The organism is uncultured Cetobacterium sp. (assembly GCF_947072685.1).
In the GTDB taxonomy this organism is placed as follows: domain Bacteria; phylum Fusobacteriota; class Fusobacteriia; order Fusobacteriales; family Fusobacteriaceae; genus Cetobacterium_A.
Genome location: NZ_CAMTIK010000008.1, coordinates 1 through 103,794 on the forward strand (window position 1 = coordinate 1; position 103,794 = coordinate 103,794).

Below are 103,794 nucleotides of genomic sequence, written 5' to 3' on the forward strand. Positions count from 1 at the left end.
AGATAATTTAATATTACCCCAACTTGAAGGTTTACACAAATATTTAATTAGACCCCTATTAAAGGATTTTGATCTTCTTTTTTCTTATCGATACTTTGTAAAAGTACTAAAATTTGGAGTTATTCCTCCAATAATTTGATTACTCTTTTCAAATTCACGGCCATTATTGAAAATGCACATTGAATTTCCATGCCAAAAATACCCGCATATATAGCTCTCGTATATCCGTGGTTATTTTTTAATTCAGCGTTCTTTGCTTCTATCATATATCTATTTCTTGCTTTTTCTTTGAAAGCTTCAGTATTTTGAAAATCTTCATATTCTTGATGTGTATGAGACTTAATTGTTACAGAATATGACTTGCTTTCTGCACCCTCCTTGTAACATCCTTCTTTTAAAGAGCATATTTTGCAGTTTTTTATATCAAAGAAGTATGTTTCAACAGCCTGTGTTCCTTCAACTTCTCTTTATCAATAATAACATCATAAAGAGAAGAAAATGGACTTGGTGAAATTTTTTTATTTTGAACTAGCAAGCCGACCTCCGAATTTTTTATTTTAAATATTATATCATAAAAAAACAGGACAAAGACTAAATCTTTATCCTGTTAATTAAACTTGATTTTTTGAGAACTTTTTCAGTGGCCTCGGAATTATTTCCTCCTTTTTGGAATTTATCCTACAATTTTAATAGTATTTATAAAACCAAAGGTTTTTAGAATTAGAAAATTTTAGAAAAAAACTTAAATGTTTTATAATTTAATAAAGTGATTTTTTTATTTTGATAAAATCACTATTTTCAAGAGGAAAAGATAAGTTCATGACAACAATTTCATTATTTAAATTTGTAAAACTTTCAAGATGAATATTCTCAAAAATTAAAATATTTTTGACATTATTATTTTTTAGATAAGCTTTTAAAGCATAAACTGAAACAATTTCTGAAATAAAAATAGCTTCTTTATTTAAGTCTTTTATAGCATTATTAAGAAGAAAAAGTTGTAAAAAATTATAAACAATAATGTTTTTATTAGGTATAACATTAATATTTTTAGTTGGATATACAAACCCTTTTAAAATTAAGAAGAATGTAATTTTGTCTAAAGTATCTATTTGATAATTGTAAAGTTTTTTAAAATAAATTTCGATTAAATTTGTTAAATTGATATAGAAATCTTTATGTTCTTTTTCAAAATTTTTATTAAAAAGATAAAATTTTTTAACTTTGAGAGGGTTTTTAAATTCATCAATAAGTCTAAAACGAGTGACTAAAGCTTTAGTTACATCAATGGGTAAGTTATCAGATAACATAATAAATCCATTTAAATAATCAAGAAATTTCGTAACTTCTTTAACTTTATCTGGATAATGTTTAAATAGATTGTATTCGTTATTTTTATCACAAAAATCTAAAATTAATTTTATTTCATTTTTTAATTGATATAAATTAGAAATATGTTTATTTCGAATTATTCCGATATATATGAGTAATTCAATTTCTAAAATTAGATAAGTATGCTCTATTTTATATCTCTGTTTCATTTTTTTTAAAATAAAATTTTGAATATCTTTAGTTATTATTTGATTAAAACTCTCAAAAAGTGGTGTAAATAAATTCGGAAGATAATTTCGTTCTATAAATAAATTAAAAAGAATAAGATTAAAAAGCTCCTTTTTTTTAAATTCATCTCCAATCAACTCAATTCCTTTAGAATTTAAACTTTGATATTGTAAGTCAAATTTATTTAAAATTATTTTAGCTTCTTCTAAATCTTTTGATAAAACTCTTCTAGAAACATTTAATTCTAAACTTATTTTATTTAAATTAATGATATTTGTTTTAAAAAAATTGAAAAAGATATAGTTAATTCGATCTTTCTTATTGATATCTAAAGAATTTTTTGTTGTACTTATTAAATTTTTTATTTTTTTTAACTCAGTGATATTTTTAGTTTTATAAAAAGAAAATAGTTCTCGTAAATGCCTCCGAATTTTACACTGTGGAATGCATAAAATTTCACTAATTTCTTCTGTAGAATAATTATCATATAATAAGCATTCTAGTATTTTGATATGTTCTTTTGTTATTTTCATAAAATAGTCACCTCAAGTAAATTGAATTTTAATGTAGTGTAGCATTAAATTTATAAAAAATCTATAAAACAATATATTGTTGTTCAAAAATAGTTTAATAAATAAATAAAAAAGCTATAATATTGACAAATAGTGTCTTAAATTTTTATAAATTAGAATTTTTTTAATATTATGATATGAAAAAATATCTAATTTTCAAATTACAAAAAAAATGATAAAGTAGTCACAAACTATCAAATATATATGTGAGGGAAAAAATGTTTTTTAAAAAATATAAAAATAGTATTTTTATAATTTTGTTTATACTTAATTTTTTAAAAGCTTATTCTTTTAGATTAGATAACTTATCTTTTAATGAAAGAATAGATACAAATGAAGGTGGATATCGAGAATTTTATTTAACAAATGATTCTTTAATCCGAAAAAGATATAAGATGAATGTAATAAGTGGAAGTAAGAATGATGGGGCAAAATATGTAGAAGTTTTTCCAAAAGTTATAACAATCAATCCAAAAAGTAAAGGAATAGTAAAAGTTTTTGTTAAAGCTCCAAAAGAAACACCTAAAGGTGAGTACGATTTTAAATTACAATTTCAACCAATAAATATACCGACGTTAGCTCAGAACACTCAAGGAAAAATTGAAGGAACAAGTCATATTATGGTAGCTCCGATACTGCAGATGCAAGCCTACGTGGGAGAGGTTGATTTTACAAAACATTTAAAACTAGAAAATATAAAAGTTTTAAATAATGAAAATGGTGGAATTAGTGTAAAAAGTCTTTTGTCTAATACAAGTTATGCAAGTATAGATTTTGGAGCAGAAGCTTATGGAAAAAATAATTTTTTATACGAAAGTGTGTATGTAGCTGATTTACCAGGAAATACAAAGAATTTAGAAGTAACTTTACATTTTCCAAAAATCAAAAATACGAGAGATTTAAGAAAAATAATTTTTTATAGAACACCATCAAATACAAGAAAAGTAATTAAAGAAATTGAGATATTACAATAGTTAGGGTTAGATATAGTTATAAACTATATTTATTATAAATTATATTTTTAGGAGGATTATATTATTATGAACAAAAAGGTATTAGGGACATTATTTTTATTAACAGCGATTGCATATGGGCAAGATAATAGAGTGATTGTTCCAATTGAGTCAGGGGAGGCTACAGCGAATTTGGCAGTAGAGGTAACTGGACAAGTATTTAGTCCGGCACAAAAATCATTGGTTGTGGAAATTCAATCAGCAGCATCAGCAGATGGAGCAGGTTTTGCATTTAAAATGCCAGCTTTATTTGCAAGTGGAACTGAGGTAAAGACAGCTGAAGGTGTATTCACAGCAAAAGTTTTAACAAATGGAGTGGCAGAAGCTTTTAAAGAGGAGCCAACAGTAGCATTAGTAAAAGGAGGAACGGTTACAGCTGCAAATGGAACAGCGGTAGCAGGAACTCCATCGGGGACGGCAAACGATGTGGAGATAATGTATAATTTAACAGGAGGATTAAATACAGCAAAGACAATTTATAATGGGAAATTAGCTGTTTCAGCTAAAGCTGGAACATTAGTTGGAACGTATGCGGATACATCAGTAGCTTTAAGAGTTGAGGTTTCGGGGCAAACAGGAGCTTAAAATTTAAATAATGAGATAAAGAAGTTGATATTCTTTATCTCATTAAATAAATATAAAGTCTATTTATTTAATGAGATAAAGTTTGGGAGGAAAAGTGATTATTAAAAATATTTTTAGTAAAAATTATATGTTTTTACTAATATTATTGATAATAAAGTCTTTATTAATATATGCACATGATGATATAAGCATAGAGGAATTGATAGACTTAAAAAATCAAAATCTAATAACAAATGAAGAATTTAATATCTTAAAATCAGAAATATTAAAAGAAAATATAGAAGAGGAAAATTTATATGATTTATTAATTGATTCAAAATTAATTTCTAGAACATACAAAATTTATGAAAAAAATGGAAGATATTTTTTTCCAATAAAAGAGTTTTTAAGGCATATAAATTTTAAAAATTATAGGGAAACTAAAAATGAACTTATTCTTTTTCTAGGATCTTCTTTAAGGGAAGTTAAGATAAATTTAAGAGAGGAATATGTATTTCAAGAAAATGATGAGATTTATATAGAGTCAGATAGATTTTCAGATTTTTTTTTAAGAACGTATTCAATTGAGCCTAATGAATACTTAATAAGAATGTATTTATCTTTTGATACTCCTGATGAAGTAATGCAATTATTGGATATATCTAAAAACAAGATTTTAAAAAAGAGTGAAAAAAATGAACTGATATTCAATTCAAAAAGAAAAGCATTTGATTTAGGGTATACACGTATTCAATTAGGAAAAAATTTTGATAAAGAGTTAGGGAAAAATGGATATCAAAATTCTTGGGATGGAAATTTAGGGTATCAAGGTGGACTTCTATATGGTCAAATAACCTCTGAATATAATTTAAAGGATAAAGAATTAAATACAGTTAGATTAGAGTATACAGGTTTATGGAATGGACATAATTTTGATATAGAAAATAGAAGGAATGGAGATGATCGAGAATGGGGATTATCCTTTTATAAAGATAGAGGATTTTATGAAACTGCAGGTGGACAAATTGTAATTAGAGAAAATATTCCTCTAGGAAGTAGAGCAGAATTAATTTATATGGGGACTTCGATAGAAATAAAAGATGAAGAGAATGGTATTGTTGAATTTGAAAATCCTTTAATAAGGTCAGATAGAACGTATACTTTAAAAATTTATGAACCAAATGGAAAAATTTATACAAGAGAAATAAGAACGACACAAGATTATAATTTACAACAAAAGAGACAGTTTGAATATAGATTGGGAATAAATGAGAATAGTTATTACGATAAATTTGAAACAGAATTAAATATTTTTTATGGTATTACTAATAGTCTTACATTAGGTGTGGGTTATTCTAGAAATATAGAGGATATAAAAACTGGAAGAGATGTTACAGGAAATATTAATCAAGAAACAAAATACATAGATAAATTAAAGCTGGATTTAATTTATGGAGGGACTTATAACTCAGTATCTTATATTTTTAGTTTATCAGGGGATCAAGCAATAAATCAATTTGAATCATATGAAGAGATTGGGAATAATAGAAGATATATATCCTCTAACGAAAGATATACCTATAAATATTTAAATCAATTTAATTACTCAAAATGGAGGTTTATTTATGAACATGAAAAATTTGGAATTTTTTATGATGAAATAAAAAAAGATAGAATTGACTTAAAATATGATATATTTAAAAATACAAATATTGGATATGTTTATGAATTTAAAGAATATAGAAAGTCAAAAGATGAAATAGAATATATTACATTTGATAGTGATTATATATGGAATAAGTTTCTATTTACTATAGGAACTTCTTTAGATTTAAATAATAGAGAAGATAATGAATATCGTGTAGGCGCATATTATAGCGGATGGCAAAAATTAACAGGAAGAATAGAAAATACTTGGAGAAAAAATGGTGATGAATATGAAACAAGGATTAGTTTGTATAATAATAATTTTGGAGGATTTCTCGATTTTACAACGGAGTTAGCATACTCAAAAAAAGAAAAAGAAAAAATAAGTTTTAAATTTGCTGTTAAACTTGATAATTGGCTAAGAATAGATACAAATTTAAAAAATGATGGAACTAGAAATCATAGAGTTGGAGTTGATAGAATATTTGATTTAAAAAATCCAACAGTGGATATAGACAACATGAATAGCTCAAGAGTTAAAGTGATTACATTTATTGATAGTAATAATAATGATATTTATGATGCTGGAGATAAAATAGTTCCAGGAGTAGAAGTAAATATTGGAGATAAAAAAGTAGTAACAAATGAAAAAGGAGAAGGTATGTTTTATGGAATAGGAAATGGTATTCTTTATGATATGAAGGTTACAATAAAAAAACCATCCTTTACTTTGGGGAATAATAATATAAAAGTTAGAAGTAATTTTTCTTCTACAATAGATGCGTATATTCCAATAAAACCAATGTTAACATTAAGTGGAAATATTGAAATAGATAAAGAGTTAAAGCTTACTGAAAGTGAAAAGATAGAATTTTATAATGATTTGATAATTGAATTAAAAGACTTTAAAGGAGGAGTGATTGAAACAACAGCTCCTGATAATGAAGGATTATTTGATATAAGTGGATTGTTTCCAGAAGAATACTATATAGAGGTTACTTATGTAGGGACAAAACTTAAATTAAAAAATATCAAAGAAGAGATTCAGCTACATTATTCAGAAGATAGCTCTGTAAATTTTATAATATTAAAAATTAATAATAATAAAATTTCTATAAATTCTTCAGAGTTACAAAATAAGTTCAGCGATTCAAGGAGAAAAGATTTATGAGAAGATTTAAAATATTTATTTTGTTGATTTTATTAATTTATTTTAAAAATATTTTTTCTAATGATAATCTTAATACAGAAATACCCAAAATATTACCGCCTAAAATAGTAAATCAAGAAAATTCAGACGATGATTTTGCTATTCCAGAAATAAAAAAGTCAGGTGAAGATATAGATGGTGAAGATTTAAGGTATTTGGAAAAAACTTATACAGTAATGGTAGAAGCTAAGGTAGATGTTTTTATTCCTTTGGAAGTAGTTTCAGATATTAATATAGAAGAAACAATAATTGGGAATCAAATAAAAGAAATTCCCTTTGAGATTGAATTAAATCGAACTCCTGAAAAAAAAGATTATTATTCTATAAAATATAGTGAAACTGTAATAGATATAGATATGGATGGGAAACCAGACACATATATTTATTCACCAAAATATATTAATGAAAAGATATCAAAAGATAATTATGTAAAAATATATGGTGAAAAGATCACAAAAGAGGGAACTCATCGAAAAAAAATTTATGTAACAGTTGAAGTTGGTGAATAGTAAAAAATTAAGGAAAGAAAAAGAAGTTCAATTTCTTTCCTTTTTCTTTATAAAACTGGAGGAAATGATGAAAAGTAAATTATTAATTTTAGTAGTGTTAATTTATTTTAAAAGCTATGCAGAAATTATATTAAAAATACATGAGCCAATGCGGTTTGAAAATATAAATACCAGAGCAGCAGGTGATGTTATAGTTGGAGAGGGAAGTATAGAAGTTATTTCAGATAATTTAGAAGTTGATAGAGATAAAAAATTTATACTTAAATTTCCCAAAAAAGGATTAATGACTAATAATAAAAGATGGATTGAAATTGATAAATATATGATAGAAGATTCAGATAGGGTATTTAGATTAACTAAAGAAAAGAAACTTATAAAAATATATGCAATAATAGACAGAAAAAAATTAAATAATCAATGGATAAAAGCTGAAGATTTAGAAGGTGAGTATATTGGATATGTTCCTATTATAGTTGAACAATATGGAAAACCAATGAAAAAAATAGATTAAGAAGAGATGGAGAAAGAGAATGAAATGTATGTTAGTAATTTTTTTTGTTTTTTCTAAAATTATGTATGGATATATAAACATATATCCTTCAAAATTTGAAAAAAATATAGAGAATGGAGTTAATGAAACATTTAGATTGTATAATAGGACAGGTAAAGAAATAAGATATAGGATTTATTTAGAGGAAACAGTTGAAAATGATATGACTAAATGGATTGAATTATATCCTAAAAGTATAACCTTAAATCCCCTTGAAGAAAAAGAGGTAAATCTTTTTATAAATCCACCTAAAGATGCAAAGCATGGAAAATATAGATCAAAATTAATTGTAAAAGAAGTGGACATACCTGGGAAAAAAAGATTTGAAAAAGTTAAATTTATGACAATGTTTAAATTAACTATGATTGGTTATATTGGAGAAGATAGATGAAAAAAAGTATAAGAAAAATTAAAATTTTAAGTATAATATTAATTTTATTTTTAGCAATAGCTAATAAAAAAAAAATGATCTCAGTAACTTATGATGATTCTTATTTGGTAAATAAAAATTTATTTGTATATCTTAAAGACAATAAATTTGGAATAATGAATTCTGACAAAAAAGTTTTAGTTCAAAATGAATATGACGAAATTTCGAAATATATTGACAAGATATTTATAGGGGAGAAAAATTTAAAATATGCATTATATAATTTGAAAAATAAAAAAGTATCAAAAAACTATGATTATATAGAGCAAATTGGAGAAAATGAATTTAGGGGTGGAACAGAAGAAATAGGAAAATATGCTTTTTTAAGTGAGAAGATTTCAACAGATGAAAAATATTTAGATGTAATTAATACAAATAAAAATATTTATATTGGATTATTGGAGGATAAAAGAGTAGAAATAATAAATTTAGAATCAAAAAAAATAAAAATATTAGAATTTACTGAATTACAAAAATATTTAGAAAATTTGAACTAGGAGAAGATAAATGAGTATAAAAAATATAATATATACAATGAGTTTCATATTATTGTGGATATTGAATACAAATATAAATTTGGCTTCTCCTCCAGAAGCTCCAAATTATTTAATTACAGAAAATCCATATAAAGAAGTAAAAACAGTAGAGGCTACTAAAAATAGAGATCGTGCTGAAATGAATATAACAGTCAATAAAATTAATACTAATAAATTAACAGGAATAAAAAATTCGAAAGGAAAAGTAATAATTTCTTTCCCTTCCGAAGAATTTGACAAAATAAGAGAAGAAAATTATGAGTATCAAATTTTAAATTCTGATGACATTAATGGAAGTAATACTACTAGAAAAAAAAGAAGTGTACAAACACTTCAAAATCAAAATTTAGATATAGACACAGAAAATAAAATAATATCTATAGATAAAAATGATACTAATAATTTTTATATAGGGAGAAGAAATAGTCAAACTGGAAGTTTTGAGAAAATATGGGATATTAGTGTTCAAATGGAGATAGTTCCAACCTCTTTTGCTGATCAAATTCAATTTTATAGGAAACCATTTGCAGAGGTAATCGAAGTAGGAAATAAAAAGTTATTATGGATTGGGAATTTATTAAGAGTAAATAGAACACAGGGAACTGGATTAGGGAATCCTGAAGATGGAATTGGTTATTACAACTTTTCTCTTGATTCAAGTACAAATAATCCTCAAAATTTAATGTTTATAGGTGCAGCAGGTTCACCAGTTACTGCAGCAAAATTTTTATTTGGAAATGATAGTTTGATAAAAGGGCGTTCATTTGCTGTTAGTAGAGAGAGAGAGTCAGATATAGGATCAGATTTTTATACAACATCAGGACTAAATTCACTTGCCTCATATGGGTTATCTTATCCAACTAAAAAATCAACAGATAATAATTATGGTTGGATTTTAGCTACGAAATTAATGCTCGATGTAACTAATACCTATGATAGAATATTGCAGTATAATGCATATACGATTGTTAATCAATTACCGATAACATTGAGATTTAGACATTGGAATAATACTGCAACAAGTGACAGAGATGAAACTTATACAATAATACCAACAAATGGATTAAGAATTCCAATAAAAATCTCTTTAAAAGAGGATGTAAATGTAAATGGAAATATTGTTGAGATTGGAAGACCTTATTCAATTTATGAAACTATTACCGAAGAAGCTTTAAGTGTAAGTAAAGTCGGGAGGTTACAAAGTATACCAAATACGCCATATACAGATATTCAAGCAATTACATTACCTACGGGTATGGCAATGGCAAAAACTGCCACTGAACTGAGATTTACAAAAACAGTAAGTGGTGTTAAATATGAATTTTATATAGATAAAGAGAAAGAAATTTTTACGTTGATAAACTGGGATGGTAAAGCAATTAATGACGAAATTATAATTGAGACGCCAACGACAATGAAAAAGATTATCCGAATAAAAATATCAGAAAGATTGTCTGAAAATATTGGAGAAATGGTTATAATACTAGATAAAAGATTAAATATAATCCCACAAAGATTACCGGGAGAAACTGGGATTTGGGTGGACGGAACAGGAGTTTTAAGAGAAAAAATCAATGATACAAGATCTCTTGGAGAATTTCCAGAATTAATGAAAGTAGAGGGAGGATATACTTCTAAAACGCCAAATACGCAAATGATAGTTCAAAGTGTAAAAGGGTTGAATAAAAAAAATGTAGCGGGGTCATATGAAGTATGGAGTAGTATAGATGGAGAAAATTCGATAGGACTATTATCTAAAGGAATTCTTTCTGATTATAATTCTTTAACAAAATTGAGAGTTGAATTAGATAAAAATAGACAAACAGAAACTCGCGAAAATGAATTTACTTTGGCAAACGAAGGGAAAACCTATAGTTATGTTGGAAGATTAAAAAAGGAATATATATATGAAGAGATTAAAGCCCAAGCTAGCTTAAATATGAGTGATGTTTCGATAGCACAAGAGTTAAAATGGCACTCAGGAAATACTAACGGAATATCATCAATAAGTAATATAAAATTAAATTTTTTGGGAAATAGTAGAGTTTTTGATACTATAGGAGTAAAGAATGGGCAAAGTATCGTTAATGAATTGGAGGTTACAGGTTCAAAAAGTGGTGTATTAAAAGCAGATAATGGAATACTAACTACGGGAAAAGATATTAAGGTTGAGTATAAGAATCTAGGAATAGAAATTGGTATTAAATCATCTGGAGAATTGTTCATATTAAAAAAAGAAAATAAACCAATAAATGAAATATTTACAATAAAAATTTATTATAAAGCAGCAGGAAAAATTTTTCTAGGACAAATGGAAGTAGATATCTTTAATCAAGGAACAACTTTTGAAATTTTACCAGGAAAAGGAAAATTAGATTTTGGAGATTTTTTTCCAGGTGATATAAAAAAAGCTGAAAGTTTAATAGAGTTTAAAAATCCAACTAATGCAAAAATATTAATAGATTTAAGTTCAACAAATAACAACAATATGTATAGGCAAAACAGTGGAATAACATCTCAAACTACAATACCATTAAAAAATATTCAAGTAAAAGATTTAAAATCAAACTCAGGAAATGTAAATTCTTTTAAAATATTGGGAGAGGCGATAACAACAAAAGATACTGAGAGTGGAGAATATAAAGGGATTTTAGATGTAATAATAACTGTTATACCATGATAAGATAAAAGAGGTGAGAGGAATAAAAAATATTTTCAAATTAATAATTATGCTTTTATTAAATACTTTTTCTTATGGGTTTAAAATAAATGATTTAAATTTTAATGAAAAAATATCAAGAGGAGAAAGTCAAACTAAAGAGTTTATTTTAACAAATAATGATATAAATTCAAAGATTTATAGAATATTAATAGAGGGAGATGAAGATGTGAAAGTAATGCCTAATATTTTAACTATAGATTATTTGTCAAGTAAAAAAATTAAGATAAAAGTAGATGCCAACAAATCAAAAGGAGATTATAGCTATTTTTTAGTAATCAAAGAAATTGAAAAACAGCTAAAAGAACAAGGGGTAGGCATAAATAAAATTGTAAAAATAAAACAATCTTATCAAATTATAGAATAAAATTAATAACAAGATTATGGAATGGCAACCTTTGAGTCTTCTTTAAATTTTGTGTAAACTCTAAAAATTAAGAGTAATATTTTATATTTTTAGGGATGATTTATTTTTAAATCATCCCTTTTTAAATATCAATTTTTAAATATTTTGGTGTAATTTTAATAAAGTGGATGGATTTTCCCACTTTATTAATTTTATAAATTCATACACTTAATTTTAAATTCTTCCTTCAAAATATATTTGGAATTGTGAAATCATTTGTCCCCACTCTCTTTGACGGCTTGTCCATTTTTTGGTAATGTCTTGCGTTGCTAAATAGAGCATCTTTAACAAACTATCATCTGTTGGGAAAACTGATTTATTTTTCGTCACTTTTCTTAATTGTCTATTATATACTTCAATTGTATTCGTTGTATAAATTAAAGTTCTTACTTCTTGAGAATAAATAGCTTTTTTATAATTTGCCCTTCACTTCTTACATGATAATGAATAGCATACTTTTGTAATTTTTTTAGATAATTAATTTTAAGATATACTAAGTCTGCATTTTTTATTTGGTAAAAAAAAGAAAATATGTTAAGATTAAAATATAATTAAATTGGGGTAAATTGGTATTTTTTAACTAAAAGTGTGAGGAGAGTTTAGTTATGAAACGGTTTAATATTGGAACTACTATATATTTTGGAGAAGGGTCTCTAGAAAAATTAAGGGAGTTAGATAATAAAAAGATACTAGTTGTATGTGATGAATTTATAGGGACATCTGATATTTTAAAAAAAGTATTAGAGAAACTAGAAAAATGTGAAGTTTTAGTTTTTGATGAGATTATACCAGATCCTACAATAAAAATTGTTGCAAAAGGTGTGCAGCTTCTAAAGAGAGAAAGGTTTGAGTTGATAATCGCTTTAGGAGGAGGTTCTTCAATAGATGGAGCTAAAGCTATAAGAGAGTATTATAAAAGAATTGATGAAAATGTAAAAATAGATTTTTATGCTATTCCAACAACTAGTGGAACAGGTTCAGAAGTAACAAAGTATTCAGTTATAACAAATGAAAAAGAAAGTTTAAAGTATGCTTTAACAAATGAGGATTTATTGCCAACAATAGCGATATTAGATCCAGAGGTGGTAAAATCAGTTCCAAAAAGTATAACTGCAGATACAGGAATGGATGTACTAACACACGCAATAGAAGCTTACGTATCTAAAGAAGCTTCTGATTTTACAGATGCTTTAGCAGAGAAAGCTTTTGAATTGACTGTAAAAAATTTAGCAAAAGCTTATTTAGATGGAAATGATACGTATGCTAGAGAAAAAATGCATAATGCATCATGTTTAGCAGGACTTGCATTTAATGCAGCAGGACTTGGATTAACTCATAGTTTAGCTCATGTTATTGGGGGAAGATTCCATATTCCACACGGAAAAATAAATGCAATTATACTACCTTATGTAATTAAATTTAATTCAGATATAGATAGAAAATCATATTTAGATTCAGAAAATAAAATTTTAAAAAAATATCAAAAGTTAGGGAAAATAGCTGGTCTTAATGGTGTTAACTCAGTTATCGGAACAAGTAACTTAATAAACTATATTCAAAAATTACAAAAATCTATTGCCATTCCTAAAAATTTAAAAGAGCTAAAAATTGATGGTAGCTTACTTTTACAGGATGTAGAAACAGTTTATGAAATAGTAATGAAGGATATTTGTACAAAAACAAATCCAAAAGAAATTAGTAAAGAGGATATAAGAATATTGCTGAAAGAGATTGTAGGATAGAAGTTTGGGAGTGATAAAATGGAAAAAGCGAAATACTATATTGGAGAAGTTGAAAAAATTTGTGGTATAGCGAAAAAAACTCTAAGGTTTTATGACAAAATAGGACTACTTTCACCCTTTGAAATAAATAATAATGGATACAGATATTATAGTAAAGATAACTTATATACAATACCAGTAATAAAATATTATAAACAGAGTGGATTTACACTAGAGAGTATAAAAAAAGTTATGAATGACTTTAATTGTCAACATATTGAGGAAAGTTTTTCAGAAAAAATAAAAGATTTAGAAGAGATGGAAAGGGAGCTAGTTTTAAAAAAACGTTCCCTTGAGGATTGGAACTCTTTGGTAAAAGAAGCTAGAATAATTTTAGAATACAACTTAACAGATGTGAAAGTAAAATATTTAGAGAAGGATACTTATATTTATCATATTCAAGAGTTCAGTGAAGATTATATAAGTTCTGTAATAAATATAGATTTTACTAATTATATAGAGGAGATAGGAAATGCAATAACAGGTCCTGTTATAATTGAGTTCTCCTCGTTAGAAAGCAAATTAAAAGGTGAAACTCAAAAAGTAAGAATACTCCAAAAAAATCTTATAAAGTGTGATTCGGAACTTTTAACTGATTTTGGAGGAAAACTTGTTGTTTCTTGTTATCATATTGGTTCTCATAAAATTATAAAAGAGACCTATAAAAAGATTTGTGATTGGGCAAAGCTTCATAACTATAAGCTTGAAGATTGTTGCTATGAAAGATATGTGATGGATTATTGGACCACAAAAGATGAAGCGAAATTTGTAACAGAGATAATAATGAGTATAAAATAATAAAGGTTCCACTAAGGTGGAATGTAAAAAACAGGTTGGCAACTTAGATTGTTAACCTGTTTTTTTAATTATAAAAGTTCTAAAAACGAAAAAATAGGGTTATATACAAAAAATAAAAATTAAAATAGTACATATTTTTTTATTGACATTAGATATATGTGGAAGGTTTATACTTATATTATAACAAGGAAAAAATAGTAAATTCCCCAATTTATTATTAAAAAGAGTGACAAGGAGGAGTTATGCCAGAAATAATATTGAATGAGACGGCAGAAGTTGAGATTTTAGAAAAAGAAGTAAAAATTGTAGCTCTAAAGGAACAAAGTAAAAATAATTTTTTAAAAAAGGGTATTAAAATTGGATTATTTTCAGGAATGACTTATGGTATTTATACAGCTTTTTTAACTTTAGGAATGACTAAAGGGATTTGGGCAGATTGGTATGGTCAGAATTTGGAAGGACTTTCAACTTTTGTAATCGTATATTTATTAGCAGCATTAGGAAATGCAATAAATGATACGTGTAGCGCATTTTGGGCTTTAGGTAATGCTGGTTATCAAGGAAAACTTGGTGATTTTGTGAGAACATTAAATACAAAACCTGGAAGAATGCTTATGTTAGCAGCAATGCTAGGAGGACCAATAGCTGGAACATCTTATGTGATAGCCCTTCAAATGGCAGGATCAATAATAGTTCCAATATCAGCGCTTTGTCCTGCAATAGCAGCAATTTTAGGAAAAATATTTTATAAACAAGAGATTAATAAAAGAATGACTTTTGGAATTTTAATATGTGTATCAGCAAGTTTTTTAATAGGAAGTACAAGCTTTGTTGGAGAGGAGATTTCAACAGAAGTTTTACTAGGGATTATAATAGCAATAATAGCGGCTTTTGGTTGGGGCTTTGAAGGATGCATTGCAGGATATGCATCAGCTATGGTGGATCCACAAATTGGAATATGTGTTAGACAGTTAACTTCAGGACTTACAAATATATTTATAGTTTTGCCAATACTTGGATTTTTAAGTGGAGATGTAACAACTTCAATAACACTTACTATGAAAGCTTTTTCTAGTTCGCCAGCGATGTTTTGGTTTATATTAAGTGGACTAGCAACATTTATATCTTTTACAGCGTGGTACACAGGAAACAGTATGTGTGGAGCAGGACTTGGAACAGCATGTAATGGAACATACTCATTCTTTGGGCCATTCTTCTGTTGGTTATTCTTAGGAGTTATTGTTGGAATAGATGGGTGGGCTCTTCCTATGGTAGCTTGGATTGGAGCAATAATAATGGTTATTGGAATCTTAATAATTGCAGTAAATCCTTTAGAATTCTTAAAAAATAGGGAGGAATAATTATGATGCCACTTAACTATGCAATATTAAAGTATTTTACAAAACATGGGAGCTCATCTGTTTATGAGGTGATGGAATCTTTAAAAAAGGATTATAAAAATTTTAAATCTTTCAATAAGAACTCTGTAATAAATGCTTTGATGACAGCTGAAGCAAATGGATTAATAGAAGAAATAAATGCAGATTTAGACGAAAATGGGAATTTAGTTTTATACTATGAAGCTAATAAAGAAAGTAAGGATGTAATCAATAGTTTTATAAAAGATTAATAATTAAGTTTGGAGGATAAAATGAAATATTATGGAAATGAAGCTTTAGGGTTAGTTGAAACACTTGGACTCGTTCCAGCTTTAGAAGCAGCAGATAAGATGTTAAAAGCTGCTAATGTTGAATTAGTATCTTATGAAAATATTGGGTCAACACTTGTCACTGTAATGGTAAAAGGAGATGTAGCAGCAGTTAAAGCAGCGGTTGAAGCTGGGGCAGCGGCAGCGGCGGCAGTGGGAAAATTAACAGCTAAGAATGTCATGCCAAGGCCTATAAGTGAGATTGGAAAAATAGTAACAGTTCATGATATAGATCAATAATCAAAGGGGAGTTGACTTGGATGTTAAGAAGAGAAGCAATAGGATTAATAGAAACATTTGGATTAGTTTTTGCCTTAGAAGCAGCAGATGCTATGTGTAAAGCAGCAGATGTGGAGTTAATAGGATATGAAAATGTGGCATCTGGATACATAACTGTTATAGTTACAGGAGATGTAGGAGCTTGTAAAGCAGCAGTAGATGCAGGAGTGAATGCAGTAACTAATATGGAGGATGGAAATCTATATAGCTCAATAGTTATAGCTAGACCACACGGTGATATACAGAAGATAATTGATAAATATGCTATTCCAAACTTATAAAATAAGAGGTGGAATTAAAAATGACTATAATAGATAATGATCTACTTTCTATGCAAGAAGCTAGAATAATAGCTGAAAATTCTAAAGAGGTCCAAAAGGTTTTAAAAACTTTTTCTCAAGAACAATTAGATAGCGCTATAGAGAGTATAAATAGAAAATTAAAGGGAAATATTAACCAGATAGCTTTTGAACTTTATGAAGAGATTGATTTTGGAGTAAAAGAGGATAAGGTTATTAAATTAAATCTACTTTTGGAAAATGTTATTGAAAAAATTAAAGATATGAGATGTGTGGGGATTATATCTCAAGACAACAAAATATCTAATATTGGAGTTCCTGTTGGAGTTATTGTAGCATTTTGCTCTGAGAGTAATCCAATATCAACACTTATTTATAAGGTTTTAATAGCTATAAAATCTGGGAATTCAATAATTTTTAATCTACAAAAAAATTCAAAAAAAACAATGATAAAAACCTTGGATTTAATAACGGAAGCAGCAGAAGAGGTCGGGTATCCAAAGGGAGCTATTTCATATTTAAGTAGAATATCTCTAAATGGAACAAAGGAACTTTTAAATCATAATGGGGTAGATTTAATTTTAAATACTGGAGTAGAAGAGATTCTGCCAGAGATTTATAAAAGTGGAAAAACTTTAGTTTATGGAAGTAGTGGAAATACTCCTGTATTTATTGAAAAAACTGCTGATATAAAAAAATCTATTTTGGATATAGTTATAAGTAAAACTTTTGACAATGGAGTTATGCCAGGAGCAGAGCAAGCAGTAGTTGTAGATAAAAATATTTTAAACGAAGTAATAAAAGAGTTTGAATTAAATGGGGCTTATTTTTTAAATGAAACTGAAAGTGAGAAAATAAAAAATCTTATATTTGATTCAAACGGTAATTTTAAAAAAATATATATTGGAAAAGATGCACAGTTTTTAGCTCAACGAGGAGGAATAACTGTTCCAAAAGATACAAAGATACTTATTTCAAAGGAGAAATACGTATCTTTAGACAATTCATTTTCTAAAGAAAAATTATGTCCTATACTTTCATTTTACATAGAAGATAATTGGATGAGTGCTTGTGAAAAATGTATAGAAATTTTACTAAATGAGAAGCAAGGGCATACTTTGGTAATTCATTCCAAGGATGAAAATATAATAAGAGAATTTTCTTTAAAAAAACCTGTGGGAAGAGTTTTAGTTAACACATCTGGAAGTTTTGGAAGCATGGGAGGAACAACAGAGTTATTTCCGTCAATGACATTAGGATGTGGAGTTATAGGAAGAGGAATGACCTCAGACAATGTTTCTCCAATGAATCTTATATATATAAGAAAAGTTGGTTATGAAGTGAAAAGTTCTGAAGATTTGCTAGAAAAATATAAAGATAAAAAAGATGAAGAGCAAGAGATATTAAAAAGACTAGAGGAAATATTAAGAGATATTCTATCTTAAGGAGTGTAATAATATGGAAATTCGAGAATTTTTAAATAAATTTATGAAAGCTACTGAAAATATGTCAGTAGAGGAAAGAGAAGCTTTACTTAAAATGTTTCAAGGTGTAAGTCATGAAATAAAAGGTGAAAATTATGAAAAAGAAAATTATAACTACACTAATGAGTGTAAAGGAATTCCTGAAAAAATAACTGAAAGATTAGCAAGACTAAAGGGAAACTACTTAAAACAGATTCCATCAATAACTATTCACAGAGCTAAAATTTTAACAAAAATAGCTAAAGAGAACCCAGGACTTCCAAAAGCAATATTAAGAGGAAAGAGTTTTAAATATTGTTGTGAAACAGCACCTCTTATGATTCAAGATGGAGAACTAATTGTAGGATCACCAAATGGAGCTCCAAGAGCTGGTGCATTTTCTCCGGATATAGCTTGGAGATGGTTAGAAACTGAATTAGAAACAATTTCAAAAAGACCACAAGATCCATTCTATATATCTGAAGTTGATAAGCAAACTTTAAAAGATGAGATATTTCCATTTTGGGCAGGACGATCACTGGATGAATATTGCGAGCAACAATTCCGTGAAGCTGGACTTTGGGAATTATCAGGAGAATCTTTTGTTTCAGATTGCTCATATCATGCTGTAAATGGAGGAGGGGATTCAAATCCAGGTTATGATGTGATTTTAATGAATAAAGGTATGCTAGAGGTAATTAAAGAAGCTAATGAAAAGTTAGAAACTTTAGATTATGCTAATCCAGAGGATATTGAAAAAATATATTTTTATAAATCATTAATAGATACAGCTGAGGGAGTAATGATATATGCTAAGCGTATATCAGAATATGCTGCTCAATTAGCTGCAAAAGAGTTAAATCCTAAAAGAAAAGCTGAGCTTTTAAAAATATCAGAGATAAATGCAAGAGTTCCAGCTCATAAACCTGAAACATTCTGGGAAGCAGTTCAATCAGTATGGACTATTGAATCACTTTTAGTTGTAGAGGAAAATCAAACTGGAATGTCAATTGGACGTGTGGATCAATATATGTATCCAATGTTTAAAGATGATATTGAAAGTGGAAGAATGTCAAAATATGAAGCTTTTGAAATAGCTGGATGTATGTTAATTAAAATGTCAGAGATGATGTGGATAACTAGTGAAGCAGCGTCAAAATTCTTTGCTGGATATCAACCTTTTGTAAATATGTGTCTCGGAGGAGTAACTAGATCAGGAATGGATGGTACAAACGATCTTACTTATCTGCTAATGGATGCAGTAAGACATGTTAAAGTTTATCAACCTACTATCTCTTGTAGAATTCACAAATCATCATCACATGAATATTTAAAGAAAATTGTCCAACTGATAAAAGCTGGTCTTGGATTCCCTGCTTGTCACTTTGATGAAGTACATATAAAGATGATGTTAGCTAAAGGAGTTTCAATTGAAGACGCAAGAGATTATTGCTTGATGGGATGTGTTGAACCTCAAAAATCAGGAAGATTATATCAATGGACATCAACAGCTTATACTCAATGGCCAATTTGCATAGAGTTAGTTTTAAATAATGGAGCAACTCTATGGTATGGAAAAAAAGTTTGTCCAGATTTAGGAGATGTAGATAGATATAAAACTTATGAAGAGTTTGAAGAAGCTGTAAAAGATCAAATAAAATATATAACAAAACTTTCGAGTATAGCTACTGTTATAACTCAAAAGGTTCACAAAGATTTGGCTCCAAAACCACTTATGTCAATAATGTATGAAGGATGTATGGAAAAAGGTAGAGGAGTAGAAGCCGGAGGAGCTATGTATAACTTTGGTCCTGGAGTTGTATGGAGTGGGCTGGCAACTTATGTTGATTCAATGGCAGTTATTAAAAAACTTGTATTTGAAGATAAAAAGTATACTTTAAAAGATATAAAAGATGCATTGAAAGCTGACTTTATAGGGTATGAAACTTTAAGAAAAGATTGTCTAGCAGTTCCAAAATATGGAAATGATAATGACTATGTAGATTATATAGCAACAGATTTGATTAACTTTACAGAAAATGAGCATCGTAAATACAAAACTCTTTATTCTATATTAAGTCACGGAACACTTTCTATTTCAAATAATACTCCTTTAGGACAGATAACAGGAGCTACACCAAATGGGCGTAGAGCTTGGACTCCACTTTCAGATGGAATAAGTCCTACTCAAGGAGCAGATACAAAAGGACCTACTGCAATAATAAAATCTGTTTCTAAAATGGCATGTGATAGCATGAACATTGGAATGGTTCATAACTTTAAGTTAATATCTGGTTTACTTGAAACTCCTGAGGGAGAAAACGGAATTATAACACTGTTACGTAGTGCTTGTGCTTTACAATTAGGTGAAATGCAATTTAATTATTTAGATAATGAAACTTTACTTGCAGCTCAGAAAAATCCTGAAGCTTATAGAGATTTAATAGTTCGTGTTGCTGGATATAGTGCTTACTTTGTTGAGTTATGTAAAGATGTACAAGATGAAATTATAAGTAGAACAGTGTTAACACACTTCTAAAATTTGGAGAAACTTATGGAAAATAACCATTTAGAAAGAAAAGCAAGAATTTTTAATATTCAAAAATACAATATGTATGATGGACCTGGAGTAAGAACTTTAATATTTTTTCAAGGATGTCCTTTAAGGTGCAAATGGTGTGCAAATCCAGAAGGATTAGAAAAAAGATGCAGAGTTATGTTTAAAAGTAACAACTGTATTGATTGTAATAGGTGTAAAGATGTTTGCCCTGTTGAAATCCATAGTGTAAGTATGAATAATACTCATATCATAGATAGAACAAAACAGTGTATAGGTTGTAGAAAATGTGAAAAAGAGTGTAACCAAGAGGCTTTAAAAATAGTTGGTGAAGATAAAAAAATATCAGAACTGTTAAAAGATATAGAGGAGGACCGTACATTTTATGAAATGTCAGGTGGTGGTGTAACTTTAGGTGGTGGAGAGGTTTTAATGCAACCTGAAGCAGCTATAAATCTGTTGATGGCTTGTAAAAATGTTGGACTAAATACAGCAATAGAAACTTGTGGTTACACAACTTTAGAGGTAATAGAAAAAGCTGCTGAATATGTAGATTTATTTCTATTTGATATAAAACAAATAGATTCAGATAAACATTTTCATTGGACTGGGGTTAGAAATGAAAGAATTTTAGAAAATTTAAAATATCTTTTAGAAAATAAGTATAACGTAGAGATTAGAGTTCCATTAATAAAAGGTGTAAATACTGAAAATGATGATATAGAAAATCTAATTAAATTTTTATTATCATATAAAGATTATAAAAATTTAAAAGGTATAGATTTATTACCATATCATAAAATGGGTGTAAATAAATATGAACAACTAGGTATGAACTACGAGATGAAGGGTGAGTTCCAATTAACTAATGATGAATTAGACCAAATGGAAAATTTAATAAAAAAATATGATTTACATGTCAGAGTTATACGTCATTAATTACTAGTTGTTTAAAACTATAGAGGGTGGAAGAGATGCTTAAATTTATAACAGAGGAGTATCTGAGAGAGCTATATAGAAAAGAGTCTTTTGAGTGCTTCCAAATAGAGGAGAACCAAAGGTTAACTCCTGGAGGAAGACAGTATTTATTAGACAAAAAAGTGAGAATAGAAAATTTTGATGAAAATAAAAAAAAGACTCAAGTTGTTTTATATAAAAAAAATATTTATAAACTTAGAAGTTTAGAGATGGAAATCTACTCTTTGGTTAGTGAACTTTTAAATAAAAATATAAAAGTTGCTGCAGAAATTTTAGAAATAGGTAAAGTCTTGAAAAATGTATCAGATACTCTAGAGGGGAAATGTGAGCTCTTAAAGCTTCAAGAGGAGATATCTTGTAGTGAGAGCCAAGAGCCAAATGAAAGTTATCTATATTTTAAAAATGGAAGATATATATATTCTTTAAAAAAATTAATTTTTGAACTACATATTTGTAAAGAGCTATTTGTAAAAAATGAGAATATTACAGAAAATGTTGATTGGATGATTAGTAAAATAGAAAGAATATTGCTTCATATTATGGAGGAGTTATGAGTTTAGAAAAAATTATAGATTTTGATTATTGTGATAGCCTAGTATCTGAGTTTGAAAAAGTTATAAAAAATCCAAAATTAACAAAATCATCTGTTTATTATACAGGAGTAGACTTAGGAACAGCTTGCGTAGTGTTGGCAGTTTTAGATGAAAACTACACCCCAGTAGCAGGAGCTTATAGATATGCAGATGTTGTAAAAGATGGAATGGTAGTTGATTATATCGGTGCTATAAGAATAGTTAGAGAGTTAAAAAAAGAGATTGAAGATAAATTAAATACAGAACTTTTATACGCAGCTGCAGCAATTCCACCAGGAACAGATCGTATAGATGGTGGAGCTATTAAAAATGTAGTTCAAGCAGCAGGGTTTGAATTGACAAATCTTTTAGATGAACCTACAGCAGCAAACCAAGTTTTAAAAATAAAAAATGGTGCAGTAGTTGATATTGGTGGTGGAACTACAGGAACTTCAATATTGAAAAATGAAGAGGTTATATCAGTTGCAGATGAAGCTACAGGTGGAACACATTTTTCTTTAGTAGTTTCGGGAACATATGGAAAATCTTTTAAAGATGCTGATGAGTTTAAAAGAGATGTAAGAAATCATAAAGAGTTACTTCCTGTTCTCAAACCTGTTATCGAAAAGGTAGCTTCAATAATAAATGGTCATATTGCAGGGTACCATGTTGAAAATATAGTTTTAGTTGGAGGAACGGCTTGCTTAACAGGAATAGAAGAGGTTATTCAAAAAAATGTTAAAGTAAATGTATACAAACCTAAAAACCCTATGTTTGTGACACCGTTAGGAATAGCTTTAAGTTGCACACAAGAGATATTAGATTAAAGTTATAGGGAGAAAAAATGATTATAGCAAAAATAATAGATAATGTTTGGGCAACAAGAAAAGCAGATGAACTAAATGGTTTGAAATTTATGCTAGCAGAAGAGATTGATGGGACTTCAACGGGAAAAAGAGTAGTAGCAGTAGACGTTATTGGAGCAGGAATAGGTGATAGAGTTATTATAAGTGCAGGTTCTTCAGCTAGGGAGATGATCGGAAGAAGTGTTCCAGTGGATGCTGTTGTAGTTGGAATAGTTGATGAAGATTGTAAGTTAAAATAGTTTGGAAAGGGGAAAAACTTGAAAAAACTAATATGTGCAAAAGATTTAGAAGAGATATTAGAGAATGGGACAAAAGAGATTGAGATAGATAAAGATACAATATTAACTCCATCAGCAAAAGATATTATAAAAAATAGTGATATTAAAGTTTTAATAAAAGAAAAAAAAATAGGAAATCAAGTTTTAAAAGATATTGATATGAATAAAATCATGGAGTTTTTTAAAATTGTTTCTAAAGATCAGGTTTTACAAAAAACTATTATGAAAATGCTTTTAAAAGAAAAAAAATTCGAAAAAGAGTTTGATTCTTCTGGGTTTACATTAATTAAAGGAGATAGTATAAAATTTGATAAAATTTTTAAAAATTTAAATATATATTCTCAAGATTTAATAAATACAGATGAAGAAATAATAGGAATTTTAAAAATTGAAAAAGATAATTTTATAAAGAAAACTAAATTAAAAGGAAACCTTTTTATAATAGAGGGTGAAGTTGAGATGATTTTAAATGGGAAGAGATATCTAGGGAAAAGTGGAGATTTAATAGATGTCCCTAAAAGAACTGAGATAAAAATAGGGTCAAAAGATATAGCAAAAGTGTTATATTTTTCAAAAGGTTTAAATTGGAGTGAACCCTTTTTATAAAGGAGGGAGGTAAAAAATGCAAGCTTTAGGAATGATAGAAACGAAGGGTTTAATTGGAGCGATAGAAGCCGTAGATGCGATGACAAAAGCTGCTAATGTGATGTTAGTAGGAAAAGAGAAGATTGGTAGTGGACTAATAACTGTAATGATTACTGGTGATATTGGTGCAGTAAAAGCGGCAATAGATGCAGGAGCTGCGGCAGTAGAACACGTAGGTCATCTAGTTGGAGTTCACGTTATAGCCAGACCCCATGATGAGATAGAAAAATTTTTAAAAAAAGAAGTAGTTGATAAGGAAGTTGAAGTTATAGAAGGAATTATTGAAGTAATTTCAGATATAGTTTCAGAAGAAATTGTTGAAGTTATAGAAGAAAAAGCTCAAGAGGGAGTTTTACAGCGGAAAGTAGCTAGGAGGAAGAAATAAAAATGTTTGATAAAGACTTAACATCCATTCAGCATGCAAGAGATTTAGCAAGAAAAGGGAAGTGTGCAGCTAATAGAATCTCAGAATACACTGAGGAACAAATTGATAAAATAATTAAAAATATGATTAGAGTTGCTAATAAAAATGAGTTATATTTAGCAAAAATGGCTGTTGAAGAAACAGGATTTGGAAAAGTTGAAGATAAAGCGTTTAAAAATCATCTAGCTTCAACTGTTTTGTATGATTCTATTAAAAATATGAAAACAGTTGGAGTAATAGAGGAAGATGAAGTTAATAAGATTATGTGTATAGCTGAACCAATGGGGCTTATTTTAGGAATTATTCCTTCTACAAATCCAACATCAACAGCAATATTTAAAGCGATAATAGCTGTTAAATCTAGAAATGCGATAGTATTTACTCCTCATCCATCAGCACAAAAGTGTACAAGAGAAGCAGTAAAGCTAATGTGTGAAGCAGCAGTAGAAGCTGGAGCTCCAGATTGTATACTTAGTTGTTTAGAGATGTGTACTATGGAAGCAACAAATGAATTGATGAAAGCTCCAGAAGTAGCATTAATAATAGCAACAGGTGGACCAGGAATGGTAAAAGCAGCTTATAGTTCTGGAAAACCAGCTCTAGGAGTTGGAGCAGGAAACTCACCAGCTTATATAGAAAAAACAGCTAATGTAGAGAAAGCTGTAGAAAATATAATAGCAAGTAAGACTTTTGATAATGGAACTATATGTGCTTCTGAACAGTCAATAATTTGTGAAGAGTGCAACGAGACTCAAGTTGTTAAAGAGTTTGAAAAACAAGGCGGATACTTCATGAGCGAAGAGGAAACTAAAAAAGTTTGTGAACTTCTATTTAAACAAGGACATACAATGAATGCTAAATTTGTGGGGAGATCAGCTGATGTAATATCTGAGGCAGCTGGATTTAAAATTCCTTATGGAACAAAGGTTTTAATAGGAAGACAAAATGGAGTTGGAGCAGAAAATCCACTATCTTATGAGAAACTAACTACAGTTTTAGGATTTTATGTTACTAAAGATTGGAATGAAGCTTGTGAGCTAAGTATCGCTCTATTACAAAATGGAATTGGACACACAATGAGTATCCATACTGAAGATTTAGATATAGTAAGAAAATTTGCGAAGAAGCCAGCTTCTAGAATTCTTGTAAACACAGGAGGATCTCAAGGTGGGACCGGAGCAAGCACTGGACTTATGCCATCATTTACTTTAGGGTGTGGAACATGGGGAGGAAGCTCAGTTTCTGAAAATGTCAGTCCAATGCATCTTTTAAATATAAAAAGAGTAGCTTTTGGACTTATAGATTGTAATAAGTTAAAAAGAGAAGAAGAAAAAGAGTGTAAAGGTATAACTGTGTATGGTTCTGAAGGAAGAGCGGAGAAAACTTTTGAAAAAACTTCGATAGAAAAGGAGTTAGTGGAAAATCCAGAGTTATTAAAGCTTATGGAAGAGATATTAGCTTCAATAAAGGGGTAAAAATGGATAAGTTAGATGTATTATTAGAAAAAATTTTAGAAGCAGTAGAGGGGAAAAAGCTAACTGTTCCACTTGGAATTTCAAATAGACATATACACTTAAAACAAGAGGATACTGAGATTTTATTTGGAAAAGGTTATGAATTGAACAAACTTAAAGATTTATCTCAAAAAGGTCAGTTTGCAGCAAAAGAAGTTGTAACAGTTTGTGGACCTAAAAGTGTTATAGAGAAGGTTAGAATTTTAGGACCAGCAAGAAAAGAAACTCAAGTGGAGGTTTCTATAAGTGATTGCTTAAAATTAGGTATAAAAGGTAAAGTTAAAATGTCTGGAGACATTTGTGAAACTCCAGGAATAACATTAGTTGGACCAAAAGGAACAGTAGTTTTATCAAAAGGTATTATAGTTTCTCAAAGACATATTCATATGGATGAAAAGGATGCTAAAAGATTTGGTGTTTCAAATGGAGAGATTGTAAGCATAAAAATTGATGGAATTAGAGGCGGGCAATACGATAATACTTGTATTAGAGTAGATAAAAACTTTACATTGGAATGTCATTTAGACACTGAAGAAGCCAATGCACTTGGAGTTGATTCGAGTTCAAAAGTTAGAATAATAAAAAAATAAATATAAAAAAAATAGGAGGAATTAAATATGAAATACGATGCATTAGGAATGATAGAAACTAAAGGGTTAATAGGATCAATTGAAGCGGCAGATGCAATGGTAAAAGCAGCAAATGTATACTTAGTTGGAAAAGAGTATGTAGGTGGAGGGTTAGTAACAGTTATGGTAAGAGGAGATGTTGGAGCAGTAAAAGCGGCTACAGATGCTGGAGCCGCCGCCGCACAACGTGTTGGAGAACTAGTTTCTGTACATGTAATTCCAAGACCACACTCTGAAGTGGAGGTTATTTTACCAGCTTCACCAGCAAGAGAGATGAAATAAATTTATTGAAAAAGCTGTAGGGAAATCTACAGGGATCTAATTAAATATTTGTGGAAACCTTCAAGTTGGGGGCAATATTAAATTATCTAACTTGGAGGTTTTTTTATGAACTTAGATATTGTGGTATATATTTATTAGAAATATTTAGCATGTAGAAGCCCTGCCTATTGCTGTATTTAATTTTAGCGTGATATATTTGGTAAAAAAGAGATGATAATAAATTTTGTTTTTGATATAAAATAAGTAGTAATAAAGTGTTTGGAAAATTATTTTGAACTTTTTAAGACTTTTTAGTTAGCCTTATTTTAAAAAGTAATAGAACAGAGACCCCATCAAAATTAAAATAGAGAAATTTATAATTGAAAACTCTTTAATGAAATTTTTTTTTTCATGTGGATATTCTAAAGTATATAGTTTATATGAAATTAAACTGGCAAGAGAAGCTATTAGAGTTCCAATTCCACCAATATTCACTCCTAATAAAAGAGGTTTCCATTTGTCAGTAAATTCTGAAATTAAAATAGCAGCAGGAACATTACTAATAAATTGACTTAGACCAATACTCATTAAATAGATAGAGGATTCTTGAGAAAGAAGAGAAAACATTAAAATTCTAACTGGAGGCATATTAGATAAATTGCCTACAAAAATAAAAAAACTAACAAAGGTTGCAAGCAAAATCCAATCGAGCTTTGCTAGAATGTCTTCTCTTTTATAAATTAAGTATGTGAGAGTCAAAAATGTTACATATTCAATTGAAAATTTCAAAAATATATTTAAAAGAATTAATCCAAAAATAAGTGAAGCCATAAAAACATTGGAGTTTTTATTTAAAGTAGGGGGTTCGAGTTCAAATAGTAGCTCGTTTTTAGGAGTAAAGATATTGATGATAAATAAAATTAAAAGTCCGACTAGAGATATTCCGAAAGTAATTTCTAGAAATGTAAGAGGATTAGGTGCATATTTAGAATAGATATAGATATTGTGAGGACTTCCCATGGGGGTTAATGCACTCCCTAAATTTGCTGCTACAGTTTCTAGAATAACTATTTTTAAAACTGAAAAATTAGACTTTTTACCTATTATAATAGTTAAAGGAATAAATGTTATAAGTGCGACGTCGTTAGTCAAAAACATACTGAAAAAGAAAACTAGAAGAATCAAGGCTCCTGAAATTACTCGTTGATTTGTATATCTTTTTAAGAAGTTAATAGCAATATAGTCAAGGACTCGCTCCTTTTTATATAGTTCAACAACAACCATAAGATTGAAAAGAACCATTAAAACGTGGGTATCAATATATGAAAATTTAGGAAGAACAATAAAACTAGTAAATATTGCAAAACTAGTAGCTGTTAAAAATAAAGCTTCAGCTTTTAAACGTTTTATTACTTTATTCAAAAGAATTCACCTGCTTTCTATTTAAAGTGGTAAAGGATTAGCTTTAGATTATAAAAAAAGATTAGCAATTTTAAAAAAGCTAATCTTTTATAATTACTAACCTCTATGAGAATATAGATGTGTACAATTAGGGAATTCTTTTAGCTGAAGTTCTAATAAGTGCTTTATAACTCCATTAAAATCTAAATCTGAAAATTCAAAATCGTCAATTCCATCTTCGATAACATTGAATGTATTATCATCTGTTTTTATTAATGTTATCTTGTTATCTTTTGTTAAAGGGTTTTCATTTTCTGTAAAAATAATTTTTTCACCAGTATTCATTTCATTGATACAACTAAGAACATACTCTTCAAACTTATCTAAAATAATTTTTTTCGACATATGATTTCACTTCTCCTTAAATTTAATTATTTTGTATATCTATTAACTCTAAAATATAATTCGAAATTAAAGCGGATTTCCTTTAAATTTTTTTTTAAAAGTATGAGAATAAGGGATAAATGGAGTTTAAAAATAATTTTTTTGACATCTCTATCAATTCATGATATTATTTTTTCAATTTAAATGATTTTGACGATAGTTTTTTTAAAAAAAATCGTTATTTTATTTGCCGTTTTTAAGGGGGGATATTTTGTGAGAGTAGTAAAAAAATATGGTGGTAGCTCAGTTTCAACAATTGATAAAATAAAAAATATAGCTATACATCTATCTAAAAATAAAAAAGTAGGGGATGAAATAGTAGTTGTAGTTTCAGCCATGGGGAAAACAACGGACAATTTAATGAAATTAGCTAACGAAATATCGTTAACACCGGATATAAGGGAATTAGATAGTTTGCTTTCAACAGGAGAACAACAATCGATATCACTTCTAAGTATGGCACTTAAAAGTTTGGACTGTAAGTCAATATCTTTAACTGGAGCTCAAGCAGGGATAAAGACAACAGGACTACATACAAAAAATAAAATTGAAAGTATAAAAACAGAAAAAATAGAAAGTTATTTGAAAGCTGGGAAAATTGTTATTGTGGCAGGTTTTCAAGGGGTAAATGAAAACGGAGATATAACAACTTTGGGAAGAGGCGGATCGGATACAAGTGCAGTGGCATTGGCAGCTGCTTTGAGATGTGAGTGTGAAATTTATACAGATGTTCCTGGGATTTATTCTATAGATCCAAGAGTTTATAAAAAAGCAAAAAAAATAGAGAGAATATCATATGAGGAGATGATGGAGATGGCGAATTTAGGGGCTGGAGTTATGGAGACAAGAGCTGTAGAAATTGGAAAAAAATATGGTGTTAAAATATCTGTAGGGGAGACTTTAGGGCCGGAAACAGGAACTTATATATGTGATAGTAGTGAAATTATAGAAAAAAAAGTTGTGACAGGGATATCAATTAGCAAAAATGTTATAATGGTGAATCTAGAGAATTTTTTAGTAATTCCTAAAAATATATCGATTATTTTTAGTGCAATTGCTAAAAATGGTGTAAATGTAGATATGATATCTCAAAATGAAGGAGATAACTTAATAGGAAGTATTGGATTTACTTGTCCTATTGCGGATGAGTTGTTTCTAGATATTGCCTTAAAAGAAGTAGAGAACTATATTCCAGATATCCAAGTTATAAAAAGATCGGAGGTTGTGAAGATATCTTTGGTAGGAATAGGGATGATAAGTAATTTTGGAGTTGCGGCAAAAGTATTTGAAGTTTTGTCAGATATAGATGCGAAATTTTATCAATGTACAACTTCAGAAATATCAATATCCTTAATTATTAAAATAGATGATACAATAAGAGTAGTTGAAAAGTTAGCTGAAGTTTTCTCGATTTAAAAATTGGTAGGAGGAATAGTTATGAAAAAATATAATTTAGCAATTGTTGGAGCAACGGGTATGGTAGGGAGAATGTTCTTGAAAGTTTTAGAGGAAAGAGAATTACCTATAGAAAATTTATACCTATTTTCATCTGTTCGTTCAGCAGGAAAAAAAATATCATTTAAAAATAAAGAGATAGTAGTGGAAGAGTTAAAAGAAGACTCTTTTGATAGAGAGATTGATATAGCTTTATTTTCGGCAGGAGGAGATATAAGTAAAAGATATGCTCCTATAGCTTCATGTAAAGGGGTTATAGTTATAGATAATAGCAGCGCATGGAGAATGGACGATCATGTACCATTAATTGTGCCGGAAGTAAATCCAGAAGAAATAGCAAAAAATACTGGAATAATAGCAAATCCGAATTGTTCAACAATTCAATCAGTAGTTCCGTTAAAAGTAATAGATAATCTATATGGAATTAAAAGGGTTGTCTATTCAACTTATCAAGCTGTATCTGGAAGTGGGGTACAGGGTGTTCGTGATTTAGAAGAAGGTATTAAAGGAAATAAACCTACAAATTACCCTCACCCTATAGCAAACAATTGTTTGCCTCATATTGATTCTTTTTCAGATAATAATTACACTAAAGAAGAGGAAAAAATGATAAATGAGACGAGAAAAATATTAGGTAAACCAAATCTTGCTGTGACAGCAACTTGTGTTAGGGTTCCTGTTATAAATGCACATTCAATATCTATAAATGTAGAGCTTGAAAAATCACCGGATTTAGATGAATTAAGAGATGTTCTTTCTAAAACCAAAGGGATAATTCTGGAGGATAATATTAAAGAAAATATATATCCTATGGCTATAAATGCGGACGGGAAGGATGAGATATTTGTAGGAAGACTAAGGAAAGATTTCAGTATAGAAAATGGATTGAATCTTTGGGTAGTGGCAGATAATATAAGAAAAGGTGCCGCAACAAATAGCGTTCAAATAGCTGAATTATTGATGAAATAAGGAGAGTATATGTTAGAAATAAATCCATATCTAGACGAAATAGAAATTTCGGTTATTAGAAAAATATCAGAAGCTTGTACTAAATATAAAAATATATCTGGGGATAAATGTCTTATAAATTTAACTATAGGAGAACCAGATTTACCACAACCTAAAATAATAAAAGAAGATGTTGCTAATTATATAGTAGAAGCTAAACTTGGCTATTCACAATTAGGTGGAATTATAGAGTTGAGGGAAGAGATAGCAAAGTACTATAAAGATAAATATGATATAGATATAAAAGCTGATGAAATAATAGTAACAGTAGGCAGTACAGAAGGGCTATCAACAGCCATAAAGACGGTTGTTTTGCCTGGAGATGAAGTGATTGCCCCACTACCTATATATCCAGGGTATGAACCATTAATTATAATGGCTGGAGCTAAATTAGTCAAAGTTGAAACAAAAGATGACGGTTACGAATTGACGGTCGAGAAACTGAAAGAATTTGTGAATAAAAAAACAAAAGCAATAATATTAAATTATCCATCAAATCCATCAGGAGTTATAATTTCTAAAAAAAATAGAGATGATATTTTAAATTTTGCTAAAGAAAATAATTTATATATAATTAGCGATGAAGTTTACAGTGAGATTATATTTGAAGGGGAACATAATAGTTTTTTACAAAATGGATATAGAGAAAATGTAATCTTAGTAAATGGATTTTCAAAATCACACTCTTTAACAGGGTGGAGAATAGGTTACTTGATATCTAGTAAAAAATTGCGAGATTATTTATTAAAAGTTCATCAGTATACAGTGACATCAGCATCGATAATATCACAAAAAGGGGCCTTGGTAGCCCTGAACAAATGTAGTTGCATAGATGAGCAAATTGGAATCTATCGAGAAAGAGCTATGAAGGTGTACAGCAGACTGAAAGAAGCAGGGGTTAGTGCGATAAAACCTAAAGGTGCAATATATATATTTGTTTCAATAGGAGAGGGAAACTCTTTAGAGTTTGCAGAAAAATTATTAGAAAGTGAAAGAGTTGCGGTTGTGCCAGGAGTAGCTTTTGGAATGGATAATTTCATTCGTTTATCTTTAGTGAGTGATTTAGATGAACTTTTAGAAGCAACAGATAGAATAATTGAATTTATAAATAGTCCTAGGGTGTGATTTTTTCACACCCTTTATTTATAAATTAAAGTTACTTATTGAGCTCGTCATAAATATTTTTAATAGAATTAAAAATAAATGTTGGCTTGATTGGACTTTTGACAACATCATCTAAGGTGCTTTCACCAGTTAATACAAGAGCAGTATTAATACCAGCATTGAAACCACATGTTATATCTGTATAAATTCTATCGCCAACAATTATAATCTCATCTTTTTCTAGATTTTTATCTTTGACTAAAAGTTCAATCATCTCTTTTCGTGGTTTACCAATCACAAAGGGTCTTTTTCCTGTTGTGAGGAAAAGCATTTCACAAATTGATCCACAATCAGGAATGTATCTCTTATTTTTTAAAGGGCATGAAAAATCAGGATTTGTAGCAATATAATGTTCAACACCTTTAAAAAGAAGCATAGAAGCATCTGTTAATTTTTTATAGTCAAGTTCGGTATCAAATCCTATAATTAAAGTATTAACATCTTCATCAGAATTATTTTTTAAAGTAAATCCATTTTCTAACAGTTCCTGTTTTAAAGCATTGGTTCCAACAACATAAATTTTCAAAAGATCTTTTCTACCGAGTGTATTTAAATAATCAATTGTGGCCTGGACAGAGGTATAGAAATGATTCTTATTAACAGTTAATCCCAAGTTATTAACTTTATTAACGTAGTTATTCAAATTTTTAGAGGAGTTGTTTGTCAAAAAAATAAAATCTTTATTTTGAGAATTTAAAAGATCTATAAATTCTTTGGTCCCTTCTATTAACTTATCCTCGTGATATATAGTTCCATCCATATCCAATAAAAATAATTTGTTTTTTGTAAGCATAAAAATCCCCCTAATATAAAAGTGTGTATAAGATATGTATATACTTTATTAAAGTGTGGTATGTCAAGTTTTTTTAATTTTAAAAAAAGAAAAATATTGTTGACTTTTGTATAAAATAAGGTATAATTGTAATAAAAATAGAACAATTGTTTGGAAAAAATAGAATAAAAAAATAGCAGAGATAAGAGAGAAGCTATTCGATTAAGAAAACCAGTCTTTTTTGAATAGCTTTTTTTAATAAAAAAAATTAAAAAATAAAATAGGGAGGTAAGGATTAATGAAAAGGGGATTATTGAAAGTATTGATGACAGGATTAACAATTTTTTTAGTTTCTTGTGGTGGGAATAAAGATGAATCTAAACAAGAGGTTAAGCCACAAGCGAAAGTAGCTGAAAAAAGAGTGATGAAATTGAGCACTAAATTTGTTGAGGATGAACAAACAGCAAAGACACTTCATATTGTTGCAAATAAAATAAATGAGAGATTAAAAGGAAATTTAGAAGTTCAAGTTTTTACAGGAGGACAACTCCCAATAGGAAAGGATAGTATGGAGCAAGTAGTTTCAGGAGCGAACTGGATTTCAGTGGACGGTTTAAATTTTTTAGGTGATTATGTTCCAGACTACAATGCTGTTGTAGGGCCAATGTTATATAGCAATTTTGATGAATATTTAGCTATGACAAAAAGTGATTTAGTTAAAAATTTAAATTTAGAGGCTGAAAAAAAGGGGATAAAAGTTTTATCATTAGATTATCTTTTTGGATTTAGAAGTATGTTGACTGAAAAGGAAGTGAAAGTTCCAGAAGATTTAAAAGGGCTAAAAATAAGAGTGCCAAATAGTCAGCTGTATATGCTTACATTGGAAGCGATGGGAGCAAATCCTACACCGTTGCCGTTCACAGAAGTTTACAGTGGAATTCAACAAAAAGTTGTTGATGGATTAGAGGGGTCTTTAATGACAATATATGGAACAAAAATATACGAAGTTAGAAAACAAGTGTCTTTAACTAATCATTTACTAGGAGTTTCAGGAATAGTAATGTCAAAAAAAGTATGGGATGATTTAAATGATGAGCAAAGAATGGTTATTGAGGAGGAGTTCTATAATGGAAGTCTTTACAATACTGAAGAAACAATAAAGTTAGAAGGAGAATACCAAAAGCAATTAGAAGAATTAGGAGTTAAATTTAATGAAGTTGATTCTGAAGCGTTTAATAAAGCTATTGCAAATGTATATAACCAATTTCCGAAATGGACACCAGGAATATATGATAAAATTATGGAAGAATTAAATAAAATTAGAGAGAATAATTAGTTAAATATTTATATTATTGGGGGAGTAAATGAACAAAGAGTTATTGAAAAAAATAAGAGAAGTTGAGTTTGAAGCATTGGTAGGAAGTGTGACAATCAGCGTAACTGTCATACTGGTTATAGTAAATGTTTTTTTGAGATATTTTTTAGGAATCCAATATTCTTGGGTTGAAGAAGTTTCGGTAGGGTGTTTTATATGGACAGTTTATTTAGGTGCAACAGCAGGATATAGAAAAAAAGGTCTGATAGGTGTAGATGTACTGACTAAAATTCTTCCTTTGAAAGGAAGGCGTGTTTTAAGAGTTATAACAAATACTCTTTTGCTTATTTTAACTTCAGCAATGTTTTATTTGAGTTACCGATATACATTGGGATCAGATAAAATAACTTCAGCTTTGGAAGTTTCGTATGTTTATATAAATAGCTCTCTTCCAATCTCATTTGGTCTAATGACAATATATTCACTTTATTTTTTTATTCATGACATTATATTTTTTAACAGTATAGAAGAAGAAATTATTGAAGAGATCGAAGAGGAAGAGTATAAACAACAAATAGAGGAAGTGATAATGTAATGGAGTCATTTATACCAGTAATTATTTTATTTGTATTATTTTTTTTAAATATTCCAATTGCATTTGCATTGATAGGATCATCACTGTATTATTTTATTTTTCAAAATAATATAATGTCAGTAAATTTAGTGATTCAACAGTTTGTTACAGCTGTTGAGTCCTTCCCTTATCTAGCTGTTCCATTTTTCATAATGGTTGGATCCGTTATGAACTTTTCTGGAATAAGTTCAAGTCTGATGAAAATGGCAGAGGTGTTAACAGGTCATATGGTCGGAGGTTTAGCACAAGTAAATGTTATATTGAGTGCCATGATGGGGGGGATTTCTGGTTCAGCAAATGCCGACGCAGCTATGCAATCAAAAATTTTAGTTCCAGAAATGGTAAAAAGAAATTTTTCTAAGCCGTTTTCAGCGGCGGTAACTGCGGCCTCATCGTCGGTGAGTCCGGTTATACCGCCAGGAACTAATTTAATAATCTATTCATTGATTGCAAACGTATCAGTGGCAAAGATGTTTTTAGCAGGATATACTCCTGGAATAATGATGACAGTGGCATTGATGATTGTAGTGCATATGGTATCTAAAAAAAGAGGATATACTTCTACAAGAGATAAGAGAGCTACAATAAAAGAGATTTTTATTCAGATGAAGGAGTCTATATGGGCACTACTAATACCATTTGGAATTATTTTAGGAATGAGAATGGGATTGTTTACTCCAACAGAAGCAGGAGGAGTGGCAGTATTATTTTGTTTTGTAATTGGAATTTTTGTGTATAAAAAACTAAAATTAAAGCATATAAAAATAATTTTAAAAGATACAGTTTATGGAACTGGATCTGTAATGCTATTAATTATAGGTGCAAAAGTTTTTGGATATTATTTAACATTGGAAAGAATTCCTCAAATGATTACAAATTTACTGGTAGGATTTACAGATAATAGATATATGATGTTATTTATTATAAATTTATTACTTTTATTTGTAGGGATGTTTTTAGAGGGCGGAGCAGCACTGGTTATATTGGCACCGTTATTAGTCCCGGCAGTAACAAAAATAGGTATAGACCCTATTCAATTTGGTATTATACTAATAGTTAATATTATGATAGGAGGAATAACTCCCCCATTTGGATCAATGATGTTTACAACTTGTTCAATAGTCGGAGTCAAGTTGGATGAATTTGTGAAAGAGGTTATGCCATTTATACTAGCACTGTTAATAGTTTTAGCAATTTTGACTTATTCTGAAACGATTGCATTGTATATTCCAAATCTATTAATGTAAAAAAGGAGAGTAAAGAATGAAATGTAGAAAAATTATGCTTAGTTTATTTTTTGTTGCTTCAGTAATTTCCTACTCAAAAATTGATACAGATAAAAAAATAATTATTGCTCATAGAGGAGCTAGTGGATATTTGCCAGAACATACTTTGGAATCTAAAGCACTGGCATTTGGGCAAGGAGCAGATTATTTAGAGCAAGATTTAGCAATGACAAAAGATAACAAGTTGATAGTTATTCATGATCATTTTCTAGATCAGCTGACAGATGTTGCTGAAAAATATCCAGAAAGAGCCAGAAAAGATGGTAGATATTATGTTATAGATTTTAGTTTAGATGAAATAAAAAATTTAAATATGACTGAGAATTTTAAAATTAAAGATGGGAAACAGGAGTTGGTTTATGAGGGTAGGTTTCCATTATGGAAATCAAACTTTAAAATTCACACTTTTGAAGAAGAAATAGAATTTATTCAAGGATTAGAAAAAACTACAGGGAAAAGAATAGGGATATATCCTGAAACAAAAGCACCATGGTTACATCATCAAGAAGGAAAAGATATAGCGGCAGAAACACTAAAAGTGTTGAAAAAATATGGTTATACTTCTAAAGATTCACCAGTTTATTTTCAAAGTTTTGACTTTAATGATCTTAAGCGTGTAAAGGAAAAACTATTACCAGAGATGGGGATGGATATAAAATTAGTTCAATTGGTAGCTTACACAGATTGGAACGAAACTATGGAAAAAAATTCCAAAGGAGAGTGGGTAAACTCTAGTTATGATTGGATGTTTACACCGGAAGGAGTAAAAGATATAGCCAAATATGCAGATGGAATTGGTCCAGGATGGTACATGGTAATAGATGATAAAAACTCCAAAAAAGGAGATATCAAACTTACAAATTTACCTAAATATATTCAGGAAAACAAGTTAGAGTCACATCCATATACTGTTAGAAAAGATGCTTTGCCAGAATTTTTTAGCAATATCAATGAAATGTATGATTCTTTATTAAATCAAGCGAATTCAACAGGAGTATTTACAGATTTTCCAGATTTAGGAGTTGAATTCATATCTCAGAAAAAAACTAAATAAAGAAGTAGAAAAGAGGTATTAAATGGCTGGAATGGAATTGCAAGAAATCTTTTTTAGATTGATTGTTTCCTCTGTATTAGGTGGCTGTATTGGATTAGAAAGAGAGTTGAAAAACAAATCTGCGGGATTTGTAACAATGATTTTAGTTTGCTTAGGAGCTACAACAATTGCATTAATACAGGAGGAGCTTCTAATAAGACAAATCAATATGATAACAAATTATCCAGAGTTAGCAAATAGCTTCAAGCTAGATATAACAAGACTTTCAGCACAAGTGGTAACAGGAGTTGGATTTATAGGTGGTGGAGCAATAATTTATACTAAAGACAAAGTTTTTGGTATAACAACTGCAGCAGTTTTATGGATAACAGCTGCGATAGGTCTGGCAATAGGATATGGATTCGTATTTTTATCTGTGTCAGCGTTTTTAATTGTAGTAATAACGCTTATTGTAATGAAATTTTTTGAGAAAAAGATTTTGCTAATAATAAAAGAAAAGATATCTTTGAAAAGAAATGAAAGATAAGAAAAGGTAGTGATTTAAAAATCACTACCTTTTTAATTATTTAAAACTGAGCTTTATTAATTTCGTCAGTAAATTTTTTAGCGATAAGTTGTGGTCTAGTTATTGCTCCACCAACTACAACAGAATATGCACCCATTTCCATTGCAATTCTTGATTTTTCAGGAGTATCAAAATTTCCTTCAGCAATAATTGGTTTTTTTGATTTTTTAATTAACTCTTTTAAAACCTCAAAATTGTTTAATCCTTTAGATTGTTCAGTATAACCAACTAAAGTTGTACCAATATAATCAAATCCAAGTTCTTCAGCTCTTAGTCCTTCCTCAACAGTTGAGATATCAGCCATAAATTTTTGATTTGGATATTTAATTTTTAAAGATTTCAAAAGTTCTAAATCAGCATTAATAGTAGCATCTAAAGCAATTACATCAATATTAGTAGCAATAAGTGCTTCCAGCTCTTTTATTGTAGGAGTTATATATGAAATCATATTATCATAATCTTTTTTGATAATTCCTATAATAGGTAAGTTAACCATTTTTTTTATTTCTAAAATATCTTCAACAGTATTTGCTCTAATTCCAACAGCTCCAGCCATTTCAGCAGCTACTGCCATTCTTCCCATAATAAATGAGCTATGTAATGGCTCGTTTTCTAATGCTTGACAAGAAACAATAAGTCCTTTTCTCATAAAAGTGCCTCCCTAGTTATTTTCAATGATTTCATTTATTTTTTGTTTAATTGGATCAGCCATTGCTCCAAAAATAGCTTGAATTCCTCCTTGAACTTCAAGAACTCCTGTAGCACCAAGGTTTTTAATTTTAATTTTATCCACTTTTGAAACGTCTTTGACAGAAACTCTAAGTCTTGTAATACAAGCATCGACATCATCAATATTTTCTTTTCCACCAAGAGCTGCTAAAACATCTTTAGCGGTATCATACAAAGTATCCTTTGTGACTACCCTAATCTCTTCATCCTCCCCTTCTCTTCCAGGAGTATGGATATTAAAACGTGTTATTAAAAACTTAAAGGAAAAATAATATAGTGCAAACCAGATAACGCCGACAACTAAAACATACATCCAGTTAGTAAATTCATTACCTTGTAAAACACCGAAAAGAGTAAAGTCAATTAGACCTCCTGAAAAAGTATTTCCAATTGAAATATTTAATAAATCAGCAACAAGAAAAGATAAACCGTCAAAGAAAGCATGTACACCGTATAGCCAAGGCGCAACAAACAAAAACATAAATTCAATAGGTTCAGTAATTCCGGTGATGAAAGAGGTAATTGCAGCACCTAAAAATAATCCACCAACAGCTTTTCTCTTATTTAGTGGTGTGCAGTGATACATAGCTAAACAAGCAGCAGGAAGACCAAACATCATAGTGGCAAAACGTCCTGCAAAGAATCTAGTTCCCTCTGTAAAAAGTCCAGAATGGTTAGGATCAGCTAGTTGAGCAAAGAAAATATTTTGGGCTCCAACAATAGTTTTTCCAGTAACAGTAGCGGTTCCACCAAGTTCAGTATACCAAAATAAAGGATATATCATATGATGAAGACCAACAGCACCACTAAGTCTTAATAAAAAACCATATAAAAATGTTCCGAAGATACCAAGACTAGCTATAGATTTTCCAGCTCCAGTAAGCCATCCTTGGAAAGTAGGCCAAGTTAAAAAGAAAATAATTCCAATCCCGATAGCTGAAAAAGATGAAATAATCGGAACAAATCTTGAACCACCAAAGAACCCTAAAATAGCGGGAAGTTCAATATTACTATACTTATTGTGAAGATAAGCAACAAGAGAACCTATGACGATAGCCCCAACAACACCGGTGTCAATAGAAATAACCGAGGGATTAAAAGCTGTAATAAGACCTTTAATTGAAGCATTCATAACAAGGAATGCAACAGCACCAGCTAAACCAGCAGTACCCTTATCTTTTTTAGCAAGTCCTAGAGAAAGTCCAATACACATAATCAGTGCAAGATTGGAAAAAACAACTTCACCAGAAGCAGACATAACCTGTAAAATTCCTTGTAAAATAGGAATATTTAAAAAAGGATAAGCTTTAACAGTGTTAGCATTGGAAAGAGCTCCACCAATTCCTAAAAGTAGTCCTGCCGCAGGTAAAATTGCGATAGGTAACATAAAAGATTTTCCAATCTTTTGTAAATGTTTAAACATTGTAACCTCCCAAATCATCTAAGAAAATTATTTTCTTTAACCTTGATTTCAAGAAAATAATTTTCTTATATTTTATAGTATGAATATATCACATATAAAACTAAATTACAACAAAAAAACAGCAATTAAGCTGTTATTTTAAAATTGCATCTATTGTAAGTTGCATTTTTCTATTTAATGTGACGTCTTCTAAAAGTATTGTAGAAATTAAATCGAATAGATACATAGTCGAAAATTGGGTATTTATAAAATTTGTTTTATTTATAAAATCAGAACTACAAATAGAAATTATCTCATTTGCATATCTACTGATACTACTTTTAGGAAAGCTAGTTACCGCAATAGTTCTAGCTCTATTTTGATAACATATTCTAAGTGCATTTACAACCTCTTTTGTTTCACCAGAGATAGAGATTCCAATGACTAAGTCCTCTGAGGAAACAATGGCACTATTTATAATCATCATATGTGAATCATTTATAGAAGAGATATTAAAACCCATCCGAAGAAGTCTTTGCATAAACTCTTGTGCGGTAAGCCCAGAACTACCAACACCATATATATATATTTTTTTAGCTTCTTTAATATCTTTTACAATTTTTGAGATAAGTTTTTTATCTAAAAGTTCATTAGATTTTTCAATAACTTCAGAATAGTAGTTATAAACTGCGGAAAAAAGGGAGTCATTTTCTTTTTTAGAATCTAAATTTTTATTTTTAGAGTTCAATTTCATTTTCATATCAACAAAGCTTTCACAGTTAATTTTTTTAGAGAATCTGGTGAGTGTAGAAGAGGATGTCCCTATAGCTTTTGCTAATTCTGTTATAGAAATGTTATTAATACTATTTTTAAAACTGAGAATATAGTCTGCGATAATTTTTTCCTTGAGAGAGAAAGTGCTGTATTTTTGCTTTATTTCATATAAAACGTCCAAAAGTAGTTCCTCCTATAATATTTTGGTTATTTAATACTATAACATAAATATTTTCAAAAAAAAATAAGTATTTCATGTTATAATAGGCAATATCAAATTCTATTGGAGTTAAAATATGGAAAAGAAGATAAGAGTGACCTTACCGAAAAGAATATTAGAAATAATAGAGTGTGACATCGAGGAGTTTGGTTTGAAAAAAAATACTTTATTAAATTATATATATGAAGAATTAGGAAATGTATATGATATAAAAAATTGTAAATCAAACTATAAAGGAGAAACTGAGATCATCCAATTTAATCTAAATAAAAAAAATAAAGTAAATTATTATAATTTTTTAGAGGAAAAAAAAGTGCAGAATGAGTCAGAATTTTTTCGTGAGATTTTAATTGAATATGCAGAGAGAGGTAAGAAAAATAGAGAGTTATTTTTATATAAAGATACAGTGGAACGTTTACAAATAGCAATAAAAGAGAGAAGAATCAGTAAACTATTATTTAAAGATGGAAATGAAATAGAGGTAGAACCGTATTATTTAGGGAGTTCTAAACTAGAGTTAGCAAACTATATATTCTGCTATAATTTGAAAGATGGGGTATGGAAAAATTATAAATTGAAATATATTAAATCGATCTATTTAAAAAATGAAAATTTTAAAGTTAGAGACAAAGTATTTGTAGATAGTATAAAAAAGGATTTTGATCCATTTCTCTCAAAAGGAAAAGTTGTGAAAGTTAAATTAACCACTAATGGAGAGAGATTATTTAAAGAGCTGATGATCAATAGACCCAGAATTTTGAATAGGGAAGATGGAGTTTATTTTTTGGAGTGTTCGGAAGAGAAAGCTAAAAGATATTTTAGTTTTTTTTTGGATGAGGTTGAAATATTAGAGCCGAAAATTCTTAGAGAATGGTTTAAAGAAAAGTATGAAAAAGCTATTTTGAAATATAAAAGTTAAAATAAATGAGGAGGTTATTAATTTAAAAACCTCCTCATTTATTTTTATTTACACCTCAATATATCTCCATTTACCCTGTTTAAATCTGTAAAAACAAGCAAAGCCTCTAAAAGTTAAATCAACAATCATAACCATCCAAGCACCATTTAAACCGAAATTTAAGATATAAAGTAAAAGATATGTAAGAGGTATTCTAATAAGAAACATTCCGATAGCTGTAATCCATAAGACTGATCTTGTATCCCCAGCACCTCTTAGAGCACCTCCTAAAACCATTGAAACAGCTAGAATAGGTTGTGCAACGGAGACAATTCTAAGGGCAGAACTTGCCATAGGAACAATGCTTTGATCACTTGTAAAAAGAGAGATTACAAACTTAGGAAAAATCATAAATATGAACCCAAATGCGGTCATGATAATCATAGCTAAAAAAGTGTTTAAATAACCTGCTTTTCGAGCGTTAAGATACTGATTAGCTCCTAGATGTTGCCCAACAAGAGCGGTTCCAGCTACTGAAAAACCAAGTCCAAGATTAAAAGAAAATGATTCGGCAGTTAACGCAATTTTATGAGCTGCATATTGAAGAGTTCCTAGATTGATAACCATCGCTTCAAATATGAGCATACCAATTCTAAAAATAGATTGTTCCCCCGCAGAAGGAAGACCAACTTTAAGAAGTCTTTTACAAATGTTTTTATTTATTTTAAAATCTTTTTTAGTCAATGAAATGCAATAATTTTTTTTATATATTATTAAGAATGAAAAAATAACAGTCACCACTGCCCGAGAGATGGTAGTAGCTATACCAGCCCCTAAAATTCCAAGATTTAAAACAAATATAAAAATATAGTTTAAAAAAATATTTAAAAAAATACTAATTGTATTGTTTATCATAGGAATTTTAGCTTTACTGATAGATCTGAATCCATATGAAAATATGATGTTAAAACAAAGAAAAGGGATTCCTAAAGAAACAACTTTTAGATATTTTAAAGCATCGGTGATAGGTTGGTTTTTACTTATTAGTCCTAGTATATTTTCTCCGAAAAATATAAAAAGAAAAGTAACAATTAAGGAAGCGGGTATACCTAAAATTAAACTTTGACTCATTCCTTCACGAGCTTCTTCATAATTTTTAGATCCGAATGCACGACTAACCATTGCGGTAGTTCCTACACTTATAGCAAAAAAAATAGGAATAACAGTTAAGACAGGAGCTGTTCCAAGTCCTACTGATGCAATAGCTTCAGGACCTAATCTTCCAACCATGATAAGGTCAAAAAATCCTAGAAGTGTTTGAACGAACATATCCACAATAGTGGGTAATGCAATTGTAAAAATCGAAAAAATTTCGGTTTTGTTTTCTCTCCATAAAGAGTGAAGTTGTTTCAAAATAATCCCTCCAAATATAGTATCTAAGGGGTATTATATAGTAAAAAAATTAAAATTGATATATGAAATTTTTAGCAGGTATTTTTTTCGAAATAATTTGATTCTCGAATAACCAATTGATATTATTTTCCCAAATCTCTTCTTTTTGATTTAGAAAAGAAGAAGTATTGTTTTCCATTAATGGAAGAAGGATGGTCAGACTTTGTTTTTCTACATTTTCAGTGAGAGGAAACTGCTCACTTGCTTGTTTAGAAAGCAAAATATCAATTGATTTTTGAGGATTATTTTTAACATCTTGAAAACCTTTTTTTAAAATATTGACAACTTTTTGATATGTAGCCGTTTTCTCTTTTAAAAGTTCCTCATTAGCAACCAAAATAAGTTCATATGACTGTGGAATACCAAACTCTTCAATTAAAAAATAATTTATATCAATACCCTTATCTTTCATAACAGGGATTTCATGATTTAGCATTCCACCAATAGTGAAGTCAACTTGGTCAGTAATCATAGATGTTAGAAGTTCAAACCCTACATCAATTACTTCTAAACTATTGGGAGATACCCCTTTATGTTTCATCATAGTATTTAAATATACATCTGATAAAAGTCCACCACTGCTTCCAGCACGTTTATTCGTAAAGTCTTTTGGACTAGTTATATTTTTTTCTTTTAAAGAGATAACTGTATTAACACTTTGTTGCAAAATAGCACCAAAAGATTGAATAGGAATATTTTCGTTTGTTTTAGCAATGATAACAGTATTTAAATAAGAGATACCTATATCAGCTTTTTTGGCAGCCGGTAATACAAGTGAATCCGAAGGTGATGAAGGATAGAGTATTTTCAAATCTATTCCTTCATCGTTGAAATATCCATTTGCTAGAGCTGTGTATATAAATGTGTGGACAGCATTAGGATACCAATCTAAAACAATAGATACCTCTTCTAATTGTTTTTTCTTTTGAGAATTGCAGCTAGTAAATAAAAACAAAATAAAAGCAATTATTAATTTTTTTTTGATCATTTATTCCTCCAATGTAAAGTTTTATATTCAATTAAAGATATTATTTGAACTAGTAAAATTGCTAGTGAAGATATAATTACAATAGGAGCAAAAACTCCAGCTCCATCTAGTTGAGACATCATTCTTTTGCTGAAATATCCAAGTCCAGAAGTAGCTCCAAGCCATTCCCCAATAGAAGCTCCAATTAAAGTTAGTGGGACACTCATTTTTAAAGCTGAGAAAAAACTAAAGCTGGAGGCTGGTATTTTTAATTTTAAAAAAATATCTAAATTTGAAGCCTCTAAACTTTTTAAAAAATTGACCTGATCTTTTGGAATTTTTTTGAAGCTATTATATATTGTTATTGAAACAGGAAAAAAAGTTATTAGAACAGAAACAATAACTTTACTCCAAATAGAGTAACCAAACCAAAGGATAAAAACTGGTGCTAATGCTGTTATTGGGATGGTTTGTGTAGTAATAATAATAGGGTAAAGAGCCTTTTCAATGGTTTCACTCAAGTCCATTAAAATTGCTAAAGTAATACCTAATACCATTGAAATAACAATGGAAATGAAAGCTATCTTTAAAGTGGATGGTAAGTGCGTTAAAAAAAGCGAGTTTTTTAACACCCATATTTTTTTTAAAATAGAAGTTGGGCAAGGCAAAATAAAGGGTTTTGAAATATACCTACCTAAAAGTTCCCAAAATATAAAAAATAGCGTGACAGACAAAAAGCAGGGAGAAAATTTTAAATTTTTCATAAAGAATCACACTTTATAACACTTAAAATTTCTTTTTTTATTTCCGATAGTTTAATGGCATCATAATTTTTAGATATTTTAAATTCGATAAACCCGGTGAGTGGTTTATTTTTGCAAACTAAAATTTTATCTGAAAGGAATAAAGCCTCATCGATATCATGAGTTATAAAAAGCATACTTTTATTAAAAAGATTTATTTTATCAAGAAGCCATTTCTGTAAATCCTCTCTAGTGATGGCATCTAAAGCTGAAAAAGGTTCGTCTAGAAGTAATATTTCCGCGTCTGTCAGAAGAGTTCTTATAAAAGAAACTCGCTGTCTCATTCCGCCGGAAAGAGTTTGTGGATAGCTATAAGCGTAGCTATCCAGTTGAAATTGTTTTAAATAGTTTAGTGCTAATTTTTTACCTTGAATTAGATCACTATTTTTTATTTCTAGGGGAAGAAGTATATTCTCAAGAATTGTTCTCCAAGGAAAAAGAATATCTTTTTGTGGCATATAAGCTTTAGAGCTAGAAAAGATTTCACCGCTGTATTCATTTTCAATACCTGCTAAGATTTTAATGAGTGTGGACTTACCACAGCCACTTGCTCCAACAATTGAGATGAGCTCATTTTTATTTAGCTCGAGGGAAAGATTTTCAATGATTGAATTATGAGAATTTTTATTTTTATAGCTAAATGTGAGGTTTTTAATGTTAAGTATGCTCATACTATACTCCTTTGTAAGACATATCCCAGAATTTAAGCTCATAGATACTACAGGTTCTAAAAATATTTAGGAGATGAGCCTTGTCTTCTTTGCTAAGATGTTTAGTATGTTTTTCCACAAGCTCTAAATTCCAATTGTTTAAAGAGTTATATCTATCAGACGAATATGTTTTTATCCATTCTCCATAGAAATCATGCCCACATCCATAGATTTTTTTAAGTTTGTCTCCAATCATCTTATAACTCCACATACATGAAAGTGCAGCGACCGCAATTTCTTTGATATCTCCGGAATGAGAAACAGCTAACATATAACTTGTATACGAAGTATTATCAAGAGTGGGTTTGTGGTTTGAAATATCCTCGTCGGTTATATTGAGTTTTTTCATATAAACTTTATGTATTCCCATTTCTGAGTTTAGTATTCCATCTGTCAAATCTGCGAATTGTTTCATATCAGACTCAGATTTACTTTTAATAACTCCTAAAGCAAAGAGTTTTGCATATTCTAAAAGGTAAAGATAATCTTGAATTATATAAAATTTGAATTTTTCTTTACTTAAAGTTCCTTTTCCTATTCCGTCAACAAAAGGGTGTGTGTAATAACTGTTCCAAACATCAACTGCATTAAGGTAAAGTTCTTGTGTAAATTGCATAATTCCTCCTATGTATTAAAAAATTTATAAATAAAAAAGCTATTTTCTTAAAATAAGAAAATAGCTAATATATACACAAAAATAATATAAGTGTAGATATGAACTACTTCCCTACGCTAGTATTAACTAGATCAGGTTCTAAGGGTAAAATCTCAGCCCGATATGGGCACCCCTAGTAGTTTAGTTTAGTTTTTAATAATTAAAATGGGAATTCATCTTCATCAAAAGATGATGATGATCCAAAGTCTCCTTGAGGAGGCTCAGCTGCTTTAGGAGCAGCATATGATGGTGTAGGAGCCGAGAATTCAGAAGAGTTATCTCCGCCTCTAGACTCAATAAACTCCATAGTGTCAACAACAACATCGTAAGAAGTTCTTTTTTCACCATTAACCTCATATCTATTCATTTGAAGTTTACCATTGATGGCAACTTTTTTTCCTTTTCTTAAGTATTCTCCTATAAGCTCAGCAGTTTTTCCAAAAGCAACACAGTTTATAAAATCAGCTTCTCCTTTAGAAAAAGGTCTATCAACAGCTAAACTAAATTTAGAGTATGCTTTACCACTTTGACCAAACTTAAGTTCAGGATCTCTAGTTAAACGTCCTATTAAAACAACTAGGTTCATAATTACCTCCTATAAATTTAAATAAATAACGCCTAAATTATAACAGAAAATATAAGAAATTAATATTGTTTTATTAAATAATTTTTTTTGAAAATCTAGAGTATATGGTATAATGAAACGAAGAATGAAAAAATCTAGAGAGGAGAAAAAATGAAAAAAGCAGTTTTATTAGATGTCAGTGCAATAATGTATAGGGCCTTTTATGGCAATTTAAATTTTAAAACAAAAAATGAACCAACAGGAGCTGTTTATGGATTCGTAAATACTCTTCTTAGTATAATAAATCAATTTGAACCAGATTATATAGGAGCAGCATTTGATGTTAAAAGATCTACACTTAGAAGGAGTGAGGTCTATAAAGAATATAAAGCAAAAAGAGATGCAGCACCCGAAGATTTGGTTGTTCAGATACCAAGAATAGAAGAACTTTTAGATTGTTTTGGAATAGAGAGATTCAAGTTGGATGGATATGAGGCTGATGATATTTTAGGAAGTTTAGCTGAGGAATTAAGTGCTAAAAATATAGAAACGTATATTATAACAGGAGATAAAGATCTTTCACAAATATTGGATACAAATATAAACATAGCTCTTCTTGGAAAAGGTGATGGTGGAGGACTCAAAGTTTTGACAACTGAAGAGGATGTTGTTGAACAGTTAGGAGTAAAACCGAGTGTAATCCCAGATTTGTTTGGACTTATAGGTGATACGAGTGATGGAATTCCTGGTGTAAGAAAAATTGGAACTAAAAAAGCAGTGCCAATGTTGGAAAAATATAAAAATTTAGAAGGAATATATGAAAATATAGATTTTTTAACAGAGTTACCGGGGATAGGAAAATCATTGGTTACTAACTTAATTGAAGACAAAGAATTGGCATTTATGAGTCGTGATTTAGCTACAATAGAGATAGTTCCTTTAAATATAACTGAAGAACAATTGAGCTATAAAAAAGATGATAAAAAACTTTTAGAACTATTTAAAAAATTAGAGTTTAAGTCATTGATAAAAAAAATGGGGTTAGAGAATTTGTCCCAAAATTTAGTGACGGCAAACTTACCTAAAATTTCAGAGGGTATGCAGTTAGGACTTTTTAATTTTCAAACTCCTATAGAAGAGGATGAAAAAGCTTTTGAAGTTTTACTTGGAGCGGATATAGAAAATAAACTTTTGAAAAAAAATAATGAGAAGATATTTATATATCAGGGTGAAAAAGGAGTGGCAATCTCTGTAAAAAATAAAGATTACTATCTCCCATTAGAGGATACTTTGAGTAAAGAGAATTTAAAAAAAGTACTACTTTCAAAACTTAGTTTTATATCATATGGATTCAAAAATATTTTAAGAAAAGGCTATGAAATAGAAAATATGGAACTAGATACTATGCTTGCATATCATCTTTTAACCTCTCAAACAAGAGAGGAAATAGAGGTTATGTTGAAAAATGTTATTGACGAGGATATTGAGAAATATTCAGAAGTATTTGGGAAATCTAAAGTTTCAGAATTAACAAATGAAGAGTATGGAAAATTTTTAGCAAAAAGAACAAGAGGGATGTTGGTAGCTTATCCAGAACTTTTAAAAGAGCTTGAAAATAACAATCTTTTAGAGGTTTTACAGAAGATAGAAATGCCTCTTATTAAAGTTTTAGCGGATATGGAAAATGAAGGTATAAAAATTTCTCCCGAGTATTTCTCTATATATAGTAAAGAGTTAGAGATAAGATTGAGTGAATTGACAGAAAAAATATATGATATAGCGGGTGGGGAGTTTAATATAAATTCACCTAAACAGTTAGGGGAAGTTTTATTTTTAAATTTGAATATTCCACCTATAAAAAAAACAAAAACTGGATTTTCAACAGATAGTGAAGTGTTGGAAAAATTAAGAGAACTAGGGCATGAAATTGCAGAGTCAATTTTAGAATATAGAAGATTAAGTAAATTAAAATCAACATATGTAGACCCTCTGCCTAAGATGGTTGATGAAAACAATAGATTACATACAACATTTAATCAGACAGGGACAGCTACAGGACGATTGTCATCGTCAGATCCTAATCTTCAAAATATACCTGTTAGAACAGAGGAAGGGATGAAGATAAGAAAAGGATTTATAGCAGAAGAAGGACATGTTTTATTGGGAATAGATTATTCACAGATAGAGCTTAGAGTTTTAGCTGAGATATCTCAAGACGAAAGCTTGATAGAAGCTTATGCTGAAAATCAAGATCTTCATAGTTTAACTGCAAGAAAATTATTTGAATTAGATGAGAACGAAGAGGTGACAAGAGAGCAAAGAGATGCGGCTAAAACTGTTAATTTTAGTATTATATATGGAAAAACAGCATTTGGCTTATCGCAAGAGCTAAAAATAACTCCAAAAGAAGCATCGGAATATATAAGCAGATATTTTGATCAATACCCATCTGTAAAGCATTTAGAAAAAGAGATAATAATGTCCGCCGAAGAGCATGGATACGTAGAAACATATTTTAAAAGAAAAAGAATAATAGAGGGAATCAATTCAAAGAATAGAGTTATAAAAAATCAAGCTGAAAGAATGGCTGTAAATACAGTGATCCAAGGGACGGCAGCAGAGATTTTAAAAAAAGTTATGATAAATCTTTATGAAGTTTTAAAAACTAAAAATGATATTCATATGCTTTTGCAAGTTCATGATGAGCTTATATTCGAAGTTGAAAAGGAAAAGGCTTTAGAATATAAGGACATAATAGAAAAAATAATGAGAGAAAGCATTAAGTTTTCAAAAGTAAAATTAGAAGTTAATAGTTCTATTGGAGAGAATTGGTCTGAAACAAAATAGGAGGAGCAGTGTCGTATACTTATAAGGTAAAAAACGAGATACTACATCGTTATAAATTAGTTGAAGAGGAAAAATATGCAGAGGTAAGAGCAGTGCTTTTATTAAAACATTCAATTAAGGATAATAGCATAGAGCTAAAATTGGAAAATAAAGAGATAGCAGAAAGAGTTTATGCTATTTTAAGAGAGTTGACATCACTTAAAATATTTATTAAATTTTCAAAGAGTAAGAAATTTGGAGAACACAATATATATGTAATAACAATTCCAGCTCAACCTGGATTTAAATCTTTTGTTGAAGAGTTATTAAAGTATGGATATTTGGGAGAAAAGACCAGTAGAAAAGTAGAGGAAGGGTTTATAAGAGGGATGTTTTTGGGATGTGGATATATAAAATCTCCAGAAAAAGAATACGCCTTAGATTTTTTTATAGATAGTGAAGAGTTAGCAGAGGAGCTATACAGTCTTTTACATAAAATGGGGAAAAGAGTGTATAAAACTATTAAGAGAAATAAACCTTTAGTTTACATGAGAAATGCAGAGGATATTATGGATATAATTGTATTGATCGGGTCAATGAAAGAGTTTTATAATTATGAAGAAACAACTATGATAAAGGATTTAAAAAATAAAACAATAAGAGAGATGAATTGGGAAGTAGCTAATGAAACTAAAACTTTGGATACGGCAAGAAAGCAGATAATAATGATAAATCTTATAGGTAAAGAGGTTGGGCTTCAAGAATTGAGTCCAGTTCTTGAAGAGATAGCTTTTTTGAGACTTGAAAATCCAGAGGCTTCTTTGCAAGAATTGGCAGAGATAATAGGAATATCCAAGTCCGGAATTAGAAATAGATTTAGAAGAATAGAGGATCTGTATAAAGAACTTTTAGAAAAAGGAAGAGAGGTCTAAGGGAGTACAAGATGAAAATAGTAGAAGATATTTTGCTTACTGATGAAAAATTTAAAGATACCTACATAGCTATTGGAGCATTTGATGGAATACATATGGGACACAGGGAGCTTATTTCTAGAGCTGTAAAAGAAGCTAGAGAGAAAGGTGGAAAATCGGTTGTGTTTACATTTTTAAACCATCCCATGGAGATTACCAATAGAACAAATGTTCCAAAACTGATAAATTCTTTAGAAGAAAAGAAGCATATAATAGAATCTTTAGGGGTAGACTATTTAATTATGCAGCCTTTCACAAAGGAGTTCTCAAATAAAACGCCAGAAGAGTTTGTAAACGAGGTATTAAAAGATATTTTGAATACTAAAGAGGTGTTTGTAGGATTTAATTTTTCTTTTGGTAAGGGGGGAAGAGGAAGTATTGAAAATTTGAAAAAATTCGGTCAAAGAGATAATATAAAAATAAATATAATAGAACCGATAAAATTAAAAAATCAGATTATAAGTTCAACTTTTATAAGAGAGATGTTAGCTCTTGGAAATTTGGAGATAGCGAATAGATCTTTAGGACAACCTTTTCTTGTTATTGGAGAGGTGGTTCACGGAAGAAAGTTGGGAAGAGTTATGGGGTTTCCAACAGCAAATCTTAAAATATTAAATAAAATATATCCTCCTTTTGGAATTTATGGTGGAAAAGTAAGAATAGAAGGAGAACTTAAATTTTGGGATGCAGTAATTAATATTGGGAAAAATCCAACATTAAAACCAGATGAGAGAAGTATTGAAGTTCATATATTGGATTTTGAAAAAGATATTTATGGGAAAAAAATATATGTTTCTTTAATGGAATTTTTAAGGGAAGAAAAAAAGTTTAATTCAATGGAAGAATTAAAAGAGACTATAAAAAATGATGTTTTAAATTGGAAAAATAAAATTAAAGGAATAGTTAATGGAAATAGTATTAAAAATAGATAATTTTGAAGGTCCGTTAGACCTTCTGTTACATTTGATTGAGAAAAAAAAGATGAAAATATCAGAGATAAAAGTTTCTCAAATAATAGATGAGTATATTTTATATATAGAGAAAGCTAAGACTGATAATCTCAATATAAAGGTTGAATTTTTAGAGATAGCTTCAGAATTGTTAGAAATTAAAGCTTTTTCAATATTGAGCGTAGAAAAAGAGGTAGAGAAAGAAAAAGATTTAAAAAGAAGGCTAGAAGATTATAAAATATTTAAAGAGGTTGCATATACCATATCTGAAATTGAATGTGAACAAAACATATCATATTCTAGAGGAGAGGGAAGAAAGATAACTAAAAATATACCAAAAGAATTTGATTTAACTACATTAAAATTACAAGATATTTTTAATAGTTATGTTAAATATCTTCCTAAAGAGGAAGAGTTTTTAGAAATAGAATTAGAAAAAAGATATTCTTTAAAAGAAGAGATGGATAGAATAAAAGTTATTCTATATACCTCTGAAAAAAAGATAGAGGAAATATTTGGAAGAGCTGAAAACAAAACTCACTTAGTATATATGTTTTTAGCGATTTTAGATTTGTATAGAGATGGTTTAATATTAATAGAGGGTGAAAATGGTTTGAAACTCTTTAGGAGGTAATTATTGAAAGTTGATTACAATTATAAAATATACACTCCAGAACAATATGCAGTGAGTATGGCTAAAATAGCAATAGAAAAATACTTAAATAGTTTTCCTAAAGAGGAAATAGATAATATAAAAGTAGCTGATATTTCATGTGGATCAGGGAATCTTTTGTTAGCGATTTTAGAGGAACTTTTAAAGATTTCTAAAGAAATTTATGGTGAATATAGATATAAAAAAAGTTGGATTACAGGGTTTGATATAGATGAAACGGCACTGGAGTTATTCGAAAAAAGAGCGAAATCTCTTTTTATAGAGTATAAAATTGAAGGTGAATTGAATATAAAAAGATGTGATTCGCTATGTGAAGCCATGGAAGAAAAGTATGACATTGTACTTGGAAATCCACCATATTTAGGAGAGAAAAATCACAAAGAGATCTTTCAAAATATAAAAGAAACTAATTTTGGAAAAAAATATTACCAACCTAAAATGGACTATTTTTACTTTTTTATAGAAAAAGGGATAGATATTTTAAAGGAAAATGGGATTTTGGTTTATCTTACAACTAATTATTGGCTCAAAGCGGATGGCGCGGAAAATTTAAGAGGAAAACTAAAAAAAGAGGGAGAATTTTTTAGAATTGAAAATTATACTTACTCGATATTTAAAAATGCAAAAGGACAGCATAATGTTATTTTTTCTTGGATAAAAAGTGGTGATGAAAAAATAATAGAGATTATAGAGGATGAAAATAGATATAGTATTTATCAAGATAATATCTTTACAAAAGAACATAATAAAATTGTTCTTATACCACCTGTGTGGAAAGAGAGTATAGATAGTATTCGTGATAGAGGGAATTTTAATCTAGGGGATTTAGTGAATGTAAATCAAGGAATTGTGAGTGGTGCTGACAAGGTATTTGTTTTTAAAGAATATGATGAAAAATTTAAAGATTATTTGAAGCCGTTTTATAAAAATAGAGATATAGGAAAATATAGTGTTACAGAAGTACCTCCATTTTGGATAATGTATTTAAATGGGAAGATGGAACTAAGTTCAACTACTTTTGATTATTTAGATGAATTTAAGCAGCTACTTTCTAAAAGAAGAGAGGTTGTCCATGAAAGGATTAATTGGTGGGAACTTCAATGGGCAAGAGATGAAGAAATTTTTATAAAACCTAAAATAGTAGTTCGACAACGTTGTAAAACAAATAATTTTGCATATACAGAGAGAGAGTTTTACGGAAGTGCAGATATATATTACCTGACAGGGAAGACACCTGATATAAATCTTTTTTATCTTTTAGGGTATTTAAATTCAGAAGCTTTTTTTTATTGGTTTAATTATATCGGAAAGAAAAAAGGTAAAAATTTAGAGTTTTATTCAACCCCTTTAAAGGAAAGTCCGATTTACTATCCTAAGGATGAAAGTGAATTATTATATATAGAGGGATTGGTGAAAAAACAGTTGGAAAATTATCAAGAAGAGATCCAAAAAGAGATAGATAGTTATTTCAATAATAAACTTGGTATAAATATAAAGAGGCTGACTCAAAAGTAAAAAATTAAGGTTTTACTTTTGAGGTCCAAGCCTCTTTTTCATTTGTTTAATTATAATGTTTTTATATCGTTAGCGATAAATTGTGCTTTTGCACCAAATATAGCTTGAACTCCATTTTGTCCGATTTTAAGAACTCCAGAAGCACCAAGTTTTTTAAGCTCAGCATCATTAACTAAAGCAGTGTCTTTAACTTCAAGTCTTAATCTTGTAATACATGCATCAACAGAGATTACATTTTCTTTTCCGCCAAGAGCAGCTAGAACAAGTGTAGCTAACTCACTTCCTTGTGCTTTTGGTTGAGAATCATCTGAATCAGTTACATCCTCTCTTCCAGGAGTCATAAGGTTGAATTTTCTGATGAAGAATCTGAAACCGAAATAATAGATAACAGAGAATCCAAGACCAACAAATATAACCATAGGCCAGTTAGTTTCAAATCCCTCAGTCCCAGGTAAAACTCCAAACATAATATAATCAATAACTCCACCTGAGAATGTCATACCAATTCTAACTTTAAACATATTCATAAGCATGAATGAAAGTCCTGCAAAAACACAGTGAACTCCATAAAGAATAGGTGCAACAAATAAGAATGAAAACTCTAAAGGTTCAGTTATACCTGTTAAGAAAGAGGTAAGAGCAGCAGAGAATAAGATACCAGCAGCCATTTTTTTGTTTTCACTTTTAGCTTCGTTATACATAGCAAGAGCTGCAGCGGGTAATCCAAACATCATAAATGGGAATTTTCCAGTCATGAATTTTCCAGCTCCAGAATAAGAAGCAGAGTTGAATGAATGCACTCCGTCTTTTAACATTGCAAACCATATAGCTTGGTCTCCATTAACAATCTGTCCAGCAGCATTTGTATAATCTCCAAATTGGAACCAGAAAGGTGCATAGAAGATATGATGTAATCCAAATGGAATTAAAGCTCTTTCTGTAACTCCAAATAAAAATGTAGATATATTAGTATTTGTTTCGTTTGCCAAATAAGAAAGTTGAGACAATCCAGCTTGAACCGGTTGCCAGATGTAAGGCATAGCCATACCCACTAAGAAAGCAACAATTGCAGTCATTATTGGAACTAGTCTTTTACCAGCAAAAAATCCCAGGAAAGCAGGCAATTCAGTTCTATAGAATTTTTTATAGCAAACTGCGGCTATAATACCGGCTATTAATCCTCCAAAAACTCCTGTTTGAAGAGTAGGTATTCCTAAAACTTCAGAAAAAGCAGGGTTTCCAGCAGCGATACCAGCAGCGGCATCAGTTAAAATCCCCATTGTAGTATTCATAATAAGTAGAGCGACAATAGCGGCTAAAGCAGCAATACCATCTCCACCAACAAGTCCAATAGCAGCTCCTACAGCAAATAGTAGGGGTAAGTTACCAAATATAACTCCACCAGCTTGTTCCATTAAAGGTATTCCTAACTTATTACCAGCGGCAAGAAATATACCAGCAGCAGGTAGAATAGCAACCGGTGTCATTAAAGCTTTACCGATTTTTTGAACTTCAGCAAATATTTTCATAAAATTCCTCCATAAATTGATAATAATAAATCATTAATTCATTAAAAGCATACATTTTAAATTGAAAAAAGTCAAGGAAATTATCAAAATAAATGAGCCTTTTTTTTACGCATAAAATGTGTTATAATTTAACAAAATAAATTAAAAAGGGCGTGTTTTATTTTGGAAAACAAGAAAAAAACCAGCAAGTATAAAATTATTGAACCCTTTTTTAAAAGGGAAAAGAAGTTGAAAGATATAGAAAAAGAGACTCAGATATCTTATGCAACCTTAAAAAGATGGGTTAGTCAATATAAGCACTTAGGAGTAGATGGATTAGAAAAAAAGCAGAGGATGGATAAAAATAGTTTCAAAAAAGTGAACGAAGAAGCTCTTTCACATTTGAAGATTCTTTATAAAGAATATCATAATTTACCCATAACAAAACTTTACGATAAAGCTAAAGCTACGCTTATAAATTGCAACTCAATGATAAGTTATCCAACTTTTTTTAGAATTATTAATAATTTGGACGAAAATATTAGAGAAAATTCGGTAAAACTTGTGAAAAAAGATAAACTTTATGAATATGGTATTATACAAAAAGCAATTCCAATTCCTTTCTTTAATAATAGAAATGAAATATATTATTTAACAGTATATTATAATAGAGAAAATTACAAAATAAGTAATTTTATTTTTGAAGAAAAACCAAGAAATTTAATAAAGTTATTTAATTTTATAAGAGAAAGTATTATAATGGAAGGAGAGTACCCTAAAAATATATCGTTAGATACTAAAATAGATGGAATTACTAAAACAATATTAAGAAAAGTTTATTTTGAAAGTGGAATAAATCTAATTCAAGAAGAACCTAGTAAAGAGATAATAAAATATTTGGGATATGTAGATACAGATATTTTAAAAGAGTTTTACCTTGAAAAACCAAAAAAAATTGAAGACATATCAGTTTTTTTAAAAAAATATTTATTTGTGTCTCAAGAAAAAAGAAAACAAAACATAAAGTTAGAAAGAAAAATGAATTGTTTTTTAACATGGTACAGAAGAAAAGTGTATAATTGTGGTGTGAGAGTTAAAAATTCTATCTATAATGGATGTATTTTAAAAGAACTTGAAGGGGATATTGTGGATGTTGCTTATAGTGAATTTTCGGTAGAAAAAATAGATATTTATAGAGAGAAGATATTTATAGGAGAAGCAAAAATAATAAAATGAGACAGGAGATAATATGCTAAAAAATTTTTTAAAAGGAATTGTTATAGGGATTGCAAATGTATTACCAGGTGTTTCAGGGGGAACATTAGCAGTAGTTTTAAATATTTATGATAAACTAACAGAGGCTATTGGAAATTTTTTTACAGCCCCAAAAGAAAAAAAAATAGAATATTTCAAATTTTTATCTCAAATTGGATTAGGAGCAGCAATAGGGATAGTTGTATTTGCAGGGGTCATATCTAAAATGTATGAAACATATCCAAGAGGAACAACACTGGTATTTTTAATTTTAATTTTACCATCAATTCCAGTTATATTAAAGGGAGAAAAACTTTATAAAAAAGATAATATAATCTCGCTTTTAGCAGGAATAGTTTTCACGATTGCGTTCATTTATCTAACTAAGTTCTTCTCAGGAAGTGAGGAAATTATAAGAACAACAAGCTTTAACTTGGCTTATGGTATGAAACTTTTTGTATGTGGACTTATTGCAGCGGGGGCTATGGTAATACCTGGAATATCGGGGTCTCTTCTTTTGATGATTTTAGGAGAGTATTACAACATAATGAATTACATAAAAAGTTTTAATATAATCCCGTTGATATTTTTTACAGCAGGAACAGGGATTGGATTGGTGCTGGTATCAAAAGCTATCAATATACTTTTAAACAAGTATAGAAGTTATACGCTACACTTTATTGTAGGAATAATAATAGTATCTTTATTTGAAATAGCTCAAATGTTATTTGTTTAAAATAAATAAAAAACTGATTTAAAGAAACTCTTTAAATCAGTTTTATTTTTTTTACAGGTTTTTAAGAACTTTAAGAGCTTCGTTATAATTTGGTTCCTCTGTAATCTCTTTTAGATATTCAGTATATTTTATTTTACCATTCTTATCAATTATGATGACAGCTCTTGAAATCAGTCCAAGTTCTTTTATATATAGACCATAATTGTGAGAAAATTCTCGATCCTTATAATCAGATGTTGTTATTGCATTTTTTATATCTTTAGCTCCACAAAATCGATTAAGAGCAAATGGTAAGTCCATAGAGATAGTTAGAAGAATAACACCATCTAACTTTTCAACTTCTTTGTTGAACCTTATAGTTTGTATCTCACAAACAGGGGTATCAATTGAAGGCATCGCTGAAATAACAATAGTTTTTCCAGGAAAATCTTTTAATGATAGAGGAGATAAATCGGTTTTAACCACAGTGAAGTTGGGAGCGTTATCCCCAATAACAACCTCTTTTCCAACTAAAGTTAAAGGACTACCACCAAATGTAATTGCATCTTTTCGTTCCATAAACAACCTCCTATTTTATAATTAAAAAATTATTATTTTGTAACTAAAATTCGAGAGAAATTTTTAGAATGTTTAACATCGTCAGCTCCAGAAAGAATCATACCTTGATAAAGTTGTGATTTTAAAGTTTCTAAAATAACTTTAACTCCTTCCTGTCTGCCACCAACAGATCCCCATATAATAGGTCTTCCTATAAGAACGGCATCCGCTCCTAAAGCAAGATACTTCAAAACATCTATTCCTTCTCTAACAGCTCCATCAGCAAGAATTTTAATATCTTTTCCAACCGCTTCAGCAATATCTTTTAAAACTTCTGCGGGAGCAAAAGTTTCATTTAAACAACGTCCGCCATGATTTGAGACAACAATAGCATCCGCTCCAGCTTCAACACATAATCGAGCCTCATCTACAGTAAGAATTCCCTTTACTATGAATGGAAGTTTTGTGGAAGATATGATAGTTTTTAAATCATCTAGAGATTTTGGACCAACAGGTTGACCAAAAAGTTTCATTGTTATAAGACCAGCTCCATCTATATCTACTCCAACAGCAATAGCTCCAGCTTCTTCCGCAATTTTGATTCTTTTTATAATCTCAGAGTTTTCTCTGGGTTTTATAATTGCAATTCCTTTACCATTGGCTTTTTTTATGGCATCTATGCCAACTTGAAAACAGTTAGGGTCTCCAGTATCTCCGATCATAGATATAGTTCCTGCATCAATGGCACCCAATACTGTATCGTTAGAGTATTGCTCATCAGTTATATATCCACCCATATTAAATTTAGTTCCTGTAATAGGTGCAATCAAAATAGGGGCTGAAAGTTTTTCTCCAAATAAATTGCATTCAAGATTAGGGTTTGTCACATTGTGAAGAGTTCTCATAGCAATTTTAATCTCTTTTAATTTTTCGAATGCTCTTTGAAAACTTCCACCACTGACAGCTCCACCCATTCCCGGAACCTTTCCAGCACACCAACGACCATTACACTCTGGACATAGTATACAAAACTCTTTCATTCTTTCCTTTGCATTTTTTTTAATCTCTTTTATATCCATGAATCCTCCCGTTAAATAAAGTGTTTGATTAATTACATATGTTACGATAATATCATATAGAATTTAAGTTGTAAAGTAATGGAGGTTATTATATTAGTCTATTTCTTTTTTATCTTTGTTCGGTGTCAATGATTAAGGTTACAGGTCCATCATTAAGGAGTTCCACTTTCATATCCGCCCCGAAAATACCAGATTCTGTTTTGATTCCCAAATCGTTACATCTTTTTATAAAAAAATTGTAAAGGTCATCTGCTAAATCTGGTTTAGCAGCACCTATAAAGGAAGGACGACGCCCTTTTATACAATTTCCATAAAGAGTGAACTGAGAAATAACTAAGAGTTCTCCATTGACATCTTTTAGCCCCAAATTCATTTTATCATCACTATCATTAAAAACTCTTAAGTCAGTTATTTTTTTTGATAACCATTCCGCTTCTTTTTCAGTATCGGTATGAGTGACTCCTAAAAGAACTAAGAAACCTTGATTTATTTTTCCAACTACTTCACCATCAACGGCTACACAAGCATGTTTAACTCTTTGAATAACAGCTTTCATATCGCAACTCCTTTTCTATTTTTTATTAGGTATTATATCATAAAAATGATATAATTATTAAGGAAAATTAAAACAAAATAATAACTATAAAGAGGGAAGACTATGGGGAGAGATAGAGTTTTAACTGATTTTGCAAGAGTGATTAATTCGGATAGATATCAATATACGGAAAGCGATATATTTTTAATGGAGAAAATGGAGTCAAAAGAAGCAGTATTTGACATGTATTTCAGAAAAACAGAGGATGGAGGGTTTGCTGTTGTATCTGGAATTCAGGAAGTTATCGAGTTAATTGAGATACTAAATAAAACAACTGAAGAGGAAAAAAGAAGATATTTTTCTGAAATAATAGAAGAAAAACACCTCCTAGAGTACCTTGTGAAAATGAAATTTACAGGGGATCTTTATGCTATGAGAGATGGTGAGATTGTCTATCCAAACGAACCGATTTTAACAATAAAAGCGCCTTTGATACAGGCTAAAATATTAGAAACACCAATTTTAAATTTGATGAATATGCAACTTGCAATAGCGACAAAAGCTTCGAGAATAACAAGGGCAGCTCATCCTATACCAGTGAGTTCTTTTGGGAGTAGAAGAGCACATGGGTTTGATAGTGCGGTTACAGGAGCGAAAGCTTCAATAATTGGGGGGTGCTTATCCCATTCAAATTTAGTGACTGAATATAAGTATAAAATTCCAAGTGTTGGAACAATGGCACACTCATTTATACAGGCGTTCGGAGTTGGAGCGAAGGCAGAAAAAGAAGCGTTCGACACATTTATAAGACATAGAAGAGAAAGAAAAGCGAATAGTTTAGTTCTTTTAATAGATACTTATAATACATTGGGAATAGGTTTAAAAAATGCTATTCAAAGTTTCAAAGATAATAATATTGATGACTCTTATCCGGGCAATTATGGGATTAGAATAGATTCTGGTGATTTAGCATATCTATCTAAAAAATGTAGATTTGAATTAGATCAAGCCGGATTTAAAAAAGCGAAAATATTCTTAACAAATTCTTTGAATGAGTCTTTAATAAAATCATTGAAAGAACAGGGAGCATGTGTGGATATATTTGGAGTTGGAGATGCAATCGCTGTAAGTAAATCAAATCCTTGTTTTGGTGGTGTTTATAAGATCGTTGAAATAGATAAGAAACCAGTTATAAAATTATCTGAAGATGTAATAAAAATATCCAATCCTGGATTTAAAGAGGTTTATAGACTTTACGATCGTGAGGGATTTGCGTATGCAGATTTAATAACTTTAGTGAATGACGATGAAGATAAAGAAACTCTTTTAAAAGGAGAAAATTTGTTAATTAGAGATGAGAAATATGAATTTAAATCGAGTGTATTGAAAATAAAAGAGTATAGCTATAAAAAACTCACTTGTGAATTTATAAAAAATGGTATAATAAATGATAATGCTTCTCAACTTGAAGATGTGGTATCTTCTAGAAAATATTATTTAGAATCTTTAGGAAAGTTATCTGAGGAGAGAAAAAGATTAGAAAATCCGCACCAATATAAAGTAGATTTATCTAAAAATTTAATGAATTTAAAATATAATCTTATAAAAGAAATAAAAAGTCAAATAAATTAAAAAATAGGCTGATAAAAATCAGCCTATTATAATCATTTGTCAAGACCTAGAATAAGAAGTTCGGCGGTTGCTAAATTAGTGGCAATCGGAACTTTGTGTACATCTGCAATTCTTATAAGTGCAGAGATATCAGGTTCATGAGGTTGAGAAGTAAGAGGATCCCTAAAAAAGAGTATAGCTTTTATATTGTCCATAGCTACTTCAGCACCAATTTGTTGGTCTCCGCCTATTGGGCCAGATTTGAAACGCTGAACAGTCAAATCTGTAGTTTCCATAATTCTAAGACCTGTTGTACCAGTTGAAACAAGAGGATATTTAGCTAAGATGTGCTCATTTTTTTTAACAAAAGTAACCATCTCTGGTTTCATATTGTCATGAGCGATTAGTGCAATTTTTTTCATTGTAACCTCCGTAAGTTTTTCTTCTATGTGTATTATACAACAAAAAATTAATATATAAAAGGAGTAAGTGTATGAATTTTGATAAAATTATTTATATTGAGAGAAAAACCAAAGAATTTAAAACAGAAAATCCACCAGGTGAAGGATTTTTAAAGTTTTTATATTATAGTCCGTTTGGAAAATTGCCGTTAAATTTAGTTGTTAGAAAAAAATTTCTAACAGAATTTTATGGAAAGAAAATGACTGGAAAGAGTTCTGTACAAAAGATAGAATCTTTTGTAAAAGAGAATAATATAGATATGAGCGAATCTAAAAAACAAATAGGAGAGTTCACATCTTTTAATGATTTCTTTATAAGAGAGCTAAAACCTGAAGCAAGAATTATTGCGAAAGGGGATGAGGTTCTAGTATCTCCAGCTGATGGGAAAGTTTTAATTTTTTCTGATTTAAAAGAAACGTCGAAATTTTTCTTAAAAGGAGACGAGTTTACACTGGAGGAATTTTTAAAAGATAAAGAAGAAGCTCAAAAATTTAAAGGTGGAACTTTAATGATAATTAGATTAGCACCAGTGGATTATCATAGATTTCACTTCCCAGCTGATGGTTTAATTTCGAGTTCAAAATTAATAGATGGATATTATTATTCAGTATCTCCTTATGCAATTAAAAAGAATTTTAGAATATATTGCGAAAATAAGAGAGAAATATCTATTTTAAAAACTCAAAAATTTGGAGATATAGCGTTGAGTGAGATAGGAGCAACTATGGTTGGTGGTATAACCCAAACATATAAACCAGAAAGTTTTGTAAAAAAAGGAGAGGAGAAAGGATTTTTCTTTTTCGGAGGATCATCATGTGTTTTACTTTTTGAAAAAAATAAAGTTACTTTTGATAAAGATATTTTAGAAAATAGTAAAAATGGAATAGAGACAAAAGTTTATATGGGAGAAAAAATAGGAATTGCTAAGTAGGTGGGGTTGTGAACAATAGAAAAAGATATTTTAGAAAAGGTGATATCATAATTTATTTACTATTGCTAATAATATTTGGTGCACTGGGGGTTAAAATAACTGAATTTAAATCGTCTGATGCGTCGAATGCTGAGGTTTATGTAAATAACGAACTTAAGTATGTTTATCCTTTACAAGAGGAGGAGCGAGAAGTTTTTGTTCCGACCGACATAGGTGGAGTCAATATAAAAATAAAAGATAAAAAGATAAGAGTAATGACCTCTAACTCTCCTTTGAAATTAAATGTAAAACAAGGGTGGATAAGCAATCCAGGGGACGTGATAATCGGTGTTCCAGATAGATTGATAATTAAAATTATAGGGAAAAATAAAAAAATAGATTCTGAAGATATGGACTTTATTATTAGATAAAAAGGAGTTTTGGTATGAAAAAAGAATATATACATATTTTTTTTATAGGTTTTTTACTCGTAGTGATTCAAACGTTCCTACAACATAATAGTGAGTTTACATCTATCATGGGAGAGATGTTTTCATCGGTAAAACCCTTTATATATGCGGTTTTTATAGCGGTGTTGGTGAGCCCACTAGTAAAAGTTTTAGAAAATAAAGTTAAAATGAGAAGATCATTAGCAATTGGACTAAGTTTAGTAGTAGTTTTTGCTGTTATAATAGGTTTGTTTTTTATTGTAATTCCAAATATAATAAGTAGCGTGACAGATTTGGTTGAAAAATTTCCTAGTATGCTGAATAGCTTGAGCTCTAATACAGTACATTTAATAGATTATTTAAAAGAAAAGAATATGCTGTTTTTTAATCCAAAAGAGATTGAGACAAATTTAACCAATTTTATAAAAACTAACGTAGGAAATGTTAAAAGCTTGGCATTTGGTGTTGGAGCAGGAGTTATCAGAAGTTTGCTGGGTATCGCAAGCTTTTTTATAGGAGTATTTATCTCTTTGTACTTAATGTATAGTAAAGAGTATTTTATGGAGTTTTTAGAGAATATATTCAAGTTACTTACAACAAAAGAGAGAGCTCTTTATGGAGTTAATTTTGTAAGAAGAGTAAATGACGTATTTTTAAAATATATTTTAGGAAGAATAGTGACATCTGCCGTTGTGGGATTAGTTGTATTTATAGTTTTAATTATAGCAAAAGTTCCGTATGCTTTATTAAGTGCAGTAATGGTTGGAGTTGGAAATATGATTCCATATGTAGGATCTATTGTAGCCGGGACTATAGCTACATTTTTAATAATATTAGCAGCCCCAGCAAAAGTGGTATATCTTTTTATAGCAATAGCTATTGGACAAACAATTGATGGATTTTTAATAGGACCAAAAATAATGGAAGAATCGATAGGAATGAGTAGTTTCTGGAGTATCGTTGCAGTTATGGTATGCGGAAGTTTTTTTGGACCTTTAGGGATGTTTTTAGGAGTTCCAGTGTTTGTTGTTATAAAATTTATATATATAGAGTGTTTGAATAGAAGGAGTGAATAGATGAAAAAATATACATTAATAGCCTCAGCAACAATGGGGTTAGAGAGCGTTATAAAAGATGAGTGTAAAGATTTAGGATTTGAAAATGTGACTACATTTAACGGAAGAGTAGAATTTGATGGTGACGAACAGGATATAGTAAAAGCTAATTTACATCTGAGATGTGCGGATAGAGTATTTGTAAAAATGGGAGAGTTTAAGGCTTTAACATTTGACAATCTATTTGAAAATATCAAAAGAATCCCGTGGGAAAATATAATAACAGTGGATGGAGAATTTCCAATCAGCTGGGTAAGTTCAGTAAAGTGTAAGTTGTTTTCAAAATCTGATATTCAAAGGATTGTAAAAAAAGCAATAGTTGAAAGATTGAGAATGGCATATCAAACAGATGAATTAGTTGAGACAGGAGCTCATTATAGAGTTAAGATTCAAGCTCATAATGATATATTCTTAATAATGTTAGATACAAGTGGAGAAGGACTTCACAAAAGAGGATATAGAAATTTAATAAATGAAGCGCCAATGAAAGAGACAATGGCAGCAGCATTGGTTCTTTTAAGTCGTTGGAAGGGTGGAGATCGTCCATTGTTAGATCCAATGTGTGGAACAGGTACTATTGCTATAGAAGCAGCTATGATTGCAAGAAACGTAGCACCAGGAGTAAATAGAAATTTTGCTTCCGAAAAATGGAGTGTAATTCCAGAAAATTTATGGATAGACCTGAGAGATGAGGCTTTTTCAAAAGAGGACTATGACAAAGAAGTTAGGATTTATGCTTCCGATATTGATGAAGGGACAGTAGAAATAGCTAGACTAAATGCTATAAGAGCAGGAGTAGATGAGGAAATAGAATTTAAATGTATGAATTTCCTTGAGTTAGAAAATATGGCAGAAAAAGGGTGTTTAATAACTAATCCTCCATATGGAGATCGTCTGTTAGATGATGATGCAGTTGAAAGATTGTACGGTCTTATGGGAGATATATTCATGATGAGATTTTCAAAGTGGTCTTACTACATAATAACATCTTATGAGAACTTTGAAAAAAGTTTTGGGAAGAAAGCCACTAAAAATAGAAAGTTATATAATGGTGGAATAAAATGTCATTATTACCAATATTACGGGGCTAGATAATGAAAAATTTTGATCTGATTGTAGTTGGTGGTGGTCCTGGTGGAATATTTGCAGCAATAACTGCAGCAGAAAAGGGTTTTAAAGTAGCTCTTTTAGAAAAAAACAAAAGAATTGGGAATAAGATTTTAGTTGCTGGAAGTGGGAAATGTAATTTAACTCACGTAGGTAAACCAAAGGATTTTTTAGATAAATATGGAGAAAGTGGAAAGTTTTTAAAGGAAGCACTAAATAAATTTTCTCCTGATAAGCTAAGAGAATTTTTTGCTGAGAATGGACTTTCACTAGTTTTAGTTGAGGAGAGCGGGAAATTTTTCCCCTCAACTTTTAGCTCAGTAGATGTTGTCAGTTTATTGAGAACAAAATTGACAAAACTAAATGTTCAAATTGTTGAAAATTTTAAAATAGAAGAGATTCTAAAAGTGAATGATGAATTTCATATAGTTAGTGATAAAGAGGAATATAGAGCAAAGAATGTATTGCTTGCAACAGGAGGTAAATCTTATCCTGGAATAGGGACTACCGGTGATGGGTATATATTCGCAAAAAATTTAGGACATAAAATAGTTCCGCCACAACCAGCATTGGCACCTATATTTGTAAAGGAATATAAATTTGAAGAGTTATCAGGGATAAGTTTTCAAGATGTTAAAATAATATTTTGGAAAGAAAATAAAAAACTTATAGAAAAAATGGGTTCAATTTTATTGACACACACTAATTTTAGTGGACCTGGAATTTTAGACAATTCAAGATATGTTGAAAGTGGAACCTACATGGAGATAAACTATATTGGTTTAGACTGTGAGGGGTTCAATAAAAATATAATTGAATCAATAAATACAGATGGAAAAAAAACTGTAAAAAAATACCTATTGAAATATATGTTGCCTGAAAGGTTTGTAAAAAAAATATTAACGATTTCTGAAATTTCAGAAGATCTAAAGTTGTCAGAATTATCTAAAATAAAGAGAGAAAATTTAGCAAGAATGCTAACTTCTAATAAAATGGAAATAAGTAAAGTAGGAAATTTTGAGATGGCTATGGTAACTAAAGGTGGAGTTTCTTTAGAAGAAATAAATTCAAAAACTATGGAATCGAAAAAAGTTAGAGGTTTATATTTTGCGGGTGAAATTCTTGATATAGATGGTGATACAGGAGGGTACAATATCCAGGGAGCTTGTTCTATGGGTGTTTTAGCTTCAAAATCTATGGGGAAGTAGAGTAGCCACAGAATAGAAGGAGAAGATGGGATTATGAAAAAAGATAAGTTTAGGGAATATGCACTAGAAGTGGCTCTTACTGTTTTAAAGATTTCTTCAACTCAACTGGATAAACTAAAAGAGAAAGGGGATCTTTCAGGAGTAGAAATATTACAAGAGAAAGTGATATGTCCGTATGAAAGAATATATGGGGCACTCTTAGAGATGAAGGTTGATAAGATGTCTGATGAAGAATTTAACTCTTTCAAAGAGATGGTTGAAGAGTTGAGAGTAAAAAACAGCTTAACTACAGAGGCTATAGAGAACGCTTTGAAGAGAAGAGATGATCTTAAAAATAATTCAGGATCAAAAGTTGTAGAGAAGTTTTATAAATATAATATCAATAGATTATTGGATAAAAAGTCAAAAATTGTAGAGGTTTTTAATAGTTTAGGGATTGAAGAGCAAAAATTAGAAAACTTATTAAAAGATACTATACAAGAAGAGGAACAATTTGATATAATCTATAAGTTACAACCAGTGAGAGAGAAACTTAGAGATGTAGAAATAAAATATGTAAAAGTTGAAAAAGATATCGATGAGTTGAAAAAAAAGTTAGAATCAAAATGGCCTTATGAAATATATGGGGTTGTTTCTGAAAAAGAACTTTTAGAAACATATAAAGAGGCATTTAAGACGGAGGACTAGAGTAATGGAAAAGGGTTTTAAACAAATTTTAATCTTATTATCAGTATTTGTTGTATTTTTCGCTTCGAAAAAGATGTTTGCAAAACCAAGGGTTGTTTTAGGAAAAAAAATGGAGGTAAAGAGTATGAAAGATGTAAAATTAAATGCAAAAATAGTTACAGCAAGAGGAGATATTAACTTAGTACTATTTCCAGAGGTTGCACCAGTGACTGTATTAAACTTCGCACACTTAGCAATGAGAGGGTACTATAATGGAATTAAATTCCATAGAGTTATTGAAGACTTCATGGTTCAAGGGGGAGATCCTACTGGAACAGGAACTGGTGGACCAGGATATCAATTTATTGATGAGTTTAAAGAGGGTGTAGTTTTTGATAAAAAAGGTGTTTTAGCAATGGCAAATGCTGGACCAGAAACAAATGGATCGCAATTTTTTATCACTCATATTGAGACACCATGGTTAAATTACAAGCATACAATATTTGGAGAGGTTGTTTCTGAAGCTGACCAAAAAGTTGTAGATTCAGTTAAACAAGGAGATATAATTGAGAGAATAGAGATAACTGGAGATGTAGAAAAATTCTTAAAGAATGAAGAAAATGCTGAATTCACGGCAGAAATGGATGAGATCTTAGATTCTCAATTCCCTAATTTAGTTCAATACTAATAAAAATTAAAGGAGAGAGAACTCTCATGATAAAAATTGAAAATGATAAGTTGGTAGTTTTAATAAGCAAGTCCGGGGCGGAGTTGAAAAGTGTTATCAGAAAAGATAACGAGATTCAATATATCTGGCCAGGTACAAGTGGAAGCTTTAAAAAAAGTGCTCCAAATTTATTTCCATTTATTGGGAATATAGCAAATGGTAAAATCGATTATCCAATTGGTGGGAAAAGAATGGTTTTACCGATGACAAAACATGGATTTGCAAGAGATTTGGAGTTTAAACTTCTTGAGAGCAGTGAAACAAAGGCTATATTTGAATTGACTCCTAACGAATATACAAAAGAGAAATACCCTTATATTTTCTCTTTCAAAGTTATTTATAAACTAGAAGAGGATATATTAACTCATGAATATGTTGTTGAAAATAAGGATACAGAAACTATGTATTATCATATAGGTGGACATACAGCTTTTTATTGTAATTTCAATAGAGATTTAAATTTTGAAAATTATTATTTAGAATTTGAAAAAGAGGAGTGTCATCTTTATAAAATAGATGAAAGAAACAATTCATTCTTATCAGATAGATTTGAAGTGATACAGACTCCTAAAAAATTTACTTTATCAAAAGAAAGTTTTGAAAAGGATGCGTTAGTTTTTGATGGGATACAAAATCGTATTGTGAATATAAAACATTCTGAATCTAAACATGGAGTTGAGTTTAGATTTGAAAAATTTCCAGTATTAGCCTTGTGGACAAATACTGACTCTAGTGAGTTTATCTGTTTAGAGCCTTGGGCAGGAATTACAGATTTTACAGAAAACTCCTCAAGAGTTGAAGATAAAAAAAATATTCAAACATTAAATTCCTTTGAGGTGAAGAGTTACTCTCAAATTATAAGGTTTTATTAAAAAAGATGAGAGAAATCTCATCTTTTTTTATAGAACTATTTTCCGAAAGAACAGTGAGGAAATGTACATATAGGACAATTTAAACAAAGTCCACCATGTCCGTAACTGGCGATATCTTTGAATGTAATTCTATCTCCAGCTAAAATTCTAGGAAGAACTAAATCAAAAGCAGTTCTTTTAGAGTGCATAACACATCCAGGGAGACCAAGAATAGTTTTGTCATCGTGGTATGCAAGAAGAAGCATGGCGCCAGGAAGAACAGGGGCACCGTATGTAATAAGTTCTCCCCCCATCTCTTTAATTGCGAGCGGAGTTCTGTCGTCAGGATCAACTGACATACCGCCAGTACAAAGAATAATTTCAGCCTCTGTAAGTAGAGCTTCTTTTATTTTATCTTTTATCATCTCTTTATCATCGGAGGAGAAAGTATGGTAAATAACTTCACAACCATATTCTTTAACTTTTTCGGTTAAAATAGGGCCAAATTTATCTTGAATTCGACCATAATAAACTTCATTTCCAGTACTTATGATAGCAACTTTTTTAGGAACTATTGGAAGGATGGAGATAATTTTTTTTTGAGATGAAGTCTCCATAAGGTTTATTTTAGTTTCATCAATTACAAGAGGAATAACTCTAGTTCCAGCGACTTTAGTTCCTTTTTTTACGGGAGTATTATTTTGAAGGGTTGCAACGATAATCTCGCCCAACATATTAATCTTTAGAAGTTCTTTTACATTCACTTTTAAAAGCCCGTCGGTTTGAGCAGAAAAATCAATTTTACCCTCTTTAATTGTAGAAAAATCTAGACCAGTCCCGGCAATGTGATCTTTTATTCTGATTGCAGCATCATTTTCATGAAGAGTTCCTTCTTGATGTTCCCAAACGAAAAGATTATCTTTTCCAAGTTTTAAAAGTTCAGGAATATCACTCTCTGTAATGATATGACCTTTTTTAAATGCGACCCCTTTAAATTCTCCAGGAACTATTTTTGTAATATCATGACAAAGTATCATTCCAGTAGCATCAATAGTTTTTACAGTTTTCATACTCAATGTCCCCTCCTAAATATATTGTTTGATAATAATTTTAAATTTACCTTTTTTTGTTTCACCTAAATTTTTATATAGAATAAATTTACCTATCTTTTTAATTGTAATAACTGAGCCAATGTTAGTTATTTTACTTTTGTTTTTTTCAATCGAATAGTTGACCGAAACATCGCCGGATTCAATGAGATCAGTACTAATGTTTCTAGAAAAATTTCCAATAGCAGCAATTACAGAATCTAAACGTAATGAGCTAACAGCATTAGAAATATCTTTAAATTGAGGTTTAGGAATTTCTAAACAGCTTACATCAGTAATTTTTATAGGAATTGTATTTATTTGGTGTAAGTTATCTTTTATAATGTCGTAAATATCTTGAAAAGCAATACAATATCCGATATTATCTTGAACTAAAATATCCCCCAAAGTTTCTCTTTTTAAACCTAAGCTCATAATTGAACCTAAAAAATCTTTATGATGAAGTGTTTTAAATTTATTTGTTCCAACAATTTTAAAATATTTCACAGGAAATTCAAGGTTAGTTTCTGAAAAATTTTTAGGTGCAAAAGCGACAATTTTTTTTTCTGAAGTAGGAGTTAGCCCAAGTGTAAATATTTGGAGATTAAATTGGTTACTGATTTCACTTAGTTTTGTCCAAATTTGTGGTGAAATGAAGCTAGTCGTATATATAGGGAATTCTATTTCTAAACACAGTGTTAAATCCTCCCAAAGAGATGCTATTAAAAATTCATCCTCGTTAGGAAAAATATTAAAAAAATAATTCTTATTCATTAAATTTTTCTTCACCTTCTTTATACTAGTTTATAAACTATCCATATATTGATTTTATCCTATATATGTGATAAAATCAAATAGATTTGTAAAAACAGGGAGATGATTAAAAATGGTAGAAAGAAAGTATATTGCACCAAATGCAATTACAGCAGCGAATATGTTTTTAGGATATCTAAGTATCACAGCTTCAATAGCTGGAGATTTCTCAAAAGCTATTTGGTTTATAATACTAGGAATGGTGTGTGATGGGTTGGATGGAAAAACAGCCAGAAAACTAGATGCATTTAGTGAATTTGGAAAAGAGTTTGATTCCTTCTGTGATGCAATAACTTTTGGATTAGCACCAGCAATACTTGTTTATTCGGTTTTAAATAAATCCGCAAATATAAGTTCATTTGTAATACCGATATCTTTTATATATGCACTGTGTGGGGTAATGAGATTAGTGAAATTTAACATAGTTACAACAGCGTCAAGTGAAAAAGATGATTTTAGTGGAATGCCAATCCCATCTGGAGCATCGGTTGTATGTTCTTATCTGTTGTTTGTTGAAGTGGTAAGAAATAATTTAGGAGTAAATTTATTTTCAGTTGAAATGTTTGTAGGGTTAACATTAGTTGCAGCTATATTGATGGTTAGTACTATTCCATTTAAAACGCCAGACAAAGTATTTAGTTTTGTTCCAAAGAAGTTAATGGTACCATTTATATTGATAATATTGGCGACATTAAAGTACAGTATGTTTATTGTTACATGCTACTATATTCTTGTGAACTTGCTTAAATTTTTTACAGAAAGATCAAAAGATGAGATAGAATAAAAAAAAAGACTATGATACCCGATAAAATCCAAAAAAACTATTGGAAAATCGGGTATTTTATTTGAATAGTGATATAATTATATGGTATAATTTTAAAGGAGAAACTATGAGTATATTAGATAAGTTAAACGAGAAGCAGAGAGAGGCTGCTCAAAAAATAGAAGGTCCACTTTTAATACTAGCAGGAGCTGGCTCAGGAAAAACTAGAACAATAACATATAGAATAGCTCACATGATAAACGAAAAAGGGATATCGCCATACAAAATTTTAGCGGTTACATTTACAAATAAAGCAGCTAAAGAGATGAGAGAAAGGGTTGAAACTTTAATAGGCGATGATGCTCATAAAGCTATGATCTCTACATTTCACTCTTTTGGAGTTAGGCTTTTGAGAGTTTATGGAGAAAAGTTAGGATATAATTCAAATTTTACTATATATGATATAGACGATCAAAAAAGGGTTATAAGAAATATCATGAAAGAGTTTGTTGTAAAAGATAAATCTTTAACTGAAGGGATGGTTGTATCGATTATATCAAAGTTAAAGGAAAATAGTATTACTCCGGCTGACTACGAAAAAGAAAATAGGTTTGATATAAACTATAAGATAATTTTAGAGTGTTACAGAAAATACAATGTCATCATTAAAGAAAATAACGGTATGGATTTTTCTGACATATTAGTAAATTTATATAAACTTCTTGAAATGCCGGATATTTTAGAGAAATTACAAGAAAAATTTCACTATATAATGATTGATGAATATCAAGATACAAATAATTTACAATATAATATTATAACTAAAATAGCTTCTAAGTATAGAAATATTTGTGTTGTTGGTGATGAAAATCAAAGTATTTATGGGTTTAGAGGAGCCAATATAAAAAACATATTGGATTTTGAAAAAGAATATAAAGATGCACTGGTTGTAAAACTAGAAGAGAACTATCGTTCTACATCAGCTATATTAACGGCGGCAAATGAAGTAATAAAAAACAACAAAACATCTAAAGATAAAAATTTATGGACTAAGAAACCGCAAGGAGAACTGATAACTATAAAAGAATGCCAAGATGGAAGAGAAGAGGCAAATTACGTAATAGAAGAGATTATAAAAAGAAAAAATTTGGGAAAAACATATAAAGATTTTACGATTTTATATAGAACAAATGCTCAGTCAAGGGTATTTGAAGAAGGTTTTTTAAAATATAATATTGCGTATAAAGTTTTTGGTGGAATGCAATTCTATCAAAGAGCTGAAATAAAGGATCTTTTAGCGTATTTGACCGTTATAAATAATTCACAGGATACAATAAATTTGAATAGAATTATAAATGTTCCCAAGAGGAAGCTTGGAGATAAAAGTATAGAAAAGATAAAGAATTATGCTAATGAGAATGGGATGTCAATGTTTGAAGCCTTGAAAAATGGAAAAGAGATTCCCGGATTAACTACTGGGGTGAAGATAGCTTTAGATGAGTTGTGCACAATTTTATCAGATTTGATTGAGATGGTTCAAGAGTCAAGTGTAAGCGAAGTATTTGATGAACTGATAAAGAGAATTGGGTATTTTTCATATTTAAACTCATCATATGGGGTTGAAGCAGAAGGGCGAATAGAGAATGTTGAAGAGTTAAAAAACTCAATAGTTGAGCTAGAAAAGACAGTGGATTTTTTAACTTTGAGAGAATATTTAGAAAATATATCTTTAGTTAGTGCCACCGATAACTTAGATGGTGAAACAGATTATGTAAAATTGATGACAATCCATAACTCAAAAGGATTGGAGTTTCCAGTGGTATTTTTAACAGGTGTTGAAGATGATATATTCCCTGGGTCTAAAAAACTTTTATTTAATCCAGAGGAGTTAGAAGAGGAAAGAAGACTGTGCTATGTAGCAATAACAAGAGCGGAAGAAAAGCTTTATATAACACATGCTAGAAGTAGATTTACTTATGGAGAAATAATTGGAAAAGTAAAGTCAAGATTTATTAATGAGCTTCCATCAGAGGTTGTTGAACAAGAGAATAGAGTAGGAAGCACTTTACAAAAATCAAGATTGGGTGAGGATAAGAAAAAAATAACTGGATTTAAAAATCTAATCTCAGCTGAAGATTTGAAGAAAATAAAAAGCTTTGAAAATTCTCCTTTTAAAATGGGTGAGAAAGTTATTCATTCAAAGTTTGGTTTAGGAAAAGTAGTTGAAATATCTGAGAAAAAAATAGGAGTACAGTTTGTTGATGGAAAAAAAGAGATAGCTTTAGTTTTAGCGACAAAATTTCTATCAAAAGCATAGTAAGGAGAAAGAATGAAAAGAAAAACTCTTAGAGAAGAACTTGTCTATAATGGAATAGGACTTCACAAAGGTGAAGATATAAAATTAAAATTAATTCCTGCAGAAAATGGGGGGATTATTTTTAAAAGAATAGATTTGGAAGATGGAAAAAACGAGATTTTAATGGATATTGAAAATAGTTTTGACCTTACAAGAGGAACAAATCTTAGAAATGAGTTTGGAGCTTCGGTTTATACGATTGAACATTTTTTATCAGCACTTTATATTATGAATATAACAGATTTAATTGTGGAGCTAGATGGAAACGAGCTTCCAATATTAGATGGAAGCGCAAAAATATTTGTAGAGCTTTTAGAAGAAATTGGAACAAGAGATCTTACAGAGGATGTCGAAGAAATTGTGATTAAATCGGCTACAAATTTAACAGTGGGAGATAAACACATTGTTGGATTACCTTTTGATGGATATAAAATAACTTATACAATAAAATTTGATCACAGTTTTTTAAAAAGTCAAATGTTAGAAGTTGAAGTAGATTTGGAAACCTATAAAGATGAGATAGCTAAAGCTAGAACATTTGGATTTGATTATGAGGTGGAATATTTAAAGCAAAATAACTTGGCTCTTGGTGGAACTTTAGAGAATGCAATAGTTATAAAAAAAGATGGAGTTCTAAATCCGAGTGGACTAAGATATGAGGATGAGTTTGTAAGGCATAAAATTTTAGATTTAATAGGAGATTTAAAAGTTTTAAATAGGCCAATCAAAGGACATATAATAGCTATCAAAGCAGGACATGCTTTAGATATAGAGTTTGCAAGATTACTAAAAAAGCAGGAGGAAAAAACATGTTAGATATTATGGAGATAATGAAAAGAATACCACATAGATACCCGTTCTTATTGGTAGATAGAATTTTAGAAATGGATAAAGAGGCTCAAACAATAAGAGGTTTAAAGAATGTTACAATAAATGAGCAGTTTTTTAATGGACATTTCCCAGGACATCCAATTATGCCAGGGGTTTTAATAGTTGAAGGAATGGCTCAATGTTTAGGTGTTTTAGTTTTAGATGATACTGAAGGCAAAGTTCCTTATTTTGCAGCAATTGAGAATGTGAAGTTTAAAGCACCAGTAAGACCAGGAGATCAGGTTATATATGAAGTAAAAGTAGATAAATTAAGAAGAAACATAGTAAAAGCTACAGGAGTAGCAAAAGTAGATGGGAAAGTGGTGACAGAGTCATCGTTTACATTTACCATTATGGATAAATAGAGAGTAGGGTGAAAAAATAGTGATTGAAATTCATAGCACTGCTATAGTTGAAGATGGAGCAAAACTAGAATCTGGAGTGAAAATAGGTGCTTTTTGTATAGTAGGAAAAGATGTAACAATAGGAAAAAATACTGTATTACAATCTCATGTTGTAGTTGAAGGGATAACAGAGATAGGAGAAAATAACACAATATATTCGTTTGTATCTATTGGAAAAGCATCTCAAGACTTGAAGTATAAGGATGAACCAACTAAAACTATAATAGGAAATAACAACAGCATAAGAGAGTTTGTTACAATTCATAGAGGGACAGATGATAGATGGGAAACAAGAATTGGAGACAATAATCTATTGATGGCTTATGTTCACGTGGCTCACGATGTTATAGTGGGAAATCATTGTATATTAGCTAACGGAGTTACTCTGGCAGGACATGTTACAGTAGATGATTTTGTTATAATAGGTGGATTGACACCAGTACATCAATTTTGTAGAATAGGATCATATTCTATGACAGGTGGTGGGAGTGCAATTAATCAGGATATATGTCCATTTGTTATGGCTGAAGGGAATAAGGCTGCAATAAGAGGATTGAATAGCGTTGGACTTAGAAGAAAGGGATTTTCTGATGAGGAACGTTCAAATATAAAAAAAGCGTATAAAATTATATTTAGAAATGGAACTCCTTTAAAAGAAGCTTTAATAGAGTTACAAGAAGGATTTTCAGAAGATAAAAATATAAAGTATCTTGTAGAATTTATAAAAGGAAGCAATAGGGGGATTACAAGATAATGAAAAAAGTTGGAATAATAGTAGGTAACGGAAAGTTACCTCTATATTTCCTTAAAGAAGCGCAAGCTCAGGATATAGAGGTGTATATAATAGGACTTTTTGATACGATTGAAAATGAAATAAAGGAATATAAAAATTATAAAGAATTTAATATAGGACAGATAGGAGAGATAACAAAGTATCTATTATTAAATGATATATTAGAAGTGGTAATGCTTGGGAAGGTAGAAAAATCAGTTCTTTTTCAGGAGATGAAATTAGATTATTTTGGGGAAGAACTGATGAAAAAACTACCGGATAAAAAAGATGAGACACTTCTTTTTGGTGTTATCTCTTTTTTAAGATTGAATAAAATCAAAGTTTTACCACAAAATCACCTGTTAGGAAATATGATGTTTTTAAATAGTTGTTATACAAGATTATTGCCAAGTAAACAGGATATGGAAACTATAAAAATTGGTATAGAAGCAGCTAAAGCTTTGAGCGAGGTTGATGCAGGTCAAACTGTAGTTTGTAAAGAATCCTCTGTTGTAGCTTTGGAAGGGATAGAAGGAACTGATAAAACTATAGAAAGAGCGGGAGAATACGCTGGTGAGGGGTGTATTGTTGTAAAAATGTCTAGACCCCAACAAGATATGAGGGTGGATATACCTGCAGTGGGGATAGAAACTATAAAAAAAGCAATAGATATAAAAGCAAAAGGGATAGTTGCAGAAGCTGGAAAAATGCTATTTTTAGATTCTAAAGAATGTATTGAACTAGCTGAAAAAAACAATATCTTTATTATTGGAGTGAAAATATGAAAATATTTGTTTCGACAGGAGAAGTATCGGGAGATTTGCACTTATCCTATTTAGTTAAAGAAGCCAAAAGTTTAGATGAAAGTGCAAGGTTTTATGGCGTTGCAGGAAAGCATTGTAAAGAAGTGGGAGTAGAGATCATACAGGATATTGATGAACTTGCTATCATGGGATTTACTGAGGCTATAAAAAAATATAATTTTTTAAAGAATAAGGCCAAAGAGTACATTGGATTTATAAAGCGTGAGAATATAAAAAAAGTTATAATGGTAGACTATGGAGGATTTAATCTAAAGTTTTTAGAGATGTTAAAAAGTGAGATTAAAGATATAGAAGTGTTTTATTATATTCCACCCAAACTTTGGATTTGGGGAGAAAAACGGATAGAAAAGCTAAAATTAGCAGATCATATCATGGTAATATTTCCTTGGGAAGTGGAGTTTTATAAAAAGCATGGACTTGAAGTAGTTTATTATGGAAATCCTTTCACAGAGAGATATAAAAATGTAAAACATAAAGGTAATAAAATTTTACTGCTACCAGGAAGTAGAAAACAGGAGATAAAATCGTTAATTCCTGATATACTTGAAGTAGTAAAAAGAAACCCAAACCAAAAATATCTTTTAAAATTATCATCAAATGACCATTTAAAATGGATAGATGAGAATTTAGAAAGTTATTCAAACTTAGAGGTAAATTGCATAATAAGCTTAAAAGAGGCTGTAGAGGAGAGTAGGCTTGCGATTGCAGCATCTGGAACAGTAACTTTAGAATTAGCACTACTTGGAATGCCAACTATAGTGATTTATAAAACTAATTTTTTTAATTACTTTATAGCTAAATATATTTTGAAGGTAGGATTTGTATCACTTCCAAATTTAACTCTAAATGAGGAAGTTTTTCCAGAGTTACTTCAAAAAAAATGTAATCCTGATGAAATAGAAAAAAATATGATAAATATTTTAGAAAATTTAAACTTTGTTCAAGAAAAAATTCAAAAAATAAGAGAGAAGCTTTCTGGAAATGAGATTACAAAACAGTATGCTGAATTTTTATTGAAAGGAAAATAAAATGGAAAAAATAAATAAATTTGACAAGAAAATAATGGGGTTGTTTAAGAATAAATCTTTAAACACTTTCTTGAAATATAGTTTGAAATATAAAGGAGCTATGGTTGGAGTGATAATACTTTCAACAATAACTTCTCTTATGAGTGCAGTTCCTGCATGGTTAAGCAAATATTTGATAGATGATGTTTTAGTGAAAAAGAATGCCCAGATGATGATGATGGTTATAGGAGCTATTTTTGCTTCAACAATTTTAAAAGTTATAACAAACTATTTTGCTGATATATCATCAGGCTATATAACAGAAAAGATAAGAAGAGATATAAAAGTTGATGTTTTTACACATCTTCAAAAACTTCCAATAGCTTATTTTAAACAGAATAAGCTAGGAGATATTATGGCAAGACTTTCTGGAGATTCAACAACTCTTGGAAGAATAGGATTTATGTTGTTTGATATGCTTAAAGAGTTTATAACTGTTCTAGCACTTCTTGTAAGAATGTTTCAGGTGGATATAATACTAGCTCTGATATCTTTAACTGTTTTACCTGCAATTTTATCAATGGTAAAAAAATATACTAAAAAAATTAGAAAATCAGGAAGAGTTAGACAAGACACGGTAGGAGATGTAACAGCTTTTGTACAAGAGGCTCTATCGGGTGTTTCAGTTATAAAAGGATTTAATAGAAGTGATAAAATAATTGATAGATATAAGAGTGTAACTCAGGAAGAATTTGATAAGATATATAAAACTACGAAAATAAAAGCAAAAATATCTCCTATAAATGAGGTTTTAGCAACAATAATGATTCTTTTAGTGGCTTCATATGGAGGGTATCAAATTATAGTAGTTCAAAGTATGACACCCGGAGATTTGATCTCTTTCATCACAGCGATAGGACTTATGCAACAGCCGTTAAAAACTTTAATTAAGAGAAACAGTGAGCTTCAGGAAGCACTTCCTTCGGCAGATAGAGTTATTGAAATATTTGATGTACCATTAGAACCAGATCATATTGGTGAGATATTAAGACCAGTACCTGAAATTATTGAAAAAATTAGCTTTAAAGATGTAGATTTTAAATATGATGATGGGGAAGAAAATGTGTTGAAAAAGTTTACTTTAAATGTGAAAGCAGGAGAAGTTGTAGCTCTAGTAGGGAAAAGTGGAAGTGGGAAAACAACACTTGTAAATCTTTTACCAAGATATTATGATATTACAGGTGGAAGCATAAAAATAAATAAAATTGATATAAGAGAGATATCTTTAGAAAAATATAGAAATCATATAGGGATAGTTCCGCAAGAAACATTTTTATTTAGTGGAACAATAGGTGAGAACATAGGATTTGGCAAGGATAAAGTGTCTCAAGAAGAGATAGAAAACGCTTCTAAAATGGCGAATGCGTATGACTTTATAATGGAATTACCAAATCAGTTTGAAACTGAAGTAGGAGAGAGAGGAATTCTTCTATCTGGAGGACAAAAACAAAGAATAGCGATAGCTAGAGCTTTAATTCAAAATCCAAGTATAATGATACTAGATGAAGCAACATCTGCTCTTGATACAGAATCAGAAAGACTTGTGCAAGAGGCTTTAGATAAATTGATGCAAGGAAGAACAACTTTTGTTATAGCTCATAGATTATCGACGATAATAAACGCTGACAAAATAGTTGTAATGGAAAATGGAGAGATAAAAGAGGTTGGAAATCATCAAGAACTTCTTAAAAAAGATGGGATTTATAGAAAACTTTATGAGATTCAATTTGGAAAAGCACAGCCAATAGAAACGGCACAGCTCATAGAGAATGGTAGTTTAGAAGAGTTAGAACAGTATATATAGGAGAGGTAAAAAAATGATAAGACAAGATGGAAGAAAAACAGATGAAAAAAGAGAAGTAAAAATCACTAGAAACTACACAATATATGCAGAAGGATGTGTTTTAATAGAGGTTGGGCATACAAGGGTTATATGTACTGCAACAGTTGTAGATAAAGTACCCCCATTTTTAAGAAATCAAGGTAAAGGATGGATTACAGCGGAGTATTCGATGTTACCAAGAGCAACAGGAGAGAGAAATCAAAGGGAAGCTGCTAAAGGGAAACTTGGTGGAAGAACTATGGAAATTCAAAGACTTATAGGAAGAGCGTTGAGAGCTTGTATCGATTTAGAAAAATTAGGTGAAAGAACTGTTACAATAGATTGTGATGTAATTCAAGCTGATGGTGGAACAAGAACGACAGCTATAACTGGTGGATTTATAGCTTTAGAGATGGCTATGAGAAGGCTTGTAGAAAAAGGTGTATTGACTGAAAATCCAATAACATCAAATATAGCTGCAATTTCAGTAGGTGTAGTTAAAGGAACTCCAGTTTTAGATTTAATGTATACTGAGGATTCAGAAGCTGAAGTAGATATGAATGTTATTATGAATGATAAGGGAGAGTTTGTTGAAATTCAAGGAACTGGAGAGGAAGCTACATTCACAAGAAAAGAGTTAAATAGTCTACTTGATTTAGCTGAAAAAGGAGTTTATGAGCTTATAGAAATCCAAAGAAAAGAGATAGAGGAGGAGTTTTCAAAGTAATGAAAATATTTTTAGCCACAGGAAATAAAAAGAAAATCGATGAGATGTCAAAAATATTAGATGGATTAAAATTTGAAATACTTTCTATAAAAGATGGGATCGAGATTCCTGAGGTTGTAGAAGATGGAGATACTTTTGAGGAAAATTCTAGGAAAAAAGCTTTAGAGATAGCAAAGTTTACAAATATGATAACAATATCCGATGATTCTGGTCTTTGTGTTGAAGCTTTAGATGGAGCTCCTGGAGTTTATTCAGCAAGATATGCAGGAGAAGATTCAAGTGATGTAGAAAATAATAAAAAACTAATTGAAAATTTACAAGGTGTAAAAAATAGGAAAGCTAAATTTGTTACGGTTATAACTTTAGGTAAACCCAATGGAGAATCGTACTCTTTTAGAGGAGAAATTGAAGGTATAGTTATAGATGAAGCTAGAGGAAAAGATGGATTTGGATATGATCCACATTTTTATCTATCAGAATATGATAAAACATTTGCAGAGATGCCTGAAATAAAAAATCAAATCAGCCATAGAGCGAGAGCTTTAAAAGCTTTAAAAGATGGGATTGATAAAATATTAAATATAGGCTAACCTCAGGGTTAGCTTTTTTTAAGAAAAAAATTAGTTAGGAGAAATAATGTATTTAAAAGGTGTAGAAATTTATGGATTTAAATCTTTTGGTGAAAGAATAAGAATAGATTTTGATGGCGGAATAACATCAATAGTAGGACCAAATGGAAGTGGAAAATCAAATATATTGGATGGAATATTATGGGTTTTAGGGGAGCAATCATATAAAAATATAAGAGCAAAAGAAAGTAAGGATATAATATTTTCAGGTGGAGAAGGGAAAAAAGCTGCGAGTTATGCAGAGGTATCTTTATTTATTGACAATAAAGATAATTTTTTTCCAATAGAATCAGAAAGCATTAAAATAACAAGAAAAATGTCTCAAAATGGAGATAACGACTATTCAATAAATGACAAAAAAGTTAGATTGAAAGATGTAGGGGAGCTATTTTTAGATACAGGTGTTGGAAAGAGTGCTTATTCAGTAATTGGACAGGGAAAAGTAGAAAGAATTATCTCATCTTCGAATAAAGAAATAAAAGGGATTATTGAAGAAGCAGCAGGGGTAAAGAAGTTTCAATATAAAAAACTAGAGGCAGCAAAAAGATTGGAGAAAGTCCAAAATGAGTTAGAAAAAATAGAGTTAGTTTTAGGAGAAATAGGAGAAAATAGATCAAGAGTTGAGAGACAATCTAAAAAAGCTATGGAATATTTGGCTATTAAAGATGAAAAAAATATCCTTCAAAAAGGTGTTTTAACTTTTGATTTCAATTCAAAAACATCAATTATTAATTCCGGAGAGAAAGAAAATGAAAGATTAACAAACTCTGTAGGGTACTTAGATGCAGAGGTTAAAAAATGTGAAATCGAGTTAAATAAGATTGAGGAGAGAAGAAAAGAGCTGTACGTAAAGATTGAAAATTTCTCAGAGAGCAATACGGCTCTTAAATCTGAAATCGAATTTTTAGAAAAAGAAGAGATAAGGGTAAGAGAAAGACAAACATCTTTTGAAAGAGAGTTGAAGCAAAAAGAGGAAGAGAATGAACTTTTAAATAAGGTTATTTCAAATAAAGATGAAATATTCTCTAAACTTTTGGAGGAAAAAGCTCGAGTAAAAGAGAGAGTTTTAGAAATAGAGATTAAGAATAAAGAGTTTGAAAAAATTATTGGTGAAAAAGAAGGCATTAAAAAAGATAAAGAGATTGCTGTTGAGTTAAAAAAAAGAAAGATAATGGATTTAGAGGTTGAAAAGTTAAAATTACTAAATGAAATTGAAAGTTCAACGAGAAGAATGAAAGGTAGTGAATTTAAAGTAAATTCATTGAAGGAAGAACTTTCTGGATATGATCAAAAAGTTGCGGATAATGGAATTGAAGTTGAAAAGGCAACAAAAGATAAAGAACAAAAGTCAAAAGAGCTTAAAGAGACTGAAGAGAGACAGATAAAATTAGAACAAGAAATAAGCGATTTGAGTAAAGATATGAATAAAGCATCTGAGCTTATAAGAAGTGCAGAGTTCGAAGAGAGAAGATCCTCAGCAAGACTTCAAGGTCTATATAGAGTTCAAGATAGTAATGAAGGCTTCTATAAAGGTGTAAAAGAGATTTTAAATGCAAAAATTCAAGGTGTTGAAGGGGCAGTAATATCACTTATAACTGTACCGGAAGACTATCAAAAAGCAATAGAGGCTGCTATCCCAGGGAATCTACAGGATATAGTTGTGACGACGAGTGAAGTAGCAAAAAATGGAATTCAACTTTTAAAAGAAAAAAAAGCAGGAAGAGCTTCATTTTTAGCGCTAGATACAATAAAAATTGGTTCTTTAAGAGATATTCCTAAAAAAAATGGAGTGATTGGAAGAGCATCGGAACTTGTATTAGCAGATAAAAAATATACAAAAGTTTTAGATATGCTTTTAGGAAATATTTTAATTGTTGAAAATACAGATACAGCTTTAAATATTTTAAAAGAAAATAGTTTTGGTGGAAATATAGTTACGCTTTCTGGAGAGTTACTTAGCTCAAGAGGGAGAATAACTGGAGGAGAAAGTGGAAACTCAATAGTAAGTCAAATTTTTGAAAGAAAAAAAGAGATAAAAAGTCTGGAAGAGACAGTGACTGATTTAAGTTCTAAGCTTAAAATTTGGAATGAAAAGATTGAAGTAATGAATAAAAATCTTGAAAAGTATGAGGATGAGATAGGTGGTATAGATGCCTTAGAGGATTCTCTTAGAAGACAAACTAAGCTGGCAGAAGAACTCTATAAAGATTTGAAAGAAAAAGGACAAAAGATAGAAAAAGAACGAAGAGTTATTGAGATAGAGATAAAAGAGGAAGAGAACTATAGTGTTGAATACGCTAAGAGGGTTGAGAGTTCTCAAAGTGAAAAAGGGATTACAGAAAAAATAGTTTCCGAATTAAAGGATGAACTAGATACAGAGAATAATCATATTCAGAATTTAAATTCAGATATAAGTATACTGAGAAATGAGTTTTCAGATATCAGAATACTTTATTTGAATAGTCAGGATAGATTTAGCCAGATAGAAAAAGAAGAACTTAAAGAGAAATTTGAAAAACAAGAACAAATAGATAAAAAAGAAAAAATATTAAAAATTATTGAAGAAATAAAAAAAGAACTTGAAAAATTACAAGAAAAGGCTCATACTATAAGTGAAGAGATAAAAAATAAAAATATGAAGTTTGAAAATGAAAACCAAGAACTAAAGGAGATGAAAAAAGAGGATCATCTCTTGGAAGAAAAATCAAAGGAACTTATAAGAAACTCAAGAGAATTTGAAACTAATCTATTTAAAGAAAAAGAAATTTTAAATAGAGAGATTGAGAGAAAAGAGAGAATAACAAAAGAAATAGATGAAATTCTACTACAACTAGAAGAACTTTTAGAAGTTGAAGGAGTAGTTTTATCAGATGAGGATTTGAAATCTAGTAGATCTAAAGTTAGAGAACTTGAGATTAAATTAAAGAATTTTGACTCAGTTAATCTACTTTCAATAGAGGAGTTTAAAGAGTTAGATAATAAATATAAGTTCATAGACCTTCAAAGAGAGGATTTAGTAAAAGGTGAAAAAAGTTTATCTCTATTAATAAAAGATATTGATGAAACAATAGAGAAAAAATTTTATGAAGCTTATGAGGAAATCAATAAAAACTTTAATGAAATGTGTATAGAAACACTGGATAATTCAGAGGGAAATCTTTCTCTTCATAACGGAGAAGATTTTGCAAATTGTGGAGTGGAAATATCTGTAAAGTATAAAAATAAAAAAAGACAGGCCTTGTCGCTTTTATCGGGTGGAGAGAAATCAATGGTTGCTATAGCCTTTATAATGGCAATATTTATGTATAAACCAAGTCCGTTCACTTTCTTAGATGAGATTGAAGCAGCTTTAGATGAAAAAAACACAAGAAAATTAATAGGAAAGTTAAAAGAGTTTACAGATAGGTCTCAATTTATACTTATAACACATAATAAAGAAACAATGAAAGCCTCGGATTCTCTATATGGAGTAACAATGAATAAAAAAATAGGAATCTCTAAGTTAGTTCCGGTAAAAATTTAGTAAAGAGAGGAAAAAATGAGACTTTTATCGTATATATATTTTTTTATAACCTCAGTACGAAATTGGCTTTACGATAAAGGGTATTTCAAAATAAATGAGATACCAGATGTTGATATTTTATGTGTGGGGAATATAACTGTTGGAGGAACTGGCAAAACACCAGCGGTTCAATTTTTTGCAAAAAAGCTTATGAAAATGGGAAGAAATGTAGCTATTGTTTCTAGAGGATATAGAGGAAAGCGAAAGGTTGAACCTTTGGTTGTTAGTGATGGAAAGAAAATATTGGCAACACCTAGAGAAAGTGGGGATGAACCATATATTCATGCTTTAAATTTAAAAATTCCTGTTATTGTGGGGAAAAATAGATATGAAGCTTGTAAATTTGCTGTAGAAAAATTTGGAGTAGATACCATTATTTTGGATGATGGATTCCAACATAGGAAACTAAAAAGAAACAGAGATATAGTCCTAATAGATGCTACAAATCCTTTTGGTTGGGGAGCACTTCTTCCAAAAGGTACTCTTAGAGAGGATTTTAAAAAAGCAAGTGAGAGGGCAAGTGAATTTATAATAACGAAATCAGACCTTATTTCAGAAAGTGATTTAGAAACTATTAAAAGGTTTTTAAAAGTCAAGTTTAAAAAGCCAGTATCTGTGGCAAAACATGGAGTAACATCGCTCTGTGATATAAAAGGGAATGCAAAACCATTATTTTGGGTAGCTGGGAAAAGAGTTTTATTATTTTCAGGACTTGCGAATCCACTTAATTTTGAAAAAACAGTGATATCCTTAAATCCGGCATATATTGAAAGAGTTGATTTTATGGATCATCACAATTTTAAAGAGAAAGATTTTGAAGTAATAAAAAAAAGAGCAGAGGCAATGGATGCTGATTTTATAATAACTACAGAGAAAGATTTAGTAAAACTTCCTAAAAATGTGAAGTTAGAAAATATTTTTGTGTTAAAAATAGAGTTTACAATGCTCGAAGATAACAGTTTAGAAGGATTTGGTGAAGTGAATGAAAAATAGGATAAAAGAAAGATTTATAAAGGTTTTAGAGAATGCGGAAATTCTTGATAAAAGAGCATATTTAACTATAGATGGAGAGGGAAATGTAGAGAGAAAAGCTATGAACCTAACAATTCCAGCTATGGTATTTTGTCAAGATGAAACTATTTTTGAAGAAATATTAAAAATAGAATCGAATAAAAAAGAGAGAGAAAAAGAGAAAAAAATAGATCGTCTTTCAAATCTTACTATAGATAAGTTGAAAGAAAATTTTACAAAATTAGTTGTAAAAGGTGAAGTTGAATTTGCAAAAAGATATGGAAAAGAATTAGCTTTAAGAGATTTAGAAGAGTTTAATAAGGCCCTATTCAATCTTTCGTTAATGGATAATATAGCTTTTAAAAAACCAATGATGGCACTTGCTATGAGAGAAATTTTGAAAACTATAGGTTGGGATGATAAAGTTGGATATTTAGTCATATCTTATTTTACAAAGCAAAGATATGATTTGAGTTGTTTGGAATTAGTAGAAGGTATTGAGAATAAGGATTTTGATGTTCCAGATATATTGGAGCTTATAGCTTATAAAAAAGTCTTAAATGAATATGAGTATAAAAATGAAAAAAAATATGCGGCAATGCTTTCTAAATGGAAAAATGAGACTAAAGAGCTAGCTATTTCTCCTGTAGAAAATGAAATATTAAAGACTATTAAGTTTTAAAGGGGGAAAAAGATGTTGAGTTATTTTAATATAAAGATGATCAACTTTTTTGATAATAAATCGGTTTTAAAAGATGAAATTTTAAAAATTATGGTTTCAAATATGGCTGAAAATTGTGAAGCTATTCAGGATAAAGAGGGGTTTTATTTTGAGGTTTTAGAAAGAGAAAGTGTTGGCACAACTGGAATTGGAATGGGAGTAGCTATTCCACACGCCAGAACTAATTCTGTAAAAGAGATAGTTTTAGCAATAGGAGTTTTAAAAAATCCGGTGGATTTCAATTCTTTAGATGGAGAAAAAGTTAAAATAATTGTACTTGTTGGAGCTCCCAAAGGAGAGAGTAAGAGATATTTGGAACTTCTTTCTTCACTTTCAAGAATTTTTAGAGATAAAAAAATAAGAGATAGTATCTTGGAAAGCACTACAACAGAGTGTTTAATTGAGGCAATAGCGGAGATTGTGTAGATGAAAATAGGCATATATGGTGGAAGTTTTAATCCAATTCATAATGGGCATATATACATGGCTAGATTTATTATAAAATATTTAAATTTAGATAAATTATTTATTATTCCAGTTGGAAATCCATCCCACAGAAAAAATGTTTTAATTGATGGAGAGCTTAGAATAAAAATGTGTAAAGAAGCTTTTAAAAAAGATTCAAAGATAGAAGTTTTGAGTGTGGAAGTAGACTCGAAGGAACTTAGTTATACATACGATACATTGATTAAAATCATTTCAGAATATCCAGGGAATGAATACTTTGAAATAATAGGAGAGGATTCTGGAGAATATTTCCATAGGTGGAAAAATTATAAAGAAATCTTAAAAAAATCAAAAGTTGTTATTTTACAAAGAGAGGGATACAAAACGAATCTTAAAGATGAAAATATTATTCAAGTGAAAAATCCATTTTTAAACTTCTCTTCAACAAGAGTTAGAGAGATGGTAAAATGCAATGAAAGTATAGATGATATGGTGCCAAAAGGGGTTATAGAACTTATAGAAAAAAACAAATTATATAAAAAATAGAAAGAGGTAGCATGAAAACTACCTCTTTTGTTTAATTAGGAGTCATTTTTTATATGGAAAAAATGCTTTAAATATGGTAAAATTTAGTGATTTATTGAGAGGAGATATGTAATGAGTTTAGAAATACCAAATCATATAGCAATAATTATGGACGGAAATGGGCGTTGGGCAAAGTTAAAAGGGATGCCGAGAACTTACGGACATAAGGCTGGAGCGGATACGTTGAGAAAAACACTTACTTACTGTGGGGAGCTTGGTGTGAAGTATTTAACTGTCTATGCATTTTCTACTGAAAATTGGAAAAGAGCCAAAGAGGAAGTTGACACATTGATGTTTTTATTTAAAACTTATCTGAAAAATGAAAAAAAAACATTGATGAAAAATAATGTGAGATTTATAGTTTCTGGAAGAGAGGATGGAGTTAGCAGAGAGCTTTTAAAAGAAATTAAAAATCTTGAAGAGGAAACAAAAGGTAACACCGGAATAACACTTAATATAGCATTTAATTATGGAGGCAGAGCCGAAATCGTAGACGCTATAAATAAGATGATAGAAAACAACGAGAGAGATGTAACAGAAAATGTTGTAGAGAAATATCTTTATAACAATTTACCTAATCCAGAGTTATTGATAAGAACAAGTGGAGAAATGAGAATTTCAAACTTTTTATTGTGGCAAATAGCTTACTCTGAGATATATGTAACAGAAACTCATTGGCCTGATTTTGATAAAAACGAACTTTTAAAGGCAATAGAGAGTTATAAAAAAAGAGATAGGCGTTTTGGAGGAGTTAAATAGATGTTAAATAGAATATTGGTAGCTTTAGTAGGAATTCCAATTTTAGTAACAGTACTTTTAAAAGGTGGATTTTTACTATTATTATTTGTAAATTTTGTAATATTGGTTGGATTGTTTGAGTTTTATAAAATGGCAGAAATTGGTGGGAAAAAACCGGATGTAAATTTAGGATATGTAGCAGGATTAGCAATTCCAAATTTTATTTATTTTTCAAAAGCTGATAATTCAGAGATAGTTTTGATGCCGATAGTTTTACTTGCAATAGCTTTAATTGGAAAAAAAGTTTTGCAAAATAAGGTGGAAAATTCGAGTCGAGATATTGGCATAACACTTTTAGGGGTTATTTACGTATCAGGGCTTTTCAGTCATTTGTTACTGATGAATTACTTACCCAAAGGTGGTCATTGGCTTTTAACTGTTCAAATTTTAGTTTGGGTATGTGATTCATTTGCATACTTTGTAGGAATGGGAATAGGAAGAAAAATATTCAAAAATGGGTTTAGTGCCATAAGTCCAAAAAAGTCTATAGAGGGGTCTATCGGTGGAGTTGTTTTTACAATGGGAGCAATCTATTTAATAAACAATCAATTTCAAATATTTAGCCCTGAAACAAATAAATTTGTAGTTTTGTTGTTTGGACTTTTAATTAGTTTAATCGCTCAGATTGGAGATTTAGGTGAGTCGATGTTTAAAAGAGAGTTTAAAATAAAAGATTCAGGAAAAATTTTAGGAGAGCACGGTGGAATACTAGATCGTTTCGACAGTATGCTATTTGTAGTGCCAATAGTATATTATCTTTTAAAATTTTTTAATTAAAATGAGGTAGCTGAAAAAGCTACCCTTTTTTTAGCGATAGGTTCATTTATTTTAAAGATATAAGGAGATAGGTATGAAAAAAATAACTATATTGGGTTCTACAGGAAGTATTGGAACAAACGCTTTAAAAGTAATAGAAGGAAAATCTGATCAATTTGAAGTTTTAGGAATATCTGGTTATTCAAATTTAGATCTACTTTTAGAGCAGATAGAAAAATTTAATCCAGAATATATTTGTATTGGGGACAAAAAAAAGGCAGATATACTGAAGTCTAAATATCCACAGAAAAAAATTTATTTTGGAGATGAAGGATTGAAAGCTATGGGTGCTTTAGATGAGGCGGATATAGTTTTAACAGCAATAAGTGGAGCGGTAGGAATAGAAGCGACTGTAGAAGCTATAAAAAAAGAAAAAAGAATTGCTTTAGCTAATAAAGAAACAATGGTTGCAGCAGGAGAATATATAAATAAACTTTTGAAAAAATATCCGAAAGCAGAGATAATTCCTGTAGATAGTGAGCACTCAGCACTTTTTCAAAGTATGCAAGGGAGTGGAAAAGAGGAGGTTCAAACACTTATAATAACAGCAAGTGGAGGAACTTTTAGAGGAAAAACATTGGAAGAATTAAAAGACGTCAGCGTAGAGCAAGCTTTAAAACATCCAAATTGGGCAATGGGAAAAAAAATAACAATTGATTCATCAACTCTTGTAAATAAAGGGTTAGAAGTTATAGAGGCTCATATGCTGTTTGGAATAGATTATGAAAATATAGAGGTGTTGGTACACCCTCAAAGCATAATTCATTCGATGGTTGAGTTTAAAGATAGTTCAATCATAGCTCAAATAGGAGTACCGGACATGAAATTACCAATTCAATACTCTTTTACTTATCCAAATAGAGAAAGTAATGTGGTCTTTGAAAGACTGAATTTAAAAAAATTGAAGGAATTAACTTTTTCTCAGTTAGACAATGATGTTTTTAAAGGTGTTCAATTAGCATTTAGAGCTGGAAAAATAGGGAAAACAATGCCATGTGTTTTTAATTCTGCCAACGAGATTGCAGTAGAATTGTTTTTAAAAGGAAAGATAAAGTTTTTAGAGATATATGAAATCATAGAAAGTGCAATGGATAAACATCAAGTTGAAGAGATTGAGAATCTTGAAATAATAAAAAAAGTAGATAAAGAAACAAGGAAGTGGGCATATGAAAATTACGGAAGAGATTAAAAAAGGAAAATTAATAGTTATAGAAGGGACAGATTCTAGCGGGAAAGAAACTCAAACAAATATATTATTTGAAAAATTAAAAGAAAATATGAGTGAGTCAACAAAAATTAGAAAGATATCTTTTCCTAACTATGAGAGCCCAGCTTGTGCTCCAGTAAAGATGTACCTTGCAGGAGAGTTTGGAACAGATGCAGAAAAAGTAAATCCGTATCCAGTATCGACAATGTATGCAATAGATAGATATGCTTCATTTAAAACAGATTGGGGTAAATTCTATAATGAAGGCGGAGTTGTAGTCACAGACAGGTATGTTACATCTAATATGGTTCATCAAGCGTCCAAGATAGATAATAAAATAGAGAAAGAAAATTATCTAAAGTGGTTAGAGGATTTAGAGTATGAAAAAATGGAGATACCTAGACCAGATTTAGTTATATTTTTAAACATGCCAACAGAGATAGCGGAAGAACTTATGGCAAAAAGAAAAAATAAAATAACAGGTGAAGATAAAAAAGATATTCATGAAAAAAACAGTGAGTATTTGAGAAAGTCACATAGAAATGCATGTGAAATTTCAGTTAAGTATTCTTGGGCTGAGGTTAAATGTGTTAAAAGTAATAGATTGAAAAGCATAGAGGAAATATCAGAAGAGATATATTCTCTTGTAGCTGAGATATTATAGGGGGAGGAAAGATGGATATACTAATAGCGCTATTATTACTAGGAGTAATAATATTTATACATGAATTGGGGCATTTCTTAGCAGCGAGATTATTTAAAATGCCAGTATCAGAGTTTTCATTAGGAATGGGACCGGAATTATACTCATACTACACAGGGAAAACATTATATTCGATAAGAATAATTCCAATTGGTGGATTTGTAAATATAGATGGAATGGAAGTTGATAGTAAAGTTGAGAATGGTTTTAATAGTAAACCACCACTTGCTAGATTTGTAGTTCTTTTTGCAGGAGTATTTATGAACTTTTTAATGGCTTTACTCGTTGTTGTTGGAATTACTTTTACAACAGGTCAAGCAATTCAAAATACATCTCCTGTGGTTGGAAATATTTTAAAAGATGCAAATTCAGCCAAAGTTTTAAAAGAAAATGATTTGATCAAATCGATAGACGGGATAAGTATTAGTAGCTGGAAAGATATAGGCGAGACAATAACTAAAGAATCAAAAGGAAGAGATATTTTAGACATTGTTGTTGAAAGAGATGGGAAAAACTTAGAACTTTCGGTTCCCTTGACAAAATTTGAAGAGAACAAACCATTAATAATGGGGATTGTACCTGAATATACATTTAAAAGATATAGTTTCACAGATGGAATGGGAGCGTCATTTAAAATATTTACAGGTATTTTCAAAGATACATTGGGTGGAATAAAGATGTTGGTAACTGGAAAAGTTAAGGCCAAGGATATAAGTGGACCAGTAGGGATTGTAAAGGTTGTTGGAGATGCAAGTAAAAGTGGAAGTTCAGGTATTTTGGTTTGGTTACTTGTTATTTTATCTATAAATGTAGGAATATTCAATCTTTTACCATTTCCAGCTTTGGATGGTGGAAGAATTATATTTGTGATTTTAGAACTTTTAGGAATAAAGGTTGATAAAAAATTAGAAGAAAAACTTCATATGGTGGGAATGTTAATATTATTTGGACTTATAATATTTGCAACAGCAAATGATGTCTTTAATATTATTAAGTTTTAAAGGGGGCTTACAAAGTGGTATTAACTAAGAGAGAACGAATTAAAAGAATAGCTACTATACTCTTTGCTGCAAATGGAATAAGAAATACAAAAATAGAGGATATTGCTAATGTTTTAGGAATGGCAAAAGGTGGATTTTATTATTATTTTAAAAGTAAAGAAGAGCTTTTAGAAGAAATAATGGACAATTCAGTGATAAGTAGAAGAGAATTTTTAAAAGAGGTTGGAGATTTGGATGTTTCATTTGAAAAAAAATTGAAAATGATAATATCAAGAAGATTAAATTTAAGAGACGACAGATACAATCTGTTTCTTTTTGCTAAAATTTATGAAAATGGAGAGATTAACTTAACTTATGATGACTATATGAAAAGAGATATAATCTTTGGTGAGTTTTTAAATAGTAATAAAGATAATATTAAAGAGAAATATAGAGATCAAATTGAAAAAATACGTTGTATCTTAAGTTCATCACTGACAACACTTTTATTATTTTTAATCAATCAGACAGGAGTTAAGGTAACAGGTGAAGAAAGTTATAGAAAAATGATTGAAAAATATCTGTCGATAGACATAGATAAAGAGATAGAGATATTTTATAACCTATTTTTAAAGGAAATTGTAAAATAAAAGTAAAAAAAATTAAAGGAAAAAAATAAAATTGTTAGAAACTAATGTTTAGACTGACACTGTTTGAAATAATTTTGAACAGAATTTTTTTAAAAAAGTCTTGAAAAATAACAAAATATCAATTATAATACATTGTTAACGAAAATAGAAAACAGGAGGAGTTAAGGATGAAGAAATCAATATTAGTAGTTTCGGAAAGAAAAGAAACATTGAAACAAGTCAGAAAAGCTTTGTCAGATATGTATGAAATAATAACATTTAATAACTTATTAGATGGATTAGATATGTTAAGAGAGAGTGATTTTGATGTAGTTTTATTAGATGAGTATTTAACTTGGTTCAACTTCTCAGAAGCGAAAAGAAAACTAAATGGAATAGGTAAAGATTTTGTTGTTATTGGATTGTTAGATGAGGAAAATGAAGCTTTAATTCAAGAGATGAAAGAAGCTGACATCTATAACTATCTATTAAAACCAGTAGATGCAAAAGAGATGAATAGAATAATGATTCCAGCTCTAAGAAATTTAGAGATTGTAAAAGAAAAAAGAAAATTAGAGGAAAAACTTTCAGATTCTGAAGATGAAAACGAAATGATCGGACAATCTACAAGAGTTAAAGAGGTTAAAAATTTAATAGAAAAAGTAGCTGAAAGTGATTTGACAGTTCTAATTACAGGAGAAAATGGAGTTGGAAAAGAATTAATAGCTAAAGAAATATTTAAAAAAAGTGATAGAAGAAAAGAAACGTATATCACAATATCATGTGCATCATTACCAGAAGATCTAATTGAAAGAGAGTTGTTTGGATATGAAAGAGGAGCTTTCTTAGGAGCAACTACAAGCAAAAAAGGGATATTGGAAGAGGCAGATGGAGGAACAGTTTTCCTTGATGAAATTTCTGCTATGGATTTAAAAGCTCAAGCCAAAGTTTTAAGAGTTATTGAATATGGAGAGTTTAGAAGAGTTGGTGGGAATAAATCAAGAAGAGTTGACGTAAGATTTATTGTATCAACAAATAAGGATTTAAAAGAAGAAACTGAAAAAGGTAAATTCAGAAAAGATTTATATCATAGATTAACAGCTTTCCCTATTGAAGTACCACCTTTAAGAGATAGAAAGGACGATATCCCTATATTGGCTAATTATTTCTTGAATAAAATAGTTAAAGATTTAAGAAGAGAGATTCCTGTTATATCTGGAGATGCAATGAAGTATTTAATGGAATACTCATATCCAGGAAATATTAGAGAGTTAAAAAATATGATTGAGAGAATGGTAATTTTATGTACTGACAGAAGTATAGACGTTGAAGATTTACCGTTGGAAATAAAGATGAAATCTGATACTGTTGAAAATAAAACAGTAATTGGTGTAGGACCTTTAAAGAATATATTAGAGCAAGAGATATATGCTTTAGATGATGTAGAAAAAGTTGTAATTGCAATGGCTCTTCAAAAAACTAGATGGAATAAGCAGGAAACATCAAAACTTCTAGGAATAGGAAGAACAACTTTATACGAGAAAATAAGAAAATACGGATTAGATATAAAGTAAAAATTACGAAATTTTCTGGAGGGGTTAAAAGATGGCAATTAGAAAGTTTAGAAAAAATATGAAACCTGTAATTTGGGTTATAACAGTATTGTTCTTAATAAGTTTAATCGCAGGATATGCGATGTCTTTTAAAGGAAATTCAGCAAATTCACAGTTAGCATTTAAATTAAATGGTAAAAAAGTGACGCAGGTGGAAGTTCAGAGATCAATGGCTATATTATCAGAAAATTACAATAGATATTTAGGAACAACAGTAAATCCTGAAGTGATGAATATAGTTGCATTTAATGAGTTTATTAATAAAAATTTACTTTTAGATATGGCCGATAAGTTAAAAATAAAAGTTTCTAGCTCAGAGGTTAGTTCGCAGATGGATAAGATAAAAGAAGCTTTTCCAGATAAAGAGCAATTTAAAAAAGCATTATTAAGCCAAGGATATACAACAAAAACTTTGGAAAATGAAATTAGAGAAAATTTAACTCTTCAAAAGGTTTCGGAAGCAATTACTAATAATATTAAAGTATCTTCTGAGGATATTGAAAATTACTACGCTGATAATAAATATACAACTTTTCAAGGAAAATCGTTTGAAAGTGTTAAGCCACAAATTGAACAGGCACTAAAAGCTCAAAAAGGTGCGGAGATGTTTGCAACAGATATTAACGAAGCTAGATTAAAAATGAAAATTGAAGATGTGGATAAAAACTTTGAACCTTATTTGGAGAAAGAAGAATTTAAATTTGATGGCATAGAAGTTACAAATGTTAGTTATGCTAAAAGAGTTTTAAATAATCTTGCAATGACAAAAGGGGATTTGGAACAGGCTAAAGAATTAGCAAAAGAAACGATAGAATCAGAAATTAAGCTTTTAAAAGCAGCAGAAGCTCAAGGTGTAAAAGTTGACCAAACTTTACCGCTAGAATTGAGAGTTTCAGAAGCAGTAATGTCATTATATGCTAAATTAAAATCAGAAGTTACTTATACAGACAAAGATTTAAAAGATTTCTTTAAAGAAAATCAAATAAACTATGATGTTGTTAAAAGTGCTGATGCTAATGTTGCAATTTTAAAAGTAGAACCAAGTGAAGCTGATGACAATAAGGCAAAATCTCAAGCAGAAGATCTTTTAAAAACAGTGAATAAAGAAAATTTTGCTGAAATGGCGAAAAAATATTCTAATGGACCAAGTGGACCAACAGGAGGAGCTTTAGGAACTTTTTCTAAGGGTGACATGGTACAACCATTTGAAGATGCTGCATTTACAGGAAAAGTTGGGGAAGTTTATCCAGAGGTTGTAAAAACACAATTTGGATATCACCTAATTTTTGTAGAGAATAAGGATGAAGCTAACGGTACAGTTACGGCAAGTCATATACTTGTAATACCAGAACCTTCGGAGGAAACTTTGAAAGAAAAAGTTACTCAAGCAGATGAAATTGTTAAAGATTTATCAAAAGGAACAATAAGCTTTGCAGATTTAAAAAATGATAAAGAGATTATTTTTTCTGAAAAGATAGATGGAATTACAGAAGAAGGGTATGTCCCAGGATTGGGTTATAATGAGGAGTTAGCAAAAGCTATATTCGCAGCAAAAACTGGAGATATTAGCTTTATAAAAGAGCAAAAAGATTATATAATTTATAAAAAAGATTCACAAATTGAGGAGAAAAAAGCAAGCTTTGAAGAAGTAAAAGATAAAGTTATAGCTGATTATATCAATACAAAAGCTCAAGAAAAGCTTAGAGAAGTAGAGATTAGTACTCAAAATACAGAAAATTAAAGAATAGAGATGGAGGATTTTAATCCTCCTTTTATTTTTAAAAAAAAATTGCATATTCTTTAAAAATGTAATATAATTTAGGATAGAGCGGTTCGCTCTAAAATATTTAAAAAATTTGAACCTTAGTCAATTGGGAGATGTTAATGAAATATAAATCAGAAGATATTGATTTATTATTACAACAATTACATATTGAGAAAGTTGTAGGAGAGTTTGTAGATCTAAAAAAATCTGGAGCGAATTATAAAGGACTTTGTCCTTTTCATCAAGACAGTAATCCATCATTTGTTGTAAGTCCTAGTAAAAACATTTGTAAATGTTTTGTATGTGGAGCCGGTGGAAATCCTATTAAATTTTACTCAGAATACAAAAAAATATCTTTTGTCGAAGCTGTAGATGAGCTAGCAAAAAAGTATAATATTCCAATAACGGGTATAATAGGTAGTACTAAAAGTGATGAAAATCGTGAATACTATGAGATTATGGATGCAGCACATACTTATTTCAAACAAGAGATATTTAAAAATTCAGCCAGAGATGCTCTAGAGTATCTATCAAAGAGAAAAATAAACCCAAAACTAATAAATGAAAATGAGATAGGTTATGCACCTAATAGTTGGAGTGGGCTTTACGATTATCTTTTGACAGTTGGATATAACAAGAAGAAAATATTTGATTTAGGACTAGCAAAAGAAAGCGAAAAAGGTGTTTATGACAGCTTTAGAAATAGAATAATATTTCCAATTTATTCAATTTCAGGAAGAGTTATAGCTTTTGGAGGAAGATCGTTAGAAGATAATAAAGAGATTCCAAAGTATATTAATTCACAAGAAACTCCGATCTTCAGTAAGGGAAAAAATCTTTATGGTTTTATCCAAAAAGGAAGCAATATTAAGAAGAAAAACTATTCAATACTCATGGAAGGGTATATGGATGTCCTCTCTGCCCATTCATATGGATTTGATGTGGCACTGGCCCCTCTGGGAACAGCTCTTACAGAGGAGCAAGCAGAGCTTTTAAAAAGATATACAAACAATGTTTTGCTATCTTTTGATATGGATAATGCTGGACAAAAAGCAACAGAAAGAGCGATAATGATATTGAAGTCACAAGGATTTAATATTAGAGTTTTGGTTTATAAAGATGCTAAAGATCCAGATGATTATTTAAAGGCTTATGGAAAAGAAGCATTTTTAAAAGTTGTAAAAGAATCATTAGAAGCATTTGATTATCTATATGAGAGGTATTCTATGGAATATAGCTTGGATGATCATATGTCTAAACAAAATTTTATTAATAGATTTAGAGATTTTTTTCAGTGTATAGAAAGTGATCTTGAGAAAAGTTTATATATAGATAAATTGGGGAAATCATTGAATATTGACCTAGATATCTTGAAAACGATATTAATAACTAATAATAAAAAAAGATCAAAAAATACTTATGAAAAAAAAGAGGAAACAAAAGAAATAGACGAAAAAGGATTGTATAATTTAGAGAAATTGACACTTGCATTAGTTTTGTCTAATAATGAGTATTTTGATTATTTTAAAAATAAAAATATAGGTAGTAGTTTAGGTAAAAAGATATTTCTTTATTTAGAATTTTTACAAGAGAATGAGAAAAGAAGTGAAAACATAATTAAAGATGTTATTTCAACAGGGAATTTAACGGATAAAGAGGAACAAGAGTTAGTGAATATATCACTGGTATCTCTAGATGATTATTCCAATAAAACCCAGATTGAAAAGGGCTTTGAAATCATATTTATGTCTTGGTTCATACTAGAGTTAAAAGAATCGCTAAAAGAAAGAAGCAATTTACTGAAACATATTAAGCTAAAAAAAATTGAGGACAAATTGAAACAAACAAATAGTTTCAATGATCTTCAAGCATTGTATGAAGAGTTTGAAAGTATCAATGCATAAAATTCTGAAAGACAAGTTTATTGAATAGAGGAGGCTTCAGCTAATGAAGGAGTTTATAAAAAATGATAAGGTATTAGCTTTATTAAGAAAAGCGATGGAGAATAAAAGGATAAGCTATGAAGAGATAAATAGTGAATTGAGTTCAGATTTCCCCCCAGAAAGAATAGAGTTTTTGATAAATGGTATGACTGAGCAAGGAATAAAGATAATTTCTCAAAATGAAGTTGTGAAAAAAGAGGAATCAACTAAAAGAGATTTAAAGAAAATAATAACACCAATAAAAAAAATAGCTCTAGATTCTGATGAAGAGGAAGAGGAAGAAGAGAAAGAAAAAACTACTGAGTATAGTGAAGATTTTGATTTTAATCCTGAAGATATTGAAGAGGTAAGCGAAGATGATTTAGCAAACGACGATCTTTTTAGTATAACTGGAGATATGGAAGTTGATGAACCAATAAAAATGTATTTAAGAGAGATTGGTCAAATTCCTCTATTAACACATGAACAGGAATTGGGTTATGCAAAAGCAGCTTTAGAAGGGGATGAGTATTCTCAGCAACAGCTTATAGAAGCAAATTTAAGACTGGTTGTAAGTATTGCTAAAAAGCATACAAACAGAGGATTAAAGCTACTAGATCTTATCCAAGAGGGGAATATAGGTCTTATGAAAGCTGTTGAAAAGTTTGAGTACAGTAAAGGGTATAAGTTTTCGACGTATGCGACTTGGTGGATAAGACAGGCTATAACAAGAGCTATAGCGGATCAAGGAAGGACAATTCGTATACCTGTTCATATGATAGAGACAATAAATAAGATAAAAAAAGAAGCTAGAATATATCTTCAAGAAACAGGGAAAGATGCAACACCAGAAGTTTTAGGAAAAAGACTGAATATGGAAGTTGAAAAAATTAAAAGTATCCAAGAGATGAATCAGGATCCAATATCTTTAGAAACTCCAGTAGGAAGTGAAGAAGATAGTGAATTAGGAGATTTCGTAGAGGATAATAAGATGCAAAATCCATATGAATTGACAAATAGAACGCTTTTAAGAGAGCAATTAAATGATGTTTTAAAAACTTTAAGTAGTAGAGAGGAACAGGTTTTAATCTTTAGATATGGATTAAATGATGGAGCTCCTAAAACTTTAGAGGAAGTTGGAAAAATATTTAAAGTAACAAGAGAGAGAATCAGACAGATAGAAGTTAAGGCTCTTAGAAAATTAAGACATCCTAGCAGAAGAAAAAAATTAGAAGATTTTAAAGTATAAAAATAATAAAATAAAAGGGGGCCTAGTGCTCCCATTTTATATTAAAAGTAAAAACAAAAAAAGGGGAAAATATGAAATTAACAAATTTTGAACAACAAGTTTTATTAAAATATAGAGCGGATGAAGATTTTATAATATTTTTAAAAGAAAATTCCGAGTTAAAATTAGAATTTCCGACAGAGGATTTAAGAAAAGAGGAAAAAGTTGAAGATAATAATTATGTAGTAGAAAGTGTCACAACTGAATACTTGGAAGAAATATCACATATACCACAACTTTCAAAAGAGGAGATAGATAATCTCTTAGAATCATTAGATGACGATGAGAGTTCCAATACATTGATTGAAGGAAATTTAAGAGAAGTGGCAAATATAGCATTTGATTATCTTGTGGCTGGAATTGACTATTTAGACCTTATCCAAGAGGGGAATATAGGAGCTATCAAAGCTTTGGATAGCTATAGACCATCAAATGGGGATATTTTAAATTATATGAAATTATGGGCTAGAAAAGAGATGTTGATATTTGTAGATGAAAAGGTTCAGACTGAAAAATATATGTACAAAGGATATTTTTTGAAAAGACAAGAAGAACTTATAGAACATGAAATTGTAGCTGAACTTGAGGAAGAAGAATCTGTTGAAGAGTTATCACCAGAAGAGAAATCGGAGATAATTGGAGAAAAAATAGCATCTCTTGAAGATATAGATTTGAAATCTATACCAAAAAAAATGTCATATACGGAAGAAGAAATTATAAAGAAATTCTACGGTTTAGTTGGGGATAGAAGAGAGTCTTTATTTGAAATAGAAGATAGTTTAGACTTAAAAAGAGGAGAGGGAGAAAAACTTTTTGAAACCGCTATAACTAAGTTATCATTGGGAGGAGGAAGAAGTCTTAAAATATGAAATTGAGTAAAATAATTAATTATTTAGAAGAGAAATTTCCTCTGAATCTGTCTGAGGAGTGGGATAATGTGGGTCTTTTAGTGGGAAGAAGAGACTCTAAAATAAAGAGAATATTACTCTCTTTAGATGTGACAGATAAAGTGATAGACGAAGCAATTAGAGTTGGTGCAAACTTAATAATAACACATCATCCAATAATTTTTAAATCCTTAAAAGTCATAAATGGAGATACAACTTTAGGAAAAAAAATATTGAAGTTAATTGAAAATAAAATTGCGGTGTATTCAATGCACACAAATTTAGATTCAGCAAAATCAGGATTGAATGATTTTTTAGGTGAAAATATTTTAGAATTAAAAGATGGTAAAATTTTAGAAAAGTTTGAATTAAATGGAAGAGAGTTTGGAATTGGTAGAATTTATAAACTAGATAATCCTATAGAATTAAAAAAATTATCACAAAAAGTGAAAGAAAAACTAAAGTTAGATTGTATAAATATAGTGACGTCAGATATAAATTTAAATATAAAAAAAATTGCTTTAATTAGTGGTTCTGGTTCAACTTATTGGAGGAAAGCTAAAAAACTAGGAGCGGATATATTGCTAACAGGCGATATAAAATATCACGAAGCTCTAGATGCAAAAGAGGAGAATTTTAGCTTGATGGATATAGGGCATTTTGAAAGCGAATGTATTTTTGTAAAACATCTAAAAGATATAATAGAAAAAAAGTTTGAAATAGAAATATTATATTTTAATGATGGACCTATATTTCAGAAGATGTAAGGAGACCAAAAAATGCTAAAAAAAATTACAACAGTTTTTATAATTTTATCGACATTATCTCTAGGGAAAATAAATGATTATAGAGGTGCTTTTTTAGATGAGGATAAAGTTAAATTAGAAAAGACAGTGGAGTCTTTTGAAAAAGGGACAGGAAATAAGTTTTTTTTAAATACTCTAGAGGAGAATGAGGGATTTGAAGCTGATTCTCAGGAGAGGCTAATAATACTAAATCTAATAAAAAATAAAGAGGATTTAAACAGCACATTGAAAGTTCAAATAAAGATTTCACAGGATTTAAATCCAGAAGAATTGTCTACAGAGTTAACATTACTTTTAGATAATGTACAAGAATATGCAAATCAAAAAGACGAGTTTCAAATAGCTAATAATTTAGTTGAAGGCCTCCAGCAACTATTTATTGCTGAAGATGAATCGGAAGATCAAAATGAGAATTCGGGACAATTAGAATTAGGATTAAAAATATTTTTAGGAATTTTATTGACATTTTTAGTATTATGGATTAGAATAATACAGGTAAAACAAAAAAAAATAAAATATAAGTTAAAAAGAAGATAGGTATTAGAGTTAATCGCTTGTGTAAGCAAGAGGAAAGTCCGGGCTCCACAGAGCAAAAGGGTAGCTAACGGCTACTAAAGGAAACTTTAAGGAAAGTGCCACAGAAAATGGACCGCTATTGGAGTCTTAGACTTTAATAGTAAGGGTGAAAAGGCGGTGTAAGAGACCACCAGTTCCTTAGGAGACTAAGGAAGCTAGGTAAACCCCCTTTGGAGCAAGACTAAATAGGAGAGATGAAGGGGTTGCTCGCTCCCTCTCAGGGTAAGTTGCTTGAAGCTATAAGCGATTATAGTTCTAGATAAATGATTGACAAATACAAAACCCGGCTTATTTAATGCCTATCTATAACTAAATAAATGAGTCAAGAATTTATCGTAGAGAATTCTTGGCTTTATTTTTTATAAAAATATTATTAGGAGAATAGTTATGATGAAGAAGATAAATATAGGATTTGGAATAGTTTTATTGACATTAGTTGGTTGTTCTGCTTTAGATAAACAAAGTGAAGAAGAAAGAATTCTTTTACCAACGGTAACATCAAAAGCCCACGATATAAAGATATCTACAATGATTGAAGGGGAGTTTATTCCTCAAACAGATATAATACATATAGGGCAAAATGTATCACAGGTAGAAACAGGGATTACAGAGGTTAAATTAAACGGTATAGACCAAGTTAATATAGGATATAAGCAGGTTCGAAATGGACTTGCATATAATGGGAAATCAGCAACACCATTTACAGGAACGTTTGTTACTCTTGTAGGAGTTCATAAGCTTTATACTGAAGATTATAAGGCAGGAAAGCTAAATGGATATAAGATGTGGTATTCTGAAGCTGGAAGGACTGGAATGAAAGAGCCATATGTAAATGGAGTAAAAAATGGAATACAAGAAACATATTTTAGAAATACAGGAAATATTCGTTCAAGAGTGAATTATGTAGGCGGAAGAATTTCAGGTGAAGTTGAATGGTATAATAATAATGGTGGAATTATATCTAAAGAGTACTTGAAAAATGGAACAGGACCATGGATATCTTATTGGGATAATGGAAAAGTTAAAGAAAAAGGAAATTTACTTGGAGGGTTACCTAACGGTGAATGGAGAAATTTCACTCAAAAAGGTGAGTTAGAAAAACTAACTATTTATAAGAGTGGATCACCAATTTCACAGGAATGGATGAAATAAAATAGTTGACAAAGAATAGAAAAAATGATATTATAGTTGGTAGATTAAGCTTGGATAAGGTCGTCAGCAACCGAATCCAGCGATCTTTATACTTTTGGAGGTGTTAGAATGTACGCAGTTATAAAAACTGGTGGAAAACAGTACAAAGTTGCAGTAGGTGAAGTATTAAGAGTTGAAAAACTAAATGCTGAGGTTAACACAACTGTAGAATTGACAGATGTTCTTTTAGTGTCAAATAACGGAGAGATTAAAGTTGGAACTCCTGTTGTTGAAGGTGCTAAAGTAGTAGCAGAGGTTGTTGCTCAAGGTAAAGGAGCTAAAGTTGTTAACTTCAAATACAAGCCAAAAACTGGATATCACAGAAAGAAAGGTCACAGACAACTTTTCACTGAGATCAAAGTTACAGCAATCAACGCATAATTAAATTATGACAAAGATTGAAATATCAAGAAACAAAGGCAGAGTAGTAAGATATAAAGCCACAGGTCATGCAGAATATGCAGAGTATGGACAAGATATTGTTTGTGCAGCTATTTCGATGGCAATGCAATTTCCGTTAGGAGGAATGCAAGAAATCTTAGGTATAACACCTAGGTTTGAAATTGACTCTGATGGGTACTTAGACGTTGATATGAGAGGGATGGACTTTTCTGAAAAGATAAAGGAAGTTGATGTATTGTTAGATACAATGGTATTGATGTTGAAAGAACTATCTAAGGGGTATCCTAAACACATAAAGCTTGTAGAGAAGGAGGAAATTTAGATGCTATTTACATTAAATATACAATTATTTGCGAAGAAAAAAGGACAAGGTTCTGTTAAAAACGGAAGAGACTCTAATCCAAATTACCTTGGAGTTAAGAAATATGATGGAGAAGTTGTAAAAGCTGGAAACATCATAGTTAGACAAAGAGGAAATAAATTCCACGCTGGAAACAACATGGGATGTGGAAAAGATCATACATTATTCGCATTAATCGATGGATACGTAAAGTTCGAGAGATTAGGTAGAGATAAGAAGCAAGTTTCAGTTTACACTGAAAAAGCTAACTAGAAATAATACAAAAGAGTGTCTCAAGACACTCTTTTTTTTATATTTCTATAAAAAAATAATCCTATATTAAATTAATTTATCTAAAAAAAATTAGAAGTTTTAACGTCAACTTTCGCCCAAAAATGTTTTTTTAATTTTTTGCTTTGAGGATTCTCAAAAACTATTAAAGAATCTAAATCATCTCGAAGGTATTCCTTTAATTCAAATTTTAACTTTTCTAAAAGTGAAAGAGTTAACTCTCCTTCAAAAACAGAATTTTGAATATGTGTCAAATATTTTTTACAAATTTTAAAAACATTTCTTAAAACTTTAGCACCATTTGGATTTTCTAATGATATATCATACACTAAAATTATATACATGCTTACCACCAGATTTTAAACGAATTATATTTTTTGTTCTCTAC

The 103,794-nt window shown here is 29.8% G+C and carries 104 protein-coding genes, 1 other RNA gene, 2 pseudogenes and 1 riboswitch; of the genes and pseudogenes, 84 read left to right on the forward strand and 23 right to left on the reverse strand.

The features are described 5' to 3' along the window. Positions 1–119: 119 nt before the first annotated feature. A complete protein-coding gene (locus tag Q0V67_RS10335) occupies positions 120–422 on the reverse strand; it encodes a transposase (protein ID WP_366938436.1) in 303 nt (100 codons plus the stop codon). A 336-nt stretch (positions 423–758) separates the two neighbouring features. Further along, on the reverse strand, positions 759–2,093 hold the full coding sequence (locus Q0V67_RS04035; protein ID WP_297597272.1) for a hypothetical protein: 1,335 nt from the start codon (positions 2,091–2,093) through the stop codon (positions 759–761). 257 nt (positions 2,094–2,350) lie between these two features. Between Q0V67_RS04035 and Q0V67_RS04040 the strand changes: the two genes are divergently transcribed. The 9 genes from Q0V67_RS04040 to Q0V67_RS04080 all read left to right on the forward strand — a co-directional run bounded on the left by Q0V67_RS04040 (position 2,351) and on the right by Q0V67_RS04080 (position 11,677). Beyond that, positions 2,351–3,106 (forward strand): hypothetical protein, encoded by a 756-nt coding sequence (locus tag Q0V67_RS04040; protein ID WP_297597273.1) that lies wholly within the window; start codon positions 2,351–2,353, stop codon positions 3,104–3,106. A 66-nt stretch (positions 3,107–3,172) separates the two neighbouring features. Then, positions 3,173–3,730, forward strand: coding sequence for a hypothetical protein (locus Q0V67_RS04045; protein WP_297597274.1), 558 nt, complete (start codon positions 3,173–3,175; stop codon positions 3,728–3,730). 94 nt (positions 3,731–3,824) lie between these two features. Next, complete coding sequence (locus Q0V67_RS04050; RefSeq protein ID WP_297597275.1) at positions 3,825–6,527, forward strand: hypothetical protein; 2,703 nt, start codon at positions 3,825–3,827, stop codon at positions 6,525–6,527. Further along, complete coding sequence (locus tag Q0V67_RS04055; protein WP_297597276.1) at positions 6,524–7,075, forward strand: hypothetical protein; 552 nt, start codon at positions 6,524–6,526, stop codon at positions 7,073–7,075. Before Q0V67_RS04050 ends, Q0V67_RS04055 begins: the two co-directional genes overlap by 4 nt. A 67-nt stretch (positions 7,076–7,142) precedes the next feature. Next, entirely contained in the window at positions 7,143–7,586 is a 444-nt protein-coding gene (locus Q0V67_RS04060) for a hypothetical protein (RefSeq protein ID WP_297597277.1), read from the forward strand. 19 nt (positions 7,587–7,605) lie between these two features. Then, positions 7,606–8,016: a hypothetical protein gene (locus Q0V67_RS04065; RefSeq protein ID WP_297597278.1), complete on the forward strand. Its 411-nt coding sequence runs from the start codon at positions 7,606–7,608 to the stop codon at positions 8,014–8,016. Beyond that, a complete protein-coding gene (locus Q0V67_RS04070) occupies positions 8,013–8,552 on the forward strand; it encodes a hypothetical protein (protein ID WP_297597279.1) in 540 nt (179 codons plus the stop codon). The genes Q0V67_RS04065 and Q0V67_RS04070 overlap by 4 nt, the downstream gene beginning before the upstream one ends. A 10-nt stretch (positions 8,553–8,562) precedes the next feature. Beyond that, positions 8,563–11,271, forward strand: a complete 2,709-nt coding sequence (locus Q0V67_RS04075; RefSeq protein WP_297597280.1) for a hypothetical protein — start codon at positions 8,563–8,565, stop codon at positions 11,269–11,271. A 13-nt stretch (positions 11,272–11,284) separates the two neighbouring features. After that, positions 11,285–11,677, forward strand: a complete 393-nt coding sequence (locus Q0V67_RS04080) for a hypothetical protein (RefSeq protein WP_297597281.1) — start codon at positions 11,285–11,287, stop codon at positions 11,675–11,677. Between the two features lie 213 nt (positions 11,678–11,890). On the opposite strand, the pseudogene Q0V67_RS04085 reads toward Q0V67_RS04080, so the two are convergent. Then, positions 11,891–12,109, reverse strand: a pseudogene (locus tag Q0V67_RS04085) (transposase); the annotation flags it as partial. Positions 12,110–12,321: 212 nt separating this feature from the next. On the opposite strand from Q0V67_RS04085, the gene Q0V67_RS04090 reads away from it, so the two are divergent. The 17 genes and pseudogenes from Q0V67_RS04090 to eutM all read left to right on the forward strand — a co-directional run bounded on the left by Q0V67_RS04090 (position 12,322) and on the right by eutM (position 26,789). Continuing rightward, on the forward strand, positions 12,322–13,458 hold the full coding sequence (locus tag Q0V67_RS04090) for a 1-propanol dehydrogenase PduQ (protein WP_297597282.1): 1,137 nt from the start codon (positions 12,322–12,324) through the stop codon (positions 13,456–13,458). Positions 13,459–13,476: 18 nt separating this feature from the next. After that, positions 13,477–14,295, forward strand: coding sequence for a MerR family transcriptional regulator (locus Q0V67_RS04095; RefSeq protein ID WP_297597283.1), 819 nt, complete (start codon positions 13,477–13,479; stop codon positions 14,293–14,295). Between the two features lie 242 nt (positions 14,296–14,537). Further along, positions 14,538–15,656, forward strand: coding sequence for a hypothetical protein (locus tag Q0V67_RS04100; RefSeq protein WP_297597284.1), 1,119 nt, complete (start codon positions 14,538–14,540; stop codon positions 15,654–15,656). 2 nt (positions 15,657–15,658) lie between these two features. Further along, positions 15,659–15,925: a hypothetical protein gene (locus Q0V67_RS04105; RefSeq protein WP_297597285.1), complete on the forward strand. Its 267-nt coding sequence runs from the start codon at positions 15,659–15,661 to the stop codon at positions 15,923–15,925. Between the two features lie 21 nt (positions 15,926–15,946). After that, positions 15,947–16,243: a BMC domain-containing protein gene (locus tag Q0V67_RS04110; RefSeq protein ID WP_297597287.1), complete on the forward strand. Its 297-nt coding sequence runs from the start codon at positions 15,947–15,949 to the stop codon at positions 16,241–16,243. Between the two features lie 20 nt (positions 16,244–16,263). Then, the gene (locus Q0V67_RS04115; RefSeq protein ID WP_297597288.1) at positions 16,264–16,563 is read left to right on the forward strand and encodes a BMC domain-containing protein; all 300 of its coding nucleotides are present in this window, start codon (positions 16,264–16,266) and stop codon (positions 16,561–16,563) included. 20 nt (positions 16,564–16,583) lie between these two features. Next, a complete protein-coding gene (locus Q0V67_RS04120) occupies positions 16,584–18,026 on the forward strand; it encodes an aldehyde dehydrogenase family protein (protein WP_297597289.1) in 1,443 nt (480 codons plus the stop codon). Between the two features lie 13 nt (positions 18,027–18,039). Further along, positions 18,040–20,583 (forward strand): choline trimethylamine-lyase, encoded by a 2,544-nt coding sequence (gene cutC / locus Q0V67_RS04125; protein WP_297597290.1) that lies wholly within the window; start codon positions 18,040–18,042, stop codon positions 20,581–20,583. A 15-nt stretch (positions 20,584–20,598) separates the two neighbouring features. Next, complete coding sequence (cutD, locus tag Q0V67_RS04130) at positions 20,599–21,540, forward strand: choline TMA-lyase-activating enzyme (RefSeq protein WP_297597292.1); 942 nt, start codon at positions 20,599–20,601, stop codon at positions 21,538–21,540. Between the two features lie 35 nt (positions 21,541–21,575). Beyond that, entirely contained in the window at positions 21,576–22,133 is a 558-nt protein-coding gene (locus Q0V67_RS04135) for a hypothetical protein (protein ID WP_297597293.1), read from the forward strand. Beyond that, a complete protein-coding gene (eutJ, locus tag Q0V67_RS04140; RefSeq protein ID WP_297597294.1) occupies positions 22,130–22,978 on the forward strand; it encodes an ethanolamine utilization protein EutJ in 849 nt (282 codons plus the stop codon). Before Q0V67_RS04135 ends, eutJ begins: the two co-directional genes overlap by 4 nt. A gap of 17 nt (positions 22,979–22,995) precedes the next feature. Continuing rightward, positions 22,996–23,256, forward strand: coding sequence for a EutN/CcmL family microcompartment protein (locus Q0V67_RS04145; RefSeq protein WP_297597296.1), 261 nt, complete (start codon positions 22,996–22,998; stop codon positions 23,254–23,256). An 18-nt stretch (positions 23,257–23,274) separates the two neighbouring features. Continuing rightward, positions 23,275–23,901, forward strand: a complete 627-nt coding sequence (locus Q0V67_RS04150; RefSeq protein ID WP_297597297.1) for a hypothetical protein — start codon at positions 23,275–23,277, stop codon at positions 23,899–23,901. 16 nt (positions 23,902–23,917) lie between these two features. Beyond that, positions 23,918–24,187: pseudogene (locus Q0V67_RS04155) on the forward strand (BMC domain-containing protein); the annotation flags it as partial. A gap of 140 nt (positions 24,188–24,327) precedes the next feature. Then, a complete protein-coding gene (locus Q0V67_RS04160; RefSeq protein WP_297597298.1) occupies positions 24,328–25,839 on the forward strand; it encodes an acetaldehyde dehydrogenase (acetylating) in 1,512 nt (503 codons plus the stop codon). A 2-nt stretch (positions 25,840–25,841) separates the two neighbouring features. Beyond that, a complete protein-coding gene (locus tag Q0V67_RS04165) occupies positions 25,842–26,468 on the forward strand; it encodes a phosphate propanoyltransferase (RefSeq protein WP_297597299.1) in 627 nt (208 codons plus the stop codon). Between the two features lie 27 nt (positions 26,469–26,495). Further along, positions 26,496–26,789, forward strand: coding sequence for an ethanolamine utilization microcompartment protein EutM (gene eutM / locus Q0V67_RS04170; protein ID WP_297597300.1), 294 nt, complete (start codon positions 26,496–26,498; stop codon positions 26,787–26,789). 300 nt (positions 26,790–27,089) lie between these two features. Here eutM and Q0V67_RS04175 read toward each other — a convergent pair whose 3' ends face one another. Next, positions 27,090–28,190, reverse strand: coding sequence for an SLC13 family permease (locus tag Q0V67_RS04175; RefSeq protein ID WP_297597302.1), 1,101 nt, complete (start codon positions 28,188–28,190; stop codon positions 27,090–27,092). A 96-nt stretch (positions 28,191–28,286) separates the two neighbouring features. Further along, positions 28,287–28,574, reverse strand: coding sequence for a hypothetical protein (locus Q0V67_RS04180; protein WP_297597304.1), 288 nt, complete (start codon positions 28,572–28,574; stop codon positions 28,287–28,289). A 252-nt stretch (positions 28,575–28,826) separates the two neighbouring features. Here Q0V67_RS04180 and Q0V67_RS04185 point away from each other — a divergent pair, with 252 nt between their 5' ends. Genes Q0V67_RS04185 through Q0V67_RS04195 form a run of 3 tightly spaced genes read left to right on the forward strand, consistent with a single transcriptional unit; the run spans position 28,827 to position 32,201 of the window. Continuing rightward, a complete protein-coding gene (locus tag Q0V67_RS04185; protein ID WP_297597306.1) occupies positions 28,827–30,029 on the forward strand; it encodes an aspartate kinase in 1,203 nt (400 codons plus the stop codon). Positions 30,030–30,050: 21 nt separating this feature from the next. After that, on the forward strand, positions 30,051–31,037 hold the full coding sequence (locus tag Q0V67_RS04190) for an aspartate-semialdehyde dehydrogenase (RefSeq protein ID WP_297597308.1): 987 nt from the start codon (positions 30,051–30,053) through the stop codon (positions 31,035–31,037). A gap of 9 nt (positions 31,038–31,046) precedes the next feature. Beyond that, complete coding sequence (locus Q0V67_RS04195; protein ID WP_297597310.1) at positions 31,047–32,201, forward strand: aminotransferase class I/II-fold pyridoxal phosphate-dependent enzyme; 1,155 nt, start codon at positions 31,047–31,049, stop codon at positions 32,199–32,201. 31 nt (positions 32,202–32,232) lie between these two features. Here Q0V67_RS04195 and Q0V67_RS04200 read toward each other — a convergent pair whose 3' ends face one another. After that, on the reverse strand, positions 32,233–33,033 hold the full coding sequence (locus Q0V67_RS04200; RefSeq protein WP_297597312.1) for an HAD-IIA family hydrolase: 801 nt from the start codon (positions 33,031–33,033) through the stop codon (positions 32,233–32,235). A gap of 277 nt (positions 33,034–33,310) precedes the next feature. Between Q0V67_RS04200 and Q0V67_RS04205 the strand changes: the two genes are divergently transcribed. From Q0V67_RS04205 to Q0V67_RS04225, 5 genes are read left to right on the forward strand one after another with little or no spacing between them, the layout of a single operon-like run. Continuing rightward, entirely contained in the window at positions 33,311–34,348 is a 1,038-nt protein-coding gene (locus Q0V67_RS04205; RefSeq protein WP_297597314.1) for a C4-dicarboxylate TRAP transporter substrate-binding protein, read from the forward strand. A 28-nt stretch (positions 34,349–34,376) separates the two neighbouring features. Next, a complete protein-coding gene (locus tag Q0V67_RS04210) occupies positions 34,377–34,922 on the forward strand; it encodes a TRAP transporter small permease (protein ID WP_297597316.1) in 546 nt (181 codons plus the stop codon). Next, positions 34,922–36,208, forward strand: a complete 1,287-nt coding sequence (locus tag Q0V67_RS04215) for a TRAP transporter large permease (RefSeq protein WP_297597318.1) — start codon at positions 34,922–34,924, stop codon at positions 36,206–36,208. Before Q0V67_RS04210 ends, Q0V67_RS04215 begins: the two co-directional genes overlap by 1 nt. Positions 36,209–36,224: 16 nt before the next feature. Then, positions 36,225–37,301, forward strand: coding sequence for a glycerophosphodiester phosphodiesterase (gene glpQ, locus Q0V67_RS04220; protein WP_297597320.1), 1,077 nt, complete (start codon positions 36,225–36,227; stop codon positions 37,299–37,301). 22 nt (positions 37,302–37,323) lie between these two features. Continuing rightward, positions 37,324–37,827: an MgtC/SapB family protein gene (locus Q0V67_RS04225; protein ID WP_297597322.1), complete on the forward strand. Its 504-nt coding sequence runs from the start codon at positions 37,324–37,326 to the stop codon at positions 37,825–37,827. A gap of 40 nt (positions 37,828–37,867) precedes the next feature. Here Q0V67_RS04225 and Q0V67_RS04230 read toward each other — a convergent pair whose 3' ends face one another. The 3 genes from Q0V67_RS04230 to Q0V67_RS04240 all read right to left on the reverse strand — a co-directional run bounded on the left by Q0V67_RS04230 (position 37,868) and on the right by Q0V67_RS04240 (position 40,952). Then, positions 37,868–38,515 carry an N-acetylmannosamine-6-phosphate 2-epimerase gene (locus tag Q0V67_RS04230; RefSeq protein WP_297597324.1) on the reverse strand — a complete coding sequence of 216 codons (648 nt, stop codon included), beginning with the start codon at positions 38,513–38,515 and terminating at the stop codon, positions 37,868–37,870. Between the two features lie 12 nt (positions 38,516–38,527). Then, entirely contained in the window at positions 38,528–40,018 is a 1,491-nt protein-coding gene (locus Q0V67_RS04235) for a PTS transporter subunit EIIC (RefSeq protein WP_297597326.1), read from the reverse strand. A 133-nt stretch (positions 40,019–40,151) separates the two neighbouring features. Continuing rightward, positions 40,152–40,952, reverse strand: coding sequence for a MurR/RpiR family transcriptional regulator (locus Q0V67_RS04240; RefSeq protein ID WP_297597328.1), 801 nt, complete (start codon positions 40,950–40,952; stop codon positions 40,152–40,154). A 115-nt stretch (positions 40,953–41,067) separates the two neighbouring features. Here Q0V67_RS04240 and Q0V67_RS04245 point away from each other — a divergent pair, with 115 nt between their 5' ends. Next, a complete protein-coding gene (locus Q0V67_RS04245) occupies positions 41,068–41,910 on the forward strand; it encodes a WYL domain-containing protein (RefSeq protein WP_297597330.1) in 843 nt (280 codons plus the stop codon). A gap of 48 nt (positions 41,911–41,958) precedes the next feature. Here the strand turns inward: Q0V67_RS04245 and Q0V67_RS04250 are convergent, their stop codons facing one another. From Q0V67_RS04250 to Q0V67_RS04275, 6 genes are all read right to left on the reverse strand, one after another. Further along, positions 41,959–43,302 (reverse strand): MATE family efflux transporter, encoded by a 1,344-nt coding sequence (locus Q0V67_RS04250; RefSeq protein ID WP_297597332.1) that lies wholly within the window; start codon positions 43,300–43,302, stop codon positions 41,959–41,961. Between the two features lie 49 nt (positions 43,303–43,351). Continuing rightward, positions 43,352–44,329 carry an ABC transporter substrate-binding protein gene (locus Q0V67_RS04255; protein WP_297597334.1) on the reverse strand — a complete coding sequence of 326 codons (978 nt, stop codon included), beginning with the start codon at positions 44,327–44,329 and terminating at the stop codon, positions 43,352–43,354. Next, complete coding sequence (locus tag Q0V67_RS04260; RefSeq protein ID WP_297597336.1) at positions 44,326–44,865, reverse strand: ABC transporter permease; 540 nt, start codon at positions 44,863–44,865, stop codon at positions 44,326–44,328. Before Q0V67_RS04260 ends, Q0V67_RS04255 begins: the two co-directional genes overlap by 4 nt. Positions 44,866–45,068: 203 nt before the next feature. Then, positions 45,069–45,782: an ATP-binding cassette domain-containing protein gene (locus Q0V67_RS04265; protein ID WP_297597338.1), complete on the reverse strand. Its 714-nt coding sequence runs from the start codon at positions 45,780–45,782 to the stop codon at positions 45,069–45,071. A gap of 1 nt (position 45,783) precedes the next feature. Beyond that, positions 45,784–46,437: a thiaminase II gene (gene tenA / locus Q0V67_RS04270; RefSeq protein WP_297597340.1), complete on the reverse strand. Its 654-nt coding sequence runs from the start codon at positions 46,435–46,437 to the stop codon at positions 45,784–45,786. A 91-nt stretch (positions 46,438–46,528) separates the two neighbouring features. Next, a riboswitch (TPP riboswitch) is annotated at positions 46,529–46,621 on the reverse strand. 15 nt (positions 46,622–46,636) lie between these two features. Further along, positions 46,637–47,062: a single-stranded DNA-binding protein gene (locus tag Q0V67_RS04275; RefSeq protein WP_297597343.1), complete on the reverse strand. Its 426-nt coding sequence runs from the start codon at positions 47,060–47,062 to the stop codon at positions 46,637–46,639. A gap of 150 nt (positions 47,063–47,212) precedes the next feature. Between Q0V67_RS04275 and polA the strand changes: the two genes are divergently transcribed. From polA to Q0V67_RS04300, 5 genes are read left to right on the forward strand one after another with little or no spacing between them, the layout of a single operon-like run. Continuing rightward, positions 47,213–49,888, forward strand: a complete 2,676-nt coding sequence (polA, locus tag Q0V67_RS04280; RefSeq protein WP_297597345.1) for a DNA polymerase I — start codon at positions 47,213–47,215, stop codon at positions 49,886–49,888. Between the two features lie 8 nt (positions 49,889–49,896). Next, positions 49,897–50,799, forward strand: coding sequence for a DNA-binding protein WhiA (gene whiA / locus Q0V67_RS04285; RefSeq protein WP_297597347.1), 903 nt, complete (start codon positions 49,897–49,899; stop codon positions 50,797–50,799). An 11-nt stretch (positions 50,800–50,810) separates the two neighbouring features. Beyond that, entirely contained in the window at positions 50,811–51,770 is a 960-nt protein-coding gene (locus Q0V67_RS04290) for a bifunctional riboflavin kinase/FAD synthetase (RefSeq protein WP_297597349.1), read from the forward strand. Beyond that, the gene (locus tag Q0V67_RS04295) at positions 51,745–52,422 is read left to right on the forward strand and encodes a ScpA family protein (RefSeq protein WP_297597351.1); all 678 of its coding nucleotides are present in this window, start codon (positions 51,745–51,747) and stop codon (positions 52,420–52,422) included. Before Q0V67_RS04290 ends, Q0V67_RS04295 begins: the two co-directional genes overlap by 26 nt. Positions 52,423–52,425: 3 nt before the next feature. Next, entirely contained in the window at positions 52,426–53,976 is a 1,551-nt protein-coding gene (locus Q0V67_RS04300; RefSeq protein ID WP_297597353.1) for a TaqI-like C-terminal specificity domain-containing protein, read from the forward strand. Positions 53,977–54,026: 50 nt separating this feature from the next. Here the strand turns inward: Q0V67_RS04300 and ptsG are convergent, their stop codons facing one another. Beyond that, positions 54,027–55,505, reverse strand: a complete 1,479-nt coding sequence (gene ptsG / locus Q0V67_RS04305; protein WP_297597355.1) for a glucose-specific PTS transporter subunit IIBC — start codon at positions 55,503–55,505, stop codon at positions 54,027–54,029. A gap of 162 nt (positions 55,506–55,667) precedes the next feature. On the opposite strand from ptsG, the gene Q0V67_RS04310 reads away from it, so the two are divergent. Together Q0V67_RS04310 and Q0V67_RS04315 are read left to right on the forward strand one after the other, a co-directional pair. Beyond that, a complete protein-coding gene (locus Q0V67_RS04310; protein WP_366938435.1) occupies positions 55,668–56,720 on the forward strand; it encodes a helix-turn-helix domain-containing protein in 1,053 nt (350 codons plus the stop codon). A 13-nt stretch (positions 56,721–56,733) separates the two neighbouring features. Further along, positions 56,734–57,474 (forward strand): DUF368 domain-containing protein, encoded by a 741-nt coding sequence (locus Q0V67_RS04315; protein ID WP_297597359.1) that lies wholly within the window; start codon positions 56,734–56,736, stop codon positions 57,472–57,474. 51 nt (positions 57,475–57,525) lie between these two features. Here the strand turns inward: Q0V67_RS04315 and tpx are convergent, their stop codons facing one another. The 3 genes from tpx to dtd form a co-directional block, all read right to left on the reverse strand. Then, positions 57,526–58,032, reverse strand: a complete 507-nt coding sequence (tpx, locus tag Q0V67_RS04320) for a thiol peroxidase (protein ID WP_297597361.1) — start codon at positions 58,030–58,032, stop codon at positions 57,526–57,528. Positions 58,033–58,064: 32 nt separating this feature from the next. Further along, positions 58,065–59,090, reverse strand: a complete 1,026-nt coding sequence (locus Q0V67_RS04325; RefSeq protein WP_297597363.1) for an alpha-hydroxy-acid oxidizing protein — start codon at positions 59,088–59,090, stop codon at positions 58,065–58,067. A 109-nt stretch (positions 59,091–59,199) separates the two neighbouring features. Further along, on the reverse strand, positions 59,200–59,646 hold the full coding sequence (gene dtd, locus Q0V67_RS04330; protein WP_297597364.1) for a D-aminoacyl-tRNA deacylase: 447 nt from the start codon (positions 59,644–59,646) through the stop codon (positions 59,200–59,202). A gap of 102 nt (positions 59,647–59,748) precedes the next feature. On the opposite strand from dtd, the gene Q0V67_RS04335 reads away from it, so the two are divergent. Further along, positions 59,749–61,257, forward strand: a complete 1,509-nt coding sequence (locus tag Q0V67_RS04335) for a nicotinate phosphoribosyltransferase (protein WP_297597366.1) — start codon at positions 59,749–59,751, stop codon at positions 61,255–61,257. 32 nt (positions 61,258–61,289) lie between these two features. On the opposite strand, the gene mgsA is transcribed toward Q0V67_RS04335, so the two are convergent. Continuing rightward, a complete protein-coding gene (gene mgsA / locus Q0V67_RS04340; protein WP_297597368.1) occupies positions 61,290–61,658 on the reverse strand; it encodes a methylglyoxal synthase in 369 nt (122 codons plus the stop codon). A 71-nt stretch (positions 61,659–61,729) separates the two neighbouring features. Between mgsA and Q0V67_RS04345 the strand changes: the two genes are divergently transcribed. From Q0V67_RS04345 to Q0V67_RS04380, 8 genes are all read left to right on the forward strand, one after another. After that, on the forward strand, positions 61,730–62,629 hold the full coding sequence (locus Q0V67_RS04345; protein WP_297597370.1) for a phosphatidylserine decarboxylase: 900 nt from the start codon (positions 61,730–61,732) through the stop codon (positions 62,627–62,629). Positions 62,630–62,637: 8 nt separating this feature from the next. After that, positions 62,638–63,039 carry a NusG domain II-containing protein gene (locus Q0V67_RS04350; protein ID WP_297597372.1) on the forward strand — a complete coding sequence of 134 codons (402 nt, stop codon included), beginning with the start codon at positions 62,638–62,640 and terminating at the stop codon, positions 63,037–63,039. Positions 63,040–63,053: 14 nt separating this feature from the next. Continuing rightward, positions 63,054–64,133 (forward strand): AI-2E family transporter, encoded by a 1,080-nt coding sequence (locus tag Q0V67_RS04355; RefSeq protein ID WP_297597374.1) that lies wholly within the window; start codon positions 63,054–63,056, stop codon positions 64,131–64,133. Next, positions 64,134–65,267 carry a class I SAM-dependent RNA methyltransferase gene (locus tag Q0V67_RS04360; RefSeq protein ID WP_297597376.1) on the forward strand — a complete coding sequence of 378 codons (1,134 nt, stop codon included), beginning with the start codon at positions 64,134–64,136 and terminating at the stop codon, positions 65,265–65,267. Next, on the forward strand, positions 65,267–66,487 hold the full coding sequence (locus tag Q0V67_RS04365) for an NAD(P)/FAD-dependent oxidoreductase (protein WP_297597378.1): 1,221 nt from the start codon (positions 65,267–65,269) through the stop codon (positions 66,485–66,487). Before Q0V67_RS04360 ends, Q0V67_RS04365 begins: the two co-directional genes overlap by 1 nt. Positions 66,488–66,520: 33 nt before the next feature. Continuing rightward, positions 66,521–67,174, forward strand: a complete 654-nt coding sequence (locus Q0V67_RS04370) for a hypothetical protein (protein WP_297597380.1) — start codon at positions 66,521–66,523, stop codon at positions 67,172–67,174. 124 nt (positions 67,175–67,298) lie between these two features. Further along, positions 67,299–67,841 (forward strand): peptidylprolyl isomerase, encoded by a 543-nt coding sequence (locus Q0V67_RS04375; protein WP_366938437.1) that lies wholly within the window; start codon positions 67,299–67,301, stop codon positions 67,839–67,841. A 26-nt stretch (positions 67,842–67,867) separates the two neighbouring features. Next, positions 67,868–68,752 carry an aldose 1-epimerase family protein gene (locus Q0V67_RS04380; RefSeq protein WP_297597382.1) on the forward strand — a complete coding sequence of 295 codons (885 nt, stop codon included), beginning with the start codon at positions 67,868–67,870 and terminating at the stop codon, positions 68,750–68,752. A gap of 35 nt (positions 68,753–68,787) precedes the next feature. Here Q0V67_RS04380 and Q0V67_RS04385 read toward each other — a convergent pair whose 3' ends face one another. Continuing rightward, positions 68,788–69,801 (reverse strand): molybdopterin-binding protein, encoded by a 1,014-nt coding sequence (locus tag Q0V67_RS04385; RefSeq protein ID WP_297597384.1) that lies wholly within the window; start codon positions 69,799–69,801, stop codon positions 68,788–68,790. A 15-nt stretch (positions 69,802–69,816) separates the two neighbouring features. Next, positions 69,817–70,593, reverse strand: a complete 777-nt coding sequence (locus Q0V67_RS04390; RefSeq protein ID WP_297597386.1) for a YlmH/Sll1252 family protein — start codon at positions 70,591–70,593, stop codon at positions 69,817–69,819. Positions 70,594–70,705: 112 nt separating this feature from the next. Here Q0V67_RS04390 and pssA point away from each other — a divergent pair, with 112 nt between their 5' ends. From pssA to rpmA, 33 genes are all read left to right on the forward strand, one after another. Next, positions 70,706–71,416 (forward strand): CDP-diacylglycerol--serine O-phosphatidyltransferase, encoded by a 711-nt coding sequence (pssA, locus tag Q0V67_RS04395; RefSeq protein WP_297597409.1) that lies wholly within the window; start codon positions 70,706–70,708, stop codon positions 71,414–71,416. Positions 71,417–71,522: 106 nt separating this feature from the next. Next, positions 71,523–73,712 (forward strand): ATP-dependent helicase, encoded by a 2,190-nt coding sequence (locus Q0V67_RS04400; protein WP_297597411.1) that lies wholly within the window; start codon positions 71,523–71,525, stop codon positions 73,710–73,712. A gap of 12 nt (positions 73,713–73,724) precedes the next feature. Continuing rightward, on the forward strand, positions 73,725–74,567 hold the full coding sequence (gene lpxC / locus Q0V67_RS04405) for a UDP-3-O-acyl-N-acetylglucosamine deacetylase (RefSeq protein WP_297597413.1): 843 nt from the start codon (positions 73,725–73,727) through the stop codon (positions 74,565–74,567). After that, on the forward strand, positions 74,561–74,986 hold the full coding sequence (gene fabZ, locus Q0V67_RS04410) for a 3-hydroxyacyl-ACP dehydratase FabZ (RefSeq protein ID WP_297597415.1): 426 nt from the start codon (positions 74,561–74,563) through the stop codon (positions 74,984–74,986). The genes lpxC and fabZ overlap by 7 nt, the downstream gene beginning before the upstream one ends. A 19-nt stretch (positions 74,987–75,005) precedes the next feature. Next, the gene (lpxA, locus tag Q0V67_RS04415; protein WP_297597417.1) at positions 75,006–75,779 is read left to right on the forward strand and encodes an acyl-ACP--UDP-N-acetylglucosamine O-acyltransferase; all 774 of its coding nucleotides are present in this window, start codon (positions 75,006–75,008) and stop codon (positions 75,777–75,779) included. Then, positions 75,779–76,582, forward strand: coding sequence for a UDP-2,3-diacylglucosamine diphosphatase LpxI (gene lpxI / locus Q0V67_RS04420; RefSeq protein ID WP_297597419.1), 804 nt, complete (start codon positions 75,779–75,781; stop codon positions 76,580–76,582). Before lpxA ends, lpxI begins: the two co-directional genes overlap by 1 nt. Next, positions 76,579–77,649, forward strand: coding sequence for a lipid-A-disaccharide synthase (gene lpxB / locus Q0V67_RS04425; protein ID WP_297597421.1), 1,071 nt, complete (start codon positions 76,579–76,581; stop codon positions 77,647–77,649). Before lpxI ends, lpxB begins: the two co-directional genes overlap by 4 nt. Position 77,650: 1 nt before the next feature. Next, positions 77,651–79,492, forward strand: coding sequence for an ABC transporter ATP-binding protein (locus tag Q0V67_RS04430; RefSeq protein WP_297597423.1), 1,842 nt, complete (start codon positions 77,651–77,653; stop codon positions 79,490–79,492). Positions 79,493–79,505: 13 nt separating this feature from the next. Further along, positions 79,506–80,237 carry a ribonuclease PH gene (rph, locus tag Q0V67_RS04435; RefSeq protein WP_297597425.1) on the forward strand — a complete coding sequence of 244 codons (732 nt, stop codon included), beginning with the start codon at positions 79,506–79,508 and terminating at the stop codon, positions 80,235–80,237. Next, complete coding sequence (locus Q0V67_RS04440; protein ID WP_297597427.1) at positions 80,237–80,827, forward strand: XTP/dITP diphosphatase; 591 nt, start codon at positions 80,237–80,239, stop codon at positions 80,825–80,827. Before rph ends, Q0V67_RS04440 begins: the two co-directional genes overlap by 1 nt. Positions 80,828–80,873: 46 nt before the next feature. After that, complete coding sequence (gene smc / locus Q0V67_RS04445; RefSeq protein WP_297597430.1) at positions 80,874–84,389, forward strand: chromosome segregation protein SMC; 3,516 nt, start codon at positions 80,874–80,876, stop codon at positions 84,387–84,389. 15 nt (positions 84,390–84,404) lie between these two features. Continuing rightward, positions 84,405–85,421 carry a tetraacyldisaccharide 4'-kinase gene (gene lpxK, locus Q0V67_RS04450; RefSeq protein WP_297597432.1) on the forward strand — a complete coding sequence of 339 codons (1,017 nt, stop codon included), beginning with the start codon at positions 84,405–84,407 and terminating at the stop codon, positions 85,419–85,421. After that, positions 85,411–86,121 carry a hypothetical protein gene (locus Q0V67_RS04455; protein ID WP_297597434.1) on the forward strand — a complete coding sequence of 237 codons (711 nt, stop codon included), beginning with the start codon at positions 85,411–85,413 and terminating at the stop codon, positions 86,119–86,121. Before lpxK ends, Q0V67_RS04455 begins: the two co-directional genes overlap by 11 nt. A gap of 12 nt (positions 86,122–86,133) precedes the next feature. Beyond that, the gene (locus Q0V67_RS04460; RefSeq protein WP_297597436.1) at positions 86,134–86,586 is read left to right on the forward strand and encodes a PTS sugar transporter subunit IIA; all 453 of its coding nucleotides are present in this window, start codon (positions 86,134–86,136) and stop codon (positions 86,584–86,586) included. Beyond that, entirely contained in the window at positions 86,587–87,153 is a 567-nt protein-coding gene (gene nadD / locus Q0V67_RS04465; RefSeq protein WP_297597438.1) for a nicotinate-nucleotide adenylyltransferase, read from the forward strand. Between the two features lie 111 nt (positions 87,154–87,264). Beyond that, complete coding sequence (locus Q0V67_RS04470) at positions 87,265–87,951, forward strand: isoprenyl transferase (RefSeq protein WP_297597441.1); 687 nt, start codon at positions 87,265–87,267, stop codon at positions 87,949–87,951. Next, positions 87,952–88,767, forward strand: a complete 816-nt coding sequence (locus tag Q0V67_RS04475) for a phosphatidate cytidylyltransferase (RefSeq protein ID WP_297597443.1) — start codon at positions 87,952–87,954, stop codon at positions 88,765–88,767. 73 nt (positions 88,768–88,840) lie between these two features. After that, entirely contained in the window at positions 88,841–89,995 is a 1,155-nt protein-coding gene (gene dxr, locus Q0V67_RS04480) for a 1-deoxy-D-xylulose-5-phosphate reductoisomerase (RefSeq protein ID WP_297597445.1), read from the forward strand. Beyond that, positions 89,973–90,677, forward strand: coding sequence for a thymidylate kinase (locus Q0V67_RS04485; protein WP_297597447.1), 705 nt, complete (start codon positions 89,973–89,975; stop codon positions 90,675–90,677). Before dxr ends, Q0V67_RS04485 begins: the two co-directional genes overlap by 23 nt. Positions 90,678–90,688: 11 nt before the next feature. Next, complete coding sequence (locus Q0V67_RS04490) at positions 90,689–91,717, forward strand: RIP metalloprotease (protein WP_297597449.1); 1,029 nt, start codon at positions 90,689–90,691, stop codon at positions 91,715–91,717. Positions 91,718–91,731: 14 nt separating this feature from the next. Beyond that, positions 91,732–92,346, forward strand: a complete 615-nt coding sequence (locus Q0V67_RS04495; protein WP_297597451.1) for a TetR/AcrR family transcriptional regulator — start codon at positions 91,732–91,734, stop codon at positions 92,344–92,346. A 167-nt stretch (positions 92,347–92,513) separates the two neighbouring features. Further along, the gene (locus Q0V67_RS04500) at positions 92,514–93,899 is read left to right on the forward strand and encodes a sigma-54 dependent transcriptional regulator (RefSeq protein WP_297597453.1); all 1,386 of its coding nucleotides are present in this window, start codon (positions 92,514–92,516) and stop codon (positions 93,897–93,899) included. A 31-nt stretch (positions 93,900–93,930) separates the two neighbouring features. Then, positions 93,931–95,679 carry a peptidylprolyl isomerase gene (locus tag Q0V67_RS04505; RefSeq protein WP_297597455.1) on the forward strand — a complete coding sequence of 583 codons (1,749 nt, stop codon included), beginning with the start codon at positions 93,931–93,933 and terminating at the stop codon, positions 95,677–95,679. A 143-nt stretch (positions 95,680–95,822) separates the two neighbouring features. Then, the gene (gene dnaG, locus Q0V67_RS04510) at positions 95,823–97,607 is read left to right on the forward strand and encodes a DNA primase (RefSeq protein WP_297597457.1); all 1,785 of its coding nucleotides are present in this window, start codon (positions 95,823–95,825) and stop codon (positions 97,605–97,607) included. Positions 97,608–97,650: 43 nt separating this feature from the next. Then, positions 97,651–98,874, forward strand: coding sequence for an RNA polymerase sigma factor RpoD (gene rpoD / locus Q0V67_RS04515; protein WP_297597459.1), 1,224 nt, complete (start codon positions 97,651–97,653; stop codon positions 98,872–98,874). A gap of 71 nt (positions 98,875–98,945) precedes the next feature. Beyond that, positions 98,946–99,782 carry a sigma-70 family RNA polymerase sigma factor gene (locus Q0V67_RS04520; protein ID WP_297597461.1) on the forward strand — a complete coding sequence of 279 codons (837 nt, stop codon included), beginning with the start codon at positions 98,946–98,948 and terminating at the stop codon, positions 99,780–99,782. After that, positions 99,779–100,567, forward strand: coding sequence for a Nif3-like dinuclear metal center hexameric protein (locus Q0V67_RS04525; RefSeq protein WP_297597464.1), 789 nt, complete (start codon positions 99,779–99,781; stop codon positions 100,565–100,567). The genes Q0V67_RS04520 and Q0V67_RS04525 overlap by 4 nt, the downstream gene beginning before the upstream one ends. A 12-nt stretch (positions 100,568–100,579) precedes the next feature. Beyond that, positions 100,580–101,143 carry a hypothetical protein gene (locus Q0V67_RS04530; protein WP_297597466.1) on the forward strand — a complete coding sequence of 188 codons (564 nt, stop codon included), beginning with the start codon at positions 100,580–100,582 and terminating at the stop codon, positions 101,141–101,143. Further along, positions 101,140–101,489: RNase P RNA component class A (rnpB, locus tag Q0V67_RS04535), an RNA gene on the forward strand. Before Q0V67_RS04530 ends, rnpB begins: the two co-directional genes overlap by 4 nt. Before the next feature lie 80 nt (positions 101,490–101,569). After that, entirely contained in the window at positions 101,570–102,334 is a 765-nt protein-coding gene (locus Q0V67_RS04540) for a hypothetical protein (RefSeq protein ID WP_297597468.1), read from the forward strand. Between the two features lie 108 nt (positions 102,335–102,442). Further along, the gene (gene rplU / locus Q0V67_RS04545; RefSeq protein ID WP_297597469.1) at positions 102,443–102,754 is read left to right on the forward strand and encodes a 50S ribosomal protein L21; all 312 of its coding nucleotides are present in this window, start codon (positions 102,443–102,445) and stop codon (positions 102,752–102,754) included. Positions 102,755–102,761: 7 nt separating this feature from the next. Continuing rightward, positions 102,762–103,097, forward strand: coding sequence for a ribosomal-processing cysteine protease Prp (locus Q0V67_RS04550; protein ID WP_297597470.1), 336 nt, complete (start codon positions 102,762–102,764; stop codon positions 103,095–103,097). Next, a complete protein-coding gene (rpmA, locus tag Q0V67_RS04555; RefSeq protein ID WP_297597471.1) occupies positions 103,098–103,388 on the forward strand; it encodes a 50S ribosomal protein L27 in 291 nt (96 codons plus the stop codon). Positions 103,389–103,468: 80 nt separating this feature from the next. Here rpmA and cas2 read toward each other — a convergent pair whose 3' ends face one another. After that, on the reverse strand, positions 103,469–103,750 hold the full coding sequence (gene cas2, locus Q0V67_RS04560) for a CRISPR-associated endonuclease Cas2 (protein ID WP_297597472.1): 282 nt from the start codon (positions 103,748–103,750) through the stop codon (positions 103,469–103,471). Positions 103,751–103,794: the final 44 nt, after the last annotated feature.

Bases quoted from the DNA above. Each gene is read 5' to 3' on its own strand.
- Q0V67_RS04035 (WP_297597272.1), bottom strand. From the start codon at position 2,093: ATGAAAATAACAAAAGAACATATCAAAATACTAGAATGCTTATTATAT.
- Q0V67_RS04040 (WP_297597273.1), top strand. From the start codon at position 2,351: ATGTTTTTTAAAAAATATAAAAATAGTATTTTTATAATTTTGTTTATA.
- Q0V67_RS04045 (WP_297597274.1), top strand. From the start codon at position 3,173: ATGAACAAAAAGGTATTAGGGACATTATTTTTATTAACAGCGATTGCA.
- Q0V67_RS04055 (WP_297597276.1), top strand. From the start codon at position 6,524: ATGAGAAGATTTAAAATATTTATTTTGTTGATTTTATTAATTTATTTT.
- Q0V67_RS04060 (WP_297597277.1), top strand. From the start codon at position 7,143: ATGAAAAGTAAATTATTAATTTTAGTAGTGTTAATTTATTTTAAAAGC.
- Q0V67_RS04065 (WP_297597278.1), top strand. From the start codon at position 7,606: ATGAAATGTATGTTAGTAATTTTTTTTGTTTTTTCTAAAATTATGTAT.
- Q0V67_RS04070 (WP_297597279.1), top strand. From the start codon at position 8,013: ATGAAAAAAAGTATAAGAAAAATTAAAATTTTAAGTATAATATTAATT.
- Q0V67_RS04075 (WP_297597280.1), top strand. From the start codon at position 8,563: ATGAGTATAAAAAATATAATATATACAATGAGTTTCATATTATTGTGG.
- Q0V67_RS04090 (WP_297597282.1), top strand. From the start codon at position 12,322: ATGAAACGGTTTAATATTGGAACTACTATATATTTTGGAGAAGGGTCT.
- Q0V67_RS04095 (WP_297597283.1), top strand. From the start codon at position 13,477: ATGGAAAAAGCGAAATACTATATTGGAGAAGTTGAAAAAATTTGTGGT.
- Q0V67_RS04100 (WP_297597284.1), top strand. From the start codon at position 14,538: ATGCCAGAAATAATATTGAATGAGACGGCAGAAGTTGAGATTTTAGAA.
- Q0V67_RS04105 (WP_297597285.1), top strand. From the start codon at position 15,659: ATGATGCCACTTAACTATGCAATATTAAAGTATTTTACAAAACATGGG.
- Q0V67_RS04110 (WP_297597287.1), top strand. From the start codon at position 15,947: ATGAAATATTATGGAAATGAAGCTTTAGGGTTAGTTGAAACACTTGGA.
- Q0V67_RS04115 (WP_297597288.1), top strand. From the start codon at position 16,264: ATGTTAAGAAGAGAAGCAATAGGATTAATAGAAACATTTGGATTAGTT.
- Q0V67_RS04120 (WP_297597289.1), top strand. From the start codon at position 16,584: ATGACTATAATAGATAATGATCTACTTTCTATGCAAGAAGCTAGAATA.
- cutC (WP_297597290.1), top strand. From the start codon at position 18,040: ATGGAAATTCGAGAATTTTTAAATAAATTTATGAAAGCTACTGAAAAT.
- cutD (WP_297597292.1), top strand. From the start codon at position 20,599: ATGGAAAATAACCATTTAGAAAGAAAAGCAAGAATTTTTAATATTCAA.
- Q0V67_RS04135 (WP_297597293.1), top strand. From the start codon at position 21,576: ATGCTTAAATTTATAACAGAGGAGTATCTGAGAGAGCTATATAGAAAA.
- eutJ (WP_297597294.1), top strand. From the start codon at position 22,130: ATGAGTTTAGAAAAAATTATAGATTTTGATTATTGTGATAGCCTAGTA.
- Q0V67_RS04145 (WP_297597296.1), top strand. From the start codon at position 22,996: ATGATTATAGCAAAAATAATAGATAATGTTTGGGCAACAAGAAAAGCA.
- Q0V67_RS04160 (WP_297597298.1), top strand. From the start codon at position 24,328: ATGTTTGATAAAGACTTAACATCCATTCAGCATGCAAGAGATTTAGCA.
- Q0V67_RS04165 (WP_297597299.1), top strand. From the start codon at position 25,842: ATGGATAAGTTAGATGTATTATTAGAAAAAATTTTAGAAGCAGTAGAG.
- eutM (WP_297597300.1), top strand. From the start codon at position 26,496: ATGAAATACGATGCATTAGGAATGATAGAAACTAAAGGGTTAATAGGA.
- Q0V67_RS04180 (WP_297597304.1), bottom strand. From the start codon at position 28,574: ATGTCGAAAAAAATTATTTTAGATAAGTTTGAAGAGTATGTTCTTAGT.
- Q0V67_RS04190 (WP_297597308.1), top strand. From the start codon at position 30,051: ATGAAAAAATATAATTTAGCAATTGTTGGAGCAACGGGTATGGTAGGG.
- Q0V67_RS04195 (WP_297597310.1), top strand. From the start codon at position 31,047: ATGTTAGAAATAAATCCATATCTAGACGAAATAGAAATTTCGGTTATT.
- Q0V67_RS04200 (WP_297597312.1), bottom strand. From the start codon at position 33,033: ATGCTTACAAAAAACAAATTATTTTTATTGGATATGGATGGAACTATA.
- Q0V67_RS04205 (WP_297597314.1), top strand. From the start codon at position 33,311: ATGAAAAGGGGATTATTGAAAGTATTGATGACAGGATTAACAATTTTT.
- Q0V67_RS04210 (WP_297597316.1), top strand. From the start codon at position 34,377: ATGAACAAAGAGTTATTGAAAAAAATAAGAGAAGTTGAGTTTGAAGCA.
- Q0V67_RS04215 (WP_297597318.1), top strand. From the start codon at position 34,922: ATGGAGTCATTTATACCAGTAATTATTTTATTTGTATTATTTTTTTTA.
- glpQ (WP_297597320.1), top strand. From the start codon at position 36,225: ATGAAATGTAGAAAAATTATGCTTAGTTTATTTTTTGTTGCTTCAGTA.
- Q0V67_RS04225 (WP_297597322.1), top strand. From the start codon at position 37,324: ATGGCTGGAATGGAATTGCAAGAAATCTTTTTTAGATTGATTGTTTCC.
- Q0V67_RS04230 (WP_297597324.1), bottom strand. From the start codon at position 38,515: ATGAGAAAAGGACTTATTGTTTCTTGTCAAGCATTAGAAAACGAGCCA.
- Q0V67_RS04235 (WP_297597326.1), bottom strand. From the start codon at position 40,018: ATGTTTAAACATTTACAAAAGATTGGAAAATCTTTTATGTTACCTATC.
- Q0V67_RS04245 (WP_297597330.1), top strand. From the start codon at position 41,068: ATGGAAAAGAAGATAAGAGTGACCTTACCGAAAAGAATATTAGAAATA.
- Q0V67_RS04255 (WP_297597334.1), bottom strand. From the start codon at position 44,329: ATGATCAAAAAAAAATTAATAATTGCTTTTATTTTGTTTTTATTTACT.
- Q0V67_RS04260 (WP_297597336.1), bottom strand. From the start codon at position 44,865: ATGGTATTAGGTATTACTTTAGCAATTTTAATGGACTTGAGTGAAACC.
- Q0V67_RS04265 (WP_297597338.1), bottom strand. From the start codon at position 45,782: ATGAGCATACTTAACATTAAAAACCTCACATTTAGCTATAAAAATAAA.
- tenA (WP_297597340.1), bottom strand. From the start codon at position 46,437: ATGCAATTTACACAAGAACTTTACCTTAATGCAGTTGATGTTTGGAAC.
- Q0V67_RS04275 (WP_297597343.1), bottom strand. From the start codon at position 47,062: ATGAACCTAGTTGTTTTAATAGGACGTTTAACTAGAGATCCTGAACTT.
- polA (WP_297597345.1), top strand. From the start codon at position 47,213: ATGAAAAAAGCAGTTTTATTAGATGTCAGTGCAATAATGTATAGGGCC.
- Q0V67_RS04290 (WP_297597349.1), top strand. From the start codon at position 50,811: ATGAAAATAGTAGAAGATATTTTGCTTACTGATGAAAAATTTAAAGAT.
- Q0V67_RS04295 (WP_297597351.1), top strand. From the start codon at position 51,745: ATGGAAATAGTATTAAAAATAGATAATTTTGAAGGTCCGTTAGACCTT.
- ptsG (WP_297597355.1), bottom strand. From the start codon at position 55,505: ATGAAAATATTTGCTGAAGTTCAAAAAATCGGTAAAGCTTTAATGACA.
- Q0V67_RS04315 (WP_297597359.1), top strand. From the start codon at position 56,734: ATGCTAAAAAATTTTTTAAAAGGAATTGTTATAGGGATTGCAAATGTA.
- tpx (WP_297597361.1), bottom strand. From the start codon at position 58,032: ATGGAACGAAAAGATGCAATTACATTTGGTGGTAGTCCTTTAACTTTA.
- Q0V67_RS04325 (WP_297597363.1), bottom strand. From the start codon at position 59,090: ATGGATATAAAAGAGATTAAAAAAAATGCAAAGGAAAGAATGAAAGAG.
- dtd (WP_297597364.1), bottom strand. From the start codon at position 59,646: ATGAAAGCTGTTATTCAAAGAGTTAAACATGCTTGTGTAGCCGTTGAT.
- Q0V67_RS04335 (WP_297597366.1), top strand. From the start codon at position 59,749: ATGGGGAGAGATAGAGTTTTAACTGATTTTGCAAGAGTGATTAATTCG.
- mgsA (WP_297597368.1), bottom strand. From the start codon at position 61,658: ATGAAAAAAATTGCACTAATCGCTCATGACAATATGAAACCAGAGATG.
- Q0V67_RS04345 (WP_297597370.1), top strand. From the start codon at position 61,730: ATGAATTTTGATAAAATTATTTATATTGAGAGAAAAACCAAAGAATTT.
- Q0V67_RS04355 (WP_297597374.1), top strand. From the start codon at position 63,054: ATGAAAAAAGAATATATACATATTTTTTTTATAGGTTTTTTACTCGTA.
- Q0V67_RS04360 (WP_297597376.1), top strand. From the start codon at position 64,134: ATGAAAAAATATACATTAATAGCCTCAGCAACAATGGGGTTAGAGAGC.
- Q0V67_RS04365 (WP_297597378.1), top strand. From the start codon at position 65,267: ATGAAAAATTTTGATCTGATTGTAGTTGGTGGTGGTCCTGGTGGAATA.
- Q0V67_RS04370 (WP_297597380.1), top strand. From the start codon at position 66,521: ATGAAAAAAGATAAGTTTAGGGAATATGCACTAGAAGTGGCTCTTACT.
- Q0V67_RS04375 (WP_366938437.1), top strand. From the start codon at position 67,299: ATGAAAGATGTAAAATTAAATGCAAAAATAGTTACAGCAAGAGGAGAT.
- Q0V67_RS04380 (WP_297597382.1), top strand. From the start codon at position 67,868: ATGATAAAAATTGAAAATGATAAGTTGGTAGTTTTAATAAGCAAGTCC.
- Q0V67_RS04385 (WP_297597384.1), bottom strand. From the start codon at position 69,801: ATGAAAACTGTAAAAACTATTGATGCTACTGGAATGATACTTTGTCAT.
- Q0V67_RS04390 (WP_297597386.1), bottom strand. From the start codon at position 70,593: ATGAATAAGAATTATTTTTTTAATATTTTTCCTAACGAGGATGAATTT.
- pssA (WP_297597409.1), top strand. From the start codon at position 70,706: ATGGTAGAAAGAAAGTATATTGCACCAAATGCAATTACAGCAGCGAAT.
- Q0V67_RS04400 (WP_297597411.1), top strand. From the start codon at position 71,523: ATGAGTATATTAGATAAGTTAAACGAGAAGCAGAGAGAGGCTGCTCAA.
- lpxC (WP_297597413.1), top strand. From the start codon at position 73,725: ATGAAAAGAAAAACTCTTAGAGAAGAACTTGTCTATAATGGAATAGGA.
- fabZ (WP_297597415.1), top strand. From the start codon at position 74,561: ATGTTAGATATTATGGAGATAATGAAAAGAATACCACATAGATACCCG.
- lpxI (WP_297597419.1), top strand. From the start codon at position 75,779: ATGAAAAAAGTTGGAATAATAGTAGGTAACGGAAAGTTACCTCTATAT.
- lpxB (WP_297597421.1), top strand. From the start codon at position 76,579: ATGAAAATATTTGTTTCGACAGGAGAAGTATCGGGAGATTTGCACTTA.
- Q0V67_RS04430 (WP_297597423.1), top strand. From the start codon at position 77,651: ATGGAAAAAATAAATAAATTTGACAAGAAAATAATGGGGTTGTTTAAG.
- rph (WP_297597425.1), top strand. From the start codon at position 79,506: ATGATAAGACAAGATGGAAGAAAAACAGATGAAAAAAGAGAAGTAAAA.
- Q0V67_RS04440 (WP_297597427.1), top strand. From the start codon at position 80,237: ATGAAAATATTTTTAGCCACAGGAAATAAAAAGAAAATCGATGAGATG.
- smc (WP_297597430.1), top strand. From the start codon at position 80,874: ATGTATTTAAAAGGTGTAGAAATTTATGGATTTAAATCTTTTGGTGAA.
- lpxK (WP_297597432.1), top strand. From the start codon at position 84,405: ATGAGACTTTTATCGTATATATATTTTTTTATAACCTCAGTACGAAAT.
- Q0V67_RS04455 (WP_297597434.1), top strand. From the start codon at position 85,411: ATGAAAAATAGGATAAAAGAAAGATTTATAAAGGTTTTAGAGAATGCG.
- Q0V67_RS04460 (WP_297597436.1), top strand. From the start codon at position 86,134: ATGTTGAGTTATTTTAATATAAAGATGATCAACTTTTTTGATAATAAA.
- nadD (WP_297597438.1), top strand. From the start codon at position 86,587: ATGAAAATAGGCATATATGGTGGAAGTTTTAATCCAATTCATAATGGG.
- Q0V67_RS04470 (WP_297597441.1), top strand. From the start codon at position 87,265: ATGAGTTTAGAAATACCAAATCATATAGCAATAATTATGGACGGAAAT.
- Q0V67_RS04475 (WP_297597443.1), top strand. From the start codon at position 87,952: ATGTTAAATAGAATATTGGTAGCTTTAGTAGGAATTCCAATTTTAGTA.
- dxr (WP_297597445.1), top strand. From the start codon at position 88,841: ATGAAAAAAATAACTATATTGGGTTCTACAGGAAGTATTGGAACAAAC.
- Q0V67_RS04485 (WP_297597447.1), top strand. From the start codon at position 89,973: ATGAAAATTACGGAAGAGATTAAAAAAGGAAAATTAATAGTTATAGAA.
- Q0V67_RS04490 (WP_297597449.1), top strand. From the start codon at position 90,689: ATGGATATACTAATAGCGCTATTATTACTAGGAGTAATAATATTTATA.
- Q0V67_RS04500 (WP_297597453.1), top strand. From the start codon at position 92,514: ATGAAGAAATCAATATTAGTAGTTTCGGAAAGAAAAGAAACATTGAAA.
- Q0V67_RS04505 (WP_297597455.1), top strand. From the start codon at position 93,931: ATGGCAATTAGAAAGTTTAGAAAAAATATGAAACCTGTAATTTGGGTT.
- dnaG (WP_297597457.1), top strand. From the start codon at position 95,823: ATGAAATATAAATCAGAAGATATTGATTTATTATTACAACAATTACAT.
- rpoD (WP_297597459.1), top strand. From the start codon at position 97,651: ATGAAGGAGTTTATAAAAAATGATAAGGTATTAGCTTTATTAAGAAAA.
- Q0V67_RS04520 (WP_297597461.1), top strand. From the start codon at position 98,946: ATGAAATTAACAAATTTTGAACAACAAGTTTTATTAAAATATAGAGCG.
- Q0V67_RS04525 (WP_297597464.1), top strand. From the start codon at position 99,779: ATGAAATTGAGTAAAATAATTAATTATTTAGAAGAGAAATTTCCTCTG.
- Q0V67_RS04530 (WP_297597466.1), top strand. From the start codon at position 100,580: ATGCTAAAAAAAATTACAACAGTTTTTATAATTTTATCGACATTATCT.
- Q0V67_RS04540 (WP_297597468.1), top strand. From the start codon at position 101,570: ATGATGAAGAAGATAAATATAGGATTTGGAATAGTTTTATTGACATTA.
- rplU (WP_297597469.1), top strand. From the start codon at position 102,443: ATGTACGCAGTTATAAAAACTGGTGGAAAACAGTACAAAGTTGCAGTA.
- Q0V67_RS04550 (WP_297597470.1), top strand. From the start codon at position 102,762: ATGACAAAGATTGAAATATCAAGAAACAAAGGCAGAGTAGTAAGATAT.
- rpmA (WP_297597471.1), top strand. From the start codon at position 103,098: ATGCTATTTACATTAAATATACAATTATTTGCGAAGAAAAAAGGACAA.
- cas2 (WP_297597472.1), bottom strand. From the start codon at position 103,750: ATGTATATAATTTTAGTGTATGATATATCATTAGAAAATCCAAATGGT.